The organism is Streptosporangium sp. 'caverna', assembly GCF_003203775.1.
In the GTDB taxonomy this organism is placed as follows: Bacteria; Actinomycetota; Actinomycetes; order Streptosporangiales; family Streptosporangiaceae; genus Streptosporangium; species Streptosporangium subroseum.
In genome coordinates, this window is sequence record NZ_CP029711.1 from 8127316 (window position 1) to 8242658 (window position 115343).

90 protein-coding genes, 5 tRNA genes and 3 rRNA genes (1 of these 98 running past the window's edge) are annotated in these 115343 nt (G+C 67.8%); 26 read left to right on the forward strand and 72 right to left on the reverse strand.

Annotated elements, in window-relative coordinates:
- Together DKM19_RS34945 and DKM19_RS34950 are read left to right on the forward strand one after the other, a co-directional pair.
- Positions 1-1096: the 3' portion of a GH1 family beta-glucosidase gene (locus DKM19_RS34945; RefSeq protein ID WP_110701703.1), read on the forward strand. The gene continues 284 nt to the left of window position 1, outside the view; 1096 of the gene's 1380 nt are visible here — the last part of the coding sequence; its start codon lies off the left edge, out of view; it ends in the stop codon at positions 1094-1096.
- Positions 1093-2091 carry a LacI family DNA-binding transcriptional regulator gene (locus DKM19_RS34950; protein ID WP_110701705.1) on the forward strand — a complete coding sequence of 333 codons (999 nt, stop codon included), beginning with the start codon at positions 1093-1095 and terminating at the stop codon, positions 2089-2091. The genes DKM19_RS34945 and DKM19_RS34950 overlap by 4 nt, the downstream gene beginning before the upstream one ends.
- 209 nt (positions 2092-2300) lie before the next feature.
- Here the strand turns inward: DKM19_RS34950 and DKM19_RS34955 are convergent, their stop codons facing one another.
- The 6 genes from DKM19_RS34955 to DKM19_RS34980 form a co-directional block, all read right to left on the reverse strand.
- Positions 2301-3296: a LacI family DNA-binding transcriptional regulator gene (locus DKM19_RS34955; protein WP_110701707.1), complete on the reverse strand. Its 996-nt coding sequence runs from the start codon at positions 3294-3296 to the stop codon at positions 2301-2303.
- Positions 3297-4724 carry a GH1 family beta-glucosidase gene (locus DKM19_RS34960; protein ID WP_110701709.1) on the reverse strand — a complete coding sequence of 476 codons (1428 nt, stop codon included), beginning with the start codon at positions 4722-4724 and terminating at the stop codon, positions 3297-3299.
- Positions 4721-5572: a carbohydrate ABC transporter permease gene (locus DKM19_RS34965; protein WP_110701711.1), complete on the reverse strand. Its 852-nt coding sequence runs from the start codon at positions 5570-5572 to the stop codon at positions 4721-4723. The genes DKM19_RS34960 and DKM19_RS34965 overlap by 4 nt, the downstream gene beginning before the upstream one ends.
- The gene (locus tag DKM19_RS34970) at positions 5569-6540 is read right to left on the reverse strand and encodes a carbohydrate ABC transporter permease (RefSeq protein WP_110701713.1); all 972 of its coding nucleotides are present in this window, start codon (positions 6538-6540) and stop codon (positions 5569-5571) included. Before DKM19_RS34970 ends, DKM19_RS34965 begins: the two co-directional genes overlap by 4 nt.
- A 92-nt stretch (positions 6541-6632) precedes the next feature.
- Positions 6633-7931, reverse strand: a complete 1299-nt coding sequence (locus DKM19_RS34975) for an ABC transporter substrate-binding protein (RefSeq protein ID WP_110701715.1) — start codon at positions 7929-7931, stop codon at positions 6633-6635.
- A gap of 332 nt (positions 7932-8263) precedes the next feature.
- Positions 8264-9034 carry an SDR family NAD(P)-dependent oxidoreductase gene (locus DKM19_RS34980; protein WP_089207684.1) on the reverse strand — a complete coding sequence of 257 codons (771 nt, stop codon included), beginning with the start codon at positions 9032-9034 and terminating at the stop codon, positions 8264-8266.
- A 151-nt stretch (positions 9035-9185) separates the two neighbouring features.
- Here DKM19_RS34980 and DKM19_RS34985 point away from each other — a divergent pair, with 151 nt between their 5' ends.
- The 3 genes from DKM19_RS34985 to DKM19_RS52170 all read left to right on the forward strand — a co-directional run bounded on the left by DKM19_RS34985 (position 9186) and on the right by DKM19_RS52170 (position 13101).
- A complete protein-coding gene (locus DKM19_RS34985) occupies positions 9186-9560 on the forward strand; it encodes an FKBP-type peptidyl-prolyl cis-trans isomerase (RefSeq protein ID WP_089207683.1) in 375 nt (124 codons plus the stop codon).
- Positions 9561-10018: 458 nt separating this feature from the next.
- Positions 10019-11545, forward strand: a complete 1527-nt coding sequence (locus DKM19_RS34990; protein WP_110701717.1) for an ATP-dependent DNA ligase — start codon at positions 10019-10021, stop codon at positions 11543-11545.
- Positions 11546-12201: 656 nt separating this feature from the next.
- Positions 12202-13101 carry a septal ring lytic transglycosylase RlpA family protein gene (locus DKM19_RS52170; protein ID WP_239513742.1) on the forward strand — a complete coding sequence of 300 codons (900 nt, stop codon included), beginning with the start codon at positions 12202-12204 and terminating at the stop codon, positions 13099-13101.
- A 162-nt stretch (positions 13102-13263) separates the two neighbouring features.
- On the opposite strand, the gene DKM19_RS35000 is transcribed toward DKM19_RS52170, so the two are convergent.
- A complete protein-coding gene (locus DKM19_RS35000; RefSeq protein WP_239513743.1) occupies positions 13264-13812 on the reverse strand; it encodes a DUF1707 and DUF4870 domain-containing protein in 549 nt (182 codons plus the stop codon).
- Positions 13813-14045: 233 nt separating this feature from the next.
- Here DKM19_RS35000 and DKM19_RS35005 point away from each other — a divergent pair, with 233 nt between their 5' ends.
- Positions 14046-14384, forward strand: a complete 339-nt coding sequence (locus DKM19_RS35005; protein ID WP_089207679.1) for a hypothetical protein — start codon at positions 14046-14048, stop codon at positions 14382-14384.
- A 4-nt stretch (positions 14385-14388) separates the two neighbouring features.
- On the opposite strand, the gene DKM19_RS35010 is transcribed toward DKM19_RS35005, so the two are convergent.
- The 6 genes from DKM19_RS35010 to DKM19_RS35035 all read right to left on the reverse strand — a co-directional run bounded on the left by DKM19_RS35010 (position 14389) and on the right by DKM19_RS35035 (position 20919).
- Positions 14389-15519: a DUF4192 domain-containing protein gene (locus DKM19_RS35010; protein ID WP_110706209.1), complete on the reverse strand. Its 1131-nt coding sequence runs from the start codon at positions 15517-15519 to the stop codon at positions 14389-14391.
- Positions 15520-15693: 174 nt separating this feature from the next.
- A complete protein-coding gene (locus DKM19_RS35015) occupies positions 15694-16464 on the reverse strand; it encodes an EI24 domain-containing protein (RefSeq protein WP_110701721.1) in 771 nt (256 codons plus the stop codon).
- Positions 16465-16822: 358 nt separating this feature from the next.
- A complete protein-coding gene (locus DKM19_RS35020) occupies positions 16823-17419 on the reverse strand; it encodes a nucleoside triphosphate pyrophosphatase (RefSeq protein ID WP_110701723.1) in 597 nt (198 codons plus the stop codon).
- Positions 17420-17551: 132 nt separating this feature from the next.
- Complete coding sequence (locus DKM19_RS35025; RefSeq protein WP_162641996.1) at positions 17552-17815, reverse strand: hypothetical protein; 264 nt, start codon at positions 17813-17815, stop codon at positions 17552-17554.
- Complete coding sequence (ftsH, locus tag DKM19_RS35030; protein ID WP_110706211.1) at positions 17812-19836, reverse strand: ATP-dependent zinc metalloprotease FtsH; 2025 nt, start codon at positions 19834-19836, stop codon at positions 17812-17814. Before ftsH ends, DKM19_RS35025 begins: the two co-directional genes overlap by 4 nt.
- A 225-nt stretch (positions 19837-20061) precedes the next feature.
- A complete protein-coding gene (locus DKM19_RS35035; protein WP_110701725.1) occupies positions 20062-20919 on the reverse strand; it encodes a hypothetical protein in 858 nt (285 codons plus the stop codon).
- A 249-nt stretch (positions 20920-21168) separates the two neighbouring features.
- Here DKM19_RS35035 and DKM19_RS35040 point away from each other — a divergent pair, with 249 nt between their 5' ends.
- A complete protein-coding gene (locus DKM19_RS35040; RefSeq protein WP_110701727.1) occupies positions 21169-22176 on the forward strand; it encodes a DUF3616 domain-containing protein in 1008 nt (335 codons plus the stop codon).
- On the opposite strand, the gene DKM19_RS35045 is transcribed toward DKM19_RS35040, so the two are convergent.
- Together DKM19_RS35045 and DKM19_RS35050 are read right to left on the reverse strand one after the other, a co-directional pair.
- Positions 22163-22906: a peptidyl-tRNA hydrolase gene (locus DKM19_RS35045; RefSeq protein WP_110701729.1), complete on the reverse strand. Its 744-nt coding sequence runs from the start codon at positions 22904-22906 to the stop codon at positions 22163-22165. The two genes, DKM19_RS35040 and DKM19_RS35045, sit on opposite strands and share 14 nt — an antisense overlap.
- 64 nt (positions 22907-22970) lie before the next feature.
- Entirely contained in the window at positions 22971-24242 is a 1272-nt protein-coding gene (locus tag DKM19_RS35050) for an MFS transporter (RefSeq protein ID WP_239513744.1), read from the reverse strand.
- Positions 24243-24936: 694 nt separating this feature from the next.
- On the opposite strand from DKM19_RS35050, the gene DKM19_RS35055 reads away from it, so the two are divergent.
- From DKM19_RS35055 to DKM19_RS35075, 5 genes are all read left to right on the forward strand, one after another.
- The gene (locus DKM19_RS35055; protein ID WP_110701733.1) at positions 24937-26694 is read left to right on the forward strand and encodes an ABC transporter family substrate-binding protein; all 1758 of its coding nucleotides are present in this window, start codon (positions 24937-24939) and stop codon (positions 26692-26694) included.
- 146 nt (positions 26695-26840) lie between these two features.
- Positions 26841-28349 carry an ABC transporter permease gene (locus DKM19_RS35060; RefSeq protein WP_110701735.1) on the forward strand — a complete coding sequence of 503 codons (1509 nt, stop codon included), beginning with the start codon at positions 26841-26843 and terminating at the stop codon, positions 28347-28349.
- A gap of 16 nt (positions 28350-28365) precedes the next feature.
- Entirely contained in the window at positions 28366-29349 is a 984-nt protein-coding gene (locus DKM19_RS35065) for an ABC transporter permease (RefSeq protein WP_110701737.1), read from the forward strand.
- On the forward strand, positions 29349-30503 hold the full coding sequence (locus DKM19_RS35070; protein ID WP_110701739.1) for an ABC transporter ATP-binding protein: 1155 nt from the start codon (positions 29349-29351) through the stop codon (positions 30501-30503). The genes DKM19_RS35065 and DKM19_RS35070 overlap by 1 nt, the downstream gene beginning before the upstream one ends.
- The gene (locus tag DKM19_RS35075; RefSeq protein WP_110701741.1) at positions 30500-31534 is read left to right on the forward strand and encodes an ABC transporter ATP-binding protein; all 1035 of its coding nucleotides are present in this window, start codon (positions 30500-30502) and stop codon (positions 31532-31534) included. Before DKM19_RS35070 ends, DKM19_RS35075 begins: the two co-directional genes overlap by 4 nt.
- A 459-nt stretch (positions 31535-31993) precedes the next feature.
- Here the strand turns inward: DKM19_RS35075 and DKM19_RS35080 are convergent.
- The 6 genes from DKM19_RS35080 to DKM19_RS35105 form a co-directional block, all read right to left on the reverse strand.
- Positions 31994-32066 (reverse strand) — tRNA-Ala (locus DKM19_RS35080).
- 116 nt (positions 32067-32182) lie between these two features.
- The gene (locus DKM19_RS35085; RefSeq protein WP_239513746.1) at positions 32183-33718 is read right to left on the reverse strand and encodes a von Willebrand factor type A domain-containing protein; all 1536 of its coding nucleotides are present in this window, start codon (positions 33716-33718) and stop codon (positions 32183-32185) included.
- 319 nt (positions 33719-34037) lie between these two features.
- Positions 34038-35351, reverse strand: coding sequence for a DUF1996 domain-containing protein (locus DKM19_RS35090; RefSeq protein WP_110701743.1), 1314 nt, complete (start codon positions 35349-35351; stop codon positions 34038-34040).
- A gap of 85 nt (positions 35352-35436) precedes the next feature.
- The gene (locus DKM19_RS35095; RefSeq protein ID WP_204358376.1) at positions 35437-37041 is read right to left on the reverse strand and encodes a ThuA domain-containing protein; all 1605 of its coding nucleotides are present in this window, start codon (positions 37039-37041) and stop codon (positions 35437-35439) included.
- Positions 37034-39877, reverse strand: coding sequence for a PQQ-dependent sugar dehydrogenase (locus DKM19_RS35100; protein ID WP_110701745.1), 2844 nt, complete (start codon positions 39875-39877; stop codon positions 37034-37036). Before DKM19_RS35100 ends, DKM19_RS35095 begins: the two co-directional genes overlap by 8 nt.
- A 222-nt stretch (positions 39878-40099) precedes the next feature.
- Positions 40100-41875 (reverse strand): discoidin domain-containing protein, encoded by a 1776-nt coding sequence (locus tag DKM19_RS35105; RefSeq protein WP_110701747.1) that lies wholly within the window; start codon positions 41873-41875, stop codon positions 40100-40102.
- 602 nt (positions 41876-42477) lie between these two features.
- Here DKM19_RS35105 and DKM19_RS35110 point away from each other — a divergent pair.
- From DKM19_RS35110 to DKM19_RS35130, 4 genes are all read left to right on the forward strand, one after another.
- On the forward strand, positions 42478-43473 hold the full coding sequence (locus DKM19_RS35110) for a LacI family DNA-binding transcriptional regulator (RefSeq protein WP_110701749.1): 996 nt from the start codon (positions 42478-42480) through the stop codon (positions 43471-43473).
- 1085 nt (positions 43474-44558) lie between these two features.
- Positions 44559-46736 carry a hypothetical protein gene (locus DKM19_RS52175; protein ID WP_239513747.1) on the forward strand — a complete coding sequence of 726 codons (2178 nt, stop codon included), beginning with the start codon at positions 44559-44561 and terminating at the stop codon, positions 46734-46736.
- Positions 46737-47597: 861 nt separating this feature from the next.
- A complete protein-coding gene (locus DKM19_RS35125) occupies positions 47598-48983 on the forward strand; it encodes a selenium-binding protein SBP56-related protein (RefSeq protein WP_110701751.1) in 1386 nt (461 codons plus the stop codon).
- Between the two features lie 37 nt (positions 48984-49020).
- Positions 49021-49674, forward strand: a complete 654-nt coding sequence (locus tag DKM19_RS35130; protein WP_110701753.1) for a hypothetical protein — start codon at positions 49021-49023, stop codon at positions 49672-49674.
- 89 nt (positions 49675-49763) lie between these two features.
- Here the strand turns inward: DKM19_RS35130 and DKM19_RS35135 are convergent, their stop codons facing one another.
- Together DKM19_RS35135 and DKM19_RS52630 are read right to left on the reverse strand one after the other, a co-directional pair.
- The gene (locus tag DKM19_RS35135) at positions 49764-50597 is read right to left on the reverse strand and encodes a hypothetical protein (protein WP_110701754.1); all 834 of its coding nucleotides are present in this window, start codon (positions 50595-50597) and stop codon (positions 49764-49766) included.
- A complete protein-coding gene (locus DKM19_RS52630; protein ID WP_255415455.1) occupies positions 50597-50731 on the reverse strand; it encodes a hypothetical protein in 135 nt (44 codons plus the stop codon). The genes DKM19_RS35135 and DKM19_RS52630 overlap by 1 nt, the downstream gene beginning before the upstream one ends.
- 192 nt (positions 50732-50923) lie before the next feature.
- On the opposite strand from DKM19_RS52630, the gene DKM19_RS35140 reads away from it, so the two are divergent.
- Positions 50924-51742 carry a MerR family transcriptional regulator gene (locus DKM19_RS35140; RefSeq protein ID WP_110701756.1) on the forward strand — a complete coding sequence of 273 codons (819 nt, stop codon included), beginning with the start codon at positions 50924-50926 and terminating at the stop codon, positions 51740-51742.
- Positions 51743-51772: 30 nt separating this feature from the next.
- Here the strand turns inward: DKM19_RS35140 and DKM19_RS35145 are convergent, their stop codons facing one another.
- Positions 51773-52696 carry a diacylglycerol kinase family protein gene (locus DKM19_RS35145; RefSeq protein ID WP_110701758.1) on the reverse strand — a complete coding sequence of 308 codons (924 nt, stop codon included), beginning with the start codon at positions 52694-52696 and terminating at the stop codon, positions 51773-51775.
- A 180-nt stretch (positions 52697-52876) separates the two neighbouring features.
- On the opposite strand from DKM19_RS35145, the gene DKM19_RS35150 reads away from it, so the two are divergent.
- The gene (locus DKM19_RS35150) at positions 52877-53380 is read left to right on the forward strand and encodes a hypothetical protein (protein ID WP_110701760.1); all 504 of its coding nucleotides are present in this window, start codon (positions 52877-52879) and stop codon (positions 53378-53380) included.
- Between the two features lie 632 nt (positions 53381-54012).
- Here DKM19_RS35150 and DKM19_RS35155 read toward each other — a convergent pair.
- The 7 genes from DKM19_RS35155 to DKM19_RS35185 all read right to left on the reverse strand — a co-directional run bounded on the left by DKM19_RS35155 (position 54013) and on the right by DKM19_RS35185 (position 59903).
- Positions 54013-54085, reverse strand: a tRNA-Ala gene (locus DKM19_RS35155).
- A gap of 19 nt (positions 54086-54104) precedes the next feature.
- On the reverse strand, positions 54105-55535 hold the full coding sequence (locus tag DKM19_RS35160) for an MFS transporter (RefSeq protein WP_204358377.1): 1431 nt from the start codon (positions 55533-55535) through the stop codon (positions 54105-54107).
- 350 nt (positions 55536-55885) lie between these two features.
- Positions 55886-56686 carry an SAM-dependent methyltransferase gene (locus tag DKM19_RS35165; protein ID WP_110701762.1) on the reverse strand — a complete coding sequence of 267 codons (801 nt, stop codon included), beginning with the start codon at positions 56684-56686 and terminating at the stop codon, positions 55886-55888.
- A gap of 234 nt (positions 56687-56920) precedes the next feature.
- Entirely contained in the window at positions 56921-58090 is a 1170-nt protein-coding gene (locus DKM19_RS35170; RefSeq protein WP_239513748.1) for an MFS transporter, read from the reverse strand.
- Positions 58091-58418: 328 nt separating this feature from the next.
- Positions 58419-59102, reverse strand: coding sequence for an SRPBCC family protein (locus DKM19_RS35175; RefSeq protein ID WP_110701766.1), 684 nt, complete (start codon positions 59100-59102; stop codon positions 58419-58421).
- Positions 59103-59163: 61 nt separating this feature from the next.
- Positions 59164-59544, reverse strand: coding sequence for a hypothetical protein (locus tag DKM19_RS35180; protein WP_110701768.1), 381 nt, complete (start codon positions 59542-59544; stop codon positions 59164-59166).
- The gene (locus tag DKM19_RS35185; RefSeq protein ID WP_110701770.1) at positions 59541-59903 is read right to left on the reverse strand and encodes a hypothetical protein; all 363 of its coding nucleotides are present in this window, start codon (positions 59901-59903) and stop codon (positions 59541-59543) included. Before DKM19_RS35185 ends, DKM19_RS35180 begins: the two co-directional genes overlap by 4 nt.
- A gap of 86 nt (positions 59904-59989) precedes the next feature.
- Here DKM19_RS35185 and DKM19_RS35190 point away from each other — a divergent pair, with 86 nt between their 5' ends.
- Complete coding sequence (locus DKM19_RS35190) at positions 59990-60490, forward strand: DUF523 domain-containing protein (protein ID WP_110701772.1); 501 nt, start codon at positions 59990-59992, stop codon at positions 60488-60490.
- Between the two features lie 116 nt (positions 60491-60606).
- On the opposite strand, the gene DKM19_RS50060 is transcribed toward DKM19_RS35190, so the two are convergent.
- A complete protein-coding gene (locus tag DKM19_RS50060; RefSeq protein ID WP_162641997.1) occupies positions 60607-61305 on the reverse strand; it encodes a hypothetical protein in 699 nt (232 codons plus the stop codon).
- Positions 61306-61364: 59 nt separating this feature from the next.
- Here DKM19_RS50060 and DKM19_RS35200 point away from each other — a divergent pair, with 59 nt between their 5' ends.
- On the forward strand, positions 61365-62042 hold the full coding sequence (locus tag DKM19_RS35200; protein WP_110701777.1) for a response regulator transcription factor: 678 nt from the start codon (positions 61365-61367) through the stop codon (positions 62040-62042).
- A complete protein-coding gene (locus DKM19_RS35205; RefSeq protein ID WP_110701779.1) occupies positions 62039-63379 on the forward strand; it encodes a HAMP domain-containing sensor histidine kinase in 1341 nt (446 codons plus the stop codon). The genes DKM19_RS35200 and DKM19_RS35205 overlap by 4 nt, the downstream gene beginning before the upstream one ends.
- 531 nt (positions 63380-63910) lie before the next feature.
- Here the strand turns inward: DKM19_RS35205 and DKM19_RS35210 are convergent.
- From DKM19_RS35210 to nadD, 4 genes are all read right to left on the reverse strand, one after another.
- Positions 63911-63983, reverse strand: a tRNA-Ala gene (locus DKM19_RS35210).
- A 125-nt stretch (positions 63984-64108) separates the two neighbouring features.
- The gene (locus DKM19_RS35215; RefSeq protein WP_089207645.1) at positions 64109-64741 is read right to left on the reverse strand and encodes a histidine phosphatase family protein; all 633 of its coding nucleotides are present in this window, start codon (positions 64739-64741) and stop codon (positions 64109-64111) included.
- Positions 64738-65154 (reverse strand): ribosome silencing factor, encoded by a 417-nt coding sequence (gene rsfS / locus DKM19_RS35220; RefSeq protein WP_110701781.1) that lies wholly within the window; start codon positions 65152-65154, stop codon positions 64738-64740. The genes DKM19_RS35215 and rsfS overlap by 4 nt, the downstream gene beginning before the upstream one ends.
- A 441-nt stretch (positions 65155-65595) precedes the next feature.
- Complete coding sequence (nadD, locus tag DKM19_RS35225; RefSeq protein WP_110706215.1) at positions 65596-66216, reverse strand: nicotinate-nucleotide adenylyltransferase; 621 nt, start codon at positions 66214-66216, stop codon at positions 65596-65598.
- A gap of 74 nt (positions 66217-66290) precedes the next feature.
- Here nadD and DKM19_RS35230 point away from each other — a divergent pair, with 74 nt between their 5' ends.
- On the forward strand, positions 66291-67316 hold the full coding sequence (locus tag DKM19_RS35230; RefSeq protein ID WP_204358378.1) for a M48 family metallopeptidase: 1026 nt from the start codon (positions 66291-66293) through the stop codon (positions 67314-67316).
- A gap of 347 nt (positions 67317-67663) precedes the next feature.
- Here DKM19_RS35230 and DKM19_RS35235 read toward each other — a convergent pair whose 3' ends face one another.
- The 25 genes from DKM19_RS35235 to DKM19_RS35350 form a co-directional block, all read right to left on the reverse strand.
- On the reverse strand, positions 67664-69508 hold the full coding sequence (locus DKM19_RS35235) for a serine/threonine-protein kinase (RefSeq protein ID WP_110701783.1): 1845 nt from the start codon (positions 69506-69508) through the stop codon (positions 67664-67666).
- Positions 69509-69747: 239 nt separating this feature from the next.
- A complete protein-coding gene (locus DKM19_RS35240; protein WP_110701785.1) occupies positions 69748-71037 on the reverse strand; it encodes a glutamate-5-semialdehyde dehydrogenase in 1290 nt (429 codons plus the stop codon).
- Between the two features lie 17 nt (positions 71038-71054).
- Positions 71055-72179: a glutamate 5-kinase gene (gene proB, locus DKM19_RS35245; RefSeq protein WP_204358379.1), complete on the reverse strand. Its 1125-nt coding sequence runs from the start codon at positions 72177-72179 to the stop codon at positions 71055-71057.
- A 172-nt stretch (positions 72180-72351) separates the two neighbouring features.
- On the reverse strand, positions 72352-73704 hold the full coding sequence (obgE, locus tag DKM19_RS35250; RefSeq protein ID WP_089207641.1) for a GTPase ObgE: 1353 nt from the start codon (positions 73702-73704) through the stop codon (positions 72352-72354).
- Positions 73705-73808: 104 nt separating this feature from the next.
- On the reverse strand, positions 73809-74066 hold the full coding sequence (gene rpmA / locus DKM19_RS35255) for a 50S ribosomal protein L27 (RefSeq protein WP_089207640.1): 258 nt from the start codon (positions 74064-74066) through the stop codon (positions 73809-73811).
- 19 nt (positions 74067-74085) lie between these two features.
- Positions 74086-74388 carry a 50S ribosomal protein L21 gene (rplU, locus tag DKM19_RS35260; protein ID WP_110701787.1) on the reverse strand — a complete coding sequence of 101 codons (303 nt, stop codon included), beginning with the start codon at positions 74386-74388 and terminating at the stop codon, positions 74086-74088.
- A gap of 180 nt (positions 74389-74568) precedes the next feature.
- The gene (locus DKM19_RS35265) at positions 74569-77298 is read right to left on the reverse strand and encodes an Rne/Rng family ribonuclease (protein ID WP_110701789.1); all 2730 of its coding nucleotides are present in this window, start codon (positions 77296-77298) and stop codon (positions 74569-74571) included.
- Between the two features lie 96 nt (positions 77299-77394).
- Complete coding sequence (locus DKM19_RS35270) at positions 77395-78156, reverse strand: TIGR03936 family radical SAM-associated protein (protein ID WP_239513749.1); 762 nt, start codon at positions 78154-78156, stop codon at positions 77395-77397.
- Between the two features lie 121 nt (positions 78157-78277).
- A complete protein-coding gene (locus DKM19_RS35275; protein ID WP_110701791.1) occupies positions 78278-80188 on the reverse strand; it encodes a TIGR03960 family B12-binding radical SAM protein in 1911 nt (636 codons plus the stop codon).
- A gap of 18 nt (positions 80189-80206) precedes the next feature.
- On the reverse strand, positions 80207-81103 hold the full coding sequence (locus tag DKM19_RS35280) for an aminoglycoside phosphotransferase family protein (protein WP_110701793.1): 897 nt from the start codon (positions 81101-81103) through the stop codon (positions 80207-80209).
- Positions 81100-82527 (reverse strand): hypothetical protein, encoded by a 1428-nt coding sequence (locus tag DKM19_RS35285; RefSeq protein ID WP_110701795.1) that lies wholly within the window; start codon positions 82525-82527, stop codon positions 81100-81102. The genes DKM19_RS35280 and DKM19_RS35285 overlap by 4 nt, the downstream gene beginning before the upstream one ends.
- 102 nt (positions 82528-82629) lie before the next feature.
- Complete coding sequence (locus tag DKM19_RS50065; RefSeq protein ID WP_162641999.1) at positions 82630-82854, reverse strand: hypothetical protein; 225 nt, start codon at positions 82852-82854, stop codon at positions 82630-82632.
- A gap of 121 nt (positions 82855-82975) precedes the next feature.
- Positions 82976-84136: a rod shape-determining protein RodA gene (rodA, locus tag DKM19_RS35290; RefSeq protein WP_110701797.1), complete on the reverse strand. Its 1161-nt coding sequence runs from the start codon at positions 84134-84136 to the stop codon at positions 82976-82978.
- 40 nt (positions 84137-84176) lie between these two features.
- A complete protein-coding gene (gene mrdA, locus DKM19_RS35295) occupies positions 84177-86240 on the reverse strand; it encodes a penicillin-binding protein 2 (RefSeq protein ID WP_110701799.1) in 2064 nt (687 codons plus the stop codon).
- A 106-nt stretch (positions 86241-86346) separates the two neighbouring features.
- Entirely contained in the window at positions 86347-86874 is a 528-nt protein-coding gene (gene mreD / locus DKM19_RS35300; RefSeq protein WP_110701801.1) for a rod shape-determining protein MreD, read from the reverse strand.
- Between the two features lie 3 nt (positions 86875-86877).
- Entirely contained in the window at positions 86878-87741 is an 864-nt protein-coding gene (mreC, locus tag DKM19_RS35305) for a rod shape-determining protein MreC (protein WP_239513750.1), read from the reverse strand.
- 23 nt (positions 87742-87764) lie between these two features.
- Positions 87765-88796: a rod shape-determining protein gene (locus DKM19_RS35310; RefSeq protein WP_089207630.1), complete on the reverse strand. Its 1032-nt coding sequence runs from the start codon at positions 88794-88796 to the stop codon at positions 87765-87767.
- A 191-nt stretch (positions 88797-88987) separates the two neighbouring features.
- Complete coding sequence (gene ndk / locus DKM19_RS35315; protein WP_089207629.1) at positions 88988-89398, reverse strand: nucleoside-diphosphate kinase; 411 nt, start codon at positions 89396-89398, stop codon at positions 88988-88990.
- A gap of 163 nt (positions 89399-89561) precedes the next feature.
- Complete coding sequence (locus DKM19_RS35320) at positions 89562-91184, reverse strand: hypothetical protein (protein ID WP_110701805.1); 1623 nt, start codon at positions 91182-91184, stop codon at positions 89562-89564.
- An 11-nt stretch (positions 91185-91195) separates the two neighbouring features.
- Positions 91196-91534, reverse strand: a complete 339-nt coding sequence (locus tag DKM19_RS35325) for a DUF4233 domain-containing protein (protein ID WP_089207773.1) — start codon at positions 91532-91534, stop codon at positions 91196-91198.
- Positions 91535-91591: 57 nt separating this feature from the next.
- Positions 91592-92884, reverse strand: coding sequence for a folylpolyglutamate synthase/dihydrofolate synthase family protein (locus DKM19_RS35330; protein WP_110701807.1), 1293 nt, complete (start codon positions 92882-92884; stop codon positions 91592-91594).
- Between the two features lie 323 nt (positions 92885-93207).
- Positions 93208-93324, reverse strand: a 5S ribosomal RNA gene (gene rrf / locus DKM19_RS35335).
- Between the two features lie 202 nt (positions 93325-93526).
- A 23S ribosomal RNA gene (locus tag DKM19_RS35340) occupies positions 93527-96664 on the reverse strand.
- 446 nt (positions 96665-97110) lie between these two features.
- A 16S ribosomal RNA gene (locus DKM19_RS35345) occupies positions 97111-98632 on the reverse strand.
- The 16S, 23S and 5S rRNA genes sit together here, the layout of an rRNA operon.
- A gap of 604 nt (positions 98633-99236) precedes the next feature.
- A complete protein-coding gene (locus tag DKM19_RS35350; RefSeq protein WP_110701809.1) occupies positions 99237-101822 on the reverse strand; it encodes a valine--tRNA ligase in 2586 nt (861 codons plus the stop codon).
- A gap of 80 nt (positions 101823-101902) precedes the next feature.
- Here DKM19_RS35350 and DKM19_RS35355 point away from each other — a divergent pair, with 80 nt between their 5' ends.
- Positions 101903-102667, forward strand: a complete 765-nt coding sequence (locus DKM19_RS35355) for a GntR family transcriptional regulator (protein WP_110701811.1) — start codon at positions 101903-101905, stop codon at positions 102665-102667.
- Positions 102664-104235: a phosphonate degradation HD-domain oxygenase gene (locus DKM19_RS35360; RefSeq protein ID WP_110701813.1), complete on the forward strand. Its 1572-nt coding sequence runs from the start codon at positions 102664-102666 to the stop codon at positions 104233-104235. Before DKM19_RS35355 ends, DKM19_RS35360 begins: the two co-directional genes overlap by 4 nt.
- 210 nt (positions 104236-104445) lie before the next feature.
- On the opposite strand, the gene clpX is transcribed toward DKM19_RS35360, so the two are convergent.
- From clpX to DKM19_RS35385, 5 genes are all read right to left on the reverse strand, one after another.
- Positions 104446-105726 carry an ATP-dependent Clp protease ATP-binding subunit ClpX gene (clpX, locus tag DKM19_RS35365; protein WP_089213728.1) on the reverse strand — a complete coding sequence of 427 codons (1281 nt, stop codon included), beginning with the start codon at positions 105724-105726 and terminating at the stop codon, positions 104446-104448.
- A gap of 193 nt (positions 105727-105919) precedes the next feature.
- Complete coding sequence (locus DKM19_RS35370; protein ID WP_110701815.1) at positions 105920-106564, reverse strand: ATP-dependent Clp protease proteolytic subunit; 645 nt, start codon at positions 106562-106564, stop codon at positions 105920-105922.
- Positions 106565-106575: 11 nt separating this feature from the next.
- Entirely contained in the window at positions 106576-107220 is a 645-nt protein-coding gene (locus DKM19_RS35375; protein ID WP_089213730.1) for a ClpP family protease, read from the reverse strand.
- Positions 107221-107854: 634 nt separating this feature from the next.
- On the reverse strand, positions 107855-109243 hold the full coding sequence (gene tig / locus DKM19_RS35380) for a trigger factor (protein WP_110701817.1): 1389 nt from the start codon (positions 109241-109243) through the stop codon (positions 107855-107857).
- A gap of 209 nt (positions 109244-109452) precedes the next feature.
- A complete protein-coding gene (locus tag DKM19_RS35385; protein WP_089213732.1) occupies positions 109453-110319 on the reverse strand; it encodes a helix-turn-helix transcriptional regulator in 867 nt (288 codons plus the stop codon).
- A 243-nt stretch (positions 110320-110562) separates the two neighbouring features.
- Here DKM19_RS35385 and DKM19_RS35390 point away from each other — a divergent pair, with 243 nt between their 5' ends.
- Positions 110563-111072 carry an ATP-binding protein gene (locus DKM19_RS35390; protein ID WP_239513751.1) on the forward strand — a complete coding sequence of 170 codons (510 nt, stop codon included), beginning with the start codon at positions 110563-110565 and terminating at the stop codon, positions 111070-111072.
- Positions 111073-111213: 141 nt separating this feature from the next.
- Here the strand turns inward: DKM19_RS35390 and DKM19_RS35395 are convergent, their stop codons facing one another.
- Positions 111214-112005 carry a neutral zinc metallopeptidase gene (locus DKM19_RS35395; RefSeq protein ID WP_110701820.1) on the reverse strand — a complete coding sequence of 264 codons (792 nt, stop codon included), beginning with the start codon at positions 112003-112005 and terminating at the stop codon, positions 111214-111216.
- Between the two features lie 470 nt (positions 112006-112475).
- Positions 112476-112549 (reverse strand) — tRNA-Pro (locus DKM19_RS35400).
- 89 nt (positions 112550-112638) lie between these two features.
- Here DKM19_RS35400 and DKM19_RS35405 point away from each other — a divergent pair.
- A tRNA-Gly gene (locus DKM19_RS35405) sits at positions 112639-112709 on the forward strand.
- A 56-nt stretch (positions 112710-112765) separates the two neighbouring features.
- On the opposite strand, the gene DKM19_RS35410 is transcribed toward DKM19_RS35405, so the two are convergent.
- From DKM19_RS35410 to DKM19_RS35425, 4 genes are all read right to left on the reverse strand, one after another.
- On the reverse strand, positions 112766-113974 hold the full coding sequence (locus DKM19_RS35410) for a site-specific integrase (protein ID WP_110701822.1): 1209 nt from the start codon (positions 113972-113974) through the stop codon (positions 112766-112768).
- The gene (locus DKM19_RS35415; RefSeq protein WP_239513752.1) at positions 113974-114225 is read right to left on the reverse strand and encodes an excisionase family DNA-binding protein; all 252 of its coding nucleotides are present in this window, start codon (positions 114223-114225) and stop codon (positions 113974-113976) included. Before DKM19_RS35415 ends, DKM19_RS35410 begins: the two co-directional genes overlap by 1 nt.
- The gene (locus DKM19_RS35420) at positions 114222-114443 is read right to left on the reverse strand and encodes a hypothetical protein (protein ID WP_204358380.1); all 222 of its coding nucleotides are present in this window, start codon (positions 114441-114443) and stop codon (positions 114222-114224) included. The genes DKM19_RS35415 and DKM19_RS35420 overlap by 4 nt, the downstream gene beginning before the upstream one ends.
- A gap of 213 nt (positions 114444-114656) precedes the next feature.
- Positions 114657-115187, reverse strand: a complete 531-nt coding sequence (locus tag DKM19_RS35425; protein WP_162642001.1) for a hypothetical protein — start codon at positions 115185-115187, stop codon at positions 114657-114659.
- Between the last annotated feature and the right edge of the window lie 156 nt (positions 115188-115343).

The following is a 115343-nucleotide window of genomic DNA, read 5'->3' on the forward strand; positions in this document are numbered from 1 at the left end:
GCCTCGCATCCAGCCGGACGGCGCGGGCCCGGCCAACCCTCGCGGCCTGGACTTCTACGACCGCCTGGTGGACGAGCTCCAGGGCGGCGGCATCACCCCGATCGTGACGCTCTACCACTGGGACCTGCCGCAGACCCTGGAGGACCGGGGCGGCTGGACCAACCGGGAGACCGCCGAGCGGTTCGCCGAGTATGCCGCGATCATGTATTCCCGTCTGGGCGACCGCGTCGAAACCTGGACCACGCTGAACGAGCCCTGGTGCTCGGCCTTCCTCGGTTACGCCTCGGGCATCCACGCGCCGGGCCGTACCGAACCCGAGGTGAGCTTCGCCGCCGCCCACCACCTGCTGCTCGGCCACGGACTGGCCGTCCAGGCGCTGCGCGCCGCGGGCGCGAGCCAGATCGGCATCACGCTCAACCTCGCCCCCGTCCTCGGCGACGACGCCGAGGCGGCGTCCATCGTGGACGGCCTGCAGAACCGGATCTTCCTGGACCCGGTGCTCCGCGGCGAGTATCCCGCCGACGTGGTGGAACGGGCCGGCCGCTTCACCGACTGGTCCTTCGTCAAGGACGGCGACCTGGAGATCATCAGCCAGCCGATCGACCTGCTGGGCGTGAACTACTACAACCCGCAGACCGTGACCGGCCGCGCCGGCGAGCCCGCCAACCCGGTCTACCCGGGCAGCGAGGGAATCGCCTTCCCCGGCGCCGACGCGCCGAAGACCGCGATGGGCTGGCCGGTGCAGCCGTTCGGGCTGACCGAGCTGCTGGTAAGGCTGTCGCACGACTATCCGGGCACCCCACTGATCATCACCGAGAACGGTGCGGCCTTCGACGACGTCGTGGAGGACGGCCAGGTGCACGACGTCGGCCGCCTGTCCTACCTGGACGGGCACCTGCGCGCCGCGCACGCCGCCATCGAGGCGGGCGTCGATCTGCGCGGTTATCTGGTCTGGTCGTTGCTGGACAATTTCGAGTGGGCCGAAGGGTATCGCAAACGTTTCGGTGTCGTACATGTCGACTACAACACTCAGCGCCGCACACCCAAGGACAGCGCCCTGTGGTATCGCGAGGTCGTCCGCCGGAACGGGCTGTGAGGGCCCGTCCGACCCTGGAGAAAGTGGCCGCCCGGGCAGGAGTCTCCCGGGCGACCGCCTCTCGCGTGATCAACGGCTCCACCCGCGTGGCACCGCAGATCCGCGAGGCGGTGAACCGCGCCGTGGAGGAGCTGGGCTACGTCCCCAACCAGGCGGCGCGGAGCCTGGTCACCCAGCGGGCCGACTCGATCGCCCTGGTCTTCCCCGAGCCCGCGACCCGCGTCTTCTCCGACGACCCAACCTTCGCCGGGATCATCCGGGGAGTCAGCATGGAGATCGAGAAGGCCGACAAGCAGCTTGTGCTGATGCTCACCGGTCTGGAGGGCGGCTACCAGCGGGTCGAGCGCTACGCCACCAACGGGCACGTGGACGGCGTGATCATCGCGTCGATGCACGGAACCGATCCGCTGCCGGCGATCCTGACCCGGCGCGGCGTCCCGGTGGTCTGCAGCGGCCGGCCGGGCGCGCCCAACAGCCTCCCGTACGTGGACATGGACAACTCGGGGGGTGCCGAGCGCGCCGTCGCGCATCTGGTGGAGCAGGGACGCCGCCGGATCGCGACCATCGCCGGACCGCAGGACATGATCGCCGGGATCGACCGGCTCAACGGCTACCGCGACACCCTGCGTGACTCCGACCGCCGCTCGATCATCGCGGTGGGTGACTTCACCCGCGAGTCCGGGGTGATCGCGATGCGGCAGCTGCTGGCCGACGACCCCGAGATCGACGCGGTGTTCGTGGCGAACGACCTGATGGCGCTGGGAGCGCTGCGGACCCTGCGAGGTGCGGGGCGCCGGGTGCCCGACGACGTCGCCGTCGTCGGCTTCGACGACATCCCGGCCGCGGCCTACGCCGAACCACCCCTGACCACGGTCAGGCAGTCGACCGTCGAGATGGGCCGCCGGCTCGCGCGCATGGTGCTGGATCTGGAGGAGAAGGCACAGCTGGTGCTCCCCACGGAGCTGGTGGTACGGGAGTCCACCAGGAAACCCTGACCACGACGGTGCGGGAACCCACGAAAAAGTCCTGACCACACCGGCGGTACGGGAATCCGCCAAGAGGCCCCGGCCACGTCGGCCTGGGCGGGAACCTACCAAAAGGTCCCGCCCATGCCGGTCGGGCGGGAACCCACAGAGAGGTCTCGCCCTTGTCGATGGGGCGGGAACCCACGAAGAGGTCCCGCCCACACCGGTGGGGCGGGAGCTTACGAGGAGGTCCTGACCACGAGCTCGGTGGGCATGATCACTGGTTCGACCGGTTCGCCCTCAAGGAGTCCGAGCAGCAGGCGGACCATGGCCGCGGCCTGCTCCGCGTGCGGGTTGTGGATGGTCGTCAGCGGCGGGTCGGTGTAGCGGGCGGACTCTATGTCGTCGTAGCCGACGATGGCGACGTCGTCCGGGATCCGGCGACCGGCCTGGCGGAGCGCGTGCATGGCGCCGATCGCCATCAGGTCGTTGGCGGCGAACACCGCGTCGATGTCGGGGTCGTCCGCCAGCAGCTGCCTCATCGCGACCGCGCCGGACTCGCGGGTGAAGTCACCGACCGCGATGATCGAGCGGCGGTCGGAGTCGCGGAGCACCTCGCGGTAGCCGGTCAGGCGGTCCTGACCCCCGATCATGTCCAGCGGCCCGGCGATCGTGGCGATCCGCCGCCTGCCTCGTTCGAGCAGGTGGCGCACGGCCGTGGCGGCGCCGTTCACATGGTCGGTGTCGACGTACGGCATGGCGACCGGCACCGCGGGCCTGCCGTAGGAGATGACCGGGACACGCAGCCGGGTCAGCGCGACGGGCAGCGGGTCGGCGCCGTGGCTCGACACGAGCATGACGCCGTCGACGTGCCCTCCCGCGACGTAGTTCTCCACCCGGGCGTGGCTCTCCGGCGACCCGGCCAGCAGCAGCACGACCTGCTTGTTGACGGCCTCCAGCTCGATGCTGGCGGAACGGATGACCGTGGAGAACATCGGGTCGTCGGAGAACACCCGGTGCGGGGACTCGGAGACGACCAGCGCGACGGAGTTGGTGCGCTGGGTGGCCAGGTTTCTGGCGGCGCCGTTGGGGACGTAGCCCAGCTCGTTCACGGCGCGCATGACCAGGTCACGGATGTCGGAGGTGACCGTGGTCTGTCCGTTCACCACCCTGGAGACGGTCGAGCGGGAGACCCCGGCACGGGCCGCGACCGCCTCCAAGGTAGGTCGTCTCATCTAGTTCCCCCGCAGTCCGTTCTGCTTGATGACCTCGCGGTACCACAGCGCGCTGTCCTTGAACAGGCGCCGCTGGGTGTCGAAGTCGACGTGCACGATCCCGAACCTACGCCCGTAGCCGTAGGCCCACTCGAAATTATCCAGCAAGGACCAGACCAGATATCCCCGAACGTCCGCGCCGTCGGCGATCGCGGCGTGCACCGCGCGCAGGTGATGGTCCAGGTAGCCGGTCCTGCCGACGTCGTGGACGTGGCCGTCCTCCACGACGTCCTCGAAGGCCGCGCCGTTCTCGGTGATGACCAGGCCTGCCTCCGGATAGTCGTCGGCCAGCCGTACCAGCAGGCGGGAGAGGCCGTTCGGCACGATCGGCCAGCCCATCGCGGTGGCCGGCACATCGTCGACCGAGCAGAACCGGACGTCCTCGCTGCCGGGCCACGCCTCGTCGGCGGCCTGGCCGGGCCCCGACTCGACCACGCACGGGTTGTAGTAGTTGATGCCGATCACCTCGATCGGCTGATTGATGATCTCCAGGTCCCCGGCCCGGATGTGGGTCAGGCCACCGTTGCGCTCGATCATCGCGAGCAGTTCGGCGGGATACTCCCCGCGCAGCGCGGGGTCGAGGAACTGCCGGGTGAGCAGGGTGTCGATCCGGCCGACCGCCTCCGCGTCCTCGAGCGACGCGACGGCCGCGGGGTCTCCCACCTGGGCGGGAGTGATCACCGGTGAGAGGTTGAGGGCCAGCCCGATCTCCTCGGCCCCCGCCTCGCGCAACGCCCGCGCCGCCAGCCCGTGCCCCAGCAACAGGTGGTGGGCCGCCCGGAAGGCCGCCGCCGGCTCTCGCCTGCCCGGTGCGTGCACCCCGTTTCCGTAGCCGAGGAAGGCGGCCACCCACGGTTCGTTGAGCGTGGTCCAGTGCTGGACGCGATCTCCCAGCCCCGCGTGCACGGCCCGCGCGTAGTCGGCGAAGCGGTAGGCGGTGTCGCGCTCGGGCCAGCCGCCCGCGTCCTCCAGCGCCTGGGGCAGGTCCCAGTGGTAGAGCGTGACGTAGGGCGTTATCCCCGCTTCCAGCAGCTTGTCGACCAGGCGGCTGTAGAAGTCCAGGCCGCGCGAGTTGACGAGCCCGGTTCCGTCGGCCTGGATCCTGGGCCAGGCGACGGAGAAGCGGTAGGCCGCCAGGCCCAGGTCGCTCATCAGCCGGACGTCGTCGGCATAGCGGAAGTAGTGGTCGCAGGCCACGTCACCGGTGTCTCCCCCGGCGACCTTGCCCGGCGTGCCGGAGAAGGTGTCCCAGATCGAGAGCCCCCGGCCGTCCTCCTTGGCCGCGCCCTCGATCTGGTAGGACGCGGTGGCCGCGCCCCAGACGAAATCGGCAGGGAAGTCCGCACGCCCCTCTGTAAGGGTGGCCCCCCGTGTGCTGACGACGGTCATCCCTTCACAGCTCCTTGCATGATTCCTCCGATGATCTGCTTGCCGAGAAGAGCGAACACCACGACCAGCGGCAGGGTGCCGAGCGTGGTACCCGCCAGGCCGAGCACATAGTCGTTGACGTATCCGCTGGCCAGTGTGGACAGGGCGACCTGCACCGTCGGATCCTCCGGCGTCAGGACGACCAGCGGCCAGAAGTAGTCGTTCCAGACCGACATGAAGGTGAGCATGCCGAGTACGGCCGCCGCCGGGCGGGCGGCCGGAAGCACGACGTGCCAGAACAGGCCCCAGGTGGTGCAGCCGTCGACCCGGCCGGCCTCCAGCAGCTCGGTCGGCAGTGCCCGGGAGAGGTACTGGGTCATGAAGAACACGCCGAACGCGTTGACGAGCGCGGGCACGATCAGCGCGTACATGGTGCCGGTCCACTCCAGCTTCACCATCAGCATGTAGAGCGGGATGATGCCGAGCTGGGTCGGCACCATCATGGTCGCCACGGTGAGCAGGAGCAGGGCGTTGCGTCCGCGGAAACGCAGCTTGGCGAAGGCGAACCCGGCCAATGTGGAGAAGAACATCACCGCGATCGCGACGGAGCCGGAGACCAGGACGGAGTTGAGCATCGCCAGGGCGAAGGGGACGGTGTCGAAGACGCGGGCGACGTTGGCGAAGAAGTTGCCGCCGGGCACCAGCGGCGGCGGGATGTCCGCCAGCGCCGCGTTGTCGCGGGAGGCCACCACGACGCTGTAGTAGAGCGGCAGCATCGAGAAGAACGCCACCGCGGTCAGTGTGAGGTAGGTGAGCCTGCGAGCGGCGCCGGAGCGCCGGGCCGAGGAGACGGCGGTGCGGACGCTCACGTCAGCCCTCCCTTCCCGCGACGGGTGACCAGGTAGTTGACGCCGGCGACCAGGACGATGAAGAGGAACATCATCCAGGAGATGGCCGAGGCGAAGCCGAAGTCGAGCTTGGTGAAGTTCTCGTAGATGAACAGCGAGAGCGTCTGGTACTGCCGGTCGGCCCCGCCGGTGATGCTGTAGGAGCCGAACAACAGCGGCTCGGCGAGGACCTGCATGGCGCCGATCGTCGAGGTGATGACGACGAAGACGATCGTGGGCTTGATCATCGGAATGGTGATCTTGCGAAGCTGGGTCAGCCCGCTCGCGCCGTCGATGGTGGCCGCCTCGTACAGCTCACGCGGTACGGCCTGCATGGCCGCCAGGAAGATCAGGGCGTTGTAGCCCGTCCACCGCCACATGATCATGGTGGAGATGGCGGCATGGGAGGTCAGCACCCCCTCGTTCCAGGCGACGCCCTCGACACCGAACAGCGACAGCACCCAGTTGATCATGCCGAAGTCCCGGCCGAACAGCTGGCTGAAGATGACCACCACCGCGACCACGCTGGTCACGTTGGGCAGCAGCAGCGTGATGCGGAAGAAGGTCTGCGCCCGCAGCGGCCGGTTGAGCAGATGGGCCAGCCAGATGGCCAGCAGCAGCTGCGGGGCGGTGGACAGCACCCCGATGGACAGGGTGTTGAAGGTGGCGTTCCAGAAGTAGTCGTCGGCGAGCAGCGTCCTGAAGTTGTCCAGGCCGACGAAGGTCTGCTCGTCCGACAGCAGCGTCCATTCGTGCAGGCTCACCCAGGCGGTGTAGGCCAGGGGAAACAGCCCGAACGCGGAGAAAAGCAGGAAGAACGGGGCCACATAGGCGTACGGCGACCCCTTGACGTCGAGCTGGTACGCCAGGTGGCGGCGGAGGCGACCTTGAGGTCGCACCGGCCTCTTCGGTGGGACCGCCGCCATGCGATCCGGTGCGCGGGTGGCCATGGCAGCTCCTTTCGGCGACTCGTCGGGCAGGATTCTTCGGGCGAGGGGAAGCAGGTGGCCGGCCGGTGCGAGACCGGCCGGCCGGAGGGCGACTACTTGATCCTGCTGACGTCCTTGAGCACCTGCGCCCAGGCTTCCTCGGCGTTCTGCTTGCCCTGGTCGACCCGCTGGAGGCCGTTGTTGAACGCCTGCAGGACGTCACCGGCCTTGGGGCCCGCGGGCTGCGGCTGGAGCGCCTTGGCGGCGTCGGTGAAGATCTTGCCGATCGGCGCGTTGCCGAAGTACGGGTTGACGTAGTCCTTCACCGCCGGGTCGTCGTACAGCTCGGGCAGCGACGGCAGCGCGCTGGCCTCCGTGAAGAGCTTGATCTGGCTCTCCTTGTTGGTCAGCAGGTCGATCAGCTCCGCGGCCTCCTTGGGGTGCTTGCCCTGCTTGGGCAGCGCCAGGTGGGTGCCGCCCTGGTTGCCGCCGCCGCCGGGCACCGCGGCGATGTCCCAGGTGCCCTCGCCGGGCTTCTGGTCCTTGATCGTGCCGGTCTTCCAGGCCGGGCAGACCATGGTGGCGAAGGTGCCCTTGGCGATCCCGGTGTTCCACGGCGGGGAGAAGGCCAGGAGGTTGGCCGACAGGCCGCTGTCGATCATCTTTATGCCCATGTCGTAGGCCTTGCGCACCTCGGGGTTGGTGCCGGCGACGATGTTGTACTGGGCGTCGTAGAAACCGACCGGGGCCTGCTCGACCATGGCGCGGAAGTGCTCACCGGCGCCGTCGGTGAACTTGGCTCCCTCCACCTTGGCCGCGACGAACTTCTTGCCCGTCTCGATGTAGGCGTCCCACGTCGGCCAGAGCGCCGACACCTCGTCGCGGTCGGCGGGCAGGCCGGCCTTCTTGAACAGGTCGGGGCGGTAGCACATGGCCAGGCCGCCGACGTCGGTGCCGATCCCGATGAGCGAGGTGTTGTCGTTGGAGACGCCCAGCTTCCACTTCCAGGGGAGGTACTCGCTCTCACGCTTGCCCAGCCCGTAGTCCTTGAGGTTGTAGAACTTGTCGGGCACGGGCGTGAAGGAGCCGATGTAACCGCCCTCGATGGCGACCACGTCCGCGGCCCCCGCGCCGGTGGTCAGCTGCGTGATGAGATTGGTGTGGTGGTCGTTGAACTGCGCGCGACGCTCCACGATCTCCACGTTGGGATGGGTCTTCTTGAACTCCTCGTACAGCGGCGCGTAGTGGAAGTCGCTGAACAGCCCGACGGTCAGTTTGATCTTCTCCGCCGGCTGGGAGGCCGCTCCGCTGCTCGCCGGGGCGCCACCGCCGCTGCCGCAGGCGGTGAGACCCAGGGCCAAGGCGGAAACGGCGACCATCGGGACAAGGAACCGGTGGCGTAACTTGCGCATGGAACCCTCCTAGGGTCCTCATAAGTGATCATGAAGAGAGCGCTCCCTGAGCAGATTGATGGCATCCGAGTAACGTGTCAACGACCTTCCAGATAACGATCGCCGTTATCCACCGCGGCCTATCGGGAGAGCGCTCTCCCAGAAGAGGCAATGTTTTCGCAGCTCAAAGGGCTATTAATAGCCCCAGAATGGAATTAATGGAGCGCTCCCACGATGAAAAGTCACGTTAAGGTCGCGTTTCGGTCAGGTTCCTCAGGCCGGATAAAGGGCCTTGACAGCTCACCCGAGCCCGGTCAATCTCTCTTTCAGAGAGCGCTCCCCAACGTCTCTCCTCAGGGCTCCACGCGCCGCCAGCCGCCTGCGGCGTGGATGCCGCCGTCCACGTGCAGGGTGGTCCCGGTGATGAATCCAGCCATCTCACTCGCCAGGAACACCGCGGCGGCCCCGGCCTCGGCGGGATCGCCGAGGTAACCGAGCGGTGGCAGCCGTACCGGCTCGAATGGCAGCTGATCCTCCAGCACGCGCACCCGCACGCCCTCCTCGCCGCCCGTGGGCAGCGCGTCGGGCGCGATGGCGTTCACCCGGATCCCGCGCGGGGCCAGCTCCAGCGCGAGCGAGCGGGTCAGGCTCTCCACCGCCGCCTTCATCGCCGCATAGACCGCGAACCCGGGCGCCGCCTGGTGCGCCTCGCTGGAGGTCAGGTTGACGATCGACGCGCCCGGGGACATCAGCGGCAGAAATCGCCGGATCATGGCGGTGACCTGAGTGAAGTTCTCCGCTATCAGCGTTTCCTCACCCCTGGGCGAGGTCTCGGCGAATGCCGCGTGGAACGTCCCGCCGACATTGTTGACCAGCAGGTCAACCCGTCCGAACCGCTCCCGCACCGCCTGGGCGAACACCTCCAGTGCCGCCGGATCCCGCACGTCGACGGTCAGGGTGAGCGTGTCGAACCCGTCGATCGCGTCCCTGTCACACAGCGCCAGCTCGGCGCCGAACTCCCGCAGGGTCTCCGCGATCGCCCGCCCCAGCCCCCTCGCGGCCCCTGTGACGACGGCGACCTTCCCCGTGAGGAGGATGTCCTCCGGGGTGTACGGCTTGCGCATTGCGCCTCCAGTCGGTCTCCCCGAGTGGTCTTTCCGAGCGTACGACGTGAGGGCCGCCTCGTCCCGTTGTCTCTCACACTGCCCCGGGACCACGTAGAGTCATTCGGCCGGTCGGAAAGCGGCCGGCGCGCATCCAACCAAGGAGAACCACGTGGCACTGGAGAAGCCGGAGATCGACTTCCCGGAGGGCGATCCTCCCAAGGATCTGCAGATCGTCGACATCGTCGAAGGAGACGGGCCGGAGGCCAAGCCGGGTCACCAGGTCAGCGTGCACTACGTCGGTGTGGCCTTCTCCACCGGCGAGGAGTTCGACGCGTCCTGGAACCGTGGCGACGCCTTCCAGTTCCCGCTGGGTGGCGGCAGGGTCATCGCGGGCTGGGACCAGGGTGTCGCGGGCATGAAGGTCGGCGGTCGTCGCCGCCTCACCATCCCGGCCCACCTCGGCTACGGCTCCCGCGGTGCGGGCGCCGCCATCAAGCCGGGCGAGACCCTCATCTTCGTCGTCGACCTGCTCGGCGTGAGCTGACAACCCGACAAGTTCCGTCAAATGGGCCGTCCCTCCCCTACGGGGCGGCCCATTCGACTTCCTCCGTGGCCCGTTCACGGTACGAAATGGGACGGCTCACCTGACTTCCTCCGCGGCCCGTTCGCCGTAAAGGAGGGACGGCCCATCTAACTTCCTCCGCAGCCCGCGCCCTGTACGGGACGGCTCACCTGGCTTCCTCCGCGGCCCGTTCGCCGTAGAGGAGGGACGGCCCACCTGATTTCCTCCGTAGCCCGTGCCCTGTACGGGACGGGACGGGACGGCTTATCTGACTTCCTCCGCAGCCCGTTTGCCGCACGGAACACGGGCTTCCACGGCGCTCCGCCGATCATGCGGAACACGGGCCTCACGGCGCCCCGGTAGTACTACGAAACGCGAATCGCTCCGAAGTGAGCGTTCGCTTTTCCGAAATGTCACATGTAGCTCCTAAGCTGGCCCTTGTGTTGTTGATCGACCTTGCGCGCACCTCGGCGGCCGTGACCGCCAGCTCCGCCCGGCTGGCGAAGATCGTCCATCTCGCGGAGCTGCTCGGCCGGGTCGAACCGGACGAGGCGGAGATCGCCATCGCCTATCTCTCCGGCGAGTTGCCGCAGCGCAACGTCGGCGTGGGCTGGGCCGGCCTGCAGGATCCTCCCGAGCCCCGGCTGGCGGCGACCGCCACCCTGCGCCAGGTCAACGACCTCCTGAGCCGTATCAAGGCCCAGGTCGGGCCGGGCTCCCAGACTGCCCGCAAGGCCCTGATCGTCGAGCTGTTCGGCGCCCTGACCCGCCAGGAGCAGATGTTCCTGTCCCGGCTGCTCCGCGGCGAGCTGCGGCAGGGAGCGCTGGACGGCGTGATGATCGAGGCCATCGCGAAGGCCGCCGGGCTCCCGGCCGCCGAAGTACGACGGGCGCTGACCCTCCGCGGCTGGCTGCCCGCCGTCGGCGCCGCCGCCCTGAGCGACGGGATCGCGGCGCTGCACGCCTTTCACCTGGAGGTCGGCCGCCCGGTGTCGCCGATGCTCGCGCAGAGCGCCACCTCCATCCCCGCCGCGCTGAGCAAGCTCGGCGGGCCGGTCGCGGTCGAGTGGAAGCTCGACGGAGTCCGGATCCAGGCTCACCGCTCCGGCGACGAGGTGTCCGTCTTCACCAGAACCCTCGACGACATCACCGCGCAGGTGCCCGAGCTGGTCGAGGCGGTCGGCGCCCTGCCCTCCCGGGACCTGGTCCTCGACGGGGAGGTCATCGCGCTGCGCCCCGACGGGCGCCCCGAGCCCTTCCAGATCACCTCCGGACGCGTGTCCAGCCGCACCGACGTGCCCGGCGTGCGCGGCAAGGTCCCGCTGAGCGTGTTCTTCTTCGACGCGCTACGGGTGGACGGCGCCGACCTGCTCGACCTGCCCGGTGAGGTTCGTCACGCGGCCCTGGCAGGGGCCGTGCCCGCGGAGCTGGTGACCCCCCGGCTGGTCACCGACGACGTCGCGGAGGGTGAGGCGTTCTTCAAGGACGCGATCAGGAGCGGCCACGAGGGCGTGGTGGTCAAGTCCCTGCAGACCCCCTACGCCGCCGGCCGCCGCGGGGCGGGCTGGATCAAGGTGAAGCCCAGGCACACACTCGACCTGGTCGTCCTGGCCGCCGAGTGGGGCCACGGTCGCCGCGAGGGCAAACTCTCCAACCTGCACCTGGGCGCCCGCGATCCGGGGACCGGCGGGTTCGTCATGCTCGGCAAGACCTTCAAGGGACTGACCGACGAGTTGCTGGCCTGGCAGACCGAGCGCTTCCTCGGGCTCGCGGACGGCCCCACCGACGGCTGGACGGTCGCCGTCCGCCCCGAGCTCGTCGTCGAGATCGCCTTCGACGGAGTCCAGCAGTCCAGCCGCTACCCCGGCGGCATGGCACTGCGTTTCGCCAGGGTCATCCGCTACCGTCCTGACAAGAACGCGGATCAGGCCGACACCGTGGAAATGGTGCGCGCACTCCTGCTCTGACCGGTAGCTTCGGGACGATCCGCGCGCCCCTGCTCTGACCCGCGCCTCGGAAACGATGCGTGCACCCCGCTCTGACCAGCATCGCAGAGAGAATCCGCGCGCTCCTTGACGAACGCCGTGGGATGCCGCGAGCAGCCCCTTGCATGACCAGCGCTTGGAAGACGGCGCTCATCTCCCCGCTCTGACCGGCCGTTTCTTTACCAAAACTTGCCTCACCTTTGCGACATAAACATACCTTTACTAGCTGTTTGTCGCATATTGTCAACCACATTCTGACGGACAGCACCCCCTGTGCTCCGTCAATGGGACCGGTCGGCGCGCATCCCCGCTCTCCCCCGCCCCCGCGCGGTCCTCCCATGCCTTCTCCTGATTTTGGATCGTGGTTTCCCTTGGGCCGACACATCTTCACTCCCTCTCCCGATGACGCCCCCTCCCCCGACGGGTCCACCCCGAAGAAGCCGATTCCGGGCAGGCGATACGTGATCGCTATGGCCGCCGGTTTCACAGCACTGACCGTGGCCTCGATTGCCGTCGGAATAGTCTCAAGCGGAGGAGACAGCATCTCCCGGACGGCCGCGTCCGCCGCCCTCATCGGCGCTCAGCAGACCGGCGACCCGCTCCCCCCCGCCGCCTCTGATGACGGGCCCTCTGAAAGCGTGACGGCCGTCACCGAGACAATCGAGCCGTCCGACACTCCTGAGACCACACCCCCGCCCCAGGCCACTGCCGAGGCGAGCGCCACGCCGGACGACACCGCCACCCCGGACGAATCCTCCACGCCGGACGACCCCGCGCCGTCCGATGACCCCTCCACGCCGGACGACCCTGCCACGCCGGACGACCCCGCACCGTCTGACACCGCCACCCCGGACGACCCCACACCGTCCGACGACCCCTCCACGCCGGACGAACCCACCACACCGCCGAACGACCCCACACCGTCCGACACCCCCACCACCCCGAACGACCCCGCACCGTCCGACACCGCCACCCCGGACGACCCCACACCGTCCGACGAACCCACCGCCCCAGACACCAACACACCCGATACGAAGCACCCGTCAAAGGGCGACAGGCCCGACTCTTTCAACACGAAGCACCCATCCAAGGGCGACAGATCCGACTCTTTCAACACGAAGCACCCATCCAAGGGCGACAGATCCGACTCTCCCAGCACGAAGCACCCATCCAAGGGCGACAGATCCGACTCTCCCAGGACTGACTTCAAAGCCGTCACCGAACCCGCTTCCATGTCGAAGGCCCGCGTGCTCTCGACCGGGACCTGCGGCGCCTCCTTCTACTCGGAGGGGCAGATGACGGCCAGCGGCGAGCGCTTCAACCCTGACGCGATGACCGCAGCACACAAGAGCCTGCCGCTGGACAGCAAGGTCCGGGTGACCAACCCCAGCACCGGTAAGTCAGTGATGGTCCGCATCAACGACCGCGGCCCGTATGTCGGCGGACGCTGCCTTGATCTGTCCAAGGCCGCCTTCTCCGCCATCGGCGACATCGGCGCCGGAACGATGCGGGTCAAGTACGAGGTTCTCCGCCCCTGATTCGGCCTGCCACATCGGGCGCGGATCTGGGCAAGCACTTGATGCTCCGGGCCTGCCACCCCGGGCGGTATGCGAGCGCTCAGCGGTCCGGTCCGCTGCACGGACACGGAAATGTGCGAGCGCCCGCTACGGTCCCCCCAGCGTCCCCGAGCCTCGTCTCGCCTATTTCACCAGGCGCAGCGTGAACGGGTAACGGAAGTTACCCTCGCCCAGCGCCGCCAAGCCGCCGACCACCGACAGCACCAGGCCTCCGATCCAGAGCAGGGGCGTCAGCACCACGCCCACGAACATGATCGTCAGCAGGATGGTGGCCGCGAGCATCGTCAGCTGGAAGTTGAGGGCCTCCACCGCGTGCTTGCGGACGTAGGACGAGGTCCTGCCCGCGGTGAGCAACATGATCAGCGGGCCGATCGCCAGCAGGCCGGTCAGCGGTAGCAGGTGCGCCGCCGCCGCACCTACGCGCTCCCCTCCCGTTTCCGCTCGCCCGTCGAGATGACGGCCGATCGCTACCCGGCTCATGACCGGAGGGTATGAGCCGGGACCCGCCGGATGTGCGCCGTACAGCTCGTGCATGATCGGCATGAGGTCACCGTGGACGCGGGCCGTCATCGCCCGCTCCAGGCGGTCATCGAACTCGAACCTGTCGAGTCTTCCCTCCGCGTAGGCGGCCTTGACATGATCGACCACCTGCTCCCGATCCTGGTTGCTCACCCGGAGTTCGGCATGATCGGGGCGCGAGTTTGGTGTCGGCACATTTCCGTGCCACGAGCTCGCCGCTGGTGTCGCTGTGCCTGCCATGGGACCGATAACCTTTCGTCGCCGCTATTGATCTCAATGGTCGTCGACGGCATTGTCCTTGGTCTATCCGGATAAACCCCTACAAGCCCCTGAGAGTCATCCCTGGCTCCCGCCACGGAGCGAGTACGAGAGGTATACAAGGACGTATGAGATGGCGCGATCGTTATGGGTTGAGGCGTCTGCGTGGGCCGAAGATCGCCAGGTTCGATCGTCCCGCGACCGACGCCGACATCGAGGCGCTTATCGCCTTTGCAAAGTCACGTCGCGGTGTTGAGTTCTATGTTGAGCCGGAGACATTCGCGACGGACACCACCGCGATGGCGGTCGCGGATGACGGCGAGTGGACCCGGCGTCGGGTCGGCTCACCCGCGGTGATCCGCAAGGTGGCTCGCGACCTGGCTCTTCCGGTCTATGACGTGCAACTCACCGGCTACCCGCCCCGGATGCGCGCCTACAACGAGCGTCAGAAGCGCGCCGGCAGCTGAGCGGTCATTCCGCCATGATCGCCGATTCCTCCAATAAGGCGATCACGGGGAGGAGCCAGGCCATCGTGGGGCTGCCCATCTCCTGGTCCAGCTCCTCCGGGCTGGGCATCCTCTCCTTGAGAACGTGCGGCGGGAGCAGGTGCCGCAGTGCGTGCATGAGCAGGTTCGCCATCGAGTAATCAGGGTCGATCTCGCATGCCCGCGTCAGGGCGATGCCCGCCAGCGCGGCGTCGCCCTGACGCCAGGCGGCCATGCCGAGCAGGGAGGCGGCCGGTGGAACGAATTTGGGCTCCAGCCGCCGGGTGAGGTCCTGCCACAGCCTGAGGTGGGCGTCGTCGGTGTCATCCGTGATCAGCGTCCACGCCTCGTCTCTGATCCGGATCACCGCCAGGTCCAGCCCCAGTCTGGCCGCCTGCTCGTCATCCAGTCGCCCGCCCGAGGCGTAGGCACCGATCGCCCCGCGAACCCTGGCCATCCCATCCGCGACGAACTCCGCCGCGAATCCCTCGTCGTCCTCGCATCCGGTGAGTCTGCCGTGCAGCTCTTCCGTGACACGGGCCGTGACCTCGCGCATGGCCGCCCGTGCGGGTCCGTCGACGGCATCCAGCGAGCGCTCCAGGGTTTCCCTGTCCGGCAGGGCGACCAGCCCGTGCACGATGGCCTGGGCTGCGATCGCGTTGGCTTCCTGCTCGTACGGGGTGCCGTCGCCGGGGCAGCAGTCGGTCCGCGAGCAGATATAGGACCAGTAACGGCCGTCCTCCACCCGGAGCGCGTCGACGAGCGTGAGGTCGCTCTGGCGGAACAGCTCGATGGCCACGTCCACGGCCGGGGTCACCAGCGGGCCGGGACCGTAACCGATGACGACGACCTGAGTGATCCCCTCCTTGCGGAACAGCGGGATGATCTGCCCGAGGCCCGGGGCCGCCAGCGGCAGGTCCCACCGGACCGTGAGGTGCAGCCGGCCCTTGGGAGGCTCCCCCTCCAGGCCGATCACGATCAGACTCTCTGCGGGGTGGAAGCCGAGTAGATAGGGCACGGCACCGAGGATGTCCTCCGTGGAGCCGAGCAGCAGGCGCGGTTGCGGGGCAGGTCGCGGAGTAGGCCGGCCGGATGGGGGCTGGTTGTCGGTTGTCATGGCCGAGAGCTTCGCCGGATCCCCGGCCCCGTTCATCCCCAGAACGGCATTCTGTGGAGAGCGCCGGGGCTGTCCACAGGGCTGAGGGCTCCAGCGAGCTCGGACCGGAGGGCCGGCAGACTCACACCTGAGAGCTCCGGTGGGCTCAGGGCCGAGGGCTCCAGCGAGCTCCGCTCAGGTCTGGGGGTGGAGGGCCCCGGCGGGCGCCAGCCTCGTCCGGACCATGATGGCCGCACCCGCCACGGCGGCGGGCATCGCGACCACCGCGACCAGCGGAATGAGGAAGAGCAGGAAGAGCAGGACCCCGAAGCCGAGCGCCGGGGCCTTGTTGCCCCGAAGCAGAGCGAAACGGCTCTTTCGCACCATGCCCCTGCGCTCCATGGCCAGCGTGGTGAGTTCGACCGTGAGGAAGAAGCCCGAGACCAGGGCGCCCAGCACCGGCACCACCGTCTGCCCGATCACCGGCACGAACCCCAGGAAGAACAGCGGGATCGTGAACAGCAGCACATATCCGAGGGTGATCAGGCTGTCCTTGATGGACCTGAGGATCGACTTCCAGAGCGGAAGCCCGTGCCCCGTCGGCACGTCGCCGTGGGTCTCCTCGACCTTCTCGGAGAGCTTCTCGTAGAAGGGCTCGCCCAGGATCAGGGTCACCGCGGTGAAGGTCACCACGGACAGGATCAGTCCGGCGCCGAAGATCGCCAGTCCGACCAGGCTGTGGAGTGCCGTCTGCGCTCCCTCACCCCACGTGTCGGCGAACGGTGTCGCCCAATCGGCGATGTCGAGGGCGTTCGTGCCCAGCAGGTAGAGGCCCACGGCGTAGAGGACGAACACGATCAGGGCCGGGATCAACCCGAACAGCCACCAGCGAGGGTACCGCGCGACCCAGCGCAGCCCCTGGAAGAAAAACCCGATGCCGTCCAGAAAGGAGCGGAAATGACCCATGACGGAACATTATCGGGATCAAGGATGCTCGGTGACCCCATCGAGAACCCTCGGCCCCGCGCCGCCGTACATGCGGAGAGTGAGCGGCCTCCGGAGCACGACGGGTGCGCGCAGGAAACGGCACAGGCGGCACGGGGCACGCGCGGGGCATGATGCGCGGGACACGCGCAGGTGGATGCACGGGCGCGCAGGGAACATGCACGGGACACATGCGGGGCGCGCAGGGCAGCGACGCCGCTGCGGGACGGGGACGGACCGTCACGCGCGAGAAGACCTGCGGAGAAGCGAATTGGGCGCGTTGCCGAGACGTGCGGAGAAAGCGGATCGGGTGCGTGACCGGAACGGGCGGATAAGCCGCTCAGGCGCGTTGCCAGAGGGCCGGGACGGAGGCGACGTCCAGGGCGGCGAAGAGGCGGCGGAGAAGGGGCAACGAGATGCCCAGAACGTTGCCGTGGTCGCCGTCGATGCCGTCGACGAACCAACCGCCGAAGCCGTCCAGGGTGAAGGCGCCGGCGACGCGGAGGGGCTCGCCGGTGGCGACGTAGGCGGTGATCTCGGCGTCGGTGGGGGTGCCGAAGCGTATGACCGTGGCGCCCACCTCGAAGACCTCCCGGCCGTTCGCGACGTCGATCACGCAGTGGCCGGTGAGCAGGCGGCCCTCGCGGCCCCGCATGCTCTGCCAGCGGGCAACGGCCTCCTCGGGTGTGCCCGGCTTGCCATAGGCCCGGCCGTCGAGCTCCAGCATCGAGTCACAGCCGATGACCAGGCCGTCGTTCAGCTCTCGCGCCACCACGGCCGCCTTCGCGCGGGCCAGCGCGAGGCAGAGCTCGCTCGGGCTGTCGGCGGTGATCGCGTCCTCGTCCACACCGCTGACGATCACCTTGGGATCGAGTCCGGCGCTGCGGAGCAGGGCGAGGCGGGCAGGCGAGGCGGAGGCGAGAACGATCTGGGTCACACCGATCGAGCCTAGCGGCTCCGTTCCGGTGGTCGGCCGTCCGACAGATCATCGGGAAAAGCACGGACCGGCCGACGGGTCACCGGAAAAAGCATGGGGCCGTTCCTGGGTCGCTCGGAGTCCAGGACGAGGTCAGGACCGGCGCCAGCGCCAGGCCAGGACCAGGGCCACAACCAGGGCCACAACCAGGAGCAGGACCAATAGCAGGGCCAGGACCAGCGCAACCGCCAGAACCAGGGCTAGGACCAGGACAAGGACCAGCGCCAGGAGCAAGACGAGGGTCAGGACCAATGCCAGGGCCAGAGCCAGGACAAGGATCAGGACCAGTGGCAGGGTCGCCCAGTTCGCCCAGGTAGGCCAGGCCAGGAGCGGGGCCAGGAAGGGGGCCGGCTTCATGACGGGCCCTCCCCCGAGGTCGGCAGCCCGGGAGGAGCTTCGGGAGGGGGCGGTGGCGGGATGACGCCGCGGGGAAGCCCCGCCGCGGCGTACACCTCGGCCTCGCCCAGGGTCTCGTGCTCCAGCAGGGCAGCGACGATGGTGTCCAGGCGCTCCCTGTTCGCCGCCAGAACGCGCAGGGCGATCTCGTAACACTCGTCCACGATGCGCCGGACCTCCTTGTCCACGGTGGCCAGGGTGTCCGGAGCGGCGGTGAGCTGGCCGTCGGCGGAGCCGGGCAGGATGGTCAGCGGGCCGATGCTGGAGGACATGCCCCAGCGGCCGACCATGCCACGGGCGATCATCGTGACCTGCTCCAGATCGTTCTCCGAGCCGGTGGTGATGACGCCGTAGATGACCTGTTCGGCTGCCATGCCGCCGAGGGCGCCGACGATCCTGCCGCGCAGATACTGCTCGTCGTAGGCGTAGCGGTCGGTGTCCGGCGTGGAGAGTGTGACGCCGAGCGCCCGGCCGCGGGGGATGATCGAGATTTTTCTGACCGGGTCGGCGCCGGGCTGGAGCATGCCGAGCAGCGCATGGCCGGCCTCGTGGTAGGCGGTGCGCCTGCGCTCGTCCTGCGAGATCACGACCGTGCGGGCCGTACCGAGCTGGATCTTCTCCAGCGCGTCGGCGAAGTCGGGGGGAAACACCTGTTTCCGGCCCCGCTTGGCGGCGAGCAGCGCGGCCTCGTTGACCAGGTTGGCCAGGTCGGCGCCTGTCATGCCGGGGGTGGTCCTGGCGATGTTCTCCAGCTTCACGTCGTCGGCGAGTGGTACGCCGCGGGTGTGCACCTTGAGGATCTCCGCCCGTCCCTTGACGTCGGGCGCGGACACCACGACGGTCCGGTCGAACCGGCCGGGTCGCAGCAGTGCCGGGTCCAGGATCTCCGCCCGGTTGGAGGCGGCGATCACGATGACGCCCTCGGAGCCGGTGAAGCCGTCCATCTCGGTGAGGATCTGGTTGAGGGTCTGTTCCCGCTCGTCGTGACCGCCGATGACACTGCCGCCGCGCGCCCGGCCGATCGCGTCGATCTCGTCGATGAAGATGATCGACGGGGCGACCTTGCGGGCCTCCGAGAACAGCTCGCGCACCCGGGAGGCGCCGACCCCCACGATCATCTCGATGAACTCCGCGGCGCTCGCGGAGAAGAACGGCACGTCGGCCTCTCCGGCGACGGCTCTGGCGAGCAGGGTCTTACCGGTGCCGGGCGGGCCGGTGAGCAGCACGCCCTTGGGCAGCTTGGCTCCCAGGCGGCGATACTTCTCGGGCTCCCTGAGGTAGTCGACCACCTCGGCGACCTCGTTCTTCACCTCGTCGATGCCCGCGACGTCGTTGAAGTCGACCCGCACCTTGCCCGCCTCCAGCGGCGTGGCCGACTTCGACCTGCCGAGACCGCCGAGGCCGCCGAGTCCTCCCCCCAGCCCTCCTCCGCCGCTCATCGCACCTGCCGCGCGCCGCATGAGCCAGATCCACAGTCCGGCCAGCACCGCCACGGGCAGCAGGGACAGCAGGAGGTTCCCGAGGAAGCCCCGGCCGTTGCTGACGGGTTCGGCCTTGATCTCCGTACCCGTCCTGGTCAGTTGCTGGTAGAGCTGCTGCTGGTTGGCGAAGACCGGCATCTCGGTGGAGAACATGGTGTAAGCCTGGTTCTGGCGGTCGGGATCCCGGGCCGTCTTCTTCAGGTTGCCCTGGATCGACGTGCCCGTGGCGTAGATCTCCTTGACGTTGCCCGCCTGCACCTGCTGGGTGAACTGGGTGTAGGAGATCGGCTCGGGTGACTTCTCGTCGAAGAACGACGAGATCAGGAAGATGGCGGCGTAGGCGAACACCAGGGTGACCATGAAACGTCGCCAGTTGATCTTCGGGCGCTGCGGAGACGTATCGTCCGGCAGGCCTTCCGACCGCCAGGGCTTGGGCTCGTTCTTCTTGCCGTCCCCCTCCGGGCCGGCCCCCTTGCGATCCTGAGGTGTCGGTCGCTCCACGACATCCCCCTCCACGACTGGGGGAGTCTCCCTGGAACGAGCGTCCTCCAGGAGTGCGTCCGGACGGCCGGCTCGGTCGAGTCCTTCAGGCCGTGCCGCCCGCTTCCGGAGCCTCCCCGCTCGGCGACGGCGGGATCATCGCCCGCGACCGCGGAGAGGACGGCCGTGAGATTCCCCCGGGTTTCATCACGCCCGCGAACAACGCCATTCCTGCCCAGGGGGGAGCTACTTCAATCTGAGGGACGAAACCGCCGTGTTGATGTCACGCCAGTGAGAGCGCTGGACGTCGGGGATCGTCACGAAGAGCATGGCGGGCTTGGCGTCGGGGACCTCTGTCACGGTGACGGCGGCTTGGGAGAAGTGAGGCTTGCCCTTGACCTCGTATTTCACCCGGTAGGCGAGCAGCCAGCCGCCCTTGATCGGCTGCGAGGCGGTCCACGCGATCTTGCTGCCCTTGGGGTGGTGGTTGAGCGTCCAGCGGGCGGCCAGCAACGCGGTGTCCTTCGGGTCCTGCTGCACCTGGATCGGCACGGGGCAGCTCACGATCATCGCCCGGTGAGCGGCGCCCTTCGCCACCGGCAGCACCTGCTTGGTGGAGAACGGCGACGCTCCGTAGAGCTTCCACGGCTTGCCGAACCGGGCCAGCGACACACCCGCCTTGTTGTCCTGCAGGCGGGTCTTGCCCTTGTACGGCTTGCCCGGCAGCAGGGCGAGCCGCTTGTCGCTCGGCAGATCGGGAACGCGCGGGTCGGCCAGTGCCGCCACCACGGCGCTCCGGTCCGGCGCGGGGGTGGCGAGTGCGGCGGTCTGCGAGGGCGACGCCGACGAGGAGGTCGACGGGGACGCCGAGGACACAGCGGAGGAAGCGGAGGCGGACGGCGGCGGCGAGCTGACGCCGGACGAGGGCGTCGCGGCAGATGGCGCGGCAACCGGCCCCGGCGGCCCCTCGTCCGGCTGACCTGAGGAGCCCGACATCACGAAGCCGACCACGGCCGCGACCACGGCCAGGACCACCACGATGACCGCCGCCAGGATGCGGTAGATCACTCGCATCGGCAGGTCGCCGATGCGGGATCGCTTCACGGGGGACGACTTCGGCGGGTCTTCACCGAAGACTTGCGGTAATTCCGACGTGGCCGCCTCGGCAGTCACGTATGTCGGCTTAGAACCCGTCCCCCGGGTCCCCTGAATCCCACCCAACCCATCGAGCACGATCGGGAGCGTACGACAAATCCGGTTTTCCCGTGCGGGATACCCATCACACTTCGGGAACGAGTGCCTACCTCTTTACCCTCCTTACCATCGGCGAACCCCTCCTGCGATGATCCGTGGATGCTCGTAGAACGCCAGGTAGAGCTCCGGTTCGACATCCCCTCACGCGAGGCCGCCACGCACACCAACCTGTCCGCCGTCCGCGCCGACGCCCTCGGCCTCTGGCTGGCAGGTGACGAGACCGCCACCATCGAGCACCTGACCCTGCGCGACGGCCGCTACGACGACCAGCGCACCTTCTTCCTGGCCGACTTCGTGGACCTGCCCGCCGGGCGCACGGAGGAGGCCGACATCGAAGGTCTGGGCCGATCCGACGGCTGGCTCTGGGCGGTGGGGTCGCACAGCCTCAAGCGCAGGCGGATCAAGAAGGAGCACTCCGGCCAGAAGGCCCGCCGCCGGCTCGCCACCGTGGTGCGCGAGGAGAACCGCTACATCCTCGTACGGCTGCCGCTCGTCGGGGCCACCCCCGTCCGCGAGGACGGCCGGCGCAGGGCCGAGATCCTCTCGGGCCCCGGCCGGAACCTGGCCGACCTGATGGCGGACGACCCGCATCTCGCCCCCTTCGTCTCGATTCCCAGCAAGGACAACGGCCTGGACGTCGAGGGCATCGCGGTGCTCGGAGGCCGCCTGTTCATCGGCCTGCGCGGCCCGGTGCTGCGCGGCTGGGCCGTACTGCTGGAGATCCGGCCGCAGAGCGATCCCCGGCGTCCGGGCCGTCTCAGGCTCGCCCCCATCGACGGCAGGCCGTACCGGACGCATTTTCTGAACCTCGGCGGGCTCGGTATCCGCGACCTGTGCCCGCACCGGGGAGACCTGCTGGTCCTCGCCGGGCCGACCATGAGTCTCGACGGCCCCGTCCGGGTGCTGCGCTGGCGGCCGGAGGACGAACCGTCGGTGGAGCACGATCCCGAGCTCGTCACGGAGCTGCCCCACGGGGACGGCCGCGACCACGCGGAGGGCATCGCCATGCTCGACGACGAGCACCTCATCGTGGTCTACGACAGCCCGTCCGAGGCGCGCTTCACCGCGGAGGGAGGCGTGCTCGCCGACATCGTCAGGATGATCTGAGCGGCCCGGATCCCGCGGGCCTGAAGCCGCCTTCGCGGAGCCAGGGGGCGTCCGCGACGACCGTGCGGGACCCGGGCTCGATCTCGGTGAACCCCGCGTCCCTGACCACCGGCAGGCCGGTGCCGGCCAGCGCGGCCCATCCGGCCGGGTCGGCGGTCCGTACGGAGACCGCCAGGTCCTTGTCCCGCCACGCCCGCCGGGCGCGCTCGTCGCTTCCCCACCAGGCGAGCTGGGCCGCGTGCCCGGCCTGGGCCATGGCCTTGCCCGCCGACATCTCCAGCTCCGGATTGAGCCAGAGCACCACGTCCCCGGGTGGTCCCGGCTCGGCGGAGTCGATCAGCTCGGTGCCGGAGACCTGAAGCCTGGACAGGTCCTTGGGCCAGTCGTCGAGCGGGACCGGCGGGTGAACGCGGACCTCGGCGGTGCCCGAGGCGACGGTGATGCCCGGCAGGTCGAGCACCCGGCGCCACTCGGCCCCGCGCGCCCGCCGGACGACCTTCCTGATCCCGATGCTCTCCCAGGCCCGCATCTGCCCGGCCCACTCGCCGTCGTCGAGGGCCCGGGGATCGTTCAGCAGCGTCAGCACGGCCAGCGCCGCCGCCTCCAGGGCGTCGGACCGCTCGGGCGGCGTCGCCCGCTCGATCCGCACCACCAGGGGGAGCACCTTCTTGTCCGTCGTCTCGGGAGCCCCGCCCGTCGCGCCCGCCAGGTCGCCCGTCACGTCGGTCACGTGATCTCCCCCGCTTCTCCGCCACCGGTACGACGTGCCCGGCGGCTCGCTCGCCTTCGTTCGTTCACGCCTTCAAGGATGCCTTCTTCGTGATGGCGACCGACATGAGGGCGGCAAGGAGGCAGAGGGCCCCGGCGACGTACCAGGCGAGGTCGTAGGCGCCGAAGTGGTCACGGGTGAGCCCGGCGCCGACGGCGGCGATGGCGGCGCCGACCTGGTGGGAGGCGAAGACCCAGCCGAACACCACGGCGCCGTCGGGACCGTAGATCTGTCGGCACAGGGCCACCGTGGGCGGAACCGTGGCCACCCAGTCGAGACCGTAGAAGACGATGAAGACGAGCATGCTGGGTTCGGTGGAGGCGGCGAACAGGCTGGGCAGGATCATCAGCGACACGCCGCGCAGCGCGTAGTAGACGCCGAGCAGGATCCGCGAGTCGACCTTGTCGCTCAGCCAGCCGGACGCGATGGTCCCGACGACGTCGAAGATCCCGACCAGCGCGAGCAGTCCCGCGGCGGCCGGTTCGGCCATGCCGTGGTCGTGGGCGGCCGGGATGAAGTGGGTGCCGACCAGGCCGTTCGTGCTCGCCCCGCAGATCGCGAATCCGGCGACGAGCAGCCAGAAGGGCCGGGTCCGCGCGGCGCTCCGCAGCACGGTGAGGGCGCGTACGGCGCTGCCGGTCCGGGGCGGCGCGATGACCGGGGGCGCGTCGGGGTCCGCGCCCAGGGCGGTGGTGCCCACCTCTTCCGGGCGGTCGCGCAGCAGGAACCAGACCAGGGGAACCACGGCCAGCGCGGCGACGGTGACCGTGACGGCGGCCGATCGCCAGCCCTGGTCGGCCGCCAGGTGGGCGAGGACGGGGAGGAAGATGAGCTGGCCGGTGGCGCCGCCCGCGGTGAGCACGCCCGTGACGAGACCGCGGTGGCGGACGAACCAGCGTTCGGTGAGGGTGGCGGCGAAGACCAGGGCCATCGACCCGGTGCCGAGGCCGACCAGGACGCCCCAGCAGAGGACGAGCTGCCAGGGCGCGTTCATCAGGATCGTCAGTCCGCTGCCCGCGGCGACCAGCAGCAGCGCGCAGGAGACCACCCTGCGCATGCCGAAGCGGTCCATGAGAGCGGCGGCGAAGGGGGCGGTCAGCCCGTAGAGCATGAGGTTGATCGAGACGGCCAGCGAGATCGTGCCCCGGGACCAGCCGAACTCCTCCTGGAGCGGGGTGATCAGCACACCGGGCGTCGCCCGGAACCCGGCCGCGCCGAGTATGGCCACGAACGCGACTCCCGCCACGATCCAGGCGCGGTGAAGCACACGCTTGCGCGTCTGAAGAGTCGTTGTCATGGGGTCAATCATGGAGTTCGGCGGATGCGCTCACGAGTGGCCCGGATGCCAATATCCGCAAGGATCAGGCCATCGTGGCGGCCGTACCGCAATGCCCGGTCCGGGTGAACGATGAAGATCCATTTATGTGCGGCGGACGTTTCCCGTCATCGTCCGCCAAATCGAGGGGCCGAACAGATCATGGTGAGATCCCCCCGAAACTTTTCTGAAACAAAAGGTTCATACATGGGATGGTTCGACAACCCGATATCAACCTAGAACCCGCATAAATAGGAATTCCTGTACGATCCCGCCAACGTCGGGAGCTCTACCATCCGGTCTGCCTCCCATCCCGAGCGCACCGATCGGAAAGGCAGGGCTTATTCCCGTGATCACGGACAGTGAGTGACGCCCCGGTCTCTGACACGGCTCGACGTACGCCCTACCCGCTGGATGATCTCCGGCAACCCCCGTTGACTACTCTCCGTCATCTCGCATACTGGGACTTTTCAGGCAAACGTTACGTTTCTCCCCGATTCTCACCAATGGGGGAGTTTTGCGCTTCGCGCCCGACTTTGTTACAGCTTGGGACGTTACCGGTCTCAGGTCTGCAACACCCATGTCGTCCTACTTGTCCAGGAGAGAGTCACGGTGCTCAGCTTTGTTCAACCAATGCTGGGCTGACTACAAATCGGACAATTGAAGGAGTGCTGCCGTGTTCCATGCGCGGACATCTGGCAAGTTTTTAGCGATAGTGGCGGGAGGTGCCCTCCTGCTGAGCGCCTGCGCGGGCAACGACTCGGCGAGCAATCCCACCGCTTCGGGTTCGGCCTCAGCCTCGGCCCCGGCCTCGGCCCCGGCAGCTCAGACCATCACGTACTCCTACGAGCAGGAGTTCCACTCCTACAACAACAACACCGCCGCGGAGAACGCCACCCGTAACGCCGGCCCCCTCCAGCGGGTGCTGACGGGCTTCTGGTTCTTCGGCGACAAGGGCGCCATCACGCCGGACAAGGACTTCGGCACCTACGAGAAGACCTCCGACGACCCGCTGACCGTCGAATACACGATCAGCGACAAGGCGGTCTGGTCGGACGGCGTCCCGATCGACTGTGACGACGTCCTGCTGTGGTGGGCGTCGAACTCGGGCAAGGTCAAGGGCTTCTCCTCCTCCGGCACCACCGGCGTCGAGGACACCAAGCTGCCCGAGTGCGACAAGGGCGGCAAGAAGTTCTCCCTCATCTACGACAAGCCGTTCGCGGACTGGATCGCCAACGGCCCCGGCGCGACCGCCATGCTGCCCGCCCAGGTGGTGGAGAAGCAGGCCGGTCTGTCCGAGGACGACTTCATCGCGGCGGTCAAGGCCACCGACGCCAAGAAGCTCGAGAAGGCCATCAAGTTCTACAACGACGGCTGGATCTCCGAGGGCACGCTGCCCGCGGCCGACCTGATCCCGTCCTCCGGCCCGTACAAGCTCTCCAAGATGGACGCCGGCCAGTCGCTGACCTTCGTCGCCAACGACAAGTGGTGGGGCGCCCCCGCAGCGACCCCGACCATCGTCGAGCGCGTCATCGCCCTGGACGAGCAGTCCCAGGCGCTGCAGAACCGCGAGGTTCAGATCGTCCAGCCGCAGCCCGGTCCCGACGTGCTCAAGCAGCTCCAGGGCCTCGAGGGCGTGAAGACCGAGATCAGCGACGCCTACACCTATGAGCACCTGGACTTCAACTTCGACTCCAGCCCGTTCAAGGACAAGGCGCTGCGTGAGGCCTTCGCCAAGTGCGTGCCCCGGCAGCTCATCGTCGACAACCTGATCAAGCCCGTCGCGCCGGAGGCCAAGCCCCTGGAGATCCGCAACGTGGCCGCGTTCCAGTCCAACTACGCCGCGGTGATCGCTGCCAGTGGTGGCGGCGCCGCCGCCTACGCCCAGCCGGACATCGAGGGCGCCAAGGCGCTCGTGGAGAAGGCGGGCAAGACCGGTACCGAGATCAAGGTCGGCTACCAGACCCCGAACCCCCGCCGCACCGCGGCCGTCCAGCTCATCATCGACTCCTGCAACAAGGCCGGATTCAAGGTCGTCGACAAGGGCTCCGAGGACTTCTTCGGCACCGTGATGCCCGCCAACGGCTATGACGTGGCGCTGTTCGCCTGGTCGGGTTCCTCCCTGGTCAGCGGCTGGGGCTCCACCTACACCACTCCGGTGAAGTGCGACGGCGAGAACAAGGGCAACAACAACGGCTGCTACGCCAACAAGGAAGTCGACGCCCTCGTCAAGAAGCTGAACTCGACCGTGGACCTGGCCGCCCAGGACCCGATCATCGGTCAGATCGAGAAGATCCTCTGGGATGACCTCGCCACCATCCCGCTCTTCCAGCACCCGGGCCTCTACGCGTGGGACGAGGCGCTCCAGAACGTCGTCCCGAACCCCGCGCAGTCGACCATCACCTGGAACATGGACAAGTGGAGCCTGACGTAATCACGTCGCTCCACGATCCCTTCACCATCCGCATCCGCGGCTGACGAAACACCGACCGTCCCAGGGCCGGGACTGAAGGATCACAAGTCCTTCAGTCCCGGCCCTGATCCGCATATAGTCCCCTCAAATAAGCAGGAGGTGACAGAATGATCGTCTTCATCGCGCGAAGGCTGGTCATCTCATTCTTCGTCCTCCTGGCGGCCACCTTCATCATCTTTGTGTTGACGGCGCTCTCGGGCGACCCGTTGGAAGACCTCCGCCAGGACAACAGCCCGAACAAAGACCTCAAGATCGCCGACCGTGTCGACCGGATGCAGCTCAACGTGCCGATCCCCATCCGTTACCTCGGTTGGCTCGGTCGCCTCGTCCGGGGCGAGCTCGGCGTCAACCGTGACGGCCAGGACGTCGCCCCGCTTCTCGGCCACGCCCTGTCCGCCACCCTCCAGCTGGTGCTCGTCGCAACCGTGATGGCGATCATCGTCGGCATCACGGTCGGCATCGTCTCCGCCCTCCGCCAGTACAGCGGCTTCGACTACTCGGTCACCTTCGCCGCCTTCGTCTGCTTCTCCCTGCCGATCTTCTGGATCGCGGTGATGCTCAAGCAGTACATGGCCATCGAGTTCAACAACTGGCTGAAGGATCCCAGCATCCCGCCGACCGTCATCGGTGTCCTGGCCCTACTCGGCGGCCTGATCTTCGGCGCGCTCACCGCGGGCGACCGCCGGCGGCGGCTCCTCGCCTTCGCCGTCGGCGTCGCGATCTCCGGCGCGCTGTTCACCCTGCTCTCGGTGACCCGCTGGTTCGCCGACCCCGGTTTCGGGCTTCCCCTCATCCTGGCCATCTCGGCCGCCGCCGCGGTCGGCTTCACCGTCCTGTCCGCCGGGTTGCGGCAGCGCGGACCGCTCTACGCGGCTCTCGGCGCCACCCTGGTCGGAGCGCTGGCCTCCCAGGTGCTCGGCCCGCTGCTGGCCGACCCGACCTGGCTGGAGATCATCGGCTTCGCCCTGGTGACGGTCGCGATCTGCGTCGGCCTCGGCTACGGCCTCGGCGGGATCCAGCGCCGCCAGGCGATCACCGCCTCGGTGCTGACCGGTCTGTTCACCGGTGCCCTGATCTTCGTGGACCGGCTGCTCCAGGCCTTCGACTCCTACAGCCAGGCGGTCCGCGGCCGTCCGATCTCGACGATCGGCGCCCGCACCCCCAACTTCGTGGGTGACTTCTGGCAGATGAACCTGGACTCGGCGGGCCACCTGCTGCTGCCGAGCATGGCGCTCATCCTGGTCTCGCTGGCGACCTACACGCGCTACAGCCGGGCGAGCATGCTGGAGGTCATGAACCAGGACTACGTCCGCACGGCCCGGGCCAAGGGCCTTCCGGAGCGGAGCGTCGTGGTCAAGCACGCCTTCCGCAACGGGCTCATCCCGGTCACCACCCTGATGGCCTTCGACTTCGCCGGCGTCATCGGCGGCGCGGTGGTCACCGAGAACGTCTTCGGCTGGCAGGGCATGGGAAACCTGTTCATCAAGGGTCTCAGAGAGGTCGACCCCGCCCCGGTCATGGCGTTCTTCATCGTCACCGGGACCGCGATCGTCGTCTTCAACATGATCGCCGACATCCTCTATGCGTACCTCGACCCGCGCATCCGGCTGTCCTGAAATCGGAGAACCACCCATGACGCTCAATGCGCAGGCATCGGTGCCTGACACCGCATCCGATTCGCAGGGCATGGCGATCGTCGCCCGCACCCAGGGCCAGATGGTCCGCCGCCGATTCTTCCGGCACCGCGCCGCGCTGGCCGGGATGATCCTCTTCGGCTTCGTCATCATTCTGGCGTTCACCTCCATCGGCTTCGCCGGCATCCCCGGCTGGTGGGGCAAGAACTACCTCGACACCGGCGCCCTGACGAACCAGGGGAGGCCGACCCTTAGCCTGATCCCCGAGTTCCTCGGCGGCACGGGTCTGCACCTGGGCGAGCACCCGTTCGGCCAGGACGACATCGGCATCGACTACTTCGCGCTGACCATGCGCGGCGCCCAGCAGTCGATCACCATCGCGTTTGTCGTCGGCATCGTCGCGACCTTCATCGGCACCGTCGTCGGGGCCGTCGCCGGTTACTTCCGCGGCCGGCTCGAGGCCGTGCTGATGCGCCTCACCGACGTGATGATCACCATCCCGGTCCTCATCATCGCCGCCGTCGTCGGCCGGATGATGGGCGACAGCGGCGCACTCGTCCTCGGCCTCTTCCTCGGCCTGGTGACCTGGCCGACGCTGAGCCGCCTGGTCCGCGGCGAGTTCCTCTCGCTGCGGGAGAAGGAGTTCGTGGAGGCCGCCCGCGCCATCGGCACCTCCCCCCGGCGAATCATCTTCCGGCACATCCTGCCGAACACCGTCGGCGTGATCATCGTCAGCGCCACGCTGGGCATCGCCAGCGCGGTGCTGCTGGAGTCGGCGCTGTCCTTCCTCGGCCTGGGCATCAAGCCGCCGGACACCTCGCTGGGCCAGCTCATCAGCGAATACCGCAGCGCGATGGTGGTCCGTCCGTGGCTGTTCTGGTGGCCGGGCATGTTCATCATCGTGATCGCGCTCTCCATCAACTTCATCGGCGACGGCCTGCGTGACGCCTTCGACCCCCGACAGACCCGGGTGCGTGCCTAATGACGACTCCCAACGTGCCGATCGAGCCCCGCAAGGGCGACGCGCACACCTATGACGTTCCTCCCACCGTGCTCGACGCCTCCGGGGAGGTGCACGTCGGCCTGACCCTGGACGCCGTACGGCCTCCGTCGGAAGAGGAGATCCTGCGGGTCGACAACCTGACCGTGGAGTTCCCGACCGAGGACGGCGTCGTGCGCGCGGTCCGGGGCGTCTCCTACAGCCTGCGCGAGCGCGAGGTCCTGGGCATCGTCGGTGAGTCCGGCTCCGGCAAGTCGGTCTCCTCACTCGCCGTCATGGGCCTGCTGCCCAAGAACGCCCGGGTCAGGGGACAGATCCTCTTCCGCGGCGACGACATGCTGAAGATGTCGCCCCGCAAGCAGCGGGGCCTGCGCGGACGTAAGATCGCGATGGTCTTCCAGGACCCGATGACCGCGCTGAACCCGGTGCACACGATCGGCGACCAGCTCGCCGAGGCGGTGCTCGCGCACGAGCTGATGCCGCGCAAGACCGCGCTGGCCCGGGCCAGGGAGATGCTCGACCTCGTCGGCATCCCGCAGGCCGAGGCTCGGCTGCGCAGCTACCCACACGAGTTCTCCGGCGGCATGCGCCAGCGCGCGATGATCGCCATGGCGGTCATCAACAACCCGGACATCATCATCGCCGACGAGCCCACCACGGCCCTCGACGTGACCGTCCAGGCCCAGATCCTGGAGAAGCTCCTCGAGGTCAAGGACGCGGTCAACGCGGCGATCGTGCTCATCACGCACGACCTGGGCGTCATCGCGGGCATGGCCCACCGGGTGCTGGTGATGTACGCCGGGCGTCCGGTCGAGATCGGTGACACCGACCCGGTGTTCGAGGAGCCCCGCATGCCGTACACGGCGGGCCTGCTCGGTTCGATCCCGTCCCTGGAGAACTCCGGCACCCGGCTCCGTCCGATCAAGGGCACTCCCCCGTCACTGATCAACCTGCCGACCGGCTGTCCCTTCTCGCCGCGCTGCCCGCTGGCCGACGACAAGTGCAGGACGGCCGAGCCGGAGCTGACCGAGACCGACAGCGGCGGGCACTTCGCGGCCTGCCACCACTGGGACCGGCTGGCCGCGGTCGAGGACCCGACCGTGTTCTTCCGTACCGAGAGCGAGACCATGGCATGAGCGTGAAGACCGAGGAGACGCCCGTTCCGCAACGGGAGCCCGACGGCGGCGACCACCTGCTCGACGTCAAGGACCTGGTGATGAACTTCCCGGTCCGGGGCGGCGGTTTCCTGCGCCGGGTGGTGGCCCAGGTCCAGGCGGTCAGCGGGGTGTCCCTGCACGTGGACGAGGGCGAGACCCTCGGCGTGGTGGGCGAGTCCGGCTGCGGCAAGTCGACGACGGGCCGGGCGATCCTGCAGCTGCACAAGCCCACCGCGGGCTCGGTACGGTTCCAGGGCAAGGAGCTGACCACGCTGTCGTCCAGGCAGCTCCAGCCCGTACGGCGCGACATGCAGATCGTCTTCCAGGACCCCTACGCGTCCCTCAACCCGAAGATGCCCGTCAACGACACCATCGCCGAGCCGCTGAAGGTCCATGACCGGTGGAAGGACGGCGGGCCCGAGCGGGTGGCCGAGCTCCTGCGGCTGGTCGGCCTGAACCCCGAGCACGGCAACCGCTACCCGCACGAGTTCTCCGGCGGCCAGCGCCAGCGTGTCGGCATCGCCAGGGCCCTGGCCCTGGAGCCGAAGCTGCTGGTGCTCGACGAGCCGGTGTCCGCGCTGGACGTCTCGGTCCAGGCGGGTGTGGTCAACCTGCTGGAGGATCTGCAGGACCTGCTGGGACTGGCCTACGTCTTCATCGCGCACGACCTGTCGGTGGTCCGCCACATCTCCGACCGGGTCGCGGTGATGTATCTGGGCAAGGTCATCGAGACCGGGCTCAGGGACGATCTCTACGACCGTCCCGCCCACCCCTACACCCAGGCGCTCCTGTCTGCGGCTCCCACGGCCAACCCGAAGGAGGAGCGCGCGAGGCAACGCGTCATCCTCACCGGTGACGTGCCGAGCCCGCTGGCCCCGCCGAGCGGCTGCCGCTTCCGCACCCGCTGCTGGAAGGCCCAGCCCATCTGCTCCGCCGAGGAGCCCCTGCTCGTCGACCGCGGCAACGGCCACCCCGTGGCCTGCCACTTCGCCGAGGTCACCGAACCCTGAGGTAAGCCCGCGAGCCGTACGGAACACCGGTTCCGTACGGCTCGCAGCGCGTTCGGGCCCTGCTCAGACCGAGCGAACCAAGCAAGATCCTGGACCCCGAGCAACACGAGGCCACCCGTCAGGCCCCAGCAAAGCGAGGCCCGTCCTGGACGCCAAGCGAAGCGAGACCACACGTCGGGCCCAAGCGAAGCGAGGCCCCGTCCCGAGCGGCGAGCGAAGCGAGACCCCGTCCCGGGCCCAAGCGAAGCGAGGCCATGTCCCGGAATCGAGCGAAGCGAGGCCACACGTCGGCCTAAGCGAAGCGAGGCCCGTCCGAGCGGCGAGCGAAGCGAGACACCGGGGGCCGCGGGGGCAGAGCCCCCGCACCGGGGGGCTCGGGGGGTCGTCCCCCCGTGTAAACGACGAAGGGGCCTGCCGCGAGCAAGCTCTCGCTTGCGAACAGCAGACCCCAGCCACAAGTGGAGCTATGGGGATTCGAACCCCAGACCTCCTCCATGCCATGGAGGCGCGCTACCAGCTGCGCCATAGCCCCTTGCGGTAAAACGTGGCGCTGCGGGACTCTCGTCCAGCGGCGCCACGCCAGTGTATAGGACATCGCGGTGCACCCTGTAACCGAAACCTCTCGGCGGCGAAGGTGGGCGGATACGCCTAACCGAGCGACGAGGCCTGGTTGATCAACCGCGCGAGCTCGGTCACGGCGGCGTCCTCCGTGGTCTCCGCCAGGCGGGTGGCGTGCTCGGCGAGCTCCCGGTTCCCCTCCCCGGCGAACTGCTCGCGGGTGCGGAGATTCTCGGCGAACGCCGCCGCCACCACGTCCACCTGGAACCTCACCGACGACTCCCGCCACAGCGAGGCCGACAGATCTGCCACCTCCAGGGAGCGGCTGGTCTCGGCGGGTTTACGGGTGTCGGGCTCCTGCCAGCGCACGGTGGCCGTGGCCAGCTGGCCCGAGGCCCCGCCGCGCAGCCGTACCTCGTAGAGGGCCGTCACCGAGTGGCCCGGGCCGATCTCCCCGCCGTCCTTGGCGTCGTCGCGGAAGTCCTCGGTCGCGATCTGCCGGTTCTCGTAGCCGATCAGGTGGTACGACTCCACGACCGAGGGGTTGAACACGACCTGCGCCTTGGCGTCGCGGGCCCGCAGGTCGAGGTTCGCGGCGAGTTGCTCGACGAATACCTTGCGCGCGTCGTCGACCGAGCTGACGTAGACCGCGGCGCCGTCCCCGTTGTCCGCGAGCTGCTCCATCAGCTGATCGCCGTAGTCACGGCCGACGCCGACGCACAGGAGGGTGACCTGCTTTCCGGCGAACTCCCTGACCTTGCCGAGGATGCCCTGCCAGGTCGTGTCGCCGACGTTGGCCAGGCCGTCGGAGAGCAGGATGACCCGGTTGGTGGCCACCGGGCGGAAGCTCTGCGAGGCCTCGGCGTAACCGCGGGTCAGCCCCACTTCCAGATTCGTCGAATTCTGTACGGCGAGGCGCTCGACGGCCGCGTGCAGCCGGTCCTTTCCGGTCGCCGGGGTCATGGAGAGGATCACCTCGGCCTCGCCGCTGAAGGCCACGATGGAGACCTGGTCACCCGGCCCGAGCTGGTCGATGAGCTTGTGCAGCGCCTCCCTGACCAGGTCGAGCCGGCCGGGCTCGCCCATGGAGCCGGACACGTCCACCACGAAGGTCAGGTTCGCCGGACGCCGGGTCTCCGCGTCCGCCCTGCGGGTCTGCAGGCCCACGCGGAGCAGCGCGGTGCCGTTCTCGGGCATGCGCGCGCCGTCCATGTTCACGGTGAAACCGTCGTCCTCGGGCTCCGGGTAGTCCTGCCTGAAGGCGTTGACGAACTCCTCGGACCGGATCTGGCCCGGTTCGGGCAGCCTGCCCTCCTGGAGGAGCCGCTTGCTGTAGCCGTAGGAGGCGGTGTCAACGTCGAGGGCGAAAGTGGAGATCTGGCCGGCCGTGGTGTCCGGTTCCCGGGTGGCCTCGGCGCTCTGCTCCCCGTCGGTGGGCCGGCCCTGCTCGGTGGACTGGCCCTGCTCGGTCGACTGGCCCTGCGCCGGTGCCGGAACGGCCCGGCCCTGGTCGTTCTTCGGCTGGCCGGCGTCGGGCATGCCCGATCCGCTGCAGGCGGCGACGAGCAGCAGGGCGATGATGGCAAGGGCGATGGCCAGCGGGCGTAGCTTCAGGTCGCGCTTCATTTCGCCTCCGTAGGATGCGTGTCACCCCCTACGACGATCCCTTTTCACCATGAGTCGGGCGCTTCACTCAAGCGAGTGCAAACCGTGTTCGGCACGTGATCAGAATCTCCGGCCCGAATACCGCCCGCCACCCTCTGGCCCCCTGAGCCCTGGAGTTCGCGAGGTCCCGGGGATTTTCCCGGCCCCTCTCACCGAAGACAAGGGGCGGGACCCGGCCTTCCGGATCCCGCCCCCTGCCGGAACGGTGCGGATCATCCCGCCGTCATCCCCATGGGGACGACTGTCGAATATCTAGGGACGGCTGTCGAAGCCCAACCCTCTAGGGGTGACCGTCAAAGCCACACTTGATGACCGGGCGGATGCAGTCGCGCACGCGTCGCTCCATCTCCGCCTCGGGCCAGGCGTTGAAGAAGTCGCCGTGCATCGTGTATCCGGGTCCGGACGCCAGCCTGAAGTTCGCGGGGTTGCCGCTGACCGGGTAGCGCAGGACCTGGCGCAGCTTCGGCACCGGCACCGGGTGCGAGGACGGGCAGGTGTTGTTCACCGGGTAGGCCATGTGACTCTTGTGGTCCGCCGAGTCCAGGTCCCTGCCGTTCCAGCACTGCGGGAAGTCCAGGTAGGACTCCAGCATCGTGCCCGCCGGGCAGTTGACGAAGTCCTTCGACGGGTTGACCTGCCCGGCGTGCAGGCACGACCAGCGTGCGTTGCTGGTGGGGTCGTTGGGGGTGGTCGCCTTGGCGTTGCCCGCCACGATCCTCAGGCCCAGCGGGATCGGCTGGGTCCGGGCGAGCGTCTCGGCGTTCACGCCCTCCCCCAGGTAGTAGAAGGTGGTGCCGGTGGGCTCCACCGGGACGTTGTTGGAGTACAGGGTCGGCACCCAGTACGACGATATGTCGATGCTCGGAGCGCAGCTGCTGCTGTTCGCCTGCTGCAGGGTCGCGAGGTTGCTGTTGGCGTTGGTGGAGGGGTTGCCGAAGAAGCTGTGCATGTGCGATCCGCCGGGAAGCCCGGGGAACACGATCGGGTCGTCGGGCAGGCGGTGGGTGAACGGGCACTCCGCGAGGAACTCGGCCACACGCACGATCGGCCCCTGGGGCGGCGGGGACGACGGCGTGGCGCCGCCGCTGCCGAAGACCTGGAACTCCCAGAGCGAGACTCCGTACTGGGTGGCACGCTTGGTGGTGTTGAGCCGGACGTAGCGCCCGTTACCCGACACGTTCAGGGTCTGGTTGCCACCGGTGCCGGCGGTCGTGGTGTGAATGGTCGTCCAGGTGGATCCGTTGGTGGAGGTCTGGATCGTGAAGGCGCTGGCGTACGCGGCCTCCCAGTTCAGCACCACCCTGTTGACGGTGGCGGCCGCACCCAGGTCGACCTGGAGCCACTGAGGGTCGCTGAAGGCGCTGGCCCAGCGGGTGCCGAGATTGCCGTCGACCGCGGACGAGGCCGGTGAGCCGCCGTTCTCGGTCGAGGAGGCGCTGACGGGGCGCCCCTGTGACAGCGGGGTCTCCGCGGCGCTGGCCTGGCCGGTGACGACGGTCAGGGAGCCGGCCACGAGCGCCGCCAGTGCTCCCATCATCACCGCCAGCCGTAGGCGTCGTCGCCCGGTGCGGGGCGGGGGGACGGTTAGATCCATGGGTTTTTTCTCCTCCGGTTATGCGGGTGATACAGCTGAAAAACGATGTCTCGTGACCGGTGAAACCCGGTGATCACCGCGGCGGCTACGAACCGTAGACCTCCAGCTCCCAGAGGGAGTAGCCGTACGCCGTGGCGCGCTGTGTGCCGTACACCCGCACGTAACGGGCATTGGTCGCGGGGATGGTGATGTCGTCTGTCCCGCCGTCACTGGCGGTCGTGGAAGAGGCCGCGGTCCAGGTGGTGTTGTTGGTGGAGGTCTCGATCCGATACGCCCTGCCGTAGGCCGCCTCCCACTGCAACCGCACCCGGGTGACCGACTTCGTCGAACCCAGGTCAACCGAGATCCACTGCGGATCGGCGAACGCCGACGACCAGCGCGTCCCGGCATTTCCGTCCACCACCGCCGACGGCGGGAACCCCGCGTTCTCCGTCGAGGAAGCCGTCACCGGCCGACCCGACGACAGCAGCACGGCACCCGTGGGCGGCGTCGGAGTGGGCGTGGGGGTGGGGGTGGGGGTGGGGGGCGTCGATCCTCGGGTGACGGTGAAGTCGTCTATGTCGAACAGGGAGCCCGCTCCCCCGGTGAACTTCAGGAACAGCGGGCCGGTACCCGTGCCCGCCAGCGTGGTCGTGACAGTCTGGAAGGTCTCCCAGCCGCCCGTGGGCGTCACCGGCACCGAGCCCAGCAGCGTGCCCGTCGCCGAGCCCGCGCGCACCTCGATCGTGCCGCCCGCGCCCGCCGAGGCGACTCGCGCGGAGAAGCCCGTCGCCCCGGCCGAGGCCACGGACGAGAATCCCAGCCAGTCACCGTTGTCGATGTAGCCGACCGCCCTGCCGCCGTGCGCGGGGGCCTTGTCGACCACCTGAACGCCGAACTGGGAGGTGAAGCTCTCGGCCTCCACCGTGCCCGTGGCCGGCGGCTGTGTGACCGTCCCGCAGTCGGCGGCGACGACCCCGGCCGCGTAGCGGACCCCGCCGAGCAGGTGCGCCCGGAAGTTCGGCTCGGTGTAGGACGCGGCGGTGTGACCGAGCCCGGTGTACCACGTCCGGCCGCCCTGGTACGGCTTGCACCAGGCGATCGGGTGATCGGCTCCCATCGTTCCACCGGAGTAGGTCGACTCGTCGAGCGTGGCCAGCACGTGAGCCGTGGAGCGGGGGTTCGTGCGGTAGTTGTACAGCTCGTCGGTGCGCACCCAGGCCCTGGGCAGGTGGGCCGTCGAGGGGTGAACGGCGTCCTCGACCCGTACCGTGACCTGCTGGATCGCGGGGTGGGAGGAGAAGTAGGCGCCGACGAGGCCGCCGTAGTACGGCCAGTCGTACTCGGTGTCGGCAGCCGCGTGGACGCCGACGTAACCGCCGCCGGCGGCCATGTAGGACTCCATCGCCGTCTGCTGGGCGGCGTTGAGCACGTCCCCGGTGGTCATCAGGAAGACCACCGCCCTGTACCCGGCCAGGTTGGCCGTGGTGAAGGCGGCGGCGTCCTCGGTGGCGTCAACGGTGAAGTTGTTCGCCGTTCCCAGTTCCCGCAGCGCGGTGATGCCCGCGGGAATGGCGTCGTGCCGGAATCCGGCGGTCTTGGAGAAGACGAGCACCTTGTAGGCCGGATCGGCGGCCATTGCGGTGACGGGCATTCCGAACCCGATCACCACCGCGATCAGAGCGGTGAAGAAGACGATGAGTTTACGCACCGTAGACCTCCAGTTCCCAGAGGGAGTAGCCGTACGCCGTGGCACGCTGTGTGCCGTACACCCGCACATAACGGGCATTGGTCGCGGGGATGGTGATGTCATCTATGCCGCCGTCGCCGGCGGTCGTGGAAGAGGCCGCGGTCCAGGTGGTGTTGTTGGTGGAGGTCTCGATCCGATACGCCCTGCCGTAGGCCGCCTCCCACTGCAACCGCACCCGGGTGACCGACTTCGTCGAACCCAGGTCAACCGAGATCCACTGCGGATCGGCGAACGCCGACGACCAGCGCGTCCCGGCATTTCCGTCCACCACCGCCGACGGCGGGAACCCCGCGTTCTCCGTCGAGGAAGCCGTCACCGGCCGACCCGACGACAACAGCACGGCACCCGTGGGCGGCGGACCGGACCCGGCGGTCAGGGTGAAGTCGTCTATGTCGAACAGCGAGCCCGCCGCACCGGCGAAGACCAGGTACAGCTTCGTGGTGCCGGCCGGTGCGCCCGACAGCGTGGCGCTCACGTCGGTGAAGGTCTCCCAGCCGCCCGTGGGCGCAACGGTCGCGGTGCCCAGCAGCGTCCCGGTCGGTGATCCGGCTCTGACCTGGATGGTCCCGCCGACTCCCCCGGAGGAGACGCGGGCGGTGATCCCGGAGACGCCGGCGAGAACGTAGGGGTCGAACTCGATCCAGTCGCCGTTCTCGATGCTGCCGACGGTCTTGGCTCCGTGCGCGGTGGGCTTGTCGTACTGGACGACGCCCTGGGAGGTGGTGTAGTGCTCGGCCTGCCGGTTCTTCGGCTGGGTGACGTTCTGGGCGTGGGTGGTGAGGCCTCCGGCGTCGGTGTACTCGGCGTCCCAGACGCCGAACAGGTTGGCCGCCCCGTCGTGTTCGCCGTTGAGGGGTGTCTGGATCGTGCCCGAGCAGCCGTTGGCCGTCACGAGCGGGTGACCGTGGGTGTCATGGCCGAGGATGTAGGTCATCTTCACCCGCGAGCAGTCGATCGCGGTGTCCTCGGGGTCGGTGACCGTGATCCGGTACGGCACGGCGTCCCCGAAGGAGAACACCTGGCCGTTGACCGGAAGCTGGATGCTCACGGTGGGCGCGGTGTTGCCGACGTTGATCTCGACGTTGGCCGTGGCGGTCAGGCCGGTGCTGTCCCGCACCGTCAGCGTGACCGTGCGCCTGCCGTCGGTGGTGTAGACGTGAGTGGGGTTGGCCGCGGTCGAGGTGCCGCCGTCGCCGAACGCCCACGAGTAGGTGAGCGCGTCGCCGTCGGGATCGGAGCTGCCCGCGGAGGAGAACGCCACGGTCAGCGGCGCCTTCCCGGAGACCTTGTCCGCCGCCGCCTTCGCGAGGGGCGCCCGTCCGCCCGTTCCGATGGACTCGATGCGGTACAGGGCCGAGTCCTGGTTTCCGTTGAACCAGCCGGTGCCGTAGTCGAGCACGTAGAGGGCGCCGTCCGGGCCGAAGGCCATGTCCATCACCAGCTTGCCCGACCAGGGGAAGGGCTGGATGGTGCCGCGGCTGCCGTCCGCGTTGACCTCGATGTCCTTGATCCACTGGCGTTGCAGTTCGCCGGCGAGGAAGTGGCCGTTGAGCGCCTGCGGGAACTTGATCGGCGAGTTCAGCGCGGCGTCGTAGCGGTAGACCACGCCGCCCATCGGCGACTCGGCGCCACAGCCGAACTCCGGCAGCCCGCAGCCGTCATAGGTGATCCAGGCGGCCTTGGCCGGGGGCAGTTTGACCTGGCCGGTGTTGTTACGCGAGGTGTTCTCCGGCCCGCCCGCGCAGTCATACTTCGCGCCGATCGCCCCGGTGGCGTAGTTGTAGCGGGCGTAGGTCTCGGCGGGCGTGTTGTTCCCGGTGCAGTACGGCCATCCGTAGAAGCCCGGCCCGGTTATCCGGTCGAACTCGACCTGGCCGCCGGGCCCGCGAGGACCGGCCGCGCCGGCGTCGGGGCCGTAGTCACCGAGGTAGACCACGCCGGTGGCCTTGTCGACGCTCATCCGGAAGGGGTTGCGGAAGCCCATCGCGTAGATCTCGGGACGGGTGTTCGCCGTGCCCTGCGGGAACATGTTGCCGGCCGGGATGGAGTAGGAGCCGTCGGCGTTGACCTTGATCCGGAGCACCTTGCCCCGCAGGTCGTTGGTGTTGGCGGCGCCTCGCTGCGCGTCGAGCGCGGGGTTGCGGGTGGCGCGGTCGTCAAGGGGCGCGTAGCCGTCGTTGAAACCGGGCTCGCTGTCGTCGCCGGTGGTCAGGTAGAGGTTCCCGGCGGCGTCGAAGTCGATGTCACCGCCGACGTGGCAGCAGAAACCGCGGCTGGTCTTCACGTCGAGGACGGTCTTCTCGCTCGCGAGGTCGAGCGTGCCGTCGGTGTTCAGCCTGAAGCGCGACAGCCGGTTGAAGCCGTCGTAACGGGCGAAGTCCGCGGCGGTGCCGTCGAGCGGGGCCCCGTTCGGCGGGGTGGACAGCGGCGGCGCGTAGTAGAGGTAGATGAACCTGTTGGAGGCGAAGCCGGGATCGACGCCGACGCCCTGCATGCCCTCCTCGTCGTTGAAGTAGACGGAGAGCTTGCCCGACACCTTGGTGTTCCCGGCGGCGTCGGTGATCCGGACTGTGCCGTCGCGGGCGGTGTGCAGGACCGAGCGGTCCGGCAGCACTGCCATCGTCATGGGCTCGCCCACCTCGGCGACGCCCTTGGCGAGCGTGACCTGCTGGAACTTGGTGGGATCGACGGGAGGGGCGGCCGACGCGGGGAGCGGATAAAGGATCGCGGCCAGTGCCAGCAGCATCGCCACGAACGCGGCGACGGGCGGCCGTGTCCGTTGGAAAGCCGTCGGCATGGTGGAAAAACGGGGATGCGGGAAACGCATCTTCCCTCCGGGGGGTGGAGGTGGATCTCGGCTCTAGATGTGCCGCTCACGCTCGCGTGAGCAGGCGGGAAAGAGGTCTGCGGGGCGGTGGTCGGGTACGGTGCCGGCCGCGGGCGGGGAAGGGATCCCGCGACCGGCCGCAGGCGAGGGAATCCGGTACGGCCGTGGCCGTACCGGATTCCTCGTGGTCGGTTACTGGTAGACGCGGACGTAGTCGACGAGCATCCTCTGCGGGAGGACCGTGGTGGCGTCGGGCGGACCCGGCCAGTCACCGCCGACCGCGTTGTTCAGGATGATGAAGAACGGGTGGTCGAAGACCCACGGTCCGACGGTGGTCTCCAGCGTCTCGCGGTTGACCTCGTGGATGAGGTTGCCGTCGACGGTGAACCTCATGCCCTTGCTGTTCCAGTCCACGGCGAACACGTGGAAGGCGTCGTTGAAGTTGCCGGGAATCGTGTACGACTTGCCGAACCCTGCCCCTCCGAAGTAGGCCGGAGCATGGAGGGTGGAGTACACGTTGTGCGGTTCCTTGCCGACGTGCTCCATGATGTCGATCTCGCCCACGTAGGGCCAGGGGCGGTTCTGGTCGAAGAAGTCGGCGCCGAGCATCCAGAAGGCCGGCCAGAGGCCCTTGGTGCCCGACGGCTTGATCCGGGCCTCGACCCTGCCGTAGGTGAAGGTGAACTTGCCGTAGGTGTTGAGCCTCGACGAGGTGTACTGGCAGACGGTGCTGCCACTGATCGGGTCGCGCGGGCAGGCCGAGCCCGCGGTGACCTGCCTGCGTGCCTCCATGACGAGGCTGCCGGCGCCGTCCATGCTGGCGTTGTCGTTGTTGGTGTAGTACTGCAGCTCGTTGTTGACGCCCGGTCCGGTCTCGGGCCTCCACTTGGCCGCGTCGGGCTTGGTGCCCGAGGCGCCGTTGAACTCGTCACTCCACACGAGCCTCGGCGGGACGGCCGGGTCGGGCGGCAGCGGCGGAGGTGTGATGGGGGCGCCGCCGGTGCCCCAGACCTGGAACTCCCACAGCGAGTAGCCGTACGCCGTGGCCCGCTGCGTGCCGTACATGCGCACGTAACGACCCGAACCGGTGACGTTCAGGGTCTGCTTGAAGCCGGTTCCGGTGGTCGTGGAGTAGATCGGGGTCCAGGCGTTCCCGTCCGGTGAGACCTGGATCTGGAAGGCCCTGGCATAGGCGGGATCCCACTGCAGCACGACCTTCTTGATCTGCGCGGTAGCGCCGAGGTCGACGGAGATCCAGCCCGGGTCCACCCAGCCGGTGGTGGAGCTCGTCGCCCAGCGGGTGGCGGGGTCGCGGTCGAACGCCCTGGCCGGGATGCAGTTCCCGCAGTTCTGGTCACTCTGGGACGTCGAGGCCGAACCGGGCTTGCCGTAGGACAGCAGCTTGTCCCCACCGGGGTCGGGGGGGTTCACGGTCGGAGTGGGCGTGGGTGTGGGGTCCGGCGGGGTGGTGCCGACCGTGCCGAAGACCTGGAACTCCCACAGCGAGTAACCCCACTGGCTGGAGCGCTGGGTGCCGTACACCCGTACGTACCGGCCCGAGCCGGTCACGTTCAGGGTCTGCGTGCCACCCGTGCTGGTCGTGGTGGAGTAGATCGAGGTCCAGGTGGTCGCGTTCGGGGAGGTCTGCACCTGGAAGGCCTTGCCGTATGCGCTCTCCCAGTTCAGCACCACCTGTGTGATGCTCGCGGTCGCTCCGAGATCGACCTGGATCCACTGCGGATCGCTGAACGCGCTGGACCAGCGCGTGCCGAGATTGCCGTCGACGGCGGAGGAAGCGGGGAAGGCCGCCACCTCCGAGGACGACGCCGTCGCAGGCTTGCCCTGGGACAGCAGGACGGGAGCGGCGGCCATCGCGGGCACGACCACCAGACAGGATGTGATCAGGGTGACCGCCGCGGCGACGAACAGCGCCAGGCGCTGGCGTCCGGGACTTCGGGACGAGGGCATCGCGTCTCCTCGGGAGTGGGGGGTGCCGTATCGATGACGAGTCGGGGAGCGCTCTCTCAACGAGAGATTGCTCTCGTCCGACAGAACCTGTCAAGGGCCCAATTAACATGCCGGAAACAGGCATCACGGGATATGGCGACCAACCGTGCGGCTGAGGGAGCGTTCCCTGAAGATCCTTTTGTAACGAAACATAATGCCGTGAGCTGTGCCTACTCAGGTCAGCGCGAGGGAACGTTTTCTTCCCAGTACCCGGCCACTGGACCACGCGCAAAGATCATCGACTGGCAGAACATTGACAGGAAGGCCAACCCCAATCACCCTTTTGGAGGGAGCGCTCTCTTCATGATCTATTTTTAGACTTCAAGTTAGACTTCAAGAAAGGGTACGGTGAGCACGCTGCGCCGCCTTCGACGACGCCCCGGAAGGCGGTCGCGTCCACCCCGCGGTCAGGACCATCCACCCGAACGGTCGTTCGGCAGGTCACCTGGGCGGCGGGCGAATCTCCACCGCCGCGACCGTCTCTCCTCACGATCGACCTGCCACGGGACAACGCGTTCCGCCACCCCGAAATCGTCCGGCGGTACGGACGGCGGGAGAGCCCGATGAGACGCCCCACCCTGGAGGCGGTCGCCACCCGGGCCGGCGTGTCCAAGTCGACGGTCTCCCGCGTGGTGAACGGCGAGACCACCGTCGGGCCCGACATCCGCGCCCTGGTGATGCGGGCCGTGAACGAGCTGGACTACATGCCCAACCCGGCCGCCCGCAGCCTGGTGACCCAGCGCACCGACTCCATCGCGGTGATCGTCTCCGATCCGCCCGCCGGGCTCGTCTCCGACGATCCGATGTTCTCCACGGTCGTCCGTGCCGCCAGCCGCGAGTTCGAGACGGCGGGCAAACAGGTCGCGCTCATGCTCGCGGGCACGTCCGACAGCCGCCTGCGGGTACGGCAGTTCGTGGCGGCCGGTCATGTGGACGGGGTCATGCTCATGTCGATGCACGGCGCCGACCCACTGCCCGCGGCCCTGGCCGCCACGGGCGTGCCGATCGTTTCCCACGGCAGGCCCGCGGTATCGGTGAACGTGCCCTGGGTCGACAACGACAACATCGGCGGGGCCGCCCTGGCCGTACGGCACCTGCTCGACCGGGGCCGCCGCCGGATCGCCATGATCTCCGGGCCGCTGGACATGTCCGCCGCCCAGGACCGGCTCGGCGCCTACCGGGAGACCCTGCGCGAAACCGGCCGTCGCTCGATCGTGGCCATCGGCGACTTCACCCGGATCTCCGGAGCCGAGGCCATGTTCCAGTTGCTCGACGACGACCCCGCACTGGACGCCGTATTCGCCGCCAACGACCTGATGGCCATCGGCGCCCTGCGGGCACTGCGCCGGGCGGGCCGCCGGGTTCCCGACGATGTGGCCGTGGTCGGCTACGACGACATCGAGGCCGCCCTCTACACCGACCCACCGCTCACCACGGTCCGCAGCCCCATGGGCGACCAGGCCGTCGCCTCGGCACGCCTGCTGCTCGGCCTCCTGGAGAACAGGCCCATGTCCTCGGTGGTTCTTCCCACCGAGCTCATCGTCAGGGATTCCAGCTGACGGCTTCGACTTCGGCCTGCGGCGCGTGCCCGGACGGCATCGAGACCTTCATCCGATCACGATCGATCCGAACGCCCGCACGTCCGGATCGGCAGAAGGACGTCCGTGTGCGGTGGTCCCGATCGCGACCGAAGAAGAGCGGCCCACGTTGAGGTGGAGCCTCTCCAGCCGCGAGGAGAAATAGGAACACCGCCCGTGTTACGGGAATATAATCCTCTTAGTCCGATTAATTCACTCAATGGAATTATTGGCTTTTATGCAGTGATTTCAATTGGTGACGGCAAAGAAACGCGCATCCTCCACCAAGCATTTCAGCCAAGTTCGTGAAACATTTCTTTCGGACGCTTTATACCAACCCAAGAATACGCGCCAAGCGTTTTATCTTAGGGTACCGGGAGAGAGAGTGCACGTGGCTAAATTTATGAAACGGACCCTGGCGAGCGGCGCGCTCGCCGGGGCCGTTCTTCTTCACTCCCCAGCATCCGCAACTGCCGCTAACTGGTTAACGGCCCAGGCGCCTACCCGCCATCAAACGGGCAACTTCATCGCCGGCCAGCCAGTCAGCCTCTCTTTCGCACCCGAGCCTTCTACGATTCCCGCAGGCCTCTGTCCTCCGCCCAAGAAGGATCCGACTGGAGATACTTCAGGGGTTACAAGGATTGTCATAACGGCATTGCAGGCTTGCCCGACACAAGGACCGGGCTATATCCCGCTGTGCCAGTGGTTGGGTCTTCCTGCCTTCCTTTGCCGGATTCCGGAAGGTACTCAGGGTCCCGCAGGTCCTCCGGGACCGGCAGGACCGGCAGGCGCTCCGGGCGCACCGGGAGCGCCGGGAGCACCAGGTGCCCCCGGCGCGCCAGGAACTCCCGGACTTCAAGGGCCGGCAGGACCTGCGGGACCCAAGGGAGCCAGGGGCCCGATAGGCCCTGAGGGCCCCGAAGGACCCGCAGGCGCCGACGGCGCACCCGGACCCGAAGGCCCAGCGGGACCTGAGGGCCCGGCAGGACCCGAAGGACCTCAAGGACCTAAGGGCGACAAGGGCGACCAGGGAGAGCCCGGCACCCCAGGCGCTGACGGCGCTCCCGGTGCCGACGGTGCACCCGGTCCCGAGGGCCCGGCTGGCCCTGAAGGACCCGCAGGCGCCGACGGTGCACCCGGCCCCGAAGGCCCGGCGGGCGCTGATGGCGCACCCGGTGCCGACGGCGCACCCGGACCCGAGGGACCGGCAGGACCCGAAGGCCCCGCAGGCGCCGACGGTGCACCCGGCCCCGAAGGACCGGCGGGCGCTGACGGCGCTCCCGGTGCCGACGGTGCACCCGGTCCCGAGGGACCGGCAGGACCCGAAGGCCCCGCAGGCCCGGCAGGCGCTGACGGCGCCACTGGCCCCGAAGGCCCCGCGGGCGCTGACGGTGCTCCCGGACCTGAGGGCCCGGCGGGACCTGAAGGCCCGGCAGGCGCTGACGGCGCTCCCGGTGCCGACGGTGCACCCGGACCTGAGGGCCCGGCAGGACCCGAAGGCCCGGCAGGCGCCGACGGCGCACCCGGCGCCGATGGTGCACCCGGACCCGAGGGCCCGGCAGGACCCGAAGGCCCGGCAGGACCTGAAGGACCGGCAGGCGCCGACGGCGCACCCGGCGCCGATGGTGCACCCGGACCCGAGGGCCCGGCAGGACCCGAGGGACCGGCAGGACCCGAGGGACCGGCAGGACCCGAGGGACCGGCAGGACCTGAAGGACCAGCGGGCGCTGACGGCGCTCCCGGCGCTGACGGCGCACCCGGTCCCGAGGGCCCGGCAGGACCCGAAGGCCCGGCAGGCGCTGACGGCGCACCCGGCGCCGATGGTGCACCCGGACCTGAAGGCCCGGCAGGACCCGCAGGCGCTGACGGCACCGACGGTGCACCCGGCGCCGACGGCGCACCCGGACCCGAAGGACCGGCAGGACCTGAAGGACCGGCAGGCGCTGATGGCGCTCCCGGCGCCGACGGCGCACCCGGACCCGAAGGCCCCGCAGGCGCTGACGGTGCTCCCGGCCCCGAAGGCCCGACTGGCCCTGAAGGACCGGCAGGACCCGCAGGCGCTGACGGCACCGACGGCGCACCTGGTGCCGACGGTGCACCCGGACCCGAAGGCCCGGCAGGCGCTGACGGCGCACCTGGCCCCGAAGGACCGGCAGGACCCGAAGGCCCCGCAGGCGCTGATGGCGCACCCGGACCTGAAGGCCCGGCAGGACCCGCAGGCGCTGACGGCACCGACGGTGCACCCGGCGCTGACGGTGCTCCCGGACCCGAAGGACCGGCAGGACCCGAAGGACCGGCGGGCGCTGATGGCGCACCCGGCGCCGACGGCGCACCCGGACCCGAAGGACCGGCAGGACCCGAAGGACCGGCGGGCGCTGATGGCGCACCCGGCGCCGACGGCGCACCCGGACCCGAAGGCCCCGCAGGCGCTGACGGTGCTCCCGGCCCCGAAGGCCCGACTGGCCCTGAAGGACCGGCAGGACCCGCAGGCGCTGACGGCACCGACGGCGCACCTGGTGCCGACGGTGCTCCCGGTCCCGAAGGACCGGCAGGACCCGAAGGACCGGCGGGCGCTGATGGCGCACCCGGCGCCGACGGTGCTCCCGGACCCGAAGGACCGGCAGGACCCGAAGGACCGGCGGGCGCTGATGGCGCTCCCGGCGCCGACGGCGCACCCGGACCCGAAGGCCCCGCAGGCGCTGACGGTGCTCCCGGCCCCGAAGGCCCGACTGGCCCTGAAGGACCGGCAGGACCCGCAGGCGCTGACGGCACCGACGGCGCACCTGGTGCCGACGGTGCACCCGGTCCCGAGGGACCGGCAGGACCCGAAGGCCCCGCAGGCGTTGACGGCGCCGAAGGACCGGCAGGCCCGGCTGGTCCTGAGGGACCGGCAGGACCCGAAGGCCCCACAGGACCCGAAGGAGCGACAGGACCCGAAGGAGCGACAGGCCCCGAAGGAGCGACAGGCCCCGCAGGCGCTGACGGCGCCGATGGCGCACCCGGCGCCGACGGCCCGGCAGGACCCGAAGGACCCGCAGGCCCGGCAGGCGCTGACGGCGCCACTGGCCCCGAAGGACCGGCAGGACCCGAGGGACCGGCAGGCCCCGCAGGCGCTGACGGCGCTGACGGCGCACCCGGCCCCGAGGGACCGGCAGGACCCGAGGGACCGGCAGGACCTCAAGGGCCTAAGGGAGACAAGGGAGACCCGGGAGAGCCCGGAACCCCAGGCGCCGACGGCGCCGTAGGCCCGGCGGGTGCTGATGGCGCTCCCGGCGCCGACGGTGCCACGGGGCCCGAAGGCCCAGCAGGACCCGAAGGACCCGCAGGCCCGGTAGGACCGGCAGGCGCCGATGGCGCCGAAGGACCGGCTGGCTCTGAAGGCCCGGCAGGACCCGCAGGCGCTGACGGCGCCGTAGGCCCGGCAGGTGCCGATGGTGCCACCGGACCGGAAGGACCCACCGGACCGGCAGGCCCCGTAGGACCTCAGGGTCCGGTCGGCCCGCAAGGACCGATCGGTCCGCAAGGACCCGAAGGACCTCAAGGGCCCCCCGGGACTCCCGGGAACGCCGTTGCCTCCGTTCCGGTCAATGCTCAGACAGCATGCCCAACCGCCTTTCAGGCACCTTGCCCAACCGGCTGGATCCTTCAGGCCAGCACACCGTGCTCCGTTATGTGTTAGCCAAGGTCGGAAACCGGTAGGCACAGTCGAGTAAGACAGGTAACCGATAGGTAAGGCAAGAAGTACGAAGAGGTGCGGGACCATCACCGGCCCGCACCTCTTCGCTTGTCCGGAAGCCGCTCGCCGGTACGGGTTACATCACCGGATTCGCGAGAACTGCACCGATACGATCTCACCCGACCGTCCAGATTTAGTACGCCCATTCGATAAGAATGAGCATTACCGCGCGTTGTTATCCTGATTCGACGAGTTTGACCATGCGTAACCGCGCCCAGAGGGCGCTCTCGCACGGGCCCTCATCTCCGGTTCGCACGCCGGAATGCCGGCTCGCATCCCGGGCAGGCGATTACGCAATCCAGCCCACTGGACAACAGAGAGTTTTCCCACAATGTTAGTAGGGATACTGGTTTCGGCTTAGGAGTCCACCATGGCGCTCATCCAGCCCGACCCCACCTTCTACCCGTCCGCCCGCGAGGCCATGCTGGCCCCGCGGGAAGAGGTCGCCTACGTAGCCCTGCTCGACACCGCCGGCGAAGGCCGGCCGGACGCGCTCGCCACGATCGACCTGTCGGACGGGTCAATCGTCAGCGTGCACGACATGTCCGTCCCCGGGGACGAGCTGCATCACTTCGGATGGAACGTGTGCAGCGCGGCCCTGTGCCCGTACGCCCCGCATCCGCATGTGGAGCGGCGTTACCTCATCCTTCCCGGCCTGCGGTCGAGCAGGATCTACGTTTTCGACGTCAAGGACGATCCCTGGCATCCCAAGCTCGTCAAGACGATCGAGCCAGAGACGATCTTCAAGAAGACCGGTTACAGCCGCCCGCACACCGTCCACTGCGGCACCGACGCGATCTACGTCAGCGCACTCGGCAACGTGGACGGCGACGCACCGGGCGGGGTGTTCACGCTCGACCATGACACCTTCGAGCCCAAGGGGCGCTGGGAGGCCGACAGAGGGCCTCAGGAACTGCACTACGACTTCTGGTGGCATCTCGGCCACGACAGGATGGTCACCAGCGAGTGGGGCACACCGAACCAGATAGAGGCCGGGCCTTCACTGGAGGAGCTGGTCGGCCGGAAATACGGCCACCGGTTGCACGTCTGGGACCTGTCCAAGCGCAGGCACCTCCAGGAAATCGACCTGGGCGACCAGCACCAGATGGCCCTGGAGCTCCGCCCCGCCCATGACCCGAACAAGACCTACGGCTTCGTCAACACCGTGATCAACGTCGAGGACCTGTCCGCCAACATCTTCACCTGGTATCTGGAAGGCGAGGTCTGGAAGGCCCGCAAGATCATCACTATCCCCGCGGAGCCGGCCGAGGCCGATCTGCTGCCCGAACCGCTCAAGCAGTTCGGTGCGGTGCCACCCCTGGTCGGTGACATATCGCTGACCCTCGACGACCGGATCCTGCTGGTCTCCTGCTGGGGGACGGGCGAGCTCAAGGCTTATGACGTCTCCGATCCCTTCGCCCCGCGCGAGACAGGCTCGGTCAGGATCGGCGGCATCGCCCGGCGTGACTCCCACCCCGCCGCCGACGGTCGGGCACTGAACGGGGGACCTCAGATGGTCGAGGCCAGCCGGGACGGGCGGCGGGTCTATTTCACCAACTCGCTCTACCGCTCCTGGGACGACGTCTTCTATCCCGACGGCATCTCCGGCTGGATGGCCAAGGTCGACATCGCCGACGACGGCTCCATCTCCCTGGATCCGGACTTTTTCGTCGACTTCGCCGCCGATGGCCGCCGCGCCCATCAGATTCGCCTGCAGGGTGGCGACTCCTCCTCCGACTCATACTGCTTCTCATGATCCGGTTCGCCTCCACGGTTCTGCCGGAGAGGGTGCGATGGACCTGACCTCCGCGCTGATCCTGGCCGGGCTCGGCGCCTTTCACGGTCTGAACCCGGCCATGGGCTGGCTCTTCGCGGTCGCCCTCGGCTTGCAGGAGCACTCCCGCAACGGCGTGCTCCGTGCGCTGCCGCCCATCGTGCTCGGCCACGCGGCCTCGGTGCTGGTCACGCTCGGGCTGGTGTCGGCAGCGAGCCTGGCCGCGCCGCCCAAGGCCATCTCGTACGGCGTGGCGGCTCTGGTGTGCGGGTTCGGTGTCTGGCGCCTGGTACGGCGACGCCATCCCCGCTGGGTCGGCATGAAGGTGACGAGGTGGCAACTGGCCGGATGGTCGTTCCTGATCGCCACCGCCCACGGCGCCGGTCTGATGGTGCTCCCGGTCGCCCTGCACAGCGAGCACGAGGGTCACATGGGACACAGCACCCACAACGTCCCCGGCGCCCCCGGCGGACACGACGTCGCCGCACTGGCCTCGCAGAGCCTGCTCGCGACGGGCATCCATACGCTGGCCATGCTCGCGGCGACCACCGTCCTGGCACTGCTCGTCTACGAGCGGCTGGGCGTCGCGGTGCTCCGCAAGGCGTGGTTCAATCTCGACTTCGCCTGGGCCGTGGCCCTCATCGGCGCGGGCGTCTTCGCCGCTTTCACCTGAGAACGCCCGGAAGCCGCGATGCCCTGACCCGCCCCGATGAGAACGGCGCAGGTCAGGACAGAGGCACGTCAGACGAACCTCAGGACGGATCAGGAGGCGATGCTGAGCAGTCCCGCGTCCACCACGGCTCGGCCGAAGATCCGGGCCAGCTCGGCCAGCCGGGCGAGCTCGTCGTCGGAGAGCGCGGCATAGGCGGGCAGGGCCAGCTCGTCGGTACGGTCCTCGATCCGCTGCCTGAGCGCCTGTCCCTGCTCGGTGAGCTCGTCGCCGACCAGCAGCCCGCGCTCCCGCAGCCTTTCCTCCGCCGCGACCCACTCCTCCTCCGGCCAGCCCCGGCTCGCCTTCAGGAAGATCACGGGGACGTGCCCGGTCGCGCCGTGCAGGATCAGCGCGTCCAGGGGGCCGACCCCTTCGCTCAGCAGGGCCGCCACATGTCCGTCCCCCCGGAACTCACGCAGCAGGGTCTGGGCGTGCCAGAGCTGTAGCAGCGGCTCCGAAGGCCACTGCAGCGCGGCGTGCGCGGCGAACAACGGCCGGCCCTGAGGCTGCTCGCACGCCTTCTCTGCGGCGCGCCTGGCCAGCGCCGTCGTCTCGGCAAGGACCTCGATCTCGTGAATGCCGGCCCGGCGCAGGGCCGCGTCGGCCGCGTCCAGGCGAGCCTCGATCACCTTCTCCGGTGTCACGACCTTCCAGGCCGCAGGAAGCGCCTGCCGTACCACGGCGGGGCAGAAGTTATAGAAGGTCGCGATGACCAGTTCCGCGGAGGCGGTCCCGAAGGCCGCTCCGCGGGAGGCGAAGTAGCCGGCGTGGAAATCCAGGCCGAGCGCGGTGTAGCGCTCGGTGGCCTCGGGCACGAAATAGATCATTCCGTGGACGGGCTCCAGCCGACGCCAGGACTGGCGGGCAAGCTGAATGTCGGTCATCACGCCTCCCGGCAATCGACGGAACGGATCTCGTCGATGCCCGCCGCCGTCACCCCGGACGCGTAGCGCAGGGCCATCGCCGGTCCGATCCCGGCGGCCCCGGTCATCACAACGACCCTGTCGTGCACCCGCATGGAAGCTCCCTTCAGCAGCAATACCGACCAGTCGGTATTCGGGAAACCTATTCGTACCTTCAGTGCCCGTCAACGATTCGTCACGGCCGCCGGACGATCGGTCGTCCACCTCGGGGACGGGGGGTTGCTCCTGACACGGTGTCAGCCTCTATACCTGAAAGCGCAATCCTCCAACGTCTACCCGGAAGCACAATGTTCAGCATCGGAGAGTTCGCCCAGCTCGGCCGCGTGTCGGTGCGCATGTTGCGCCACTACGACGCGATCGGCCTGCTCCAGCCCGCCCACGTCGACCCGACCAGCGGCTACCGCTTCTATCAGGCCGACCAGCTGGCGCGGCTCAACCGCGTCATCGCCCTGAAGGATCTCGGCTTCACCCTGCACCAGGTCAGCTCGATCCTGGACGGGCGGATCGACACGGCCGAGCTCTACGGGATGGTGCGGTTACGCCGCGCCGAGCTGGAGGAACGGATCGCGGCGGACACGGCGCGGCTGCTCCGGGTGGAGGTACGGCTCAAGACCATCGCAAAGGAAGGTCACATGTACACCGAAGAGGTTCTTCTCAAGCGGATCCCCCCGACGCGCGTGGCGGAGCTCACCGCCGTCGCGGCGAGCTACGACGGTGAGGACATCGGCCCCGTCATCCAGCCGCTCTTCACCGAGCTGTGCCGGAGAATCGAGAACGCCGGGGTGGAGATCACCGGCTACGGCATCGCCTGTTACGAGCCCGAGGCCGATGGCCGGGTGATCATCCATGCGGGGATGCAGGTCGCCGCGGAGACGAGCGACGACCACGACTTCGCGATCGTGGACCTGCCGGAGATCGAGTCGGCCGCCACGATCATCCACCGCGGCTCGATGGAGCAGGTGGGCCCGACGTTCCAGACCCTGGCCCACTGGATCGACGAGCACGGTTATCGCGGCGTCGGGCTGGCCCGTGAGGTCTCCATCGACTGCCCGGAGGACCACGAGAAGTGGGTGACCGAGCTGCAGATGACGGTCACGACCGCGTAGTCGCCCGCCATCTGCAGCGTCCGGCGCCGGTCACGACTCGTCAGGGTCGGCGGGCTTCTGGACGGGGACTCGGATGGTGATGCCACAGGGGACCACCTTGGCCTTGAGCTCGGTGACGACGCCCTTGGCGCCGCCATCCAGCTCATAGGTCATCGGGGTGCCGAGCTTGACGGTGATCTTGCGGGCCCGGGTCATCCGGACGAAGGGCGACTCGTCGGACCGCCCGGCGCTCATCCTGCCGAGCACGCGAGCCCACTGGATGGGTCCCTTCGCCGTGGTCACGCCGATCTCCAGCCACCCGTCGTCGGGACGCGCGTCGTCGAAGGCCTCGATGCCGCCGGTGATGGTGCCCACGTTGCCCAGCAGCAGGCAGCTCGCCTCCCCCTCGAACCACTTCACCCCGTCGATCTTGACCTCCATCTGCACGAGCTCACCCCGGACATGCCGCAGTCCGGTCCAGACGTAGGCCGCCCGGCCCAGCTTGTCCTTCAGCCCGCGGTCGGCATCCTTGATCATTTCGGCGTCGAAGCCGACCCCCGCCATGACGGCGAAGTGCTCCCCGTTGACCATGCCCAGGTCCAGCTTCCGGCTCTCGCCGTGGAAGGCGATGCGGACGGCCTCGGGCAGGTCCTCGGGAATGCCGAGGTTCTGCGCGAAGAGGTTGGCCGTTCCGGCGGGGATGACGCCCACGGTCACGCCGGAGCCCGCGAGCGCGTCCACGCAACGCTGCACCATGCCGTCTCCGCCCCACACCAGGACCAGCTCGGGGCTTTCCTTGAGCGCCTTGCGCACCTGCTTGGGCGCCTTCTTGCTCTTGGGCACCTCGTACCAGAGCAGCTTCCCGACTCCTTCGTCGGCTAGGAGCCTGCGCAACTCGTCGAGTCCGCCCCCGAGCGACTTCTTCTGATGGGCGATTACCGCGACCGTGCCGACGCTCTGCTTCTGCCGCAGCATGTAGGCCCTCCCGTTTAGCACCGTGTTGAATACCGTGTTGAATATCGTCAACGGCTGCCCCCGTGCCGGATCGGCAAACGCCCGGCCTTACCCGCGCGGGTCTCCAGGCATACCGACCCTTGGTGGTGTTCCTGACATTTCACGGATTCACCGGTCCCATGAGTCACTATCGTCGCTGCCATGGAGCAACTGGCATTCGACTCGGCCACCTTTGTCACCTTCAAGGACAGGACTGACCGATGGGTGGATGTGAAGCACTTCCAGGTGTGCGCGCGGCCGGAGGATGACGAGCAGTTGCTCACCACGCTGATTTCACATGAGATGTACCGCGACGACTACCTGGGCTCGGACTCCTGGAAGGACACCGGGTCGTCCGTGCACGGCCCCTACCGTCTTGACGCGCTCTCGGCCACGGCCTTCGAGGGCATCGACCAGGCCACCGCCTTCGCCACGATCCGCACGTGGGCCGAGAAGTACAGGGAGCCGTCCGAAACGGTGGCCCAGGACCTGGAGAACGAGGTCCTCCAGCTGATCCGGACGGCCACTTCCTGTTACCGGTTGAAGGAACTCGACGAAGCGGCCCGTGACGACCGCCTGGGCTGGATCCTCGGCGAGTTCCACGAACTGGTGCTCATCGACCAGCACGGGGGGTCGCTCTCCCTGATCGTCGCATCCGACGATTAACTCCCTGTCTTCCGCGCATGCCGCATCATCGTCGGCCAAAACGCCAACTTCACGGGCAATCGCCCCAGACCAAGCGGGGTTCAGGAACACAGAGCCGACGACTCATAAAAACCGTCAAGGTGCGAGAAGCACACCGGATGTCTCCGGCCAAATCATGAGGCCGACCAGAGACCCCTTGCCCCACCACGCTCTGAACCGAGCGAGGCGAGGCCCCCCGTTGCACCGCACCGTTCCATGCTCCGAGCGAAGCGAGACCACACGTCGGGCCCAAGCGAAGCGAGGCCCATCCTGAACGGCGAGCGAAGCGAAGCCCCGTCCTGTGCCCAAGCGAAGCGAGGCACGCCCCGGCCCCGAGCGAAGCGAGAGGCCACGTCCTGGATCCCGGGTGAAGTCGAGGCCCCGCGTCAGCCTAAGCGAAGCGAGGCCATGTCCCGGATCCCGAGCGAAGCGAGGCCACACGTCGGCCTAAGCGAAGCGAGGCCCGTCCGAGCGGCGAGCGAAGCGAGACACCGGGGGCCGCGGGGGCAGAGCCCCCGCACCGGGGGGCCCGGGGGGTCGTCCCCCCGTGTAAACGACGAAGGGGCCCGCCGCGAGCAAGCTCTCGCTTGCGAACAGCAGACCCCAGCCACAAGTGGAGCTATGGGGATTCGAACCCCAGACCTCCTCCATGCCATGGAGGCGCGCTACCAGCTGCGCCATAGCCCCTTGCGGTGCAGATCAAATCTTAACCGACTCCGGGCACCTCCCGCGCCATCATTCCGGAGACAAGAGCGACCACGGCGGAGCCCACGGCGCTCGCGGTGATGATCGCGAAGGACAGGACGTAGGCGCGGCGGGAGGGGATGGAGGTTCCCGCGATGGTGATCGAGGTGAGAAGGGCCGCGGTGGCCGCGCCGGAGACGCTGCCGCCGATGGAGCGGACCAGGGAGTTGATGCCGCTGGCGATACCGCTCTGATCCATCGGCACATGCTGTACGGCCAGCGCCCCCAGCGCCGCGAAGCCGACTCCGAAGCCCAGTCCCTGCAGGGCGTTGGAGCCGATGAGATGGAGAACCGAGTCGTTGAAGAGGGTGAACCAGCCGAACCCGCCCGCGCACAGGGCCGCGCCGAGGGCGAGGGAGTAGGCCGGGCCGAGGCGGGTGGACAGGCGGCCGGCCATGAAGGACGCGCCCAGCATGGTCACCGTGCTGGGCAGGGCGTAGAGGCCGACGTCGAGGACGGATCCACCGAAGCCGTATCCGGCGGACGACGGGGTCTGGATGAAGCTGGAGACCAGGGCGAACGAGCCGAACATCGCGAAGCCCAGCAGCATGGACGCCAGGTTCGCCTGTAGGGAGTAGCGGCCGACGAGCAGCTGGAGCCGTACCATCGGCGCCCGGAGCCGCAGCTGGCTGAACACCCACACCGCGCAGCACACCGCCGCGGCCGCGAAGAGCCCCAGGACACGCCCGGAGCCCCAGCCCCAGTCATTGCCCTTGGAGAGCCCCAGCATCAGGCAGATGAGCCAGGCCGACAGCAGCACGGCGCCGATGAAGTCGGGGCGCCCACCGGCGCGGTTTCCGCTCTCGCGGGTGCTCACCGCGATGAGCGCCATCGCGATCACGCCGATCGCGGCGGTGATCCAGAAGACGGGGTGGTGGCTGGGGGTCAGGTCGGCGATGAGACCAGTGACGATCATGCCGAGGCTGCCGCCGACGCCCATCGTGGCGCTGACCACACCGATGGCCATCATGACCCGGGTGCGAGGGAAGCTGTCCCTGATCATGCCGATGGCCAGCGGGATCAGTGCCGACGAGGCTCCCTGGAGGGCTCGTCCGGCGATCAGTACCGGGAGGGATCCGGACAGGGCGCAGACCACCGAGCCCAGAACGAGCAGCCCGACGGTGAACAGGATCATTCGCTTCTTGCCGTACATGTCACCGAGGCGGGACAGCAGCGGCGTGGCCACCGCGGCCGCGAGCAGCGAGGCGGTGAAGACCCAGGTGACCTCGGAGACCGACACCCCGAAGGTGGCCATGAGCCGGGGCAGCAGCGGGATCACCACGGTCTGCTGGACAGAGACGACCATCCCCGCCATGGAGAGCGCCAGCAGGGTCAGCCAGAGCTGCCTGCCCTGTTGCTCGGTGCTCGGCTCGACGACGGTGACGTCTGTCACGGTCCCCCCTTTGCTGCTTGCTGCTGATCTTGGCAATCGAATGGTAGATCCTGGCCGAAAATCACTTTTCGGTGGGGCATGTCACGCCAAGGGAGTCGGGATATTTCTACGATCCCATGATCATCGAACGTTTCGAAGGACCCCGTGACTCGCCCAACGGATCCCGGCCGCCCTGGCGGACGCGGAAGGCGTCGTCCAGGAGACGTCGTCCAGGAGATACGGCCGCTTCTGTCGGGGGGCGATGCGTCCGGGATCGGAAATGACCGGACCCGTCCGGCCGGGGTGCCGGCACAGCTCTCCACCGGCCGGACCACGCGTCTTCGCCCGAGGAATCCGGCGCCGGCCGGGGGTCAGAGCTTCCTGCCGACCCCGCTGTATCCCATGCTCGCCAGTTCCGGGCTCACGGACTCGGGCGGTTCGACGAGCGGCCAGAAGTTGACCAGGCCGGGGCCGACCATCTCGAAGTCGCCGAAGAAGCCGGCGATCGCCTCACGGCCCCTGGGCACGAACGGCGAGTTCGCCCGCTCGTAGATCGCCGAAATGCGGGCCATGGTTTCGGGGCGGGCATCGGTGCCCGCGTGCGAGATGGCCAGATAGCTGCCGGCCGGGAGAGCGGCCCTGTAGGCGGCGACGATCTCCTGAGGCCCGTCCTCGTCCGGGACGAGGTGGAGCAGGAACATCATCAGCACCGCGACCGGCTCGCGGAAGTCGATGAGCGCACGGACCTCGGGCGAATCGATGATCTCCCGGGGCGTCCGCAGGTCTCCCTGGATCATGATCACTTTTTCCGGCTCGACGAGGATCGCGCGACCGTGGGCGCAGACGACCTCGTCGTGGTCGACGTAGACCACGCGGGTGTCCGGGGCGAACCGGTGAGCGATCTCGTGCACGTTCTCCTGGGTCGGCAGGCCGGAGCCGATATCGATGATCTGACGGATTCCCATCTCGCCGACCAGATGCCGCACGACGCGGGCGATGAGCTCACGTCCCTGCCGCGCGACCTCGTGCATCTCCGGCGCCACGCTGAGCACCATGTCGCCGACCACGCGGTCGGCGGCGAAGTTGGTTTTGCCGCCGAGGTAGTAGTCGTACATTCGCGCCGCGTTCGGGATATGCGGGTCGACGCCCTGAGGTGCTGTTTCTTCGGTCACAGTCGCTCCCTGCCGATGATCGCCCACTCAATCGCGATCATAAGCCGACTGATCAGCAGAAAATACTCCCGATTTCCCCGATAACGGCTTTCTCCCCCGAACTCCCCCGAACGCCGAGCGGGATCCGGCGAGGCCTTCCGTGACCTTCCGGTGCCACCCGCGAAGCCCTTTCACGCCGGTACGGTTTGCGCCGCCCCCGAATGGGCGCAAGCCGTACCGGCGTGAAGGGAGATGTCAGCCCGCGAGGATCCGTTCGTCTTCCAGGTAGCGGGAACGACCCGCGTACCATCCGGCCACCAGCTGCACGGCGATCACGGCGAGCAGGAGCAGGAACGGCAGCGTCCAGTTGCCGGTCGACTCGTACAGCACGCCGATGAGCAGCGGCCCGGCACCCGCGATGAGGTATCCGGTGCTCTGCCCGAAGGCGGACAGCGCGGCCGTCGCCTCGGGGGTGCGGGTGCGCAGGGCGAGCATGGTCAGCGCGAGCGGGAACGATCCCATCCCCACGCCGACCAGGAGCGCGAAGATCCAGGCCAGGGAGGCGGGCGCGAGCCAGAGCCCGAGGAAGCCGACCGTGTAGAAGGCCACGAACGCGACCACCATGGGCAGTTGGTCGGAGAACTTGGACGAGATCCAGGGCACGACCAGCGAGACCGGGATACCGATCGCGGTGAAGACGCCCAGCACCAGCCCGGCCTGCCCGGTGGTGTAGCCACCGTCGATGAGAATCTTGGGCAGGAAGCCGAACATGATGTAGGCGACCATGCTCTGCGTGCCGAAGTACGCGGCGACCGACCAGGCCAGCTTGCTCCGGATAAGTGTCCGGGGACCGAGCAGTCCCCCGCTTGCGCTGTCCCGCTCCGGCTCACTGCGCGACAGCGCAAGCCACGGAATGGCGGCGACAGCGGCCAGCGCCGCCCACACCCCGAGGGCAACATGCCAGTTGCCGTCGGCGGCCCGCTCGATCGGCACGGTCGCGGCGGCCGCGAGCATCGTGCCGACCGCGAGGGCGGTGGTGTAAACGGTGGTCATGGTCCCGGTCCGAGCCGGGAAGTGGCGCTTGATCAGGCTGGGGATGAGCACGTTGCCCACCGCGCCGCCGGACAGCGCCAGGGCACTGCTGTACAGGAAGATCTCGGCCGAGGCCACCATCGAGCGGATCAGCAGGCCGGCGCCGAGGACGACCAGGGCGAGCAGCAGCAGCCGGTGCTCCCCGATCTTCCTGGACAGTGCCGGGGTCACCGCGCCGACCGTGGCGAAGATGAGCACGGGGAGGGTGGTGAGCAGCCCGACCCCGACCCCGGACATGCCGAGACCGGACGAGATGTGGTTGAGGACCGGTCCAACGCTGGTGACCGCGGTGCGCAGGTTCAGTGCGGCGAGGACGATTCCCAGTACGAGCAACCAGGCGAGAGATCCAGCGGATCCACCGGTGCGGCCCCTTGTCTCATGGGTTAGCACGCTCATACGGGGCTCAGTCCTCCATCGATAGGTCATCCAATCGTAGGATGATTGGCCGACCTTGACCCTAACAGGACCGAAACGTCACTTTGTTCCTGATCACTGCAAACCCCTGACAACGTGAAAACCGGGCCGCCCCCTGCCTTACAGGGCGTGACCCGGTTCTCTCATACTTCAGCCGAGGACGTCGGGCACCCGGATGACCAGCGCACGGACCTCAGGGGCAGGCGCCGGACGCGGGTGTCAGGGCGTGGGGCGCCGGACGCGGGTGTCAGAGGCGCGGCCCCGGAGTGGGAGGCAGTTCCTCCCCCGGGCGCCTGCCGGCCGGCGGCAGCGGACCGCTGCCGGGCGGGGGAAGCGCGGACTCCGGCGGATACTCCTGGCCCACCGTGCGCGGAGGCGCGGGCTCATCGAAACCGTAACCGCCTCCGGTGCCGGGACGCTCGTCCAGGCCCCGGCTTCCGCCCGGTACCTCATCGACCGGGCCCTCGCCCCGCTCGTGCGGGCCGGGCACCTCTCCGCGCCATGCGCCGGTCTCGCCGCCGTGAGCCTCGATGAAGGTCTTGAAGCGCTCCAGGTCGCCGCGGATCCGCATGCGGACGATCTGCAGCCAGTCTCCGACGGTCTCGATGAAGCCCTCCGGGTCGTACTCCAGCTGGAGCGTGACGCGGGTGGAGTCGGGAGTGAGGTGGTGGAACGTCACCACGCCGGCCTGGTGCGGCCCGTCCACCGACTTCCAGGCCACTCGCTCGTCGGGGTGCTGCTCGGTGATCTCGGCTTCGAAGTCGCGGCGGACTCCCGCGATCTCGACGACCCACGCCGTACGAGTGTCGCTCAACTGCTTGATCGACTCGACGCCCTCCATGAACTCAGGAAAGCTCTCAAACTGGGTCCATTGGTTGTATGCAGTCCGGATCGGGACATTCACATCGACGGACTCTTCGATCGTGCTCACAGTCATGCCTCCCTTTTCGCGGGTTCGCGAAGCATGCCTGCCCGAGGAGATCCGGGCCTAACTACCTGCGGCGCAAAAGCCAGTAAAGGCCAAGGAGTGGCAGAACCAGGGGAATGAACAGATAACCACTGCCGTAACCGGACCAGACCGTGGCGCGCGGAAAAGCCTCGGAGTCCACCATGCTCAGCGTCCCGATGATGAGGACCCCGGCCAGCTCGACGCCGCAGGCGGCCAGCGCCAGCGTCCGGTTCCCCCTGACCAGCGCCACGGTGAGAACGATGTAAACGACGGCGGCGAACGCCGACAGCGAGTAGGCCAGCGGGGCCTCCCCGAACTTCGTCGCGATCTGGACGGCCGCGCGGGACCCGGCCGCGAGGGCGAACACCCCGTAGACCGCGACCAGCGCACGCCCCGGCCCCGCTCCGATCGCCGGCTCGCTCATACCGCCCCCTGCCAGATCTGCAACATGCGCCCGATCATTCCAGGGATCGCGAAACCCGCCACCGCGATCACGGCCGGGCCCCAGCGCGAGCGCTCGCCGACCCCCCAGAACACGGCCACCGGCGGGATCACCAGGGAGCCCGCGACATAGCCGATGAGGGTGGCGGTCTCGTCCGGTCCCTCTCCCCGGACCATCCCGGCGATCACGAACCCCGCCTGGACGAGCAGGCCGAGCTCCAGCACCCCGAGCCCGACGAGGAGCACGGTGCCCATCGCCCTGTTCCGCATGCTGGTCAGGAGACTGACCAGTGCGATCACCAGCGACAGCACGATCAGGCCTGTCGCGAGCGGGCCGATCATGGAGACATCAGTGGATCAGAGAACATGAGCAGCAGGGTACTGCCCGCCCTCCTCGCCCTCATCCTCGCGGCACGTAGTCTGAACCCGTGGAGAGGATCCTGGTCAGCGCCTGCCTGATGGGGCGGAAGGTCCGTTACGACGGAGCCGCCAAGGCGAGCGGCGACGCGCTGCTGGCCACCTGGCGACAGGAGGGGCGTCTCATCCCGTTCTGCCCGGAGGTCGAGGGCGGGCTGCCCGTCCCCCGCCCGGCCGCCGAGATCGAGGACGGCGCCGGGGGCGCGGCCGTGCTCGCGGGGACGGCCCGGGTGCTGACGACCGGAGGGGCCGACGTCACCGAGGCTTTCCTGGCCGGGGCCCGATCGGCGCTCGCCGTCGCCCGGTCTTTCGACGTGAAGGTGGCGATCCTGAAGGAGGGCAGCCCCTCCTGCGGCAGCCTGACCGTCTACGACGGAACCTTCCGTGGCCATCGCATGCCCGGCATCGGCGTCACCACCGCCCTTCTCGAGCTGCACGGCATCACGGTGTTCAACGAGGAGCACATCACCGACGCCGGAGTACGGCTGCGCGAGCTCGGCGGAGCCCGCTGAACCCCGCCGGTCCCGTTTTCCGCAGGCACCGCATCGTTGCAGGTCAGCGGCTATATCTCATCCAACGCCGTGAGTGATCGTCCCGGGCCGATCGGGGCCACGTGCGGAATGCGGGGCTAGTACTCCCAGAGATCGGTCCGGTTCTCCCCGCCGATGCAGAAGACCGACGAGCCGTGCGCCCCCTGGACGAGATCCACCCGGATCCAACCGGCGTTCTGCGACACCTGGGCCGTGTAGCCCGCGTTGGGGGCGGCGGTGATCAGTCGGCACGCTCCGTCTTCTATGACAAACGAGACCGAGCCGCCCTTCACATTCACGACCCGCACGTTCTCGTTCGAGGCCGCCGCCTGGTTCTCCGGTTTGGGCGCCGCGGACGACCGGGTCGCGCGGGGGGTCGAAGACGCCGAAGGCGACGCGACCGCCCTGGGAACGGAGGTCGCCCGGGTCCGGGCAGGGCCGGGGGTCTTGGAGCTCCGCGTGCGAACCGGCGCCGGGGCGGTCTTCGCCGGAGAGCGAACCGGCTGCGGCTGGGCCGTGTTCCGGGCGGATGAGGTCGGCGTGGCACGAGGGGTCGGGCTCCGCCTGTCCGACGAGGTGGCCGACGTGCTCGGCGTGCCGAGGGCCAGCGGTCCCGTCGGCGCCCCCTGCGGAAGCGGCGCGTTCCTGACCCCGGTGAGCGCCGCGCTGATCGGTTCGATCTTCACGTCGTCGAAGACCTGACTGCGCAGCACGTCACGAACGCCGAACCAGGCGACCGAGATCGCCAGGACGGTGGCTCCGCACCACACCGCGATGAAACCAAGCGTTTGGCGCATGCGGTGAATTATTACCTCTGTGTCTCAATATGTCTCAATGTTCACTACGGTTACGTCGCATGGCGACGGTTCTCGTGGTGGAAGACGACGAGTATGTACGCTCCGCGATCATTCAGGAGCTGAGCAGGCGCCAACACGCCGTGCGCAGCGCGGGGCGTGCTCTCGATGCGTTACGGGAGATCACTCAGGATCCTCCCGATGCGGTGATCCTCGATCTCGGTCTGCCCGACCTGGACGGGGCCGAGGTGCTGAAGATGGTCCGCAGCATCTCCAGCGTCCCGGTCATCGTGGCCACCGCCAGGGACAACGAAGCGGAGATCGTCCGCCTGCTCCAGGCCGGAGCGGACGACTACCTGGTCAAACCGTTCTCCGGCGATCATCTGAACGCCCGGCTGGACGCCGTACTGCGCCGGGCCCGGAGCACGACCCCGCCGCCGGTGCTGTGCATCGGCAAGCTCGAGGTGGACCTGAACCGGCGTGAGGCCGCCGTGGACGGTGCGCCGCTCACCCTGACCCGGCGCGAGTTCGACCTGCTCGCCTACCTCGCCGCCCGCGCCGACCGGGTCATCTCCCGCAAGGAACTGCTCACCGAGGTGTGGCAGCAGTCCTACGGCGACGACCAGACGATCGACGTCCACCTGTCGTGGCTGCGGCGCAAGCTCGGCGAGAGCGCGTCCGCGCCCCGCTACCTGCACACCGTGCGCGGCGTCGGCGTCATGTTGGTCACCCCGTCATGAGACGGACCCTGGCCCTGCTCGCCGTCGCCGCGACGTCGATGGTCGCCCTGGCCTTCCTGATCCCCCTCGGGCTCATCGTCAGGGAGATCGCTCACGGCCGGGCCATGGCCGAGGCCGAACGGCAGGCCTCCGCGCTGGTCCCGGTGCTGGCCATCACCGTGGACCCGGCCCGGCTGACCCACGCGGTGCTCAGCACGGGAGCACGGGACCGGATCGCGGTCCACCTGCCCGGCGGCGGCTCGGTGGGCAGGGTCAGGGCCGACGCGGAGACCGTGGCGGCGGTCTCCCGGCTGACCCGGGCCATCACCTCGGAGACGAGCACCGGCTACCTCCTGCTGCGCCCGGTCGCCCTGGACGGAGACCGGACCGTGGTCATCGAGATCTTCGTGCCCTCGAGCGACCTCAGCCGGGGCGTCGCCACGTCGTGGGCGGTGCTGACCGGGGTCGCGACGGTGCTGGTCGTGGGCTCGGTGCTGGTCGGCGACCGGCTGGGGGTGCGGGTGGTGCGCTCGGCCCGGCGCCTCGGCCGGGCGGCGAGCGCCCTGGGCGCCGGGGACCTCAGCGTCCGCATCGAGCCCGAGGGCCCACCCGAACTGGTCGCCGCAGGGGAGGCGTTCAACACCATGGCCGACCGGGTGGTCCAGTTGCTGGCCGCGGAGCGGGAGATGGCCGCCGACCTGTCGCACCGCCTGCGCACACCTCTGACCGCGCTCAGGCTGAGCCTGGACCACCTGGGGCCCGAGGCCGAGCAGAGCCGCAGGTCCCTGAGCCGGTTGGAGTCGGAGGTGGACGAGATCATCGCCGCGGCCCGGCGTCCCTCCCGAGCGCCGAAGTTCGTCTACTGCGACGCCGCCCAGGTGCTGCGCGAGCGGTTGACCTTCTGGTCCGCCCTGGCGGAGGACCAGCAGCGCCCGTGGGAGCTGATCGGCGCGTCCACGCCCATCCGGGTCCCGGTCGCGGCCGGCGAGCTCAACGCGGTGGTCGACGCCCTGCTCGGCAACGTCTTCCGGCACACCCCGGAGGGGACGGCGTTCACGGTGACCCTGCATCAGGGCTCCGGCACCGTCGGCATGCTGATCGCCGACGCGGGCCCCGGGATCTCCGACCCCGAGACGGCACTGCGGCGGGGGGCCAGCGGCTCGGGGTCCACCGGACTCGGCCTGGACATCGCCCGCCAGCTCGCCGAGTCCTCCGGCGGCGCGATGAGGATCGACGCGTCCTCCCTCGGAGGCGCCAGGGTGCAGCTCTGGTTCCGCACCGACCAGCGCGACCCCACGCCGCGCGCGACCCGGCGACTGGTCGGCAACCGCTGGTCTCGTAAAAAGGCGACCCGCTGAGGACCCCGTCTGCGCCTTCCACGACGTATTTCACAACGGAAACGCCCCCGAGTTTCACAATGGGGAACACCCCCGAGCTAAACGAGGCCGCATCCCGGATCCGAGCAACGAGGCCATGTCCCGGCCCTGCGTCGGGCCCAAGCGAAGCGAGGCCCGTCCCAGACAGTGAGCGAAGCAAGGCACCACCCCAGACCCGAGCGAAGCGAGACCCCGCGTCGGGCCCAAGCGAAGCGAGGCCATGTCCCGGATCCCGAGCGAAGCGAGGCCCCGCGTCGGCCCAAGCGAAGCGAGGCCAGGTCCCGAGCGGCGAGCGAAGCGAGGCCCGTCCCGGATCCCGAGCGAAGCGAGGCCACACATCGGGCCCAAGCGAAGCGAGGCCAGGTCCCGAGCGGCGAGCGAAGCGAGACACCGGGGGCCGCGGGGGCAGAGCCCCCGCACCGGGGGGCTCGGGGGGTCGTCCCCCCGTGTAAACGACGAAGGGGCCCGCCGCGAGCAAGCTCTCGCTTGCGAACAGCAGACCCCAGCCACAAGTGGAGCTATGGGGATTCGAACCCCAGACCTCCTCCATGCCATGGAGGCGCGCTACCAGCTGCGCCATAGCCCCTGGTCACCGCTCCGAGTCTTCTCGTCGCGGCGCTCCGGAAGCATATAAGGACACCCGCGAGTTCACCTAATCGACGACGGTACGGCTCGCGCCCGCCATTTTCGGGCGCAAGCCGTGCCTCGAGATCACTCTTCCGTGGTCTCGGGGCTGTCGTCGCTCCGGACCGGTTCAGGCAGGGTGCCGGCGTTGTGCTCAAGCAGGCGCCAGCCCTTACGAGCTTCCTCCAGCACCGACCAGGAGCAGTTTCCCAGACCGCCGAGAGCGGGCCAGAGCTCCTGCGGCAGGTTCATCAGTCTGGCGATGCCGAGCCGGATCGCCGCCCCGTGGGAGGCGACCACCAGCAGGCCGTCGGAGTCGAGCTCCGCCGCCCAGCGGCGGATCGACGACGACACCCTTTCGGCGACGTCGGTGACCTGCTCGCCGCCCGGCGCCTCCCAGGCGGCGAACTCGCGAGGCCAGCCGGCGAAGATCTCATCGCGGGTGAGGCCCTCCCACTGACCGCCACCGCGCTCGCGCAGGTCTTTGTCCACGGAGACGTCCAGGCCGGTGATGCGGCCCAGTGCCCCGGCGGTCTCGAAGGCCCGCTGGAGGTCGGAGGAGACGATCATGCTGGGACGGAGTGCGGCGAGCAGCGAGGCCGCGCGGGCCGCCTGCGCGACGCCTGTCTCGTCCAGCGGGATGTCGGAGTGGCCCTGGAAACGGTGTTCGACGTTCCACAGCGTCTGGCCATGCCTCAGGCAGACGACACGACGACTCACTCAGTTACCTCGGTTACCGCCTCGCGGGCGCGCTGGGCGGCGACCTGGGTGACGCTGTCGGGCAGGGCGATGGAGGGGCAGTCCTTCCACAGGCGCTCAAGCGCGTAGAAGGTGCGGTCCTCCTCGTGCTGGACGTGCACGACGATGTCGATGTAGTCCAGGAGGACCCAGCGCCCTTCGCGCTCTCCCTCGCGGCGGACCGGCTTGGCATCGGCCTCGATCCGCAGGCGGTCCTCGATCTCGTCGACGATGGCGTGGATCTGACGGTCGTTGGTGGCGGAGCAGAGCACGAACGCGTCGGTGATGACGAGCTGGTCGCTCACGTCATAGGCGAGGATGTCATCGGCCAGTTTGTCGGCCGCCGCCTCGGCGGCGAGCCTGACGAGCTGAACGGATCTTTCGGTTGCGGTCACGGTGTGGGTCAGTCCTCCTGCTAGTCGGCGCTGTCACCTATCAGGGTGCCCGATTCTGTGCTTCTTGAAGAGCCGTCCTCGGGACAACGCCCATCGTGCGCCACCCGATTCCGTGCCGCAAACGAATTGACGGCCGATCAGGGGCGCACCTCGCGGTACAGACCACGTTTGTTGATGTAGTGCGAATGATAACGCCTCAATCAGGGCGTACGCGCGCTATGGCTGGTCAGAGCACGTTTCCGGATTCCACCGTTTTTCGTTGATCTCGGTGGTTTTTCATGGTCGCGTGACCTCTTCGGCCACTGTCTCCGGGGCCCGCGATTGGCGGACCGATCTTCGGAGCCTGCCGCCCACCACTCGCCCCTCCCGGGACGGCGCCTCGGAGCGGACACGCGAGGAACGGTTGCGGCCGGAGCAGGGGGTGAACGACGTATGTGCTGGTCAGTCGCCCTTTTTCTGGTAGAGACCGCGCTTGTTGATGTACTGGACGATGCCGTCGGGCACGAGGTACCAGATGGGTTGGCCCGAAGCCACTCTTTCCCGGCATTCCGAGGACGAGATGGACAGCGCCGGGATCTCCACAAGACTGACCTTGCCCTCCGGCAGGCCGGGGTCCTGCAGGAGGTGGCCGGGCCTGGTGGCACCGACGAAGTGCGCGGTGGTGAAGAGTTCGTCGACGTCACGCCAGCTCAGGATCTGAGCGAGGGCGTCGGCGCCGGTGATGAAGAACAGGTCGACGTCCGGCCCCCAGTCGCTGGAGATCTCCCGCAGGGTGTCGATGGTGAAGGTCGGGCCGGGACGGTCGATATCAACCCGGCTCACCGAGAAGCGCGGGTTGGACGCGGTCGCGATGACCGTCATCAGGTAGCGATCCTCAGGCGCAGAGACCGTTTTGTCGGCCTTTTGCCATGGGCGTCCGGTCGGCACGAAAACCACCTCGTCGAGGTCGAAATGGTGCGCGACCTCACTGGCCGCCACCAGGTGACCGTGGTGGATCGGGTCGAAGGTTCCGCCCATAACGCCCAGACGCCGCCGTCCTTGATCGGTAGGCGCGTTCATCATGAAATGGACCATACGCTCAAGCCGCACACAGCTTTTAATCACCCCCCGCGCATGGCAGGCGGGCCCGACGTAGCATGCCGGACATGACCACCACCCCGGATCGCAACCGCGTGCAGCTTCCCGGCATCAGCTCGCGCGCCTACGAACATCCCGCCGATCGGTCCGCGCTGGTCGCCCTGCGCACGCTCAGCGGGTTCGACACGGTGCTCAAGCAGATGTCCGGCCTGATCAGCGAGCGCCGACTGCGCCTGATCTATCTTGCCTCCGCTGTGCGCACCAGCGATACCCAGTTCCGCCTCCTGCACGACATGGGCCGCGACGCCGCCTACACGCTCGACCTCCACCGCATCCCCGAGGTCTACGTCGAGCAGAACCCGATGGTGCAGGCGAAGGCGATCGGCTTCGACGACCCGTTCATCGTCGTCACCACCGGTCTGCTCGACCTGATGGACGAGGAGGAGCAGCGCTTCGTCATCGGACACGAGACCGCCCACATCCTGTCCGGCCACGCCGTCTACCGCACCATGCTGGACATTCTCACCCGCCTTGCCACCCGCGTGGCCTGGATCCCGCTCGGCTACATCGGCCTGCGCGCGATCGTGGCGGGACTGGAGGAGTGGCACCGCAAGTCCGAGCTCTCCGCCGACCGCGGCGGCCTGCTCTGCGGTCAGGACCCCGACGCGGCCCTGCGCTCGCTGATGAAGCTCGCCGGCGGCTCGCGCCTGCACGAGATGAACATCGAGGCCTTCCTCGACCAGGCGCGCGAGTACGACACCGCGGGCGACGTCCGCGACGGCTTCCTCAAGGTCCTCAACCTGCTCGGCACCACCCACCCGTTCGCGGTCTCCCGGGTCGCCGAGCTCGACAAGTGGCGCCGCAGCGGCGACTACGAGGCGATCCTCGCCGGCAACTACCCCCTCCGCACCGACGACGCCGACGCCAAGATCTCCGAGGAGGTCAGGGCCGCCGCCCGCTCCTACCGCGAATCCTGGTCACAGTCCCAGGATCCCTTCATCGGCGTCCTGCGTGACGTGGCCGAGGGCGCCGTCAACGCCGGAGAGCGCATCTTCAACCGCTTCTCCCGCCGCGATGGGAATTAAACGAGAATTTACCAAAGGGCCTGGGAGACAGCCTCCCAGGCCCTTTCTCGCATAAGTCATATATGACACGGAAATATCGGTTCTCGGCCGCAGTGCGTGACGGCGCCGACCCATTGTCCGAACGTCTCCCGGAAACCTCAACCCATGGCGGCTGACCTGCCGTTCGGTAATCCAGTGCCCGAATTCGCCGGCAGGACGCCCAGTGATTACCACGGTTTCGACGCGAACCTCACGCCGAAGTCACCGGGATCAATGCCTCCTCACGGACAATCCCCGCAGCTCGGTAAGGGCCCGCTCAGAGACGCCGGCGACCTCTGGCCGACGCGCGGAAAGGAACTTCCTCGAAGCTAGACCAGCAGGGCGATCGCGCGCACGGCCGCGGAGCACAGGGCGACGAATCCACCCAGTACGGCAAGCGCGCGCAGCCCCTCCTTGCGGAGTTCGGGGATCTCAGAACCGATCCGCTCGATCTCCCTGCCGATGAGCCCGCCGCAGACGACGCCGAACACGATGCCCGCGACGGCGACCGGAGCGGGTCGCAGCCACCAGTCCGGCGGCAGCGACCCGCCGAGGATCAGCCACAGCGTGGCGCCGGCGAGCCCCGCCGCGGGCAGTCCCGGCCAGGCGAGTGCGGTCAGCAGCGCTCCTATGAAGGTGAAGGGGAAGTTCACCACGCGCAACATGCCCCGGACCCTGGCTGATTTGCGCTTCCTGACCAGCCAGTGCCCGGCCCAGACCGTGCGGGCCAGCACGACGAACAACCCGGTGACGGCGAAGGTGGCCAGCGGCCAGATCACCGTGGCCACCACGCAGGGAACGGCCAGCACCGCCAATAGGAGTAGTGCCGCGTTCCCCGCGGGCAACGGCCCCGCCCTGCCCTCCGCCGCGAGCTCCACCGCCTGCGCACCGTCGGCCTGCCCGCCTTTGGACGTCCTCCCTGCGGCTCTGCTCCCCGTCCTCGTGGAAGCCGCCCGAGGCCGGGAGGGCTCACCCGACGCGCCCCCGGACCGTCCGCCACGAGATGGATCACCCGCCGCGGAACCCTGCCGCCCAGGACGCGGGGACTCGCCCGTCGCGGAACCCGATCGCCCGGAACGCGAGGACTCACCGGCCGCGGGAACCTGTCGTCCGCCACGGGACGTGCCGTCGCCGGTCGCCGGACGCGCTCCCCGGGCGGACCCGGCGGCTTCATCCGTTCCGGTGGCCGCTCGCGGCCCACGAGCGGGCTCCGTCAGCTTGGCGGTCTTGGCGGTTTTGGTCGCGGAGCGCCCGCCCCGTGCGGGATCCTCGGCCTTGGCTCCCGGCTTGGATCGGGACTCCGGCTTCTTCGCCGCGCTCGAGTCGGCCTTCTCGGCAGCCGGCCTGACCGCTTTGAAGGACGCCGGCTCGGATGGGGCCGCACGGGCGAGACGGCCTATGCGGCCGGCGAGGAGAGCCGCCGTAGGGCGTTTGACCGCCTCGCGGTGGAGGGCAGCGCGGATCAGGGGCAGCAAGGCCGCGGGAATGCCCTCAAGGTCGGCGAGTCCGTTGAGGATGGCGTACATCTGCGCCTCGACCGTGCCCCCGCCGAACGTGGGGCGTCCCGTCGCGGCGAAGGCCACGGTGGCCGCCCAGGCGTGCACGTCGGCGGGCTCGCCCACGAGCTCGTCCGCGAACACCTCGGGAGCGGCGTAGCTGGGGGTGCCGAGAAAGGTGCCGGTCAGGGTGAGCCGCGTGGCGTCCAGGACGTGGGCGATGCCGAAGTCGATCAGGACGGGCTCGTCCTCCGCGTTGACCAGCACGTTGGCGGGCTTGAGGTCGCGATGGACGACCCCGGCCGCGTGAATGATCGACAGTGCTGTGGCCAGTCCCTGGGCCAGGGTGAGCAGCCCGGCCCCCTCCAGCGGGCCGTCGCGCCGTACGCGCTCCAGGAGGGTGTCTCCCTCGATGTGCTCCATGACCAGATAGGGCCGGTCACCCTCGAGGTCGGCGTCGACGACGCGGGCGACATAGGGACTCTCGACCCGGCGGAGGGCGCGAACCTCCCGCTCCAACCGGATGCGGGCCTCCGAGTCGGCGTCGACGACCTCGTGGAGCATCTTGAGTGCGACGTTCTCACCACGCCTGCTTGAGGCCAGGTATACCTCGCCCATGCCGCCTCGGCCGAGGCGGTCCAGCAACGTGTAAGGGCCGACGCGCCCCAGACGACCCATGTGACCTCCTGCGTCGGCCACATGGGTCCAGGACCGCTGCGCCTCCCGGGTTGCTCGCTCTCGCTCGCTTCCCTGCTCTTCAGCCGTAGGAGACCACACCATAGCGGGCAAGTGCGACGATTTTCCGTCGGCACGCCGTACTCACCGGAAGATGCTCTCCAGCCACGGCTCGGCCGGCCGACGGCGAACGGCAGGCGTGACCGACGGCTCGACGCCCCGATGGCCCGTGCCGGAATGTCCTACCTGGAGCCGGCCTCACCCGAGGCGATGACCGTACCCGCGTCGGTGCGCAGGTGACCCTCACCGGTGTAGACCCACTTGGTCGAGGTCAGCTCGGGCAGGCCCATGGGACCACGCGCGTGCAACTTCTGGGTGGAGATGCCGATCTCCGCGCCGAAGCCGAACTCGCCGCCGTCGGTGAACCTGGTCGAGGCGTTGACCGCCACGGCCGCGGAGTCGACCAGCGCGACGAACCTGCGGGAGGCGCTGACCGAGCGCGTGACGATCGCGTCGGTGTGGCCCGAACCGTACTTCCTGATGTGCGCGACCGCGTCCTCCAGCGAGTCGACCACGGCGGCGGCGATGTCCAGCGAGAGATATTCGACGCGGAAGTCCTCCTCACCGGCGGGCACCACGGCGCCGTAGGCGGCGACACGGGCGTCACCGTGCACCGTCACCCCCTCCGCCGCCAGCGCGGCGAGCGCGCGCGGCACGAAGTCGTCGGCGACGGCGGCGTGCACCAGGAACGTCTCCGCGGAGTTGCACACCGAGGGCCGCTGAACCTTGGAGTTGATCAGAATCTCGATCGCGAGGTCCTGATCCGCGTCGGCGTCGACGTAGACGTGGCAGTTGCCCACGCCGGTCTCGATCACCGGGACCGTGGACTCCTCGACCACCGAGTTGATCAGGGAGGCGCCGCCGCGCGGGATCAGCACGTCCACCAGGCCGCGAGCCCGCATGAGCTCCTTCACCGAGTCGCGGGTCAGGCCGGGAACCAGCTGCACGGCTCCCGCGGGGACCTCGGTGCCCGCCAGCGCGTCCTGCATGATGGCGACGAGGACCGTGTTCGACTCGTAGGCGCTGGACGAACCGCGCAGCAGGGTGGCGTTGCCGCTCTTGAGGCAGAGCGCCGCGGCGTCCACGGTCACGTTGGGGCGGCCCTCGTAGATGATGCCGATCACGCCGAGCGGGACCCGGAGCTGGCGCAGCTCCAGCCCGTTGGGGAGCGTGTTGCCCCGGATCACCTCACCGACGGGGTCGGGCAGGTCCGCGACCTGACGGACCGCCTCCGCGATGGCCCCGATGCGGGCTTCGTCGAGCCGGAGCCGGTCGACCATGTATTCGGAGATCCCGTTCTCCCGGGCCTTCTCCACGTCGAGCGCGTTGGCCGTGACGATCTCGCCGGACCTGGCCACGAGCGCGTCGGCGATCGCACGGAGCGCGGCGTCCTTCGGCGCCCGCGGCAGCGGGGCCAGCTCGGCGGCGGCCTCTTTAGCCGCCAGGGCTACCTTCAGGAAATCCTCGGACATCTCGCGCTCCAAAAGAACTAGTTGTGAGACTCCAGTATGACGATGTCGTCACGGTGGATCAGCTCACGTTCATATTCCGGACCCAGGCTGGCGGCCAGCTCCCGGGTGGAACGACCGAGCAGCTCCGGGATCTCCCCCGCGTCGAAGTTGACCAGGCCGCGGGCGACCACCCGGCCGAGCGGCCCGCACAGGTCGACCGGGTCCCCCGCCGCGAAGTCACCCTCGACCGCGGTGACCCCGGCGGGCAGCAGCGACTTACGGCGGCCCACCACGGCCTCGACGGCACCGGGATCCAGGTGGAGCCGGCCGCGGCCCGTGGTGGCGTGGGCCAGCCAGAGCAGGCGGGTGCCCGGGTGGCGGCCGTCGGGGTGGAAGAAGGTGCCGACGTCCGTGCCCGCCAGGGCCTCGGCGGCACGCGCGGCGGCGGTCAGGACCACCGGCACACCCGCTCCGGTCGCGATCTTGGCGGCCTGCACCTTGGTGACCATCCCCCCGGTGCCCACCGCGCCGCCTTTGCCCAGCTCGACCCCGACGAGGTCCTCGGGGCCGCGCACGTCCGCGAGCCTGCGGGCGCCGGGACGGCGAGGATCTCCGTCGTAGAGGGCGTCCACGTCGGACAGGAGCACCAGCGCGTCGGCCCGGGTCAGGTGGGCGACCAGCGCGGCGAGCCGGTCGTTGTCCCCGAAGCGGATCTCGTCGGTGGCGACGGTGTCGTTCTCGTTGACCACCGGGACGATGCCGAGCTCCAGCAGCCGGGCCAGCGTGCGCTGGGCGTTGGCGTGGTGCGAGCGGCGCATCATGTCGTCGGCGGTCAGCAGCACCTGGCCGACACGCAGGCCGTACCGGGCGAAGGAGGAGGTGTAGCAGGCCACCAGCACGCCCTGGCCGACCGAGGCCGCTGCCTGCTGGGTGGCGAGGTCACGCGGCCGGGCGGACAGGCCCAGCGGGCCGAGACCGGCCGCGATCGCGCCGGAGGAGACCAGCACGACCTGCGTGCCGGTCTTTCGCCGGGTGGCGAGCACGTCGACCAGGGCGTCCACCCGGTCGACGTCGATCATCCCCTGCGTGGTCGTGAGCGAAGACGAGCCCACCTTCACGACGAGGCGCGAAGCCGTACGAATCACATCGCGCACAGACTCCACAACACGCACCTTTCGCAGGAGATCACAGGAGGGAGCCGACCGTCCGGGCCGGTCGCCCGGACCGGTCTTACCAGACGATCACCCGAATCGGTTGTACCGGACGGCCGTCCGCGCCGGCCGTCCGGACCGGTCGTGTCGGCCGATCACCCGAATCGGTTGTCCGGCCGACCGGTCAGATGAGCCGGTTGTCCGAACCTCGCGGGCCCTGATGCACGGCTTCCGCGTTGAGGGTCGGCTGCCAGTCGAAGATGTAGCCCGTCTCCATGGAACCGATGATCACCTCGGCGCCGGCCTTCGCCCCCGCCTTGGTGAGCTCCTGCTCGACGCCGAGCCGCTCCAGCCGGTCTGCCAGATAGCCCACGGCCTCGTCGTTGGTGAAGTCGGTCTGGCGGATCCACCGCTCCGGCTTCGCCCCGGTGATCTGGAAGGTCTTCTCGTCGACCATGCGCACGTTGAAGCCCGTGTCACCGAGCTGCTTGGGCCTGATGACCAGGCGGGTCGCCTCGACCACGGGCGCGGCGGCCCTGGCGGCGGCGACCATCTCGCCCATTGCGTAGGTGAGGTCCTTCAGACCGTCGTGCGTGGCGGCGGAGACCGAGAGTACCCGCAGGCCCCGCTCCTCCAGCATCGGCCTGACGATGTCGGTCAGGTCACGGGCGTCGGGCACGTCGGACTTGTTGAGCACGACCATCCGCGGCCGGTCCTCCAGCTTGCCGTACGCCTTGAGCTCGGCCTCGATCGCCTCGTAGTCGCTGATCGGGTCGCGGCCCGGCTCCATGGTGGCGCAGTCGATCACGTGCACGAGCGTGTTGCAGCGCTCGACGTGGCGCAGGAACTCGTGCCCCAGGCCCTTGCCCTCGGAGGCTCCGGGGATCAGCCCCGGCACGTCCGCGACGATGAAGATCGTCTCGCCCGCGGTGACCACGCCGAGGTTGGGCACCAGCGTGGTGAACGGGTAGTCGGCGATCTTCGGCCGAGCCGCGGAGAGCGCGGCGATCAGCGAGGACTTGCCGGCGCTGGGGAAGCCGACCAGCGCCACGTCCGCGACGCTCTTCATCTCCAGCAGGACGTCGACCTCGTCGCCCGGCTCGCCGAGCAGCGCGAAGCCGGGGGCCTTGCGCTTGGTGGAGGCCAGGGCGGCGTTGCCGAGCCCGCCGTGGCCGCCCTCGGCGATCACGTAACGGGTGCCCGCGCCGACCAGGTCGATCAGGACCTCGCCGGTGTCGGCGTTCTTGACCACGGTGCCGTCGGGCACCGGGATGATGATGTCGCCGCCGTTGGCGCCGTCACGGTTGGAACCGTGTCCCTGCTTGCCGTTGTCGGCCTTGCGATGCGGGCGGCGGTGATACTCCAGGAGCGTGGCGGTGTTCGCGTCGACCTCCAGGATCACGTCGCCGCCGCGACCACCGTTGCCACCGTCCGGTCCACCCAGGGGCTTGAACTTCTCCCGGTGGACAGAGGCGCAGCCATTCCCTCCGTCACCGGCCTTGATGTGCAGGACCACTTGGTCCACAAAGTCCGGCATGTCTGCTCTCCTACCCCCATCTGCGGGAATTCCCGTTTAAAACATGAACAGGGGTGGACCGCGGAAGCGATCCACCCCTGCCATCAACATCTGTCGGTGCGGATCTACTCCGCGACCGGAACGATGCTCACCGCGCGGCGTCCGCGCTTGAGACCGAAAAGCACGTGGCCTGCGGCCAGTGCGAACAGCGTGTCATCGCCACCGCGGCCGACGTTGTCGCCCGGGTGGAAGTGGGTGCCACGCTGGCGGACGATGATCTCGCCGGCGTTGACCAGCTGGCCGCCGAAGCGCTTCACGCCAAGCCGCTGGGAATTTGAGTCACGGCCGTTCCGAGTGGACGACGCGCCCTTCTTATGTGCCATCTCGCAAAACTCCCGAAACTCAGGCCTGGTCGATGCCGGTGATCTTCACCTGCGTGTATCGCTGGCGGTGACCCTGGCGCTTCTTATAACCGGTCTTGTTCTTGTACTTCAGAATCCGGATCTTCGGACCCTTGGTCTCACCGAGAATCTCGGCGGCAACGGTGAACTTGCCCGCCTCGGTGGTCACGTCGCCATCGTTGACGACGAGCACCGTCGGCAGCGAAATCCTGGAACCGACCTCGCCGGCGACCTTGTCCACTTCGAGGACGTCACCGACGGAGACCTTCTGCTGCCTGCCGCCGCAACGAACGATCGCGTACACCGCGGAACCCTTCTTCTGACTGCTTGCTCGCTGGATGCTGCGCCCCGCATCCGGCTATGGTCACTGAATTGACGAACCGGGTAGGCGCGCGAACAGGGCGCGCCATAAGCGCACCGGTTCACCAGGGTACCGGATTAACGGCGTCCTGGTCGAACCGGGCGGAACGTCGGAGGTGCCGGCCTAATCGGCCGACTTGGCCTTGCGGGAGCGTCTCCGCCCCCGGCCAGAAGCCTGTATGGCCTGCGCGTCCTCAACCGGGACGTCATCAAGCGCATCGGTCACGGTATCACGACCAGCCTGGTCTCCGGCCGCGACAGCGGTTCCGCTGTCCTTGCCGAGTTTCTCCGAGACCGCCTTCTCCACGGCCATCTTGCCCTGGGTGCCTCGCGGCTCGGGCTTGGCCTCGACCGGCTCGGACGAGACGTGCAGCCCGCGGCCGTTGCAGCACTCGCAGACGGTGGAGAACGCCTCCAGGAGGCCCTGTCCGACCCTCTTACGGGTCATCTGGACCAGGCCGAGGGAGGTGACCTCGGCGACCTGGTGCTTGGTCCGGTCCCGGGCCAGGCACTCCAGCAGACGCCGCAGCACCAGGTCCCTGTTGTTCTCCAGGACCATGTCGATGAAGTCGATGACGATGATGCCGCCGATGTCGCGCAGCCTGAGCTGGCGGACGATCTCCTCGGCCGCCTCCAGGTTGTTGCGGGTGACGGTCTCCTCGAGGTTTCCGCCCTGACCGGTGAACTTGCCGGTGTTGACGTCGACCACGGTCATCGCCTCGGTCCGGTCGATCACCAGCGAGCCTCCGCTGGGCAGCCAGACCTTGCGCTCCATCGCCTTGGCGATCTGCTCGTCGATCCGGTAGGCGGCGAAGACGTCGCCGCTCTCCTCCCACTTCGAGAGCCGGTCGGCCAGATGCGGGGCGACGTAGCGGACGTATTCGTCGACCGTCTCCCACACATCCTCACCCGCGACCACGAGCGAGGCGAAATCCTCGTTGAAGACGTCCCGGACCACCCGGACGGTCAGGTCCGGCTCGGAGGAGAGCAGCTCCGGCGCGCTGGCCGGCTTGGCCTTGCGCTGGATGTTCTCCCACTGGGCCGACAGCCTGGCCACGTCGCGGTCGAGCTCGTCCTCCGACGCGCCCTCGGCGGCCGTGCGGACGATGACCCCGGCGTTCTCCGGCATGACCTTCTTGAGGATGCTCTTGAGCCGCGTGCGCTCCTTGTCGGGAAGCTTGCGGCTGATCCCGGTCATCGAACCGTCGGGCACGTAGACCAGGTAGCGGCCCGGCAGACTGATCTGCGAGGTGAGACGCGCGCCCTTGTGGCCCATCGGGTCCTTGGTGACCTGCACCAGCACCGACTGGCCCGACTTCAGCGCCACCTCGATCCGCTTGGGCTGACCCTCCAGCCCGGCGGTGTCGAAGTTCACCTCACCGGCGTACAGCACCGCGTTGCGGCCCTTGCCGATGTCGACGAACGCGGCCTCCATGCTCGGCAGGACGTTCTGCACCTTGCCGAGATAGACGTTGCCCACGTAGGACTGGCTCGCCTCGCGGTTGACGTAGTGCTCGACGAGGACGCCGTCCTCCAGCACCGCGATCTGGGTCCGGCCACCGGTCCTGCGCACCACCATCATGCGCTCGACGGACTCCCTGCGGGCCAGGAACTCCGACTCGGTGATGATCGGCGGACGCCTCCGGCCGAGCTCGCGCCCCTCACGGCGGCGCTGCTTCTTCGCCTCCAGGCGGGTCGAGCCGCGAACGCTCTGCACCTCGTCCATCGAGGTGCTGCGCCCGGCACGGGGGGCGCGGATCCGCACCACCGTGTTCGGCGGGTCGTCCGGAACGTCGCCCGCCTCGTCCGAGCCCCTGCGACGCCGCCGGCGACGCCGGCGCGAGCTGCCGCTCTCCGTGTCGTCGTCCTGCTCGGCCTCGGCCGTCTCGTCCTCGGACTGCTCGGAGTCGGTGTCCTCGGTGTCGTCGAGATCACGTGCCTTGCCCCGGCCACGGCCGCCCCTGCGGCGGCGACGACGGCGGCTGCCGGCGTCGTCGTCGGAGTCGTCATCGTCGTCGGAGTCGTCGGCCGTCTCGGCCTCCACCGCGGCGGGCTGGGGCTCGGGCTGCGGTACGGGCTGCTGGACCGGAGCGGGGCGGACGACCGCCTGCTCGGCACGGTGCTGGTCAGGTGCCTGGAACAGCGGCTGGAACACCGCCGCCGGCGCCTGGAAGGTCATCGACGGCACGCCCGAGCGATCCTGGGCGGACAGGCCGAAAGGATCGACGAACAGCCCCGGCCGCTCTTCGACGATGTCCTCGCCGGCGGGCTCGTCGTCCAGAGGCTCGTCGGCGGGCATCTCGAGCAGCAGCGCCGCCGCGACCTCCTCGGCCTCGGCCGGGGTCATGTCGGCCGGCTCCTCGGCTCTCTCGGCGACACGGTCCGCCTGGACCGGAGCGTCCTGCGGGACGGCCTTCTTGCGGGTACGGGTGCGCTTCGCCGGAGCGGGCGCCTCCTGGGCGACCGGCTCGGGATCGGCCACGCGCTCAACGACCGGCGCGGTCGTTTCGGCGACCGTCTCCGCGACCGGCTCGGGAGCCGTCTTCTTCGCACGGCTGCGCCGGGTGGTGGCACCCGTGGTGGTGCCTGCGGCCTCTGTCGTGGCCGCCTTGCGCCTGGTGGCGCGCTTGGGAGCCGCCTCCTGAACCACTTCGGGCTCGGGCGCGGCGGTCACCGCCTCGCCAGGGGCGGCCTCCGGTGCGGCGGTCGCCACCACCGGAGGGGCGGGGTCCGGATCCTCCGGCGGAGGTCCGGCGGGCCGGCTTGCGGCCCTCCGACGAGTCGTCGGCTGTGCTACTTCCGTTCTGTCCCCATCAGGGCCATTGACCCCGACATTGGGCTCGTTATCGAGCATGCGGGCGCTCTCCCGTCAGCTCCCGGGCACGTCTCCGCGCCGCGCGGGAGCTCTCGTCTTCTCACTGTCCGCCAGGCCTGGGCCCGGCGCCAAGTCCTATATGTCGCCGCCAACGTGCCTGCCCACCGGTTCCGCTTCGCCGCCGCGCGTAATGTCGCGGTCCAGGTCGAACGGATCGGCGGGCTCACCGGTGCGTACGTCCAGCGGGCCCTGCGCCAGCCTGGTTACCTCGGGGGGCACCGGCGGCGCGAAGTCAGCCACAAGACGCAATCCAGTTAGTACGTCGTCGGGTCGAACGGCAGGAGTTGCGTGCCGTACAACCATGCGAAGTATGACACATGGCTGGCTGGACGCCTGACCTGCTGTTGCCTCAGTTCCCTCAAATACCTCAAGACTCAGCACCGCCTCACGGGTATCGAAGCGGCGCAGCCCCTTCTTGGTCAGGCGCTCCACCTCGATTCGCTCGGTGGCGCCGAACCGCTCGACCGCCGCCCTGGCAAGGGCGAGATCGGCTCCCGGTAACCGCAGTTCCCATGCCGAGCACTCCAGCTGGTCGGCCAGACTTCCGGCGCCGGCCTCGATGACGGCGAGCACGTCGAGACCGGGGGGAAGCGATGTGTCCAGAGCGGCACGGAGCAGGTCCGGGTCACATATTCGCGTCACACTGATCTCGAGGTATTCGGCCTCGCTGGCGACTCCGGTGGGGGCGACCGCACCCACGTAGGAGATCTTCGGATGGGGCGAGAAGCCCGCGCTGAATGCCACCGGGACGTCGGCTCGCCGGACCGCGCGTTCCACGGCTCGGGAGATGTCACGGTGACTGGTGAAGCGCAGGCGGCCCCGCTTGGCGTAGCGCACACTCAGGCGCTGCACCGTGGGCGCGGGCGGAGGCCCGTCGGGAGCGGGTTTCAGGGTGGTGTCGTCCTTCCCAAGTCGTGATCGTCATTTCAGGATAGGCGGTGCTCACGCACCGCCTATCTCACACAACCGTCAGTGGCAGCAGCTTCTTCCCCGTGGGCCCGATCTGGATCTCCGTCCCCATCGTGGGACAGACGCCGCAGTCGTAGCACGGGGTCCAGCGGCAGTCCTCGACCTCGACGTCGTTGACGGCGTCCTGCCAGTCCTGCCAGAGCCATTCGCGGTCGAGACCGGCGTCCAGGTGGTCCCAGGGCAGGACCTCGTTCTCCTCGCGCTCGCGCGTGGTGTACCAGTCGACGTCGATGCCGGCCTCGGCCGCGCCGTCCATCCACCGCTGGTAGGAGAAGTGCTCGCTCCAGCCGTCGAAACGGCCGCCGCCCTCCCACACCGCGCGGATGACCTTGCCGACCCTGCGGTCGCCCCGGGAGAGCAGGCCCTCCACGATCGAGGGCTTGCCGTCGTGATAGCGCAGGCCGATGGCCCGGCCGTACTGCTTGTCATTGCGCAGGGCGTCCTTCAACGCCATGAGCCTGCGGTCCACGGTCTCGTGGTCCGCCTGACCCGCCCACTGGAACGGAGTGTGCGGTTTCGGCACGAACCCGCCGATGGAGACCGTGCAGCGGACGTCACGCGACCCGGTGGCCTCGCGACCCGCCTTGATGACCTTCTTGGCCAGATCGGCGATGCCGAGGACGTCGGCGTCCTCCTCCGTGGGCAGGCCGCACATGAAGTAGAGCTTTACCTGCCGCCAACCCTGCGTGTACGCCGTGGTGACGGTCCGGATCAGATCTTCCTCGGTGACCATCTTGTTGATCACCTTGCGCATCCGCTCGGAGCCGCCCTCCGGGGCGAACGTCAGGCCCGATCGGCGGCCGTTGCGGGAGAACTCGTTGGCCAGGTCGATGTTGAAGGCGTCGACCCGGGTCGAGGGCAGCGAGAGCGAGGTGTCGGTGCCCTCGTAGCGGTCGGCCAGCCCCTTGGCGACCTCTCCGATCTCGGAGTGGTCCGCCGACGAGAGCGACAGCAGGCCGACCTCGTTGAACCCGGAGGCCTTGACGCCCGCCTCGACCATGTCGCCGATCGTGGTGATCGAGCGCTCACGGACCGGACGTGTGATCATCCCGGCCTGGCAGAACCGGCAGCCGCGGGTGCAGCCGCGGAAGATCTCCACGCTGAACCGCTCGTGCACGGTCTCGGCCAGCGGGACCAGTGGCTTCTTCGGATAGGGCCACTCGTCCAGATCCATGACCGTGTGCTTGTGGACCCGCCACGGCACGCCCGAACGGTTCGGGGCCACGCGCTGGATCCGGCCGTCGGCGTGGTAGTCGACGTCGTAGAACTTGGGCACGTAGACCCCACCGGACTCGGCCAGCCGCATCAGCAACTCGTCGCGCCCGCCGGGCGAGCCCTCGGCCTTCCACTCGCGGATGACCTCGGTGATCGCGATGGCGATCTGCTCGCCGTCGCCCAGCACCGCGGCGTCCAGGAAGTCCGCGACCGGCTCGGGGTTGAAGGCCGCGTGGCCGCCGGCGAGGACGATCGGATCGTCATCACCCCGATCGGCCGCCTCCAGCGGGATGCCCGCCAGATCCAGCGCGGTCAGCATGTTGGTATAGCCAAGCTCGGTGGAGAAGGAGATCCCGAAAACATCGAACGCCCTGACGGGACGGTGCGCGTCGACCGTGAACTGGGGGACGCCCTCGGACCGCATGAGCGCCTCGAGGTCGGGCCAGACCGAGTAGGTCCGCTCGGCCAGCGTCTCCGGCAGCTCGTTGAGGATCTCGTAGAGAATCTGGACGCCCTGGTTGGGCAGGCCCACCTCGTAGGCGTCCGGATACATCAGCGCCCATCGGACCGTGGTCTCGTCCCAGTCCTTGACGGTCGAGTTGAGCTCACCTCCGACATACTGGATGGGCTTCTGCACTTTGTGCAGAAGCGCTTCCAGGCGGGGAAACAACGACTCGACAGACATGCCGTCAAGCCTATCCGCCTAGAGCGGGTGCCACAGGCGGTCGTCACCCGCCCGCAGGGAGGCGAGCCGGAACCGCAACTCGTCGCGGGCCGTGCGGTCGCGGTGGGCGTTGCGCAGCACGGCGGTGAGAGTCTGCAGCTCCCGCATGTCGCGCAGCACCGGGTAGCCCTCCCATTTTGTCGCGTCGTGACCGTATGCCTCGCTGAAATTGGACCGCTGGCGCTCGGTCAGGCCGAACCTGATCCCCTGCAGCGTCGGGATCAGATCGATCTCCCTCGGTCCGGCGCACACCCCGTCCCAGTCGCACAGCAGGAAGCCGTCACGAGTGCGGATCATGTTTCCGCGGTGGGCGTCCGCATGGATCAGTCCGTACGGCAGGGCGAACTCCGTCCGCTCGTAGTAGGCCTCGGACAGCGTGTCACAGCGTTCGAGCAGCCAGCGCCGGTCATCGTCGTCGATCGAGAGACTCGCGTCGATCGCCCGGCGCACCGCCCCGAACGGGTCGTGGGTCGGCAACTCGAACGGCACCGGCGGCAGGTCGTGCAGACGCCTCAGCAGCGGCCCCAGCTGCGCGGGGTCGGGCAGCGGCCCGATGTGCTCCTCGTGGCGCCAGAAGGTCGCCAGGAACCCCTCCGCGACGACCGGCTGCTTCATGTCCAGCGGCCTGATGGTGGGAAAGCCCTGCTCGACGAGCCACCGCGTGACCCGGACGGAGGTCGTCAGCCGATCCAGCTTGCCCGGCGTGGTCGCCTGCGCCAGCCGTACCACCACACCCTCGGCCTCCAGGTGGTAGACGGCGTTGGCGAAGTTGCGCAGCAGCGTGACACCCGTGGTGTCCAGCCCGGCCTCCTTGCAGGAGCGGGCGAGCGCCGCGCCCGCCGGAGTGAGAAGCAACTCCTCTGCGGCAATCGTCATTGCCCGCTCCTGTCTGAAATAGCGCGCCGGGCCTGCTGTGGCAGGCCTACGGAGCAGAAGTTCTCGATCTGCCTGGCCATGTGCTCTCCGCCCGGCCTGCCGGAGAGCAGCGAACGGCCGGTACTGAGAGTCGTACCCAGACTGCCGATGCGCCGATCCGGAGGGAGCGCGAGAATCGGCGCCATGGCACTCTCCGCCCCCTGACGATCACCCTCCATGAGGTGGGCGATCGCCAGATGCGCGCTGGCCATGGACTCGCACCCGTAGGAGCGGTTCTCCGGCTCTCCGGAGGCGTAGAGGGACAGCGACCGGCGCGCCGACTCGATGGCCCCCGCCGAATCGCCGAGGTGCAGGTGGGTGACCGCCGCGTAGTAGTGCTCCTTGGCCGGGCGGAACGCGAACTCACCGGCGATCTCGTCGTGCAGCTCGTCGGCTCCGGCCGTGCGGACGTCAGCCGCCTGCAGGAGTGCTTCCGAGGCCTCCCTCGTACGGCCCAGCAGCGCGTAGGAGCGGGCCCGCAACATGTGCAGGCGGACGGCCCCGGAACCCGCCTGCATGCAGGTCAGGCCGTCCTCGGCGTATCTGGCCGCGTCGCTGTGGCGCCGGTCCCACAGCGCCACGGAGGACTGCATGCCGCGCGCCCATCCCATCAGCGCCACATGCCCCGACACCTTGCCGTAGGTCCACGCGGCGCGCGCGAGGGTGTCGGCGGGGATGCGGCGGTCCATGTCCATGCTGACGTTGGCCATCAGCCCGCACAGCGCGCCGGTGAGGAAATAGAGCTCGCGGGCCTGACCGGGGTGGATGTGCTTCTCCAGTGCCCTGCGGGTTCGCTCCTGCAGCTCGCGCATCTCCACGAAAAGCGGCAGCGGGGCCTCTGAGACGTAGCGCTTGCCGATCCAGATCACCTGGGTGCGCAACCGCTCCAGCGCACCGGAGCCCAGCTCGCTCGCCTCCGCCTGCTCCGCGTGCGCACCGGCCTCGTCGGCCGCCACCGTGATCAGATCCAGGACGGGGGGCGCGGACGGCACCGAGCGCAGCTCTTCGGGGGTGTAGTCGCTGGCGAAGCCGAGCTGGACCGGTCCGGTCTCGAAGAGCCTGCACAGCAGGTCCGTGTAGTCACGGTCGGGCCGCGCCCCCGCCTCCCACTCCCGCCAGGAGCGTTCGGTCAGTCCGCGCCGCTTGACGTGCTCCCTGTCGCACATGGCGTGGAAGTGATCGATGCTCTCCTCCACGGTCCACCCGTGCGCGAGCCTGCGGCACTTGAACCTGGTCTGCTGCGGGCAGCAGGCATGGATCTCGTCCGTCATCTGCTGGATGACGGCCGCGGACGGCGGGCCGGATATGGCTGCCAGCGTGCGATTACGGATGATCGTCGCGCAGGCCAGCGCGGCACGGTCTCCGCCACGCGAGCTCTGGGTCATGGGCTCTCCCAGACGTTCCGAGAAGGGGTCGCCATCACGCTAGTGCTCTGATCGGCATCCGATGCAGCTGAGAACCGGCCGCCGATCCGGGAGAACGCCTCCTCATGGACCACCACCTCCGATGGGCACGACCGTCCCACCGTTGCGAAGCTGGGCCTGGAAGAGCTGTCCGCACAGGCTGCTCGGGGTCTCGGCGAACCAGACCGCCGGCGGGCTGCCCGCCGACACCGCGGCCCAGCGGCCCTTACTGAACACGATCCGGTAATCGGGGAACGCGGCTCGTAGCAGTTCGAGTGCCCGTTGCCGTTCGGCAAGCTCCGATATCACGGCTCCTCCGTCATCGCGAGTTCCGTTTTCGTTCCCAGAATGTTCGCTTGACGAACGCGCTGCCAGTGAGAATCGAGGTCCGCGAACATGCGGATGACTCTCATGTCGGCAATGTCAGCACCTAGAACTGATGTTGACGTATGTGAATGGCCTGAAGTAGCCCAATCGCAATCATATTGGCGAAGGTCGCGGTGCCTCCATAGGAGACGAACGGCAGGGGCAGACCGGTAATCGGCATGATCCCGACCGTCATCCCGATGTTGATGAAGGACTGGAAGGCCAGCCAGCAGACGATCCCGCCGGCCACGAGCGTACCGAACCGGTCGTCGCACCCCTGAGCGATCCGCACCCCCCGCATCAGGATCACACCGAGCAGCGCCACCACGGTGACCGAGCCGAGGAAGCCGAACTCCTCCCCGGCCACCGTGAAGATGAAGTCGGTGTGCTGCTCGGGCACGAACCGGCCGGTGGTCTGGCCGCCGTGGAACAGCCCCTTGCCGAACAGCTCTCCCGACCCGATGGCGATCAGCGACTGGGTGCTGTTGTAGCCGACGCCGCGTGGGTCGCTGGCCGGGTTGAGAAAGGCGGTGAACCGCGCGATCTGGTACGGCTCCAGCACGTCGAGGAACCACACGGCCGCCGCCGCCCCGAGCACGGAGAGGGTGAGACCGCCGATCCAGCGCTTGCGGATCCCGGCGATGACGATCGCACCGGCCGTGATCACCCCGAGGACCATGGTGGTGCCGAAGTCGGGCTGGAACATCACCAGGCCCATGGTGAAGGCGGCTATCACCAGCGCGATCCAGACGTCCATGCCGCGTGGCCTGTCGGTATCCGGGGCGGGCTTGGCCAGCAGCATGGCGAGCATCATCACCAGGCCGAACTTGGCGAACTCCGACGGCTGGAAGGCGAAACCGCCGCCCAGCATGATCCACGAGTGCGCCCCGTTCACGGTGGAACCGAGCGGTGTGATCACCAGGAACAGCCCAACCAGGCTCACGACGTACACCAGCGGCGCATAGCTCCGCAGCGCCCGGTAGTCCACCATCGTCGTCGCGCCGGCCAGCACGGCCCCGATGACCAGGTTGAGGATGTGTTTCTTGACCAGCCCGGTGGCGCCGGGCGCCCAGGTCCTGGTCGACGACCAGACCAGCATCGTGCCGATCACCGCCAGTGCGACGACCGCGACCAGCAGCACCCCGTCCATCCGGCCCACCGCGGAGAATCCCGCCATCGTCCTTCCCGTGAAGGACCGGCTCGGCGCGGCCTTCACGGAGCTCACGACGCCGTCCCGGAGGCCCGCACCCGGCTCATCGCGCCGCTCACCGCGACACTGTCCCATCCCGTTTGATCACCGGAAGCTCGGTCGCCGGTCGCCCGCCGGGCAGCGCCGCGGAGATCGACTTTCCCGCGGGCGCGAAGCCGTAGATGCCCTCGTAGATCTTCCGTACGGCGGGGGCGGCGGTCTCGCCGCCCATCCCTCCCTGGGACACCATGGCCACGACCACGAACCGCGGCTTGTCCGTCGGCGCGAACGAGGCGAACCAGGAGGTGTCCGCCTTGCCATAGACCTCGGCGGTGCCGGTCTTGCCGCCGACCTTCACCCTGTCCATGGGGAAACCCGAGAAGGCGCCGGCCGCGGTGCCGTCCGAGGCGACCTCGCTCAGCGCCCCCTTGATGTAGGCCCTCTCCTTGGAGGAGAGAGGCAGCTTGCCCACCACCGGCACCTTGATCTCCTTGACCTTGGTGCCGTCCGGACGCACCAGCGCCCAGCCCACGCGGGGGCTGCGCAGCTTGCCGTCCCCGGTCAGCGCGGCATAGGCCGCCGCGAGCTGCAACGGCGTCACCAGGACGTCGCCCTGCCCGATGGAGAAGTTGGCCGCGTCACCCGGCCGCAGCTGGAAGCCCTCCAGGCAGTTCTCGTACGCCAGTTGCTTCAGGAAGGAGGCCCTGGCGGGATCGGTCTTCGCCACCTCCGGATACCCGGACTTGGACCGCCTGCAGTTGTTGTCCTTGGTCTCCGACCAGAGCTCCTTCTTCCATGCCCGGTCGGGGATGCGTCCCGCCGACTCGCCCGGCAGGTCGATGCCCGTCGGACGGCCGAACCCGAAGGCCCGCGCCATGTTCGCCATCGGCTCCTTGGTCTTTCCCTTCGGGTTCAGCCCGCCGTCTCGCAGCCACTGCTCATAGGCCGCCTTGTAGAAGATCGTGTCGCAGGACTTCACCAGCGCCGTGTGCAGGTCGAGCGTGCCCAGCCCGATGCCCCGGAAGTTGTTGAACGGGCGGCTGCCCACCATGTATGAGCCCGGACAGTCGTATTTGCCGTTCATCGGATAGCCGTCGTTGAGCATCGCGGACACCGACGACACCTTGAACGTCGAGCCGGGCGCGAACTGCCCCTTGATGGCCCGTGACACCAGCGGCTTGCCCGACTTGTCGGACAGCAGGCGCTGGTACTCGCGCTCGGAGATGCCCCCCGTCCAGATCTTCGGGTCGTAGGTCGGCGCGCTGGCCAGGGCGATGACCCGGCCGCTCCTCACGTCCAGCACCACCGCCGCGGCCCCGTCCGCGCGAGGTGCGGACTTCATCGCCTCCGCCAGCGCCTTCTCCGTGATGGCCTGCACCTTGGAGTCGATGCTGGTGATGAGCGTGTCTCCGGACCGCGGCGCCACCTGCCGCTCGACCCCGATCACCTTGCCGAGCCGGTCGACCTGCACGCGCCGCATTCCCGGCACACCCCGCAGCGGCCCGTCGTAGACCGACTCCAGACCGTCCCTGCCCATCAGGTCCACTCCGGAGGTGACCGCCCTGAGCCCCTCGCGCTTCTCCAGCTCCTCCTGGGTGATCGGCTGCAGGTAGCCGAGCGCCTGCGCGGCCGCGCTGCTGCCCGGATACTCCCGCACCGCCTGCACCTCGGCGGTGACCCCGGGAAACTCCTCCTGACGTTCCAGGATCTGCAGGGCCTCGCGGGTGGTGACATGGTCGTCGATGGGGATCGGCTGATACGGCGAGCCGGGCCAGCACGGCCGGGTGACTCCGGGGCCGCACGCCCTGATCCGCTCGCGCAGGTCGGCGGGGCGACGGTTCAGCACGGTCGCCAGCCGCTGGAGCACGGCCTGGCCGTTGCCCTCCATCCGGTTCAGGCGCGTCCGGTCCACCGAGACCACCAGCCTGGTCCGGTTGCGGACCAGCGGCCGTCCGGCCGAGTCGAGGATCTGCCCGCGCACCGCGGGGACGACCACGTCGCGGGTGCGCGTCTCGGTCGCGGCGGTCACGAACTCCGCGCCGCGCACCACCTGCACCTGCCAGAGCCGCACGGAGAGCAGAGCCAGCATCGACACCACCAGCACCTGCAGCACGACCAGCCGCCCCCGCGTCCTGCTCATGCCCGCTCCCCTCCACGTGGCTCGCAGGAGCACGACCGGAGAGCGCCGCGCTCCTCGGCTCGCTCACTCATACGCGACTCCGCGCGAGATGACCCGGATCGCTCGCTCATATACGGCTCCGCGCGAGATGACCCGCCGACCGCGGGGGCCGCGCCACGGGTCCTCTGACGATCCTGGCCGCCGCCCACACCACCGGGGGCGCGGCCAGCAGGTTGTAGAGCATCGCCTGGGGCATCGTCGCCATGAGCGTGGACACCTCAACCCTTATGTCACCGAGCATGGCGCCGACCGCCACGGCGATCAGCGGCCCGGCGACCGCGCAGGCCAGCGCCACGAACGGCCCGGCGTTCGGGCGGCTCTCCATCGCCCGTCCGGCCATGAACCCGATCAGGCACAGCACCAGCGCGTTCTGACCCAGCAGATGCGCGGAAGGCGGCAGCACATCGCTGATCAGCCCCGCGGAGAACCCCATGACGGCCCCGGCCCCGGCCCCGCGGACCAGGGCGTATCCGGCCACGGCGAGCAGTACCAGATCGGGCGAGGCCTCCCCGGGCAGCCGCAACCGGTTCACGACCGTCACCTGGACGACCATGGTCAGCAGGAGCAGGCCCACGAAGATCGCATTACGACCCATCTCTCAGAGCCCCTCTCGCGCTTTGGGCTCAGGGGGGCGCACCGCGTCACGCGGGCTTCTGACCGGTGCCTGCACCACCACACCGACCACATCCAGCGCCGTGAGGTCGGCGTACGGCCGCGCGTAGGCGACCCGGGTCAACTCCCCCGGTGTCGCCTCCACCCGCTCCACCACCCCGATCGGCACGCCCGCCACATACGGGACACCCCGCTGGGAGCCGAAGCTCACGATCCGGTGGCCCCGAGTGATCCGCGCGGTCGAGTCGAGCAGCCGGAAACGGACCAGACGTCCGCTCTCCCCCACACCGTTCACCACACCGATCTCGTTGCTGCCCTCCAGCCGGGCACCGGCCGCCGAGCCTGGGTCGCTGAGCAGGACCACGGTCGAGGTGGACGAGGCCGCCTGGACCACCCGGCCCACCAGGCCGTCGCCGTTCAGCACGGTCATCTCCGGCCGCACCCCGTCGGCGGTGCCCACGTCAAGCTCGACGGCCTCCTCGAACCCGGGCGTGCCGCGCCGGGCGATCACCTGAGCGGGCACGATCTTGTATCCGCCGGTTCCGGCGACCCCGAGCAGGCTGCGCAGCTCCGCGGAGCGTTTCCTGTCCAGGCTCTGCGCCGCCAGGTCATGCTTGAGCCGCTTGTTCTCCGCGCGCAGCGCCTCGATGCGGCGCTGTGCCTCGGGCGCGCCCGTCATCGTCTCGAAGAACTGACCGATCGGCCGGACGACACCGGAGCCCGCGCCCTCGGCCGCGCCGAACAGCGCCGCGCCGACCCCCCTGAGAGGGCCGAGAGGAGAGTTCTCCCCCGTCCGATGATCCACTGTCATGAGCACGAGCGCCGCGGCCAGCAGCAGTCCCAAGCTCATCCGTGCCCGGCGCGTATCCTTCATCAGTGCCGCGGCTCCGGGACCAAGACCTGCTGCAAGGCCTCGAAGTCCTCGACGCATTTGCCCGTGCCGAGCGCGACGGAGTCAAGCGGGTTGTCCACCAGATGAATCGGCATGCCGGTCTCTTCCATGAGCCGCTCGTCCATGCCCCGCAGGAGCGCGCCACCCCCGGTGAGCGCGATCCCGCGGTCCATCAGGTCTCCCGAGAGCTCGGGCGGGCACCTGTCGAGCGTGGTCTTGACCGCGTCCACTATCGCGTTCAGAGGCTCCTCGATGGACTTGCGGACCTCGGCGGCCGACACGACGATCGTCTTGGGCAGGCCGCTGACCAGGTCGCGGCCCCGGATCTCGGCGTGACTCTCCTCCGGGAGCAGGCAGGCGGACCCGATCGCCATCTTGATCTCCTCGGCGGTCCGCTCGCCGAGCATGAGCGAGTGTTCCTTCTTGGCGAAGGCGATGATCGCCTGGTCGAGCTCGTCACCGCCGACCCTGATCGACTGGCTGGTGACCACGCCGCCCATCGAGATGATGGCGACCTCCGTGGTGCCGCCGCCGATGTCGACCACCATGTTGCCGGTGGGCTCGTGCACGGGGAGCCCGGCGCCGATGGCGGCGGCCATGGGCTCCTCGACGATGTAGACCCGGCGCGCACCCGCCTGGTAGCCGGCTTCCTTGACCGCGCGCTGCTCGACGCCCGTGATCCCGCTCGGTACGGCGATGATGATGCGGGGCTTGGCGAAGTGGCGGCGCTTGTGCACACGCTGGATGAAGTAGCGGAGCATGCGCTCGGTGATGTCGAAATCGGCGATGACGCCGTCTTTGAGCGGCCGGATGGCCACGATGTTGCCGGGAGTACGGCCGATCATCCGCTTGGCCTCGATACCAACGGCCACGATCTTCCCTGTCGTGGTGTTGATCGCGACGACGGACGGCTCGTTGAGCACGATTCCGCGGCCCCGCACGTAGACGAGCGTGTTGGCGGTGCCGAGATCGACCGCCATGTCGCGGCCCAGGAAAGCGAGTTTGCTACCCATGAGGAAGGCGGCCCTCCTTCCGTCAGGTCGTCGGCGAAAACTACGGAACGCACTCGAATCGTAACGTGACGTACCTACCTATGAGCACAATGAGCTGCCCAACCCCTGGGAAATCTTGGGTCACGTCAAACGCACTGGGCCCCGCCGTCCCGAAGGACGGCGGGGCCCAGTGCGTGAAAAAATCCGGATGCTCAGAAGCGGTCCGGGAAGAAGATCTTGATCTCGCGGGCGGCGGACTCGGGCGAGTCGGAACCGTGAACCACGTTCTCGCCGATCTCCAGGGCGTGGTCGCCGCGGATGGTGCCGGGAGCGGACTTGACCGGGTCGGTCAGGCCCGCGAGGGCACGGAAGGCCTCGACGGCGCGGGGGCCCTCGAGCACCAGCGCGACCAGCGGGCCGGAGGTGATGAACTCCACCAGCTCGCCGAAGAACGGCCGCTCCGAGTGCTCGGCGTAGTGCACCTTGGCCGTGTCGACGTCCAGGGTGCGCAGCTCCAGCGCCACGACCTTCAGGCCCTTGCGCTCGACACGGGCGATCACGTCGCCGATGAGGCCACGCGCCACACCGTCGGGCTTGATCAGGACAAGAGTGCGCTCGGACACTGAAGTTCTCCTTTGAACAGGGTTGACTCGCAGGCTGCGGTAAACGCGCGAAGTTTACCGTCCTCGGCTCAATTCTCCGTGGTCGGCGAGGTCACGGACGGACCGGGCGTCACGGACAGGCCGAGCGTCACGGGCAGGCCGGACATCAAGGACAGGTCGGGCGTCAGGGGTGGACCGGGCCGTTTCCCGGATCGTCCTCGGGGGACGGCGCGGGCGGTGGCACCACCACGGGCGGCGCGGTGGTCTTCTCCGGTCCCGGCCTTGGTCCCGGCCTTGGTCCCGGTTCGGGCCTCCATTCCCGCTCCGGCCCGGCTTCGGACCACGAGGGGCTGCCCTCCCGGGCCGCGCCCGCCGCAACCGAGGCGGCCGTCGTATCCGCGGTGGCCGCCGAAGACAGGCGGACCAGCGCCGCGCCGAGCGCGATCACCGCGACCACCAGGCCACCGCCGACCAGGGCCCACAGGTGCAGAGCCCCCACGAAGCCGTCGACCAGAGCCTGCGGGGTCGTCGCCTCCTTCAGACGGGCGACCTGAATTCCGCTGCCCAGCAGGAAGCCTCCGAGCACCGCGGGGAAGAACAGCGACAGCGCGAAGAGCGCGGCGCCCCCGCCCGCCGGACGCAGCGCGCCCGTCAGCGCCACCGAGGCTCCGACCGCGAGCAGGACGAACGGGAGGATCAACATGAGCCCGCCGGAGGCCGGGAGGAGCAGTCGGACGGCGCACAGCCCGGCCACGACGACCACCAGGCCGCCCGCGGTGACCACGGGCATGGCGCCGTCGCCCAGCCGGTTCGCCAGGACGGCGGCGAGGAGACCCGCGACCCCGGCGATCGTGAAGGCCGGCCACAGACCGGACAGGCCGGGACCGCCCAGCCCGCCGAGCTCGATGTAGGTGACCTGGGCGGCGGTGGGCAGGATGACGACGCCCACCGCGAGCATCGTGTAAGCCGGCGCCCGGCCGGCGACACCGTCCACGGCACCGACGGACGCCAGTCCGAGCAACGCGAGAATGGACAGCGACGCCGCGAGGACCACCAAGCCGGGCGACCAGTCAAAAGTGCTTCCCACGGCGAGGGCGGCGATGCCCACTGCGGGCAGGGCCTCCGTCAACAGGCGCCCGCGACTGGAGGCGGTCCGCCCGGAACCGATCACGACGCCTTCGCCGCTCCTACGCCACAGCACGAGGTAGAGAGCGGCCAGCACGAGCGCGACGCCCGTCAGTATCGGATACGGCTGGAGCGTGACCTTCCAGGAGTCGACCTCGTCGAGGGGCCACAGGGCGAGCGCCTGCGCAGTTAGCAGGCTCGCCGCGAGCACACCCGCCCACACCGCACGGAGGAGCCTGGAACGCTCCCAGACGGCCACCAGGGTCGCGGATACCAGCAGACCGGCACCTATCCCATGCAGGACCCTGAGGACCCCCACCACGGTCGTGGAGGCTGCGTACCCTCCGGCGGCGTCGGCGAAGGCGAGCAGGGCGAGTCCGGCGACCAGGATCGGGGCCGCTCTCACCCTGCGCAGAGCCATCGCCGCCAGGGGAACGGTCAGAACCATCGCGGGCAGCGCCATCCCGTGTGCCCGGATCATCTCGATCTGCGAGACGTCAGGCGGGAGTAGAGCGGCAACCACCGAGATGGTGTTGGGAATGGCAAGGATCGCCAGGGGAAGCGCCACCGCGACGAGCAGCCCGAGGACGACGTCGAGCATCAGGGAGACACGGAGGGTGCGCACCAGGCCCGTGGGCCCGGTTGCCACCGCCCGGGTCGGCTGAACGGGAGGGACGGCCATGTTGGCCGACTTTAGCGAGAAGTCACGCCCTCGACACGGCGAGCGACGAATATCGCAGTGATCCACAGTGCCGCGAAGATCGCCCCGAGGACGAACATCGTCGGAACCAGGAAGCCCGCGGCGATGGCCAGCACCTGGATCACGCTTCCCGCGATGTAGGCGAACGGCCGCTTCAGCATGCCTGTGACCAGCACGCACAGGACCGCCAGACCGATGCCGACGGTCACCGCGACGACCGGCTCGACCCCCTGCACATTGATCGCCGTCGGCGTGAACAGCCCGAGGACGATCGCCTCCATCCCGAGCACGCTGGCGCAGAGCCGTCGCATACCCGGAGTAACAGTGATCATTTCTCGCCCCTCCGTCATCACCCTGCTCACCGTCCCTCGCTCACTGTTCCTCGTCGCTCACTGTGCCTCGTCCGCTCTGAGCAGGAGCCGCGCGTCACCGGCGGTGACCACCGATCCGGTGATCAGCACCCCGGCCCCGCTGAACTCTCCCAGGGAGTCCACCAGCCCGATCGCCCGGTCGATCGCGCCGTCCATCCGCTCGACCTGGTGGACCCGGTCCATCCCGAAGATATCCTCGGCCAGCGCGGCGAGATCGTCCACATCCATTGACCTGGGCGAGGAGTTGCGGGTCACCACGATCTCATCCATCAGCGGCTCCAGCAGATCAAGCATGCCTTCGACATCCTTGTCCTCGGACACGGCCACCACGCCGATGAGCTTGGCGAAGTCGAACGACTCCTGGACAGCGTCCAGGGTGGCCCGCATCCCCGCAGGGTTGTGCGCTGCGTCCACGAGCACCGTGGGACCCCGCCGAACGACCTCAAGCCTTCCCGGCGAGCGCATCTGCAGGAACGCCTGCCGCACCAGCTCGGAGTCCAGCGGGTCGTCTCCGCCGGTCAGCGCCTCGACGGCGGCCAGCGCACAGGCCGCGTTTCCGGCCTGGTGCGCGCCGTACAGGGGAAGCACGATCTCTTCGTAGGTGCCCTTGAGTCCCTTGAGGTGGAGCAACTGTCCGCCGATGGCGAGCTCACGGCTGATCACACCGAACTCCAGCCCTTCGCGCGCCACGGTGGCGCCCATCTCGGTCGCCCTCCGCATCAGCACCTGGGCGGCGGGAAGCTCCTGCTGCGCGATCACGGCTATGGCTCCGGGCTTGATGATGCCCGCCTTCTCCCCCGCGATCGTCTCGACGTCGGGGCCGAGGTAATTGACATGGTCGAGGGAGATGGGTGTGATCACAGCCACGGTGCCGTCCGCCACGTTGGTCGCGTCGAAACTGCCGCCCATACCCGTCTCGATGACCGCGACATCCACGGGGGCATCGGCGAAGGCGGCGAAGGCCATCGCGGTAAGGGTCTCAAAGAAGGAAAGCCGGCGGCCCTGAGCGTCGATCATCTCCAGGTACGGCGCTATGTCCTCGTAGACCTCGGCGAAGCGCTCCTCGCTGAGCGGGAGGCCGTCCACGGAAATACGTTCTCGCATGGATACGAGATGCGGGCTCGTGAACCGGCCGACGCGCAGGTTACGCTCGCGCAGGAGCGTCTCGATCATCCGGGTCGTACTCGACTTGCCGTTCGTGCCGGCTATGTGCACGACGGGGTAGGAGTGCTGCGGGGAGCCGAGAAGATCCATGAGCGCGGCGATTCTGTCGAGACCTGGCTCGAAGTTCCACTCGACACCGCGTTCCATGATTGCCTGCTCAACCGCTCTATATTCCACCTCCTAAGACTACTGACCCCACCGGTGGGCCCTCGACTGACAGCCTCGCCAAACGAAAGGGGGTCCGCGCCCCGCGGTGCCGGCCCCTCTCCCTGGCACGAAGGAACACGAAAAAAGGGTCCGCGCCCCGCGGGTGCAACCCCCTCCCCCGGACACGAAGAAACACAAAAAAGGGGGCCCCGCCGTGTGGCAGGACCCCCTTCCGAGTAACGCAGGTGCTTCCAGGTCATGCTGGTGGGTGAACGCAGAAAAGGGCCACCCCCAACATGGGGTGGCCCTTTCCTATAATGATTGTCCGGCGGTGACCTACTCTCCCACACCGTCCCCGGTGCAGTACCATCGGCGCTGAAGAGCTTAACTTCCGGGTTCGGAATGTAACCGGGTGTTTCCCCTTCGCCATAACCGCCGTAACCCTATTAAACAATCAACCACACGTCTTCGCCCGCTAATGCTGCCACGGGCGGCGGTGTTTGCTGTTTCAGAATCACATAGTGGACGCGGGCAACACAATCTTCTCAACTATCCAAGCGGTCACGCGCTGTTCCGGACCCGGCGAAGGATACAGAACTGCAAGCAGCAACCACACCGACCATCAAGAAGCACTGTTGCTTTGTGGTCAAGTCCTCGGCCTATTAGTACCGGTCAGCTCCACACGTTACCATGCTTCCACCTCCGGCCTATCAACCCGGTCGTCTCCCGGGGGCCTTACCCACTTTCGTGGTGGGAGACCTCATCTCAAGGCGAGCTTCCCGCTTAGATGCTTTCAGCGGTTATCCCTTCCGAACGTAGCCAACCAGCCATGCTCCTGGCGGAACAACTGGCACACCAGAGGTTCGTCCGTCCCGGTCCTCTCGTACTAGGGACAGCTCCTTTCAAGTCTCCTGCGCGCGCAGCGGATAGGGACCGAACTGTCTCGCGACGTTCTAAACCCAGCTCGCGTACCGCTTTAATGGGCGAACAGCCCAACCCTTGGGACCTACTCCAGCCCCAGGATGCGACGAGCCGACATCGAGGTGCCAAACCATCCCGTCGATATGGACTCTTGGGGAAGATCAGCCTGTTATCCCCGGGGTACCTTTTAGCCGTTGAGCGACGGCGCTTCCACATGCCACCGCCGGATCACTAGTCCCAGCTTTCGCTCCTGCTCGACCCGTCGGTCTCACAGTCAAGCTCCCTTGTGCACTTACACTCGACACCTGATTACCAACCAGGCTGAGGGAACCTTTGGGCGCCTCCGTTACTCTTTAGGAGGCAACCGCCCCAGTTAAACTACCCACCAGACACTGTCCCTGATCCGGATCACGGACCGAAGTTAGACGTTCAAAACGACCAGAGTGGTATTTCACCAATGACTCCACCGCCACTAGCGTGACAGCTTCACCGTCTCCCACCTATCCTACACAAGACGTTCCAAACGCCAATGTCAAGCTGTAGTGAAGGTCCCGGGGTCTTTCCGTCCTGCTGCGCGTAACGAGCATCTTTACTCGTAGTGCAATTTCGCCGGGTCTGCGGTTGAGACAGCGGGGAAGTCGTTACGCCATTCGTGCAGGTCGGAACTTACCCGACAAGGAATTTCGCTACCTTAGGATGGTTATAGTTACCACCGCCGTTTACTGGCGCTTAAGTTCTCAGCCTCGCAGGACTTACGTCCCGCTAACCGGTCCCCTTAACGTTCCAGCACCGGGCAGGCGTCAGTCCGTATACATCGTCTTACGACTTCGCACGGACCTGTGTTTTTAGTAAACAGTCGCTTCCCCCTGGCCTCTGCGACCCCCACCAGCTCACAAAGCAAGTCTGATCACCAGCGGAGGCCCCCCTTCTCCCGAAGTTACGGGGGCAATTTGCCGAGTTCCTTAACCACAGTTCACCCGATCGCCTTGGTATTCTCTACCTGACCACCTGAGTCGGTTTGGGGTACGGGCCGCCACGACACTCACTAGAGGCTTTTCTCGGCAGCATAGGATCACCCACTTCGCCACAATCGGCTCGGCATCACATCTCAGGATACATAGACCGCGGATTTGCCTACGGTCCTCCCTACATGCTTACCCCAGGACTACCATCGCCTGGGCTGGGCTACCTTCCTGCGTCACCCCATCGCTTACCTACTACCAGTTCAGGTCAGGCGTTCGGCCTCACCCCAAACACCCCGAAGGGTGCGTGCAGGGGACTTAAGGACCCTTAGTATCACTGGATTCAGTATTGGCGCATCGTAGCGGGTACGGGAATATCAACCCGTTGTCCATCGACTACGCCTGTCGGCCTCGCCTTAGGTCCCGACTTACCCTGGGCGGATTAGCCTGGCCCAGGAACCCTTGGTCATCCGGCGCAGAAGTTTCTCACTTCTGATTCGCTACTCATGCCTGCATTCTCACTCGCACGGCCTCCACAGCTGGATCACTCCGCTGCTTCGCCGGCCGCACGACGCTCCCCTACCCATCCACACACCTAAACCACAAAGGCTCAGCTATTGTGTGAATGCCACGACTTCGGCGGTGTACTTGAGCCCCGCTACATTGTCGGCGCGGAATCACTTGACCAGTGAGCTATTACGCACTCTTTCAAGGGTGGCTGCTTCTAAGCCAACCTCCTGGTTGTCACTGCGACTCCACATCCTTTCCCACTTAGCACACGCTTAGGGGCCTTAGTCGGTGGTCTGGGCTGTTTCCCTCTCGACTACGGAGCTTATCCCCCGCAGTCTCACTGCTGCGCTCTCACTTACCGGCATTCGGAGTTTGGCTGACGTCAGTAACCTTGTCGGGCCCATTAGCCATCCAGTGCTCTACCTCCGGCAAGAAACACGCAACGCTGCACCTAAATGCATTTCGGGGAGAACCAGCTATCACGGAGTTTGATTGGCCTTTCACCCCTAAACACAGGTCATCCCCCAGGTTTTCAACCCTGGTGGGTTCGGTCCTCCACGCGGTCTTACCCGCGCTTCAACCTGCCCATGCCTAGATCACTCCGCTTCGGGTCTACAGCATGCGACTAAAGAGCGCCCTATTCAGACTCGCTTTCGCTACGGCTCCCCCACACGGGTTAACCTCGCCACACACCATAACTCGCAGGCTCATTCTTCAAAAGGCACGCAGTCACATCACAAACAAGGCAAGCCTTGTTTACGCTCCTACGGCTTGTAGGCACACGGTTTCAGGTACTATTTCACGACCCCTCACCGGGGCGCTTTTCACCTTTCCCTCACGGTACTTGTTCACTATCGGTCATCAGGGAGTATTTAGGCTTACCAGGTGGTCCTGGCAGATTCACACAGGATTTCTCGGGCCCCGTGCTACTTGGGATCCCCTCAAACAGTCAACAGGATTTCGCCTACCCGACTCTCACGGTCTACGGCGCCCCTTCCCAGAGGCTTCGACTATCCCACTGATTTCTTACTGTTTGCAGGAACGGCAGTTCCTGCTAGAAGGTCCCACAACCCCGCCCGCGCAACGCCTGCCGGCTATCACACGCGAACGGTTTAGCCTGATCCGCTTTCGCTCACCACTACTCACGGAATCACTATTTGTTTTCTCTTCCTACGGGTACTGAGATGTTTCACTTCCCCGCGTTACCACCAGCCGCCCTATACATTCAGGCGGAGGCAACACCACATGACTGGTGCTAGGTTTCCCCATTCGGACATCCCCGGATCAAAGTCTGGTTGGCGACTCCCCGGGGCTTAACGCAGCCTCCCACGTCCTTCATCGGCTCCTGATGCCAAGGCATCCACCGTGTGCCCTAAAAAACTTGGCCACAAAGATGCTCGCGTCCACTATGCAAATCTCAAACAACAAACAGCGACCGCATCCACCCGACCACCAGACACCCACACCCAAGCGCGTAAACACTTGCCTATGAGCCGATGTGATCGGAGAGCGGTCCCGCACACGAGGAACAACGGCACCCACCCCGCGATCAACATCGCAGGGCAGGCATCACAGCCGCCACCCGACGGCGGCAGCTGCGACATGGCCCGTTTCCTCAGGACCCAACAGTGTGTCCAGACCCATCCCGATTCCCCAGCCGATCTTCCCACTCCCGCACCCCCAAAGGGGGTTCAGGCGGTACCAACCGACCCAGGCGAACCCAGATCATCCGATTAGCCAGTGCTCCACTAATGAGCGTGTCACGCAGGAAACATTCGCCCCTGACCGTGACGTAGACCCCGCAGCTTCCGCTACGCGGCCGGTGCTCCTTAGAAAGGAGGTGATCCAGCCGCACCTTCCGGTACGGCTACCTTGTTACGACTTCGTCCCAATCGCCAGCCCCACCTTCGACCGCTCCCCCCAGCAAGCTGGTTGGGCCACGGGCTTCGGGTGTTGCCGACTTTCGTGACGTGACGGGCGGTGTGTACAAGGCCCGGGAACGTATTCACCGCAGCGTTGCTGATCTGCGATTACTAGCGACTCCGACTTCATGGGGTCGAGTTGCAGACCCCAATCCGAACTGAGACCGGCTTTTAGGGATTCGCTCCACCTTGCGGTATCGCAGCCCTCTGTACCGGCCATTGTAGCATGTTTGCAGCCCAAGACATAAGGGGCATGATGACTTGACGTCATCCCCACCTTCCTCCGAGTTGACCCCGGCAGTCTCCAATGAGTCCCCAACCACCCGAAGGTGTTGCTGGCAACATTGAACAAGGGTTGCGCTCGTTGCGGGACTTAACCCAACATCTCACGACACGAGCTGACGACAGCCATGCACCACCTGTCACCCGATCCGAAGAGGCACCCATCTCTGAGTGTTTCCGGGCAATGTCAAGCCTTGGTAAGGTTCTTCGCGTTGCGTCGAATTAAGCAACATGCTCCGCCGCTTGTGCGGGCCCCCGTCAATTCCTTTGAGTTTTAGCCTTGCGGCCGTACTCCCCAGGCGGGGCGCTTAATGCGTTAGCTACGGCGCGGAAACCGTGGAAGGTCCCCACACCTAGCGCCCAACGTTTACAGCGTGGACTACCAGGGTATCTAATCCTGTTCGCTCCCCACGCTTTCGCTCCTCAGCGTCAGGTAAGGCCCAGAGAACCGCCTTCGCCACCGGTGTTCCTCCTGATATCTGCGCATTTCACCGCTACACCAGGAATTCCGTTCTCCCCTACCTACCTCTAGCCAGCCCGTATCGAATGCAGACCTGGAGTTAAGCCCCAAGCTTTCACACCCGACGTGACAAGCCACCTACGAGCTCTTTACGCCCAATAATTCCGGACAACGCTTGCGCCCTACGTATTACCGCGGCTGCTGGCACGTAGTTAGCCGGCGCTTCTTCTGCAGGTACACGTCAACTTCGTCCCTGCTGAAAGAGGTTTACAACCCGAAGGCCGTCATCCCCCACGCGGCGTCGCTGCGTCAGGCTTTCGCCCATTGCGCAATATTCCCCACTGCTGCCTCCCGTAGGAGTCTGGGCCGTGTCTCAGTCCCAGTGTGGCCGGTCGCCCTCTCAGGCCGGCTACCCGTCGTCGCCTTGGTAGGCCGTTACCCCACCAACAAGCTGATAGGCCGCGAGTCCATCCCCCACCGAAAAGACTTTCCACACCCACCCCATGCGAGGAGGTGTCATATCCGGTATTAGACCCAGTTTCCCGGGCTTATCCCAGAGTCGGGGGCAGGTTACTCACGTGTTACTCACCCGTTCGCCGCTCGAGTACCCCGAAGGGCCTTTCCGCTCGACTTGCATGTGTTAAGCACGCCGCCAGCGTTCGTCCTGAGCCAGGATCAAACTCTCCAAACAATGTCTGAAAAAGTTCACCCCAGCTGAAAGCACCCGTCCTCGGTTCCGCGCACCACAGATGGCGCACAGGCGTCAGAGCGGATGTATCAACCAAAGGAATCCGTCCCCCACCCTAAAGGGGTGGGATGAACGGGGTTGTGCATCATGCACTGGCTTTTAACACACTGTTGAGTTCTCAAGAAACGGACGCGTACACCCTCCGCCGACCCTGTTACGGGCCCGACGTCCGGGGCGTTCGTTCTGTTGTGCTGTGTTCCGATCTTACCAGGATCAGGCGGTTTAAGGAAAACCAGCGCTTTACATACCGTTTCCGCTTGTCCCGTCGAATCCGCTAGGATCTCGACCACCCTGTTTCCAGGGCAACCCCTCCAACTTACTCCAACATCCCGTCTTTGTCCAATCCTGCGACACGACCAGGTTTTCGGTGATCTTTTAGAGGGGGGCGCAGGACCTCGCCCTGCGTTAAGAACTCTAGCAGTCCGCTTGGGCTGCCATGGCCCATTCCGCGGTAACAACTAGGTCTTCCCTGAGCCGACGGCCCCCAAACACGGGAGCCCGAAGTCAAAGGACTTCGGGCTCCCGGTCAAACCTCCTGCATGCGGGCTCAGCCAGCGGAGAGCGTCTCCAGCTGAGCGGTCAGGCGCGCGATGTCCTCGTCGGCCTGTGCGGCACGGGCCCGGACCTTGGTCACCACGTCGTCAGGTGCCTTGGACATGAACTGCTCGTTGCCGAGCTTGGCCGCCACCTGCGCGGCCTCCTTCTGCGCCACCCCGAGATCCTTCTCCAGGCGCTTGCGCTCGGCGGCCACATCGATCGTCCCCGCGGTGTCGATCTCCACCGCGATCCCGCCCACGTCGAGGCGGGCCGTGGCCGCGAACGACTCCGACGGCTGGTCGAGCTTGAGCAGCGACCGGATGGCCCCCTCGTGCGAGGCGAGAGCCGTACCGGCGAGTGACAGCTGAGCGGCGACCTTCTGGCCGGGCTTGAGACCCTGGTCGGAACGGAACCTGCGGACCTCGGTGATCAGCCCCTGCACGGCCAGGATCTCTTCCTCGGCCGAGGCGTCACGCAGTGACTCCCGCACCGTCGGCCATGGCGCGACCACGATGGACTCACCACCGGTGACCGCCCGCCACAGTTCTTCGGTGACAAACGGCACCAGCGGGTGAAGCAGCCGGAGCAGCGAGTCGAAGACATGACCCAGCACGAGCCGGGTGTGCTCCTGGCCCGAGGCAATCTGGATCTTCGCGAGCTCGAGGTACCAGTCACAGACCTCGTCCCACGCGAAGTGGTAGAGCAGATCGGAGATCTTGGCGAACTCGAACTCGTCGAAGGCGACGTCCACCGACGCCACGACCTCCTGGAGCCGGGAGAGGATCCACCGGTCGGCTGCGGTCAGCTCCTCGATCGGGAGCTCTCCGACCGCCGCGCCGTTCATCAGCGCGAAGCGGGTGGCGTTCCAGATCTTGTTGCAGAAGTTGCGCGAGCCGCCGGCCCACTCCTCGCTGATCGCCACGTCGGAGCCGGGGTTGGCACCACGCAGCAGCGTGAAGCGGGTGGCGTCGGCGCCGAAGCGCTCCACCCAGTCGAGCGGGTCGACCACGTTGCCAAACGACTTGGACATCTTCTTGCCGTGCTGGTCTCGGACCATGCCGTGCAGCGCCACGGTCCGGAACGGCGGCTCGCCGTCCATCGCGTAGATGCCGAACATCATCATCCGGGCGACCCAGAAGAACAGGATGTCGTAACCGGTCACCAGAACGGAGGTCGGATAGAACTTGGCGAGCTCCGCCGTCCTGTCCGGCCAGCCGAGAGTCGAGAACGGCCACAGGCCGGAGGAGAACCAGGTGTCGAGGACATCCGGGTCCTGGACGTATCCCTCGGGTGCCGACTCGTCGGGACCGACGCAGACGACCTCGCCCGCGGGGCCGTACCAGACGGGGATCCGGTGGCCCCACCACAGCTGCCGCGAGATGCACCAGTCGTGCATGTCGTCGACCCAGTCGAAGTAACGCTTGGCCAGCTCCGGCGGGTGGATCTTCGTCCGGCCCTCGCGGACCGCGTCGCCCGCGGCCTTGGCGAGGGGCGAGACGTTGACGAACCACTGGAGCGAGAGCCGCGGCTCGACGACGGTCTTGCATCGCGAGCAGTGGCCGACCGAGTGGATGTAGGGCCGCTTCTCCGCGACGATCCGGCCCTCCGCGCGCAGCGCTGCCACCACCGCGGGCCTGGCCTCGAAGCGGTCGAGCCCTTCGAAGGGACCGTGAACGGTGACCACACCGCGCTCGTCCATGATCGTCATGGACGGCAGCGAGTGGCGGCGGCCGATCTCGAAGTCGTTCGGGTCGTGCGCCGGGGTGACCTTGACCGCTCCGGTGCCGAAGGCCGGGTCGACGTGCTCGTCGGCGACGACCGGGATACGGCGTCCAGTGAGCGGGAGCTCCACCTCACGACCGACCAGGTGCGCGTAGCGCTCGTCGGACGGGTGCACGGCGACGGCCGTGTCACCCAGCATGGTCTCCGCTCGCGTGGTGGCGACCACGATGGAGTCGTCGCCGTCGCCGTAACGGATCGAGACGAGCTCTCCCTCGTCGTCGCTGTGCTCCACTTCGATGTCCGACAGCGCGGTCAGACAGCGCGGGCACCAGTTGATGATGCGCTCGGCGCGGTAGATGAGCCCGTCGTCGAAAAGCTTCTTGAAGATCGTCTGGACGGCGCGGGAGAGCCCGGGGTCCATCGTGAAGCGCTCGCGCGACCAGTCGACACCGTCGCCGAGCTTCTTCATCTGGCCGAGGATCCGGCCTCCGGACTCCTCCTTCCACTGCCACACACGGTCGACGAAGGCCTCGCGGCCGAGGTCGTGCCGGGACAGACCCTCCTTGGCGATCTCGCGCTCGACGACGTTCTGGGTAGCGATGCCGGCATGGTCCATGCCGGGCAGCCAGAGCGTCTCCTGTCCGCGCATGCGGGCCCGGCGGGTCAGCGCGTCCTGGATCGAGTGGTCGAGGGCGTGGCCGATGTGCAGGACACCGGTCACGTTCGGCGGGGGCAGAACGATGCTGTACGGCTCGCGCTCGCTGCTCGGATCCGCGGTGAAGTATCCCTCCGATACCCAGCGCTCGTAGCTCCGGGTCTCCACGTCGGCGGGTGTGTACTGGGTAGGCAGCTCTGGCGTCGTCACGATGTCCAATTCTAGGGATGTCCGGGTGGTCGATGCCCCACAGTTTTAAGACTTGCAAGATGTCTATACATCTTCTAACTTGTCGGTACATGTCCTCCCTGTATCGCCAGCTCTCCGACGAACTGCGCGCCGGCATCGCCGGCGGGACCTATCCGCCCGGTTCACGGCTGCCTTCGGAGAGCGAGCTGGCGGAGCGGTACGGGGCCTCTCGGGGAACCGTCCGCCAGGCGTTCACCGTGCTCGCGGCCGACGGGCTGATCTCCTCCCGCAAAGGAACCCGGCGGCTGGTGCTCCAGCCGACGCTGGTGCAGAGCTTCAGCCAGCTGCACAGCTTCTCGCAGTGGGCGGCGTCGATCGGCGAGACGCCCGGCGGCCGGATGGTGGCCCTGGTCCGGCGCGAACCGACGGAACTGGAGGCCGGAAAGCTGGAGCTCGACCCCGGGGAGCGCGTCTACCACCTGACCAGGCTCCGCCTGCTGTCCGGACGACCGGTGATGGTGGAGCGCACCGCCTACGTGGAGCGGATCGGTGCCCTCATCGGCGGGATCGTCATCGATGGCGACGACGAGTCCATCACCATCCGGCTGGAGGAACTCGGCGTGGTGTTCGCCCACGCCGAGCACACCGTCAGCGCGATCCCCGCCGAGGCCGATGACGCCCACCTTCTTGATGTCCGTCCCCGCACCCCCCTGCTCCGTGAGCTCCGCCGTACCACCGACCCCGACAACCGGCCGCTGGAGTGGTCCGACGACCGCTACCTCGGCGACGCCGTCGCCTTCACCGTGCACAACTCGGTGCAGGCCAACACTCTTGTCCGTTCGTCCGCGACGGTAACTAAGGAAACTCCAGCGTGAACCTCGCATTCCCCGCCATCTGGCTGCGCGACAACTGTCCCTGTCCCGAGTGCCGTGACCCTCGCAACGACCAGAAACTGTTCGGCATCACCGACCTGGACCCGAAGGTGGAGATCGTCGGAGTCGACGGCCCCACCGTGACCTTCAGCGACGGCCACACCAGCCGATTCGACCCCGCCTGGCTGGCCGCCCACACGCTGGACGGCACCGCCTACGACGACAGGACCGAGGACGCCAAGGAACTGTGGGCCGCGATCACCCCGCCCGAGAGAAACTGGCGGCGCTTCCTCGCCGATCCCTCCCATCGGGAGAAGTGTCTCGACGCGGTGCTGCGCACCGGCTTTGTGCTCCTCCGCGAGGTGCCCGTCGAGCCGGGGACGGTGCTGGAGGTGGCCGGAGCCTTCGGCTACGTACGCGAGACCAACTACGGCAAGCTGTTCGACGTGCGGGTCGAGGCCACGCCGGTGAATCTGGCCTTCACCGGATTGCCGATCACCCCGCACACCGACAACCCCTACCGCGATCCGGTGCCGACGGTGCAGCTGCTGCACTGCCTGTCCAACGCGGTGGAGGGCGGCGAGTCCGGTCTGGTCGACGGCTTCCACGCGGCCTCGCTCCTGCGCGCGGAGGATCCCGACGCGTTCGAGCTGCTGGCCCGCACCCCGGTCACCTTCCGGTACGGCGACGCCGGCACGGAGCTGACCGCCAGTCGCCCGATGATCGGTCTGGATCCGCTGGGCCGGATCCGCGAGGTGAGGTTCAACAACCGCTCGCTGCGACCGGTACGCCTGCCGTACGAGCGGACGGAGGCCTTCTACGCGGCCTACCGCGCGTTCGCGGAGATTCTCTACCGGCCGGAGCTCCAGGTGAACTTCCGGCTCGGCCCCGGTGACTGCGTGATCTTCGACAACACCCGGATCCTGCACGCCAGGACCGGCTTCGCCGACTCCGGGGACCGACACCTGCAGGGCTGCTACGCCGACCTGGACGGGTTCGCCGGCAACCTGGCCGTGCTCCGCCGCCGGAACGCGGTGATCGCCAACCTGCGGGCGCTGTTCGAGGGCCCCGGCGCCGACGACTATCTGGGCGAGGAGGTCACGCAGGCGGCCCACATGCTTCAGGCCGCGGCATCCGCCCGGGAGGCCGGGGCTTCGCCGGGCCTGGTGGCGGCGGCGTTGCTGCACGACGTGGGGCACTTCACCGGGGAGGTCACGGGGCACGATCTGATGGGCGGCACCGACAACCGGCACAGCCACGTCGGCGCCGACTGGCTCGGGCAGTGGTTCGGGCCTCAGGTGACCGAGCCGATCCGGCTGCACGTGGCGGCCAAGCGCTATCTGTGCGCGGTGGAAAGCTCCTACTACGACCTGCTCTCCGAAGCCTCCCGCTACACGCTCGGCGTGCAGGGAGGGCCGATGAGCGCCGAGGAGGTCGCCGGGTTCGACGCCGAGCCGTACGCCCAGGACGCGGTACGGCTGCGCCGCTGGGATGACGAGGCCAAGGAGCCGGATCGGGTGGTCCCCGCCTTCGAGGACTACACGGCGCTGCTCTACCAGCTGGTCCGCTAGAAACCGCACGCCGAAAACCAGAGCCACCCGGCCGTCCCACCCCTGGCAGTCGGCGCCACCCGAGATCCAGCCGCCGGAAACTCCAGAAACGCCGGAAACAGAGCCTCCGGAAACGCGGGTCCCGGAAAACGGAGCAGGAAACAGCGACGCCCCCGCAGGATCTTCCTGCGGGGGCGTCGGCCGTACGAACCGAGTCGCTCGAACGCGAAACTACGCGGACTTCTCGCGCGGCGGGCGCTGCTGCTTGTTGAGCTGGTCACGCGGCACGAGCGTCGGGTAGACGTGCTCCAGCACCGACTCGCGAGTGATGACAACACGCGCCACGTCCTGCCGTGACGGCACCTCGTACATCACCGACAGGAGGACCTCCTCCAGAATCGCCCGCAGACCACGGGCGCCGGTGCCGCGCAGGATCGCCTGGTCGGCGATGGCCTCCAGGGCATCGTCGGTGAACTCGAGCTCGACGTTGTCCAGCTCGAACAGACGCCGGTACTGCTTCACCAGAGCGTTGCGCGGCACGGTGAGGATCTGGATGAGCGCCTCGCGGTCGAGGTTGTGCACGCTCGTGATAACCGGGAGCCGGCCGACGAACTCGGGGATCATGCCGAACTTCAGCAGATCCTCGGGCATGACATCACCGAAAATGTCGGAGTTGTCGACGTCTTCCTTGGACCGGATGATGGCATTGAATCCAATGCCCTTCCTGCCGACCCGGGACTCGATGATCTTCTCGAGGCCGGCGAAGGCTCCACCGCAGATGAACAGCACGTTGGTGGTGTCGATCTGGATGAACTCTTGGTGCGGATGCTTGCGTCCGCCCTGCGGCGGCACGCTCGCGGTCGTGCCCTCCAGGATCTTCAGCAGGGCCTGCTGCACGCCCTCGCCGGAGACATCCCTGGTGATCGACGGATTCTCACTCTTACGAGCGATCTTGTCGACCTCGTCGATGTAGATGATGCCGGTCTCGGCCTTTTTGACGTCGTAGTCAGCGGCCTGGATCAGCTTGAGAAGTATGTTTTCGACGTCTTCACCCACATAGCCCGCCTCCGTCAAGGCGGTGGCGTCGGCGATGGCGAACGGAACGTTCAACATCTTCGCCAACGTCTGGGCGAGCAGCGTCTTGCCGGAACCCGTGGGGCCCAGGAGCAGGATATTGGACTTGGACAGTTCGAGACCGTCATCACGCCCGCGCTCACCGGACTGCACCCGTTTGTAGTGGTTGTAAACCGCCACCGAGAGAGCCTTCTTCGCCTGGTCCTGACCGATGACGTAGGCGTCGAGGAATTCGTAGATCTCCCTCGGCTTCGGCAGACTGTCCCACTTGAGTTCGGAGGACTCGCTGAGCTCCTCCTCGATGATCTCGTTGCAGAGATCGATGCACTCATCACAGATGTATACGCCGGGCCCGGCGATGAGCTTCTTGACTTGCTTTTGGCTCTTCCCGCAGAAAGAACACTTCAGCAGGTCTCCCCCGTCGCCGATGCGTGCCACCCCAGATACTCCTTTGCGTGGGACCGCCCTGGCTGCCGCGGTCCGTTTCTTCCGACCGGCCCGATACCCGGTGCGAAAAGTCATCCCGCTCAGGTTTCGACGTTACCGTCTTCTGAGCCCTTAGTGAGCCCCCTAGCGGCGAGTCGCACCGGAACGTGCCCGATTGGGCACCGTTCCGGTGCGATAGGCCTCATTACGAGGCTATGGCCTTGGCGAGTTTCTTGCGAGACGGGATGATGTCGTCGATCAGCCCGTATGCCTTGGCTTCCTCGGCATCAAGGATCTTGTCGCGCTCGATGTCCTTGCGGATCTCGGCGGCGGTCTTGCCCGAGTGCTTCGACAGGATCCCCTCCATCTGCGAACGCATCCGCAGGATCTCCCGCGCCTGGATCTCGATGTCGCTTCCCTGGCCGCCGCCCTCGGTGGAGGGCTGGTGGATCAGGAGGCGGGCGTTCGGCAAGGCGAACCGCTTGCCCGGCGTGCCGCCGGCCAGCAGGACCGCCGCGGCTGACGCCGCCTGACCGAGACAGACCGTCTGGATCTCCGGCCGGACGAACTGCATCGTGTCGTAGATCGCCGTCATCGCGGTGAAAGAACCACCGGGCGAGTTGATGTAGATGCTGATGTCGCGGTCGGGGTCGAGCGATTCCAGCGTCAGCAACTGCGCCATGACGTCGTTGGCTGAAGCGTCGTCCACCTGCACGCCGAGGAAGATGATGCGATCCTCGAACAACTTGGCATACGGGTTCATCTCCCGCACGCCGTACGACGTGCGCTCGGTGAAGGACGGAAGAACGTAACGGCCGTTGATATCTCCCGGCCGGATCAACTCACTCACCTGGTGCCCTTTCAGGAGACGGCGCCCGCTGAGGGCACCTGCCGCGCGCTCCGGACGACTTGGTCGATGAAGCCGTAGTCTTTGGCCTCTTCGGCCGTGAACCAACGGTCCCGGTCGGAGTCGGCCTCGACCTGGTCGAGCGGCTGGCCGGTGTGGAAGGCGATGCGCTCGGCAAGAGTCTTCTTGACGTAGAGCATCTGCTCCGCCTGGATGGCGATGTCGGCGGCGGTGCCGCCGATGCCACCGGACGGCTGGTGCATCATGATGCGAGCGTGCGGCAGGGCGTAACGCTTGCCCGGTGCGCCGGCGCAGAGGAGGAACTGCCCCATGGAGGCGGCGAGACCCATCGCAACCGTGCACACGTTGTTCGGCACGTATTCCATCATGTCGTAAATCGCCATGCCGGCCGTCACCGATCCGCCTGGCGAGTTGATGTAGAGCCAGATGTCCCGGTTGGGGTCGTCCGCCGCGAGCAGGAGCAGCTCGGCACAGATTCGGTTGGCGATGTCGTCATTGACCTGAGTGCCCAGCACGATGATGCGCTCACGCAGCAGCCGCTGGTAGAGCTGGTCTTCGAGCCTGAACGAGCCATTCGGCTGGCTCATCGACTCGGGCCCGGAGCCGGTCGGCTGGTAGAAGGTCGGCGGGCTGGTCACAGCGTCACCTTCCGATGCGTCGTAATCGATTGGCTTTGCTTGTGACCTTAACGCGCGCCGCCTACCGGACATGCCCCCTCAACGTGCTGTTCGCTGACGGCGCATGCTCGCCACCAGGTTTCCGGCCGCGCCAGAAGGACCTCGCAGGCCACTTCGCGCCCGTGCCCGCCTGGCGTGTCGCCACCGCTCGGGACCTTCACGCACAGCTCACCGAACGTGGCCCGCCCCGGCTTGAACAGCTCGTTTCCCGGTCCGGGCCCCGTTTCCTGCCCTCATCTCGACCGCGCCTCATCCACGCCGGGCAGGGAGTCCGGCCGCGGCCTCCGGGAGGGCCCGGGAAGCCCGTCAGGTCCTCGGATGGCTTCCGGCGAACCGTCCGGCCCCACACCCGCGCTTCGCGGGACGGCGACCCCGATCTCGTGAATGCCGGATGCGCCCCGGCCCCATGGAGGGCGGGCCCGGCACGGAGCCGCCTCCGGAGTGCGGCTGCCGCCCCGGGGGCCGAGAACCCGCCGGAGACCACCGGAGGAAGCCCCGCCGTGCGGGAACCCCGGCAGACGTGAAAGCCCCCGCCGTACGAACACGGCGGGGGCTTCACGAGCGTTTCGTGTTTCGCTCTTGTCGCGGCGAAAACCTACTTCGCGGTCTCGACTTCGGCCTCGGTGGACTCCTCGGCGGGCTCCTCGACGACCTCTTCACCGTTGATCTCGGTGTAGATGGCCTTGAGGTCGACCTCGTTGCCGGCCTCGTCGGTCACCTTCGCGGCGTCACCGATGACGCTCTTGGCCTTGTCACGGACGATCTCGACCATGGCCAGCGTGAGCTGGTCGTTGTCGGCCAGGTGCTGGGCGAGCGTGTTCGGGGCGACGTTCATCTGCATGGCGCGGCGCACCACGAAGTTGGTCAGCTCCTGCTCGCTGACACCGAGCTCCTCGGCCTTGACGATCTTGTCCAGGACGAAGCCGGTCTTGAGCGCCTTGGCCGCGCTCTCGTCGAACTCCGCGAAGCGCTCCTCCTCGGTGGTCTGATAGAGGCGGTAGTACGCGTCCTTGCTCAGGCCACTCTCGGCGATCTGGTGCTCGAGGTTGTGCTTGCGGTTGTCGAGCTCGACCTTGAGCGCGCTCTCCGGCAGCGGGATGTCAATCTTGGCGAGCAGGGCGTCCAGGGCGTTCTCGCGAGCCTGGACGACCTGGTCGATCAGCTTGTTCCGGTGCGCCTGCTCGCGGAGGCTGTTCTTGAGCTCCTCGAGGCTGTCGAACTCGCTGGCCAGCTGGGCGAACTCGTCGTCGAGCTCGGGGAGGACCTTCTCCTTGACGCTCTTGATGGTGATCGTGACCACGGCGTCCTCGCCGGCGTTCTCGCCGCCGACCAGGTTGGTGGTGAAGTCCTTGGTCTCACCGGCGGACATGCCGGCCAGCGCGTCGTCCAGGCCCTGCAGCACCGAGCCGGCGCCGACCTCGTAGGAGACGTCGTTGGCCTGCTGCTCCTCGATGTTCACACCGTCGATCGCGGCGGCGAGGTCCATGACGACGTAGTCGCCGTTGGCGGCGGCGCGCTCGACGCCGGTCAGCGTCGCGAAACGCTGACGCAGGCCGTCCAGCTGGGTGTCGACGTCCTCGTCCGCGACCTCGGAGACCGGGACGGTGACCTCAAGGCCCTGGTAGTCGGGAACGTCGAAGTTAGGACGGATGTCCACCTCGGCGGTGAACTCGACCTGCTCACCGTCTTCGATCTTGGTGACCTCGATGTCCGGCTGGCTGACCGGGAAGATGTCGCTCTCGTCGACGGCCTGGCCGTACAGCTTGGGCACCGCGTCGTTGAGGGTCTCCTCCAGCACCACTGCACGACCGAAACGCTGCTCGATGATCCGAGCCGGAACCTTGCCGGGGCGGAACCCGGGGACGCGCACCTGCTGCGCGACCTTCTTGTACGCCGCCTGCAGGCTCTCGCCGAGCTCCTCGAACGGCACCTCGACAGTGAGCCTTACCCGGGTCGGGCTGAGCTCCTCGACAGCGGTCTTCACGGGGTGGTCTCCTTGATCAAGCTTCGAGTGATCGCGGGCGCGTTGAGTCGTACGGCTACCGCGGCTAGTTTCGCGCGCCGCGCCCACATGAGCGGCACCGGGCACAGCCATTGATACATGCGAGATTAGGGCATGCTCCACTGCGGCGGGTGTCCAGCGCCCGCTGGCCAGTCTAGGGCAGACCTACGCCTCAGAGCGACCTCGGTCGTTCAGTCATCCTTAATGATCCGGCGCAGGATGTCGTTCGTCTCTCCTGGAGTGGTGCTCACCGCGCACAAACGCTCCATGACCTCGCTGTAGCGGTCGACGTCCTCGCGCTTGTCGAGATAGAGGGCGCTGGCGAGTTGCTCGACGTAGACCACGTCGGGAAGCTCGTTGTCGTTGAAGCGCAGCACGCTGAAGGCGCCGCCCTCCGCGCTGTGACCGCCGAAGCTGAACGGCATGACCTGAATCGTGATGTTCGGCTGCCGCATGAGGTCCAGAAGTCGCTCCAGCTGCGCCCGCATCACCTCCGTGCCACCGATGGGGCGCCGCAGCGCCGCCTCGTCGATGACCGCCCAGAAGAAGGGGCCGTCGGCCTGTTCGAGCACCCGCTGGCGCTCCATCCGCAGGTCGACGCGGCGCGCGATCTCCTCTGGCGCGACCCCGGCGCTCCCCGCGGTGATGACCGCCCTGGCGTACTCTCTCGTCTGCAGCAGACCCGGCACGAACTGCACCTCGTAGGTGCGGATCCGGGAGGCCGCCTCCTCCAGGCCGACGTAGGTCTGGAACCACGACGGCAGCAGGTCGTTGAACCGATGCCACCAGCCCGGTTCGTTCGCCCTGAGCAGGAGGTCCATGACCGCCAGCCGCACCCCCTCCGCCTCTACGCCGTAGAAGGTGAGCAGGTCCGCCACATCGCGCTCTCTCAGCCCGACACGACCGAGCTCCATCCTGCTGATCTTGGATTCGGAGCCGCGGATGAGGTGTCCGGCCTCCTCTCGCGAGAGCCCCTTGGCCTCACGCAGGCGACGCAGTTGGGAGCCCAGGAGAATACGTAGAGCTGTGGGACCTGATCCCGGTTGAACCTGCGTCACTTCGCCTCCCTCTGCACTTGGGCCAGCGCACACAGTGTCACTACTTCCGGCCACTCTGACAAGGTCTCAACCCAGTGCCGGTTTCACCACGTTACCGGAGCGACCGATCATGCTGCTGCACATTGCACCTGCACGTGCATTTGGGTCTTGCAGCCGACGTTCCCGTGACCCATGATGGCCTAGTGCATATTGGGCTTAAGGTGCACAAGCTCTTAAAACTCACAACTGGTGCGGAGACTCACGATGACAGCGGGAGGTACCGGCAGGATGGTGGAGGAGCCAAAATCGGCTGCCGACTACCTGCAGGCGACCCGCGAGAGCGGCTTCGACGATCTCCTCGTGACCAACAGTTCGGACGCCACGGCGTGCCCGCTCCCCCGGCAGGCCGACTCCGTGAAAACCGCCCGGGACGTGACCCGTTCCACCTTGCGCGACTGGGGCCTGTCCGAGCTCAGCGATGACGCAGCGTTAGTGGTTTCGGAACTAGTCACTAATGCGGTCCGCTACGCACTGTGTCCGCCCAGCCGGGTCGAGATCACACCGATCACCCTCGTGCTGCTGCGCCTCTCTCCCCATGTGCTCCTCGCCGTGGCCGATCCCAGCGACGAGATCCCCACTCCCAAGGAGCCGGACTTCATCTCGGAGAACGGCAGGGGCCTCTACATAGTGGAGACCTACAGCGAGTGCTGGGGCTGGGATCACCTCAACCGCGGCGGCAAGGCCGTCTGGGCCCTCTTCAGCGGCACCGTCTGACAGGTTGAGCCCGTGACAGGGACCTCTGGGTCCAGGTCAGCGGGCGCTTCCCCGTCGGCGCCCACGAGAGCGGGCGGAGAACCGACCACTCACGTGGGCACCACGTCAACCGTCACTCACATCTGAGCATCAACCCGGTCATCAGGCGATGCGGGACGCCGACGCGGTCCAGGTGTTGCACGCGGCCGGGGAGGCGGCGGCGAACCCCTTCTGCAGCCAGGCGACCCGGTTCTTCCCGGTGCCGTGGCTGCGTTCCTTGTTGAGCTTCTCGTCGCCGCTGTTCCGGTAGATGTCCACAACATCCTTCCAGTCCTCGTCCTTGTACTCCTGCGAGGCCCAGATGCTGCCCATGAACGCCGCCCCCAGGCAGTCGGCCTGCAGCTCCTGGCGGCGGCTCTGCACCAACGATTTGGCTTTGGTGTAGGCCACGGGTCTGATGCCAACGAGGTTCTGAACGTGGTGGGCGTACTCGTGCGCGATCAGGTGCAGCGCCAGCGGATCGGCCGGATACTCGATGGCGTAATCGTCGATCAGGATCACCAACTGCTGCCCTTTGCTGCAGTAACGGCCGGTGACGTTCTTGCCCCAGTTCGACCCACACGCGCGGGTGGGCTTGGTTATGAACCGAATCGTCGGTTTCTTGAACGGCAGACGGGCCTTCTTCAGCTGCGCGGACCACGAGGCGTTCAAGCAGCCCAGCATCGCGGTCAGGTGTTTTTTGGTGGCGGTGACGCTGCCGGAGCCCTCCGGCTGGTGGCCACAGGGCACCGTCAGCTTGCCGCTGCGGTACAGCGGATTATCGGTAAATGCCTTGATGCCGGTGGGAACGGGTGAACCGGCGGTGCCGGTAGAGCCGGTGTCGGCGTGGGCGGTGCCGGTGAACAGCAGCCCAGCCAGGGCCCCGGCAAGCAGGGCGATATGGGGGGTACGCATGGTGCCAAACCCTACAGAAGCGGTAATACGAACCCAAAGGCACCTGATCCCTACTTACCGGCCCGCTGGCGATTGCCCCGGCGCCCAGCCCCCGGCCTCCGGCTCAGGCGGCCGGCGTCCACTCCCGAACGAGCCGGCGTCCGGCGGGACTTCCGCAAGGCCGCCGGGAACGCCGAGGGAGCAGATGCGGCGTGGTGGACACCGCGAGAGTTTGGGCACGATTTCATCTCGCTGCCCTCCGATGACGGCATCCCGCCGAAGGAGATCTCCCGCGTGACAGGTCACAGCGGCACATCCGCGACCGAGGCCGTCTACCTCTGACGGATCCGCCCGGTCAGTTCAGGGCGGCGCGGTGGCGATGGACCGCATTTTCACTGGTGACACGGATGCTTCGTCACTCAGGCAGTCGCTCAGAAGACAGGCGAGGCCGCCTCCGAAGATCGGAAGCGGCCTCCGCCTTGCACTATCTGTCGGGGTGACAGGATTTGAACCTGCGGCCCCCTGCTCCCAAAGCAGGTGCGCTACCAAGCTGCGCCACACCCCGGTAAGTCGCGTACGCGCATGCTCCGGAACTCCGGTACGCTTACGCCTTGTCGAACGGATGAAGTCTAGACCAGACTGACACCGGCTCGCGCGGACGTAGCTCAATGGTAGAGCCCCAGTCTTCCAAACTGGCTACGCGGGTTCGATTCCCGTCGTCCGCTCAGACGACAAAAGGCCAGGTCAACCGGCATACGGTGACCTGGCCTTTTGCATTCCACTAAAACTTCATGATCTTCCGTGCCCGTGGCGTGCCCGATGGCTTTTTAGGCTCGATATCCCGCGCTTTTTTGAATGCTTGGCCGAGCGCCCGTGCAATGACCTCGTCGCGCTCCTTGCTCCCGTGCTGGTAGATCAGCGCCGCCCGGGTGGAGGAGTGCCCCATCCGAGTCATCAACTCTTTGAGGCTCGCCCCGTTAGCCGATGCCAAGGTGTTACCTACGTGCCGGAGATCATGGAAGCGAAATCCCGGAAGACTCACCTCCGCCTGGACCTTCCTCCAGATCCGGCGAAAGCTGGAGCGCCGTAGCATCGCCCCCTTAGGCCCGACGAAGACGTGCCCGTACTCTCCCGGCTCCGCGAACTCGTCGAGGTGCACCCGTAGATCGGGGATGATCTCCGGGGGAATGGAGACCGTCCGCCGACCGGCCCACGACTTGGGCGTGCCGTCAACGAGTTTGCCCCCGTCGAGTTCGGCCAGCGCGCCCACGACCCGAACGACTCCCCCGTCCACATCGAGATGCATACGGCGAAGCCCCGCCAGTTCACCCCATCGCAGACTTGCGAAGGTGCCCAGCAGCACGAGCGCCCGATACCGCGAGGGAACCGCATCTGCGATCTCCAGGACCTTGGCGAGCGGGATCATCTCCCGTTCTGGAGTGTCCGGCGTGCCGGCACCCTTGATCCGACACGGGTTACGACGAATCCTCTCGTCGTCTACCGCCGTGCCCATGATCGACTTGAGAAGTTGGTATGCCTTGGCGACGGTGGACTGTCCAACTACGCCGAGCCGTTCCTTGCGCCAACGCCGTATATCAGCCTCTTTGATATCGACCAGGTTGTATTCGCCGAAAGTCGGAGCGATGTGGTTTTTGAGGAGCCCCCGGTACAGCTCCTCCGTACGAGGCTTGAGCACGCGATCATCGATCCACTCGGCGGCGTAATCGCTGAAGAGGACTTTCCCTCGCTCCGGGCTCATCCAGTCGCCCCGCTGAATCTCTGCCTCCTTCAGGACGAGCCACCTGTCCGCATCCTTTTTTGTGGCGAAAGTCTCCGGAGCCGGGCGATCCACTCCATCAGGACCGAGATATCGAGCTTGAAACCGGCCGGAGGAGAGTTTCCGGACGCGGCCGAAGCGCCTCTTAGCGACCTTCCTGGCGTTGGAACGCCGGGGCTCTTCCTCCGAGGTAGACAGTGCAGTCTTGGCCATTACGCGGCCCTCCTACGGCGTGTGGTGGTGATCGGGTCGACCAGCCCCGCCGCGATGAACGCCTCAAGCGCCGCTTCGGGGATGCGGACATTGCGTCCGACGTGAATGAAGGTGATCCGGCGTTCCTCGATCAGGCGACGAGGGAAACGGACCGAGGTGTTCAGCCGTTCGGCCGCCTCTTCGACGGTGAGCAACCGGCCCTGCGCCAGTTCGGGAAGGAGGGAGGCGGGCTCCCATGTGATCTTGGTCACGCTGCCACCTCCAGCCCCGCAGCTGCCGAAAGATCTTCGATGGGTTTTCCGTCCGCTCTGGCCTGAAGTTCGGCCAGCCGTGTACGGGTGCGGTGTCGATTGGCGACGCCGCGCAGCAGGCGTTTGGCCAGCGGGGTGCGGGTTGGGTCCTTGGTAGAGACGGGGCGCCAGATGTAGCGGTGTGGGTCGATGGTCGTCTCATCGGGCAGGCCGAGCATGTCAAGCGGCGGCGCGCCGCGCCGCCGTACATGGCCCTCTGCCGCCCGCCGTCCGGGCGTGCGGCGTGGGCGCCGGTCCCGGCCGGCGGCGCCCCGGGCCGTAGCCGCACCGCGCATCCGCCGTACCTAACCCACGCACCGACCCCAGCGGCACGCCGCCACAGTGCCACATCCACGCTGAGAGCTACACGGTCCTCTCGTCGGTGCCCCTCGCTACCCCCAGCGCCGACATTCAAGTGGAGTCATATCAGGCAACTCCCCGCCGACGAGCTCACCTGAGAACCAGCCCAGCAGGAAATCTGTCACCGTCATGTCGATCACCCGATAGGCATGATGTCGCGGCCAGATAGCCACCGGCCACTGATCAGGCTCGCCTGCGGTCAACCACCCCAGGCAGTCACCATCGATGCTGTTCCCCCACGACAGGAACCCGCCAGGTTCCGGCCAGGCCGCGAACGGATACGCCTGCGGCCACTCGGAGCGGAACGAGCGATACTCATCACCCAACTCCCGGGCTTCTGCTTCCTTGCTGAACCCGTGCTCATCTCGCCGGGGATCACCCAGCGCCAGCCACTCGGAGAACTCGCTCTGCCCATAGGCGTCGACGAGCGCCACATAGTCAGAAGGCATCTCCGTACCCAGCTCTGCGAACAACTCCGCCCAACTCCCCAATCCGAACAGCGGATCCGGCGGCGGAGGGACAAGAGCAATAAGCCGATTCAACGCGACCTGACCTTCATTCATGCCGTAGACAGTAGACAAACAAGCCGACAAATGGCCTCCGGCGGGGCACTCCGACTCCGGGATGATCGCTAAGCGTGTGGTCACTTCCGCCGGACTGTCGGTGGCTGAGGTAGGGGCCTGATCATCCCGTCTGTCATCAGCCCGGGACAAGCCGAG

Bases quoted from the DNA above. Each gene is read 5' to 3' on its own strand.
- DKM19_RS34955 (WP_110701707.1), bottom strand. From the start codon at position 3,296: ATGAGACGACCTACCTTGGAGGCGGTCGCGGCCCGTGCCGGGGTCTCC.
- DKM19_RS34960 (WP_110701709.1), bottom strand. From the start codon at position 4,724: ATGACCGTCGTCAGCACACGGGGGGCCACCCTTACAGAGGGGCGTGCG.
- DKM19_RS34970 (WP_110701713.1), bottom strand. From the start codon at position 6,540: ATGGCCACCCGCGCACCGGATCGCATGGCGGCGGTCCCACCGAAGAGG.
- DKM19_RS34975 (WP_110701715.1), bottom strand. From the start codon at position 7,931: ATGCGCAAGTTACGCCACCGGTTCCTTGTCCCGATGGTCGCCGTTTCC.
- DKM19_RS34980 (WP_089207684.1), bottom strand. From the start codon at position 9,034: ATGCGCAAGCCGTACACCCCGGAGGACATCCTCCTCACGGGGAAGGTC.
- DKM19_RS35005 (WP_089207679.1), top strand. From the start codon at position 14,046: ATGAGATGGCGCGATCGTTATGGGTTGAGGCGTCTGCGTGGGCCGAAG.
- DKM19_RS35010 (WP_110706209.1), bottom strand. From the start codon at position 15,519: ATGACAACCGACAACCAGCCCCCATCCGGCCGGCCTACTCCGCGACCT.
- DKM19_RS35015 (WP_110701721.1), bottom strand. From the start codon at position 16,464: ATGGGTCATTTCCGCTCCTTTCTGGACGGCATCGGGTTTTTCTTCCAG.
- DKM19_RS35025 (WP_162641996.1), bottom strand. From the start codon at position 17,815: ATGAAGCCGGCCCCCTTCCTGGCCCCGCTCCTGGCCTGGCCTACCTGG.
- DKM19_RS35040 (WP_110701727.1), top strand. From the start codon at position 21,169: ATGCTCGTAGAACGCCAGGTAGAGCTCCGGTTCGACATCCCCTCACGC.
- DKM19_RS35050 (WP_239513744.1), bottom strand. From the start codon at position 24,242: ATGACAACGACTCTTCAGACGCGCAAGCGTGTGCTTCACCGCGCCTGG.
- DKM19_RS35060 (WP_110701735.1), top strand. From the start codon at position 26,841: ATGATCGTCTTCATCGCGCGAAGGCTGGTCATCTCATTCTTCGTCCTC.
- DKM19_RS35065 (WP_110701737.1), top strand. From the start codon at position 28,366: ATGACGCTCAATGCGCAGGCATCGGTGCCTGACACCGCATCCGATTCG.
- DKM19_RS35070 (WP_110701739.1), top strand. From the start codon at position 29,349: ATGACGACTCCCAACGTGCCGATCGAGCCCCGCAAGGGCGACGCGCAC.
- DKM19_RS35075 (WP_110701741.1), top strand. From the start codon at position 30,500: ATGAGCGTGAAGACCGAGGAGACGCCCGTTCCGCAACGGGAGCCCGAC.
- DKM19_RS35085 (WP_239513746.1), bottom strand. From the start codon at position 33,718: ATGAAGCGCGACCTGAAGCTACGCCCGCTGGCCATCGCCCTTGCCATC.
- DKM19_RS35090 (WP_110701743.1), bottom strand. From the start codon at position 35,351: ATGGATCTAACCGTCCCCCCGCCCCGCACCGGGCGACGACGCCTACGG.
- DKM19_RS35100 (WP_110701745.1), bottom strand. From the start codon at position 39,877: ATGCCGACGGCTTTCCAACGGACACGGCCGCCCGTCGCCGCGTTCGTG.
- DKM19_RS35105 (WP_110701747.1), bottom strand. From the start codon at position 41,875: ATGCCCTCGTCCCGAAGTCCCGGACGCCAGCGCCTGGCGCTGTTCGTC.
- DKM19_RS35110 (WP_110701749.1), top strand. From the start codon at position 42,478: ATGAGACGCCCCACCCTGGAGGCGGTCGCCACCCGGGCCGGCGTGTCC.
- DKM19_RS35125 (WP_110701751.1), top strand. From the start codon at position 47,598: ATGGCGCTCATCCAGCCCGACCCCACCTTCTACCCGTCCGCCCGCGAG.
- DKM19_RS35130 (WP_110701753.1), top strand. From the start codon at position 49,021: ATGGACCTGACCTCCGCGCTGATCCTGGCCGGGCTCGGCGCCTTTCAC.
- DKM19_RS35135 (WP_110701754.1), bottom strand. From the start codon at position 50,597: ATGACCGACATTCAGCTTGCCCGCCAGTCCTGGCGTCGGCTGGAGCCC.
- DKM19_RS52630 (WP_255415455.1), bottom strand. From the start codon at position 50,731: ATGCGGGTGCACGACAGGGTCGTTGTGATGACCGGGGCCGCCGGGATC.
- DKM19_RS35140 (WP_110701756.1), top strand. From the start codon at position 50,924: ATGTTCAGCATCGGAGAGTTCGCCCAGCTCGGCCGCGTGTCGGTGCGC.
- DKM19_RS35145 (WP_110701758.1), bottom strand. From the start codon at position 52,696: ATGCTGCGGCAGAAGCAGAGCGTCGGCACGGTCGCGGTAATCGCCCAT.
- DKM19_RS35150 (WP_110701760.1), top strand. From the start codon at position 52,877: ATGGAGCAACTGGCATTCGACTCGGCCACCTTTGTCACCTTCAAGGAC.
- DKM19_RS35180 (WP_110701768.1), bottom strand. From the start codon at position 59,544: ATGAGCGAGCCGGCGATCGGAGCGGGGCCGGGGCGTGCGCTGGTCGCG.
- DKM19_RS35185 (WP_110701770.1), bottom strand. From the start codon at position 59,903: ATGATCGGCCCGCTCGCGACAGGCCTGATCGTGCTGTCGCTGGTGATC.
- DKM19_RS50060 (WP_162641997.1), bottom strand. From the start codon at position 61,305: ATGCGCCAAACGCTTGGTTTCATCGCGGTGTGGTGCGGAGCCACCGTC.
- DKM19_RS35200 (WP_110701777.1), top strand. From the start codon at position 61,365: ATGGCGACGGTTCTCGTGGTGGAAGACGACGAGTATGTACGCTCCGCG.
- DKM19_RS35205 (WP_110701779.1), top strand. From the start codon at position 62,039: ATGAGACGGACCCTGGCCCTGCTCGCCGTCGCCGCGACGTCGATGGTC.
- nadD (WP_110706215.1), bottom strand. From the start codon at position 66,216: ATGATGAACGCGCCTACCGATCAAGGACGGCGGCGTCTGGGCGTTATG.
- DKM19_RS35230 (WP_204358378.1), top strand. From the start codon at position 66,291: ATGCCGGACATGACCACCACCCCGGATCGCAACCGCGTGCAGCTTCCC.
- DKM19_RS35235 (WP_110701783.1), bottom strand. From the start codon at position 69,508: ATGGGTCGTCTGGGGCGCGTCGGCCCTTACACGTTGCTGGACCGCCTC.
- DKM19_RS35240 (WP_110701785.1), bottom strand. From the start codon at position 71,037: ATGTCCGAGGATTTCCTGAAGGTAGCCCTGGCGGCTAAAGAGGCCGCC.
- obgE (WP_089207641.1), bottom strand. From the start codon at position 73,704: ATGCCGGACTTTGTGGACCAAGTGGTCCTGCACATCAAGGCCGGTGAC.
- rpmA (WP_089207640.1), bottom strand. From the start codon at position 74,066: ATGGCACATAAGAAGGGCGCGTCGTCCACTCGGAACGGCCGTGACTCA.
- DKM19_RS35265 (WP_110701789.1), bottom strand. From the start codon at position 77,298: ATGCTCGATAACGAGCCCAATGTCGGGGTCAATGGCCCTGATGGGGAC.
- DKM19_RS35275 (WP_110701791.1), bottom strand. From the start codon at position 80,188: ATGTCTGTCGAGTCGTTGTTTCCCCGCCTGGAAGCGCTTCTGCACAAA.
- DKM19_RS35280 (WP_110701793.1), bottom strand. From the start codon at position 81,103: ATGACGATTGCCGCAGAGGAGTTGCTTCTCACTCCGGCGGGCGCGGCG.
- DKM19_RS35285 (WP_110701795.1), bottom strand. From the start codon at position 82,527: ATGACCCAGAGCTCGCGTGGCGGAGACCGTGCCGCGCTGGCCTGCGCG.
- mrdA (WP_110701799.1), bottom strand. From the start codon at position 86,240: ATGAGCAGGACGCGGGGGCGGCTGGTCGTGCTGCAGGTGCTGGTGGTG.
- mreD (WP_110701801.1), bottom strand. From the start codon at position 86,874: ATGGGTCGTAATGCGATCTTCGTGGGCCTGCTCCTGCTGACCATGGTC.
- mreC (WP_239513750.1), bottom strand. From the start codon at position 87,741: ATGAGCTTGGGACTGCTGCTGGCCGCGGCGCTCGTGCTCATGACAGTG.
- DKM19_RS35310 (WP_089207630.1), bottom strand. From the start codon at position 88,796: ATGGGTAGCAAACTCGCTTTCCTGGGCCGCGACATGGCGGTCGATCTC.
- DKM19_RS35320 (WP_110701805.1), bottom strand. From the start codon at position 91,184: ATGGCCGTCCCTCCCGTTCAGCCGACCCGGGCGGTGGCAACCGGGCCC.
- DKM19_RS35325 (WP_089207773.1), bottom strand. From the start codon at position 91,534: ATGATCACTGTTACTCCGGGTATGCGACGGCTCTGCGCCAGCGTGCTC.
- DKM19_RS35330 (WP_110701807.1), bottom strand. From the start codon at position 92,884: ATGGAACGCGGTGTCGAGTGGAACTTCGAGCCAGGTCTCGACAGAATC.
- DKM19_RS35355 (WP_110701811.1), top strand. From the start codon at position 101,903: ATGTCCTCCCTGTATCGCCAGCTCTCCGACGAACTGCGCGCCGGCATC.
- DKM19_RS35390 (WP_239513751.1), top strand. From the start codon at position 110,563: ATGACAGCGGGAGGTACCGGCAGGATGGTGGAGGAGCCAAAATCGGCT.
- DKM19_RS35395 (WP_110701820.1), bottom strand. From the start codon at position 112,005: ATGCGTACCCCCCATATCGCCCTGCTTGCCGGGGCCCTGGCTGGGCTG.
- DKM19_RS35410 (WP_110701822.1), bottom strand. From the start codon at position 113,974: ATGGCCAAGACTGCACTGTCTACCTCGGAGGAAGAGCCCCGGCGTTCC.
- DKM19_RS35420 (WP_204358380.1), bottom strand. From the start codon at position 114,443: ATGCTCGGCCTGCCCGATGAGACGACCATCGACCCACACCGCTACATC.
- DKM19_RS35425 (WP_162642001.1), bottom strand. From the start codon at position 115,187: ATGAATGAAGGTCAGGTCGCGTTGAATCGGCTTATTGCTCTTGTCCCT.